Source organism: Chryseobacterium potabilaquae, from assembly GCF_902728265.1.
In the GTDB taxonomy this organism is placed as follows: domain Bacteria; phylum Bacteroidota; class Bacteroidia; order Flavobacteriales; family Weeksellaceae; genus Chryseobacterium; species Chryseobacterium potabilaquae.
On record NZ_CACVBR010000011.1, the window covers coordinates 1 to 93288 of the forward strand.

93 protein-coding genes and 1 tRNA gene are annotated in these 93288 nt (G+C 32.8%); 51 read left to right on the plus strand and 43 right to left on the minus strand.

Annotated elements, in window-relative coordinates; translation table 11 throughout:
• Window positions 1–242 precede the first annotated feature (242 nt).
• Together CHRY9293_RS07895 and CHRY9293_RS07900 are read right to left on the minus strand one after the other, a co-directional pair.
• Window positions 243–989 (minus strand): imm11 family protein, encoded by a 747-nt coding sequence (locus tag CHRY9293_RS07895; RefSeq protein ID WP_162032503.1) that lies wholly within the window; start codon window positions 987–989, stop codon window positions 243–245.
• Between the two features lie 2 nt (window positions 990–991).
• A complete protein-coding gene (locus CHRY9293_RS07900; RefSeq protein WP_228455493.1) occupies window positions 992–3010 on the minus strand; it encodes an AHH domain-containing protein in 2019 nt (672 codons plus the stop codon).
• Window positions 3011–3514: 504 nt separating this feature from the next.
• On the opposite strand from CHRY9293_RS07900, the gene CHRY9293_RS18685 reads away from it, so the two are divergent.
• Complete coding sequence (locus tag CHRY9293_RS18685) at window positions 3515–3625, plus strand: transposase (protein WP_238476823.1); 111 nt, start codon at window positions 3515–3517, stop codon at window positions 3623–3625.
• Between the two features lie 407 nt (window positions 3626–4032).
• Here the strand turns inward: CHRY9293_RS18685 and CHRY9293_RS07910 are convergent, their stop codons facing one another.
• Both CHRY9293_RS07910 and CHRY9293_RS07915 read right to left on the minus strand, forming a co-directional pair.
• Window positions 4033–4854, minus strand: a complete 822-nt coding sequence (locus CHRY9293_RS07910) for a hypothetical protein (protein WP_122548138.1) — start codon at window positions 4852–4854, stop codon at window positions 4033–4035.
• A 14-nt stretch (window positions 4855–4868) separates the two neighbouring features.
• Window positions 4869–5594, minus strand: a complete 726-nt coding sequence (locus tag CHRY9293_RS07915) for a helix-turn-helix domain-containing protein (RefSeq protein WP_162032505.1) — start codon at window positions 5592–5594, stop codon at window positions 4869–4871.
• 141 nt (window positions 5595–5735) lie between these two features.
• Here CHRY9293_RS07915 and CHRY9293_RS07920 point away from each other — a divergent pair, with 141 nt between their 5' ends.
• The 23 genes from CHRY9293_RS07920 to CHRY9293_RS08035 all read left to right on the plus strand — a co-directional run bounded on the left by CHRY9293_RS07920 (window position 5736) and on the right by CHRY9293_RS08035 (window position 24287).
• Window positions 5736–5984, plus strand: a complete 249-nt coding sequence (locus CHRY9293_RS07920) for a hypothetical protein (protein ID WP_147473955.1) — start codon at window positions 5736–5738, stop codon at window positions 5982–5984.
• A gap of 13 nt (window positions 5985–5997) precedes the next feature.
• Window positions 5998–6273 (plus strand): hypothetical protein, encoded by a 276-nt coding sequence (locus tag CHRY9293_RS07925; RefSeq protein WP_162032506.1) that lies wholly within the window; start codon window positions 5998–6000, stop codon window positions 6271–6273.
• A 451-nt stretch (window positions 6274–6724) separates the two neighbouring features.
• Window positions 6725–6997 (plus strand): hypothetical protein, encoded by a 273-nt coding sequence (locus CHRY9293_RS07935; RefSeq protein ID WP_162032508.1) that lies wholly within the window; start codon window positions 6725–6727, stop codon window positions 6995–6997.
• Between the two features lie 53 nt (window positions 6998–7050).
• On the plus strand, window positions 7051–7461 hold the full coding sequence (locus CHRY9293_RS07940) for a hypothetical protein (protein ID WP_162032509.1): 411 nt from the start codon (window positions 7051–7053) through the stop codon (window positions 7459–7461).
• A gap of 2 nt (window positions 7462–7463) precedes the next feature.
• On the plus strand, window positions 7464–8672 hold the full coding sequence (locus tag CHRY9293_RS07945) for a PD-(D/E)XK nuclease-like domain-containing protein (RefSeq protein ID WP_162032510.1): 1209 nt from the start codon (window positions 7464–7466) through the stop codon (window positions 8670–8672).
• Window positions 8673–8774: 102 nt separating this feature from the next.
• Window positions 8775–8921 carry a hypothetical protein gene (locus tag CHRY9293_RS07950; protein WP_162032511.1) on the plus strand — a complete coding sequence of 49 codons (147 nt, stop codon included), beginning with the start codon at window positions 8775–8777 and terminating at the stop codon, window positions 8919–8921.
• 21 nt (window positions 8922–8942) lie between these two features.
• On the plus strand, window positions 8943–9395 hold the full coding sequence (locus CHRY9293_RS07955; protein WP_162032512.1) for a hypothetical protein: 453 nt from the start codon (window positions 8943–8945) through the stop codon (window positions 9393–9395).
• Window positions 9396–9406: 11 nt separating this feature from the next.
• Complete coding sequence (locus tag CHRY9293_RS07960; protein WP_122548128.1) at window positions 9407–9655, plus strand: hypothetical protein; 249 nt, start codon at window positions 9407–9409, stop codon at window positions 9653–9655.
• Window positions 9652–10524, plus strand: coding sequence for a DUF1376 domain-containing protein (locus CHRY9293_RS07965; RefSeq protein WP_162032513.1), 873 nt, complete (start codon window positions 9652–9654; stop codon window positions 10522–10524). The genes CHRY9293_RS07960 and CHRY9293_RS07965 overlap by 4 nt, the downstream gene beginning before the upstream one ends.
• A complete protein-coding gene (locus CHRY9293_RS07970; RefSeq protein ID WP_162032514.1) occupies window positions 10418–11545 on the plus strand; it encodes a hypothetical protein in 1128 nt (375 codons plus the stop codon). Before CHRY9293_RS07965 ends, CHRY9293_RS07970 begins: the two co-directional genes overlap by 107 nt.
• A gap of 160 nt (window positions 11546–11705) precedes the next feature.
• Window positions 11706–11918, plus strand: coding sequence for a hypothetical protein (locus tag CHRY9293_RS07975; RefSeq protein WP_162032515.1), 213 nt, complete (start codon window positions 11706–11708; stop codon window positions 11916–11918).
• A gap of 316 nt (window positions 11919–12234) precedes the next feature.
• The gene (locus CHRY9293_RS07980; RefSeq protein WP_162032516.1) at window positions 12235–12654 is read left to right on the plus strand and encodes a recombination protein NinG; all 420 of its coding nucleotides are present in this window, start codon (window positions 12235–12237) and stop codon (window positions 12652–12654) included.
• Window positions 12655–12918: 264 nt separating this feature from the next.
• Entirely contained in the window at window positions 12919–13455 is a 537-nt protein-coding gene (locus tag CHRY9293_RS07985; RefSeq protein WP_162032517.1) for a terminase small subunit, read from the plus strand.
• 10 nt (window positions 13456–13465) lie between these two features.
• Window positions 13466–14719 carry a PBSX family phage terminase large subunit gene (locus tag CHRY9293_RS07990; protein WP_162032518.1) on the plus strand — a complete coding sequence of 418 codons (1254 nt, stop codon included), beginning with the start codon at window positions 13466–13468 and terminating at the stop codon, window positions 14717–14719.
• 14 nt (window positions 14720–14733) lie between these two features.
• A complete protein-coding gene (locus CHRY9293_RS07995; RefSeq protein WP_162032519.1) occupies window positions 14734–15339 on the plus strand; it encodes a hypothetical protein in 606 nt (201 codons plus the stop codon).
• Entirely contained in the window at window positions 15336–15833 is a 498-nt protein-coding gene (locus tag CHRY9293_RS08000; RefSeq protein WP_162032520.1) for a hypothetical protein, read from the plus strand. The genes CHRY9293_RS07995 and CHRY9293_RS08000 overlap by 4 nt, the downstream gene beginning before the upstream one ends.
• Before the next feature lie 4 nt (window positions 15834–15837).
• Complete coding sequence (locus CHRY9293_RS08005; protein WP_162032521.1) at window positions 15838–15999, plus strand: hypothetical protein; 162 nt, start codon at window positions 15838–15840, stop codon at window positions 15997–15999.
• Between the two features lie 12 nt (window positions 16000–16011).
• On the plus strand, window positions 16012–16473 hold the full coding sequence (locus CHRY9293_RS08010) for a hypothetical protein (protein WP_162032522.1): 462 nt from the start codon (window positions 16012–16014) through the stop codon (window positions 16471–16473).
• Window positions 16474–16624: 151 nt separating this feature from the next.
• Window positions 16625–17524 carry a hypothetical protein gene (locus tag CHRY9293_RS08015; protein WP_162032523.1) on the plus strand — a complete coding sequence of 300 codons (900 nt, stop codon included), beginning with the start codon at window positions 16625–16627 and terminating at the stop codon, window positions 17522–17524.
• A complete protein-coding gene (locus CHRY9293_RS08020; RefSeq protein WP_162032524.1) occupies window positions 17521–19923 on the plus strand; it encodes a hypothetical protein in 2403 nt (800 codons plus the stop codon). The genes CHRY9293_RS08015 and CHRY9293_RS08020 overlap by 4 nt, the downstream gene beginning before the upstream one ends.
• 23 nt (window positions 19924–19946) lie before the next feature.
• Window positions 19947–23699: a phage tail tape measure protein gene (locus CHRY9293_RS08025; protein ID WP_162032525.1), complete on the plus strand. Its 3753-nt coding sequence runs from the start codon at window positions 19947–19949 to the stop codon at window positions 23697–23699.
• Between the two features lies 1 nt (window position 23700).
• Window positions 23701–24018: a hypothetical protein gene (locus tag CHRY9293_RS08030; RefSeq protein WP_162032526.1), complete on the plus strand. Its 318-nt coding sequence runs from the start codon at window positions 23701–23703 to the stop codon at window positions 24016–24018.
• The gene (locus tag CHRY9293_RS08035) at window positions 24009–24287 is read left to right on the plus strand and encodes a hypothetical protein (protein ID WP_162032527.1); all 279 of its coding nucleotides are present in this window, start codon (window positions 24009–24011) and stop codon (window positions 24285–24287) included. Before CHRY9293_RS08030 ends, CHRY9293_RS08035 begins: the two co-directional genes overlap by 10 nt.
• A 40-nt stretch (window positions 24288–24327) precedes the next feature.
• Here CHRY9293_RS08035 and CHRY9293_RS08040 read toward each other — a convergent pair whose 3' ends face one another.
• The 3 genes from CHRY9293_RS08040 to CHRY9293_RS08050 all read right to left on the minus strand — a co-directional run bounded on the left by CHRY9293_RS08040 (window position 24328) and on the right by CHRY9293_RS08050 (window position 25815).
• Window positions 24328–24729, minus strand: coding sequence for a hypothetical protein (locus CHRY9293_RS08040; RefSeq protein WP_162032528.1), 402 nt, complete (start codon window positions 24727–24729; stop codon window positions 24328–24330).
• A 219-nt stretch (window positions 24730–24948) separates the two neighbouring features.
• Complete coding sequence (locus CHRY9293_RS08045; protein WP_162032529.1) at window positions 24949–25281, minus strand: hypothetical protein; 333 nt, start codon at window positions 25279–25281, stop codon at window positions 24949–24951.
• A 258-nt stretch (window positions 25282–25539) separates the two neighbouring features.
• Window positions 25540–25815 carry a hypothetical protein gene (locus CHRY9293_RS08050; protein WP_162032530.1) on the minus strand — a complete coding sequence of 92 codons (276 nt, stop codon included), beginning with the start codon at window positions 25813–25815 and terminating at the stop codon, window positions 25540–25542.
• A 143-nt stretch (window positions 25816–25958) separates the two neighbouring features.
• On the opposite strand from CHRY9293_RS08050, the gene CHRY9293_RS08055 reads away from it, so the two are divergent.
• The 13 genes from CHRY9293_RS08055 (at window position 25959) to CHRY9293_RS08115 (ending at window position 37397) form a co-directional block, all read left to right on the plus strand.
• Window positions 25959–27092, plus strand: coding sequence for a Clp protease ClpP (locus CHRY9293_RS08055; RefSeq protein WP_162032531.1), 1134 nt, complete (start codon window positions 25959–25961; stop codon window positions 27090–27092).
• A gap of 6 nt (window positions 27093–27098) precedes the next feature.
• Window positions 27099–28193 carry a hypothetical protein gene (locus tag CHRY9293_RS08060; RefSeq protein WP_122548108.1) on the plus strand — a complete coding sequence of 365 codons (1095 nt, stop codon included), beginning with the start codon at window positions 27099–27101 and terminating at the stop codon, window positions 28191–28193.
• 23 nt (window positions 28194–28216) lie between these two features.
• The gene (locus CHRY9293_RS08065) at window positions 28217–28807 is read left to right on the plus strand and encodes a hypothetical protein (RefSeq protein ID WP_162032532.1); all 591 of its coding nucleotides are present in this window, start codon (window positions 28217–28219) and stop codon (window positions 28805–28807) included.
• Window positions 28807–29358, plus strand: a complete 552-nt coding sequence (locus CHRY9293_RS08070) for a hypothetical protein (RefSeq protein WP_162032533.1) — start codon at window positions 28807–28809, stop codon at window positions 29356–29358. The genes CHRY9293_RS08065 and CHRY9293_RS08070 overlap by 1 nt, the downstream gene beginning before the upstream one ends.
• A gap of 10 nt (window positions 29359–29368) precedes the next feature.
• Window positions 29369–30562 (plus strand): hypothetical protein, encoded by a 1194-nt coding sequence (locus CHRY9293_RS08075; RefSeq protein WP_162032534.1) that lies wholly within the window; start codon window positions 29369–29371, stop codon window positions 30560–30562.
• Window positions 30552–31148, plus strand: a complete 597-nt coding sequence (locus tag CHRY9293_RS08080) for a DUF6712 family protein (RefSeq protein ID WP_162032535.1) — start codon at window positions 30552–30554, stop codon at window positions 31146–31148. Before CHRY9293_RS08075 ends, CHRY9293_RS08080 begins: the two co-directional genes overlap by 11 nt.
• The gene (locus CHRY9293_RS08085; protein WP_162032536.1) at window positions 31145–31438 is read left to right on the plus strand and encodes a hypothetical protein; all 294 of its coding nucleotides are present in this window, start codon (window positions 31145–31147) and stop codon (window positions 31436–31438) included. The genes CHRY9293_RS08080 and CHRY9293_RS08085 overlap by 4 nt, the downstream gene beginning before the upstream one ends.
• Window positions 31439–32776 carry a hypothetical protein gene (locus CHRY9293_RS08090; RefSeq protein WP_162032537.1) on the plus strand — a complete coding sequence of 446 codons (1338 nt, stop codon included), beginning with the start codon at window positions 31439–31441 and terminating at the stop codon, window positions 32774–32776.
• A gap of 11 nt (window positions 32777–32787) precedes the next feature.
• Window positions 32788–33258: a hypothetical protein gene (locus tag CHRY9293_RS08095; protein WP_162032538.1), complete on the plus strand. Its 471-nt coding sequence runs from the start codon at window positions 32788–32790 to the stop codon at window positions 33256–33258.
• 12 nt (window positions 33259–33270) lie between these two features.
• Window positions 33271–35520 carry an autotransporter outer membrane beta-barrel domain-containing protein gene (locus tag CHRY9293_RS18690; RefSeq protein ID WP_228455495.1) on the plus strand — a complete coding sequence of 750 codons (2250 nt, stop codon included), beginning with the start codon at window positions 33271–33273 and terminating at the stop codon, window positions 35518–35520.
• A 96-nt stretch (window positions 35521–35616) separates the two neighbouring features.
• Window positions 35617–36459, plus strand: coding sequence for a DNA adenine methylase (locus CHRY9293_RS08105; protein ID WP_162032539.1), 843 nt, complete (start codon window positions 35617–35619; stop codon window positions 36457–36459).
• 27 nt (window positions 36460–36486) lie between these two features.
• Entirely contained in the window at window positions 36487–36837 is a 351-nt protein-coding gene (locus tag CHRY9293_RS08110; protein WP_122548099.1) for a hypothetical protein, read from the plus strand.
• A 20-nt stretch (window positions 36838–36857) separates the two neighbouring features.
• Window positions 36858–37397, plus strand: coding sequence for an N-acetylmuramoyl-L-alanine amidase (locus CHRY9293_RS08115; protein ID WP_162032540.1), 540 nt, complete (start codon window positions 36858–36860; stop codon window positions 37395–37397).
• A 263-nt stretch (window positions 37398–37660) separates the two neighbouring features.
• On the opposite strand, the gene CHRY9293_RS08120 is transcribed toward CHRY9293_RS08115, so the two are convergent.
• The 7 genes from CHRY9293_RS08120 to CHRY9293_RS08150 all read right to left on the minus strand — a co-directional run bounded on the left by CHRY9293_RS08120 (window position 37661) and on the right by CHRY9293_RS08150 (window position 49079).
• Window positions 37661–38254 (minus strand): hypothetical protein, encoded by a 594-nt coding sequence (locus CHRY9293_RS08120; protein WP_162032541.1) that lies wholly within the window; start codon window positions 38252–38254, stop codon window positions 37661–37663.
• Window positions 38241–41534 carry a DUF6443 domain-containing protein gene (locus CHRY9293_RS08125; RefSeq protein ID WP_162032542.1) on the minus strand — a complete coding sequence of 1098 codons (3294 nt, stop codon included), beginning with the start codon at window positions 41532–41534 and terminating at the stop codon, window positions 38241–38243. Before CHRY9293_RS08125 ends, CHRY9293_RS08120 begins: the two co-directional genes overlap by 14 nt.
• 2 nt (window positions 41535–41536) lie before the next feature.
• A complete protein-coding gene (locus tag CHRY9293_RS08130) occupies window positions 41537–44581 on the minus strand; it encodes an RHS repeat domain-containing protein (protein WP_162032543.1) in 3045 nt (1014 codons plus the stop codon).
• A gap of 8 nt (window positions 44582–44589) precedes the next feature.
• Entirely contained in the window at window positions 44590–46134 is a 1545-nt protein-coding gene (locus CHRY9293_RS08135) for a T9SS type A sorting domain-containing protein (protein ID WP_162032544.1), read from the minus strand.
• Between the two features lie 511 nt (window positions 46135–46645).
• Window positions 46646–47800 carry a tyrosine-type recombinase/integrase gene (locus CHRY9293_RS08140; RefSeq protein ID WP_162032545.1) on the minus strand — a complete coding sequence of 385 codons (1155 nt, stop codon included), beginning with the start codon at window positions 47798–47800 and terminating at the stop codon, window positions 46646–46648.
• A 112-nt stretch (window positions 47801–47912) separates the two neighbouring features.
• Window positions 47913–47999 (minus strand) — tRNA-Ser (locus CHRY9293_RS08145).
• A gap of 63 nt (window positions 48000–48062) precedes the next feature.
• Window positions 48063–49079: an asparaginase gene (locus CHRY9293_RS08150; protein ID WP_162032546.1), complete on the minus strand. Its 1017-nt coding sequence runs from the start codon at window positions 49077–49079 to the stop codon at window positions 48063–48065.
• 80 nt (window positions 49080–49159) lie between these two features.
• Here CHRY9293_RS08150 and CHRY9293_RS08155 point away from each other — a divergent pair, with 80 nt between their 5' ends.
• Entirely contained in the window at window positions 49160–49825 is a 666-nt protein-coding gene (locus CHRY9293_RS08155) for a TrmH family RNA methyltransferase (RefSeq protein WP_162032547.1), read from the plus strand.
• Window positions 49826–49840: 15 nt separating this feature from the next.
• On the opposite strand, the gene CHRY9293_RS08160 is transcribed toward CHRY9293_RS08155, so the two are convergent.
• Together CHRY9293_RS08160 and tsaD are read right to left on the minus strand one after the other, a co-directional pair.
• The gene (locus CHRY9293_RS08160; RefSeq protein ID WP_162032548.1) at window positions 49841–50539 is read right to left on the minus strand and encodes an RsmE family RNA methyltransferase; all 699 of its coding nucleotides are present in this window, start codon (window positions 50537–50539) and stop codon (window positions 49841–49843) included.
• Between the two features lie 30 nt (window positions 50540–50569).
• The gene (gene tsaD / locus CHRY9293_RS08165; RefSeq protein ID WP_162032549.1) at window positions 50570–51586 is read right to left on the minus strand and encodes a tRNA (adenosine(37)-N6)-threonylcarbamoyltransferase complex transferase subunit TsaD; all 1017 of its coding nucleotides are present in this window, start codon (window positions 51584–51586) and stop codon (window positions 50570–50572) included.
• A gap of 4 nt (window positions 51587–51590) precedes the next feature.
• Between tsaD and CHRY9293_RS08170 the strand changes: the two genes are divergently transcribed.
• From CHRY9293_RS08170 to CHRY9293_RS08180, 3 genes are all read left to right on the plus strand, one after another.
• The gene (locus CHRY9293_RS08170) at window positions 51591–56384 is read left to right on the plus strand and encodes a translocation/assembly module TamB domain-containing protein (protein ID WP_162032550.1); all 4794 of its coding nucleotides are present in this window, start codon (window positions 51591–51593) and stop codon (window positions 56382–56384) included.
• Window positions 56385–56518: 134 nt separating this feature from the next.
• Complete coding sequence (locus CHRY9293_RS08175; RefSeq protein ID WP_122548087.1) at window positions 56519–56989, plus strand: Lrp/AsnC family transcriptional regulator; 471 nt, start codon at window positions 56519–56521, stop codon at window positions 56987–56989.
• Between the two features lie 70 nt (window positions 56990–57059).
• Window positions 57060–57437, plus strand: coding sequence for a hypothetical protein (locus CHRY9293_RS08180; RefSeq protein ID WP_162032551.1), 378 nt, complete (start codon window positions 57060–57062; stop codon window positions 57435–57437).
• A gap of 116 nt (window positions 57438–57553) precedes the next feature.
• Here the strand turns inward: CHRY9293_RS08180 and CHRY9293_RS08185 are convergent, their stop codons facing one another.
• From CHRY9293_RS08185 to CHRY9293_RS08220, 8 genes are all read right to left on the minus strand, one after another.
• The gene (locus CHRY9293_RS08185; RefSeq protein WP_162032552.1) at window positions 57554–58498 is read right to left on the minus strand and encodes a transketolase family protein; all 945 of its coding nucleotides are present in this window, start codon (window positions 58496–58498) and stop codon (window positions 57554–57556) included.
• Window positions 58499–58591: 93 nt separating this feature from the next.
• Window positions 58592–59443, minus strand: a complete 852-nt coding sequence (locus CHRY9293_RS08190) for a transketolase (RefSeq protein WP_162032553.1) — start codon at window positions 59441–59443, stop codon at window positions 58592–58594.
• Window positions 59444–59560: 117 nt separating this feature from the next.
• On the minus strand, window positions 59561–61000 hold the full coding sequence (locus CHRY9293_RS08195; protein ID WP_162032554.1) for a sodium:solute symporter: 1440 nt from the start codon (window positions 60998–61000) through the stop codon (window positions 59561–59563).
• A gap of 438 nt (window positions 61001–61438) precedes the next feature.
• Entirely contained in the window at window positions 61439–61723 is a 285-nt protein-coding gene (locus tag CHRY9293_RS08200) for a GNAT family N-acetyltransferase (protein ID WP_228455496.1), read from the minus strand.
• Between the two features lies 1 nt (window position 61724).
• Complete coding sequence (locus CHRY9293_RS08205; RefSeq protein WP_162032555.1) at window positions 61725–62120, minus strand: OsmC family protein; 396 nt, start codon at window positions 62118–62120, stop codon at window positions 61725–61727.
• 31 nt (window positions 62121–62151) lie between these two features.
• Entirely contained in the window at window positions 62152–62685 is a 534-nt protein-coding gene (locus CHRY9293_RS08210) for an NADPH-dependent FMN reductase (RefSeq protein WP_122548081.1), read from the minus strand.
• A gap of 27 nt (window positions 62686–62712) precedes the next feature.
• Window positions 62713–63615, minus strand: a complete 903-nt coding sequence (locus tag CHRY9293_RS08215; protein ID WP_162032556.1) for a pirin family protein — start codon at window positions 63613–63615, stop codon at window positions 62713–62715.
• 149 nt (window positions 63616–63764) lie between these two features.
• A complete protein-coding gene (locus CHRY9293_RS08220; RefSeq protein ID WP_162032557.1) occupies window positions 63765–64640 on the minus strand; it encodes a pirin family protein in 876 nt (291 codons plus the stop codon).
• A gap of 226 nt (window positions 64641–64866) precedes the next feature.
• Here CHRY9293_RS08220 and CHRY9293_RS08225 point away from each other — a divergent pair, with 226 nt between their 5' ends.
• A complete protein-coding gene (locus CHRY9293_RS08225) occupies window positions 64867–65121 on the plus strand; it encodes a hypothetical protein (protein WP_162032558.1) in 255 nt (84 codons plus the stop codon).
• Between the two features lie 176 nt (window positions 65122–65297).
• Here the strand turns inward: CHRY9293_RS08225 and CHRY9293_RS08230 are convergent, their stop codons facing one another.
• The 3 genes from CHRY9293_RS08230 to CHRY9293_RS08240 all read right to left on the minus strand — a co-directional run bounded on the left by CHRY9293_RS08230 (window position 65298) and on the right by CHRY9293_RS08240 (window position 68633).
• Window positions 65298–66701, minus strand: coding sequence for an MFS transporter (locus CHRY9293_RS08230; protein WP_162032559.1), 1404 nt, complete (start codon window positions 66699–66701; stop codon window positions 65298–65300).
• A 100-nt stretch (window positions 66702–66801) separates the two neighbouring features.
• The gene (locus CHRY9293_RS08235; RefSeq protein ID WP_122548078.1) at window positions 66802–67614 is read right to left on the minus strand and encodes a hypothetical protein; all 813 of its coding nucleotides are present in this window, start codon (window positions 67612–67614) and stop codon (window positions 66802–66804) included.
• 488 nt (window positions 67615–68102) lie between these two features.
• A complete protein-coding gene (locus CHRY9293_RS08240; RefSeq protein ID WP_162032560.1) occupies window positions 68103–68633 on the minus strand; it encodes a hypothetical protein in 531 nt (176 codons plus the stop codon).
• Between the two features lie 196 nt (window positions 68634–68829).
• Between CHRY9293_RS08240 and CHRY9293_RS18915 the strand changes: the two genes are divergently transcribed.
• Window positions 68830–69603: a response regulator transcription factor gene (locus CHRY9293_RS18915; protein ID WP_162032561.1), complete on the plus strand. Its 774-nt coding sequence runs from the start codon at window positions 68830–68832 to the stop codon at window positions 69601–69603.
• Between the two features lie 77 nt (window positions 69604–69680).
• Here CHRY9293_RS18915 and asnB read toward each other — a convergent pair whose 3' ends face one another.
• The 3 genes from asnB to CHRY9293_RS08260 all read right to left on the minus strand — a co-directional run bounded on the left by asnB (window position 69681) and on the right by CHRY9293_RS08260 (window position 74713).
• Window positions 69681–71348: an asparagine synthase B gene (asnB, locus tag CHRY9293_RS08250; RefSeq protein ID WP_162032562.1), complete on the minus strand. Its 1668-nt coding sequence runs from the start codon at window positions 71346–71348 to the stop codon at window positions 69681–69683.
• Window positions 71349–71671: 323 nt separating this feature from the next.
• Window positions 71672–73333 carry a GLPGLI family protein gene (locus tag CHRY9293_RS08255; protein ID WP_162032563.1) on the minus strand — a complete coding sequence of 554 codons (1662 nt, stop codon included), beginning with the start codon at window positions 73331–73333 and terminating at the stop codon, window positions 71672–71674.
• A 174-nt stretch (window positions 73334–73507) separates the two neighbouring features.
• The gene (locus CHRY9293_RS08260; protein ID WP_162032564.1) at window positions 73508–74713 is read right to left on the minus strand and encodes an RsmB/NOP family class I SAM-dependent RNA methyltransferase; all 1206 of its coding nucleotides are present in this window, start codon (window positions 74711–74713) and stop codon (window positions 73508–73510) included.
• Between the two features lie 184 nt (window positions 74714–74897).
• Here CHRY9293_RS08260 and CHRY9293_RS08265 point away from each other — a divergent pair, with 184 nt between their 5' ends.
• Window positions 74898–75242 carry a zinc ribbon domain-containing protein YjdM gene (locus tag CHRY9293_RS08265; protein WP_162032565.1) on the plus strand — a complete coding sequence of 115 codons (345 nt, stop codon included), beginning with the start codon at window positions 74898–74900 and terminating at the stop codon, window positions 75240–75242.
• Window positions 75243–75525: 283 nt separating this feature from the next.
• Here CHRY9293_RS08265 and CHRY9293_RS08270 read toward each other — a convergent pair whose 3' ends face one another.
• Window positions 75526–76473, minus strand: a complete 948-nt coding sequence (locus CHRY9293_RS08270) for a sulfate/molybdate ABC transporter ATP-binding protein (protein WP_162032566.1) — start codon at window positions 76471–76473, stop codon at window positions 75526–75528.
• A gap of 84 nt (window positions 76474–76557) precedes the next feature.
• On the opposite strand from CHRY9293_RS08270, the gene CHRY9293_RS08275 reads away from it, so the two are divergent.
• Complete coding sequence (locus CHRY9293_RS08275) at window positions 76558–77217, plus strand: YceI family protein (protein WP_162032567.1); 660 nt, start codon at window positions 76558–76560, stop codon at window positions 77215–77217.
• A gap of 127 nt (window positions 77218–77344) precedes the next feature.
• Complete coding sequence (pheS, locus tag CHRY9293_RS08280) at window positions 77345–78355, plus strand: phenylalanine--tRNA ligase subunit alpha (protein WP_122548069.1); 1011 nt, start codon at window positions 77345–77347, stop codon at window positions 78353–78355.
• A gap of 209 nt (window positions 78356–78564) precedes the next feature.
• Here the strand turns inward: pheS and CHRY9293_RS08285 are convergent, their stop codons facing one another.
• Entirely contained in the window at window positions 78565–79335 is a 771-nt protein-coding gene (locus CHRY9293_RS08285) for a DUF3108 domain-containing protein (RefSeq protein ID WP_122637177.1), read from the minus strand.
• 147 nt (window positions 79336–79482) lie between these two features.
• On the opposite strand from CHRY9293_RS08285, the gene CHRY9293_RS08290 reads away from it, so the two are divergent.
• Both CHRY9293_RS08290 and CHRY9293_RS08295 read left to right on the plus strand, forming a co-directional pair.
• Window positions 79483–80538 carry an NAD(P)/FAD-dependent oxidoreductase gene (locus CHRY9293_RS08290; protein WP_162032568.1) on the plus strand — a complete coding sequence of 352 codons (1056 nt, stop codon included), beginning with the start codon at window positions 79483–79485 and terminating at the stop codon, window positions 80536–80538.
• A gap of 78 nt (window positions 80539–80616) precedes the next feature.
• The gene (locus CHRY9293_RS08295) at window positions 80617–80946 is read left to right on the plus strand and encodes a 2Fe-2S iron-sulfur cluster-binding family protein (protein ID WP_162032569.1); all 330 of its coding nucleotides are present in this window, start codon (window positions 80617–80619) and stop codon (window positions 80944–80946) included.
• Window positions 80947–81032: 86 nt separating this feature from the next.
• Here the strand turns inward: CHRY9293_RS08295 and CHRY9293_RS08300 are convergent, their stop codons facing one another.
• The 3 genes from CHRY9293_RS08300 to CHRY9293_RS08310 all read right to left on the minus strand — a co-directional run bounded on the left by CHRY9293_RS08300 (window position 81033) and on the right by CHRY9293_RS08310 (window position 83723).
• Window positions 81033–82478 carry an aminoacyl-histidine dipeptidase gene (locus CHRY9293_RS08300; protein WP_162032570.1) on the minus strand — a complete coding sequence of 482 codons (1446 nt, stop codon included), beginning with the start codon at window positions 82476–82478 and terminating at the stop codon, window positions 81033–81035.
• Between the two features lie 128 nt (window positions 82479–82606).
• A complete protein-coding gene (locus CHRY9293_RS08305) occupies window positions 82607–83098 on the minus strand; it encodes a hypothetical protein (protein ID WP_162032571.1) in 492 nt (163 codons plus the stop codon).
• A gap of 19 nt (window positions 83099–83117) precedes the next feature.
• Window positions 83118–83723, minus strand: coding sequence for an LURP-one-related/scramblase family protein (locus CHRY9293_RS08310; RefSeq protein WP_162032572.1), 606 nt, complete (start codon window positions 83721–83723; stop codon window positions 83118–83120).
• Window positions 83724–83844: 121 nt separating this feature from the next.
• Between CHRY9293_RS08310 and recR the strand changes: the two genes are divergently transcribed.
• From recR to CHRY9293_RS08325, 3 genes are read left to right on the plus strand one after another with little or no spacing between them, the layout of a single operon-like run.
• Window positions 83845–84459 carry a recombination mediator RecR gene (recR, locus tag CHRY9293_RS08315; RefSeq protein ID WP_122548062.1) on the plus strand — a complete coding sequence of 205 codons (615 nt, stop codon included), beginning with the start codon at window positions 83845–83847 and terminating at the stop codon, window positions 84457–84459.
• A 34-nt stretch (window positions 84460–84493) separates the two neighbouring features.
• Window positions 84494–85318 carry a glycosyltransferase family 2 protein gene (locus tag CHRY9293_RS08320; protein ID WP_162032573.1) on the plus strand — a complete coding sequence of 275 codons (825 nt, stop codon included), beginning with the start codon at window positions 84494–84496 and terminating at the stop codon, window positions 85316–85318.
• A 24-nt stretch (window positions 85319–85342) separates the two neighbouring features.
• Window positions 85343–86182 (plus strand): glycosyltransferase family 2 protein, encoded by an 840-nt coding sequence (locus CHRY9293_RS08325; protein ID WP_162032574.1) that lies wholly within the window; start codon window positions 85343–85345, stop codon window positions 86180–86182.
• A 56-nt stretch (window positions 86183–86238) separates the two neighbouring features.
• Here the strand turns inward: CHRY9293_RS08325 and secG are convergent, their stop codons facing one another.
• The 8 genes from secG to CHRY9293_RS08365 all read right to left on the minus strand — a co-directional run bounded on the left by secG (window position 86239) and on the right by CHRY9293_RS08365 (window position 93213).
• Window positions 86239–86562, minus strand: a complete 324-nt coding sequence (gene secG / locus CHRY9293_RS08330; protein ID WP_122548059.1) for a preprotein translocase subunit SecG — start codon at window positions 86560–86562, stop codon at window positions 86239–86241.
• Between the two features lie 133 nt (window positions 86563–86695).
• The gene (locus CHRY9293_RS08335; RefSeq protein ID WP_162032575.1) at window positions 86696–88729 is read right to left on the minus strand and encodes a M16 family metallopeptidase; all 2034 of its coding nucleotides are present in this window, start codon (window positions 88727–88729) and stop codon (window positions 86696–86698) included.
• 44 nt (window positions 88730–88773) lie between these two features.
• Window positions 88774–90087, minus strand: coding sequence for a M16 family metallopeptidase (locus CHRY9293_RS08340; RefSeq protein WP_162032576.1), 1314 nt, complete (start codon window positions 90085–90087; stop codon window positions 88774–88776).
• Between the two features lie 153 nt (window positions 90088–90240).
• A complete protein-coding gene (locus CHRY9293_RS08345) occupies window positions 90241–90582 on the minus strand; it encodes a thiol-disulfide oxidoreductase DCC family protein (protein ID WP_162032577.1) in 342 nt (113 codons plus the stop codon).
• A 20-nt stretch (window positions 90583–90602) separates the two neighbouring features.
• On the minus strand, window positions 90603–91541 hold the full coding sequence (locus CHRY9293_RS08350) for an HTTM domain-containing protein (RefSeq protein ID WP_162032578.1): 939 nt from the start codon (window positions 91539–91541) through the stop codon (window positions 90603–90605).
• Window positions 91538–92191, minus strand: a complete 654-nt coding sequence (locus tag CHRY9293_RS08355) for a hypothetical protein (protein ID WP_162032579.1) — start codon at window positions 92189–92191, stop codon at window positions 91538–91540. The genes CHRY9293_RS08350 and CHRY9293_RS08355 overlap by 4 nt, the downstream gene beginning before the upstream one ends.
• A 248-nt stretch (window positions 92192–92439) precedes the next feature.
• On the minus strand, window positions 92440–92772 hold the full coding sequence (locus CHRY9293_RS08360; protein ID WP_162032580.1) for a hypothetical protein: 333 nt from the start codon (window positions 92770–92772) through the stop codon (window positions 92440–92442).
• Between the two features lie 105 nt (window positions 92773–92877).
• Window positions 92878–93213, minus strand: coding sequence for a hypothetical protein (locus tag CHRY9293_RS08365; RefSeq protein ID WP_162032581.1), 336 nt, complete (start codon window positions 93211–93213; stop codon window positions 92878–92880).
• Window positions 93214–93288 lie beyond the last annotated feature (75 nt).

Sequence of the window (93288 nt, forward strand, 5' to 3'; positions counted from 1 at the left end):
TTTGTCAATCATAACTATGTAATGGTTAAAAATAATAAAAAGTGAGTTCCGAAAAATTTCTTGAGCTGTAAGAGCTCTAAATTTTCCAGAATAACTTTTTAACTTACACAGTTAGTGAGACACTACCTATGAGATATTTGTCGGACTAGCCCGACAAATATCTCATAAAATATTAGTATTTTTAACCTAATAATCTGTAACGCTTATTTAGGACTAGTCAGATTTGGGAGATAAATTTTGATTTATATCTTTCCATATACTTTTTCTCTTTCTGTACGCCACTCATAATATGATAAATAACTGGGCTGAAACTCTAATCCTATACATCCTGCATCTTCAATTTCTTTTTTTAGCTTTTCTGAAACATAGTATCCGATTCCCCCTGTAACATTTCTTAAAGCAAAAAAGTCTTCATTAATTATCTCTTCATTTAATATCAATTTATCTATCGTTATTTTCTCAATATTTTCTTTAGCTTTTTCAACGTATATATTGAATTCATCATTATCATTTATACTAAGATCTATATTTCTGGTAGAATATGTTATATCAAAATCATCATCTTTTTTTTCGTAAATAATTCTACTTCGTTTAAAGTTTATAAATTCCTGATTAAATTCAAACATATTTAATAACCAATAATCATCATATATTTCCTTATTTCTTAATATATTAATATTGAAAAATTGCATACCCGTCTTCCTATTTTTCTCCAGTATAATTTTTAATTTTCCACTTACAATTAACATGGAGGAGATAGGACCTCCTTGCATAATTAAATCATTTACTTTCGAGTTCTTAAAAAGCTCTATATCTAATAGATATGGTTCAAAATCTATTTTTTCATGATTTATATTTCCCACAAAATTTGGAATCTCCCAATAAAGTAATTCCATAGTTGGAGGAATTTTAAGTTTATATTCTTTGATGTAATCTCCATTTCCTCTAACTTTTATATTTGATGTAAAATTTATTTTGTAATAATTCATAGTTAAAATATTAAATCATTTAAATGAGTGTTAGGATTACTAATAATAGCTTGTTTAGCTTTTTTTAATATAGCCATTAATTCTTTATAAGCTTGTTCTTCTGTTAAATTTGGTGGTAATTCTTCTAATTTTGTAAAAATAAGATCATTATAATCAAAATGATTATACTTATTTCTCCATGAAGCAACAGGAATCCCATTTAATGCTTCATTTAGATGAAAAGCATTCTTAGACTTTGCGGCTTTCTGTACTACAGGATGTGTTTGTATTTTAGAGGCCCACGGTATAATATGATGTGCTTGTTGTGTAACATCCTTTAACTTTAAAACTTTCCTTAATTGATTTGAGTATCCAAATTTAATTAAACCATCGTTTCCAACAATCCATTTTAAAACTTGCCTAGAGGTAATATCTGATGCTGCTTTATTCAAAACCTTAACCCCCATTTTAGTACTTGCAGATATCCAACCTACAACAGGAACACTACTTGCAAGACTTAAAGTTCCATTTAAGTTATCTCCAATAGAATAATATATCGCTGCATTTGTTAAGTCACACACTTCTCCTATCAAGGGAACTAAACCACCTAAATCCAGTAGTAATTGTAATGTTTCTCGAGAAGCTTCCCAGAGACATTTCCCTTTACTCCATTCGGGGTAAAACTTCCTATTCAATTGATAATTAGCGATAACTAATTTTGTTTTCTCATCAATAAAAGCCTGAGGAACAAAAATAATTGAATGACAACATTGATTAAGAACTGATTTAATCTGTACAGCCGTCATCGTCTCAATATCTGCATAAGAAACAAAAGCCACAAACGCTTCATTCGATTCCTTTATAAACTCCTCTTCATACGGAGAGGCCTCAATTTCTTTATTGATTACTATATATTCTTGAATCTTATCGCTAGATAGCAAAGAAATACTCTTTTGAAATGTTTGACTATATCCTTCTAAAAACCATTTCCTAAACTGGGCAGCTGTTATGGTATTAGGAAGGTTCGACTTTAAAACGGTAGTGATAAATTTTCTTGAATCTTCACTGCTATTAGCATCATAGTAATTTTTTAATTCCTCATAAAAATCTGAATTTGAAGGATCATTAATCATATCCTTTAAATCCGAAGGAAGGCTTTTTACATATAAAAAAAATGTACTTAACGTTACGGTTGGAGTCGTTGGAATTCCTGTGCAGTTTCCATCTCCTACATCTTCTGTAGGATCAAAAGGTCCTGTAGCAATTCCATTTCCATTGCAAGGGATTGAGGAACCCCCACCGGGAACGTAAGTCCCTCCTTCGGTACCTGAACTACTCCCATCTCCGCCTCCTGTACTAGGATTATTAGTATCACTGATAAAATCACATCGGTATGTCATAGTCATATGCACTCCTGGTTTTCTATCTGCCTTACAATTTTCCCATTCAGAGGTGTTATTTTCATTGTGGGTCGAAACCCCATTGTGAACATCACTACAACCTCTAATGGTATATGTTTCTACAAATCCACACGTTGTCATACCTGCTCCTTTTGAAATCGGAGTAAAGATTTCTTTTGAAAGCTCCGTTATAGTAACCTTATCTTTTATGTTCACATACCCCTTTGCTTGTAATGTTAGTTTTTCTTGCTTGGTGAGATTGTAAGAAACAAGTAGTTCTTTATAAGTTCCATCAGGGAGTGGTGTTAGTACAAGATTTTCTAATGGAGAATCGTCTGATGAGTTACTCCGTATAAGATTAAATGTGTAGGTATGATAGTTGAGCCCATTCTCTATATAAGTTATGTTATCAGTGTCAATATAAACATCCTCACTTGTTGTTTTACCGAGTTTATTGGGCGTGTTTTTAATTTTTTCTAACTCTAAATTAAGGGATGCTTTATGCCGGCTTTGATCCAGCCGTATCGTTTTTGAGGAAAGCTGAAAAGGACTGTTCGTAATATGTGTTTCATTCTCGGTAAGAAGATCATTACTCCTGCAAGAATTTAGAAAAAAGATATTTGTTACTAATAAAAGTAACATACAAATACAATTGTTCTTCATTAATTATTTTTTAGTATAAATGTAGATGAGTACAGCTATTCATTTTAACAAATCATTATTTAGTGAATTAATAAACGGCTGCAATATTACATAAAAACATTGAAAATAAAATAGATATTCCCATATCTTACTGTAATTTTTATATACCAAAACTAACTATTAAAAACGTCAAAATTCGACGTGTTATAAATTTTTATAGGAAATATATATGTGTTGAATAAGTTAATTATGTATAACTTATTTATCTCGCGAAACTGCTTGCTATAGTAGAAGGTTTATATTTTTATGGTAAAACTTTATATTTACCTTTTTTAAAATAAGGTATGCAAGAAGTATTATAAAAAATGGCTCAGGCGCAAAAGTTGGGAAAATTTTTAATACTGTTATCTTTGCTGTATTTTTTGCTTAGTTCTCAAATCCTTAGATATTACAAAATCTGTGGCTATGACTAAACTAGCCCACTGGTTCAAAGAGGTGGAAGAGATGGGTTTTAAATCCTTCAACACACTAACTAAAACAGTAATGAATCATTATAGGGATATCTTAAACTATTTTGATAATAGAAGTACCCAATACTTCAGCAGAGTCTTTTAATGCGAAAATCAAAAACTTTAGATTACAACTCAGAGGAGTAAAAGACAGAATCTTTTTTTTATTCAGATTATCCAAACTTTTTGCCTAGCCACCAAACTTTGCGCCTGATCCTTATTATTGAATAAAATTTAAACAGGCTCTAAATAAAAATCAGAAACTTTAGAAAGTCCCTGATTTAGTCCCTAAGTATTGTAAGTTGTTAGTTTACAAGTTTGTTTGCAGAGAGGAAGGGATTCGAACCTAATTTCGTTTGTTTCTGATTAATAGTTGTTTATGTTTTTCGAAATAGGCAAAAAGTAATCATTATTTACTCTTTTTTTACTCTTCTTTACTCAAATGTTCTGGTTAGATAATTATTTTTAAAAGCCTAATAAAGGCTCGTTTTTTCTTTTTAATTAGTGATTATACTACAACGAAGGTTTGATAATACATTTTAAATATTCTTTATATGCTTCGCCATTTAATTTTTGTACATTTTCAAATATGTACAATTTAAAATCATCTATTATGTTTTTTGTTAATAAGTTTATATCAGCGGTTGTTAGGGGGATAAAAGCACTGTATTTATATTTTCCTGAGCTAATATCTATATCAATTTTAGTAGTTTTTTTTATTTTTTGACCATTTGATAATAAAATTATTACCCCCGTTCCATCTACAACTGGTGTTGATCCATAAGTTTTCAATGAGATAAAATAACCATTGTTTTTTACAAATGAAATAGGTTCTAATAATGGGGAGTATTTTGTTATTTTATTTGTGAATTTATCTTTCTTAATATCAATTTTAGAACAATAATGCTCTTCAGGGAAAATTAACGGTTCAGATGTTTTGAATGGAAACCTACTTGGTGTTTTGGAGTCATATAAGAAATATACTGAATTGCCTTCTTCATCTTTTAAAAGTAATATATAATCCCCTAATATTTTATCAATTTTTTTATAATCTGTGAGCAAAAATTTTTTATCCACAACATCAATGTAATTTGATCCAGAGTGTCCCTTCTTTCTTTTATATGTATCCGAGTGATTCATTTCTTCTGATGTATATAAATAATCAAAACCAAATTTTTGAAAATCTTCATTCTTGGGTAATGCAATAAGATATTTTCCTTTTAATAATTCTAAATCGTCGCCAACAAAATATTTAATATCATAACCTAATAAGTTGGTTTGTGAAAAATATAATGAAACCATAAAAAGTCCAAAGAATAAAATTACTTTTTTCATATTATATTTTTTAATTAAAGTTCCACTTCTTTTTTTCGGATAAGAAAAATTCTTTTAAACTCACCAATAAAGAAATCTTGATCTGGATAATCATCTTTGTTTTCATTGTCAGATGAAAGTGTTATGATTCCCTGTTTATATTTTGATATTCTTTTATATAATATTCCTTTTGTAGGATGCCATAAGCAATAAATTTTTTGTTTTTTAAAAGTTTTTGGATCATTCCAAAATATTTCTGAAATAGGCTCACACCACACCCATTCAAGAGGCAATAGTGTTGGAGACATACTGTAATTATTTTCTTTAACTTGAATTCTGTAATAAGGATCAGTAATTTTTTCTTCAACCCTTACCAATACTTCTTCTTCCATGAAATTTTGTTCTATATAATCTTCTGAAAAAAAATGTTGTTGCAATCCCGCAAATCCAGGAATAGGTATTGTTATTACCCTTTGACGAACAAGTCCTGATGCATCTAAAATTCGATCTTTTTCTTTATGTCCATTATTTTTTTTAACCTCTTTTAATTTCTTTAGAACAGCTTCTTTGGTTGGGTTGAGTGGTATGTTTTCTACATTTTGTGTATAATTTTCTATGATTTTTTGAGCAACTTTAGATATATTTCTTTCTCCATACTCCCAACTTTTTACTGTTCTTACAGAAGATCCTGTTATTTGTGCTAAATCTTCTTGTGACAAGTTATATCTCGTCCTAAAGTTTTTAATGTCTAATTTATTCATACTTAGTTGTTTATAAAATTTAACAAAATTTTAACACACATTTGGGTGTGTTTTTATTTTGAAAATATACACATTGTGTATTATATTTGTTTCAACAAAACAACAGGACAAATATACTTAAAAATTGGAATTACAAAACATATGAAAACATTGACAAGACTATCAGTAATCAATAGGGAGAATTTTTTGAAAAGTGTTTATCAACCAATTTTAGGTAAAAAGTTTAGTGAAGTTCCCATAAATGTGTGGAAAAAGGGGAATAGAGCTTTAGATCTTCTTCTTGAAATTCAATCAAGATATGAGAGTGATGCTAAAATGTATCAAGAGACTCAGAAAGTTGAAATTACTTGGGAAATGATAACTGGAAATGGAAAATATAGTTTAGACTAAAAAATAAATAATCATGACATTTAATTATAATACATGTATAAGTGAACAACTTACAAATTATTTTAAAGATTACACAACAGAAATAGACGTTGCCAAGGCTTGCGAAAAATCAAAAATTGGATTTCACACATTAAGAAGATTAAGACTTGGTGAAATCAATGTTTCTAATAAAGCTAATGAAAATGCTCTTATTGAATTAATGAGGTTAGCTATAAAAAATGCGGAAAATAATATTCATCATGCCATAGAATGTAAAAATGGTTTAACTGAAATACTTGATTGTGTATGAGCTCAGAAATTGACTACAAAATTGCAACTGATTATCTGAATAAACTTCCGGAGAATATAAAAATAGAATTGTGTAACCGAACACTTGGGCAAGTGAATGATAAAAAACAACCTAAACGTAAAATTCGGAAGTTTTGCTCAGAACATATTAATATCCTTATTAAAAATGGAAAGTTATGAGGGTATTTGTAATAAAATCCAGATAAAATTAAATATGAAATCATCAAAGTTATACATTATCACAAGAGAGAACGATTTGCTAATAAGAGAAATTGAATTTGAAAACGAAACCTCAATAATAGTTAAATCAAGATTCTATGCCAATATTTTAATCATTTATGATAAATCAGAAAATGTTTTTAAATCAGAAAATGAAGCTTTGAGATTTCAGATCTTAACTCAACAACGATCGAAAAAAGAATTATAATGAACAACCATTTAAAATTTATAAAATGACAGACTTAAAAAAATTATTTACGGGAGGAGATTTTGAATTATTGAATCAAATTATTGATGATCATCCTACTGCCGATTTTGGGATGAAAATATTTTGTGAGATTGTTTTAAACTCTCCTTGTAATAATGATGAAGAAAAAGAAGAATATGAAAGAGAAAAAGAAAAGCGTCTTAGAAAAAACCATGAAGAAAGAAAACAAAAAGAAGAGCAATGTATTGAGTTAAAATTCAAACTTCTACAACTTAAAAAAATGATTGTTTCATCGTGAAATTCCCAATGGATAAATGCATTAAAATAATTAATCTTTAAATATTTACAAAAATGGAAAATCAAAAAAAAGATTTGGTTTTAGCAAACCTAAATGAAATGCCGAATTTACATGAAGCGGCTGAAAGTCCACGTGAATTAACTTCGGAATACTGGACTCCTGAAAAAGAAGGAGAATATAAAGTAGGAGTAATCATTGATTTAAGAGATGAGCCTTGCTTGACAGAAGAAGGAGAAACTATTATGCTTCCTTGTATTGTTATGATTTCACAAAGACAAGACAAAAGCTTTGAAACTATCAGGAACGGATCCAAGAGATTGGTTGCAGCTATTGAAAGTGCGTTAGATGGAGGTGAGGTTGTTATGGGGCAAACTCCGGTAAAAGTGTCTTTTGTTGGTAAAAAGAAAAATAAAAGTAATTCTTATTCATCTGACAGATGGTCAGTTAGATCGATAATCATTTAAGTATGAATATTGAAAATTTAAAAAACTCCCTGCCTGACTTGCATCAGGCAGAAGTTTCAGAAAAAGATTTTGATACAATTGATTACACTCGTCCGTTAAATGAGTATCCAACTGCCGAAAAAATATCAGATTTCTTATTGAGCAAAAATACCAAAAATATTCACATTTATACCGAAGATTTGAATGTTAATGGAATAGCTGTTCAGGATTCTATGGAAAAATACCTAGCAAAAGATGCTTTACAAAGTTCGCATTTTAAAAAGGCTTTGATTTCCCCGTTACATTTGGGTTTCTCTTTAGATGATGATAAAGCAGAACTTGAAAAATTACAAGAAAAGAAAGATAATTTAGAATTGGGAACCTTTCTTCATGAATGTATCCTTGAACCCACAAAATTTTCAAGAGTGATAGTAGAGCCTAAATCATCCCTGGCCTCAAGGGAAGGGGTGGAAACACTTATTAAGTTTTGGAAAGCGACTATTGAAGAGCAAGGTTTTGGAATCAATTCACAAGGTGAACAAATACCCGTTTTTCAAACATTTGAAGAAGCCAAGAATCATGTGAACGGTTTAGGATTGAACCTTGAAAAACAAGATGGATTAAAAGCCTATTATAGAAGCTTAGTTAGTTTATCCGGAAAGGCCCCGGTGAGTGAAGAGCACTTCTTAAAAATTCAAATTCTCAAAAAACAATATGATCGTTATGGAGGTGGAATTCTGAAAGAAATTTTAAAACATTCAAAGCGTGAAATTTCATTTTATACAGAACAAGACGGAGTAGAATTGAAAGTAAGACCTGATGCGATACAATTTGAAGAAAATATAGGTGTTAATGCTATTATTTCCATAAAATCAACTGCTTGTGAGGATTTAAGGGCTTTTTATTACAATGCGGCAAAGCTTGATTATGATTTATCAGAAGGGATGTATCAGGAAATTGTTTCCAAAGTTACAGGCCGAGATTTTAATACCACTATTATGATTATGCTTCAGACCGTTGAACCTTATGGAATAGCTGTTTTTGTATGGTCTGGTGAAGATATTGAAATGGGGAAATATAAATTTCGAACGGGTTTTCAAATTGCAAAAGAATGTCAGAAAAAGAAACATTACGCAGGCTATGAATCCTTTGCCGAAGAAGGCAATTTTGGATTGATCCAAATGCAGTTGCCCTTATGGAATAATAAAGTATTACTCCCCACTCATATTTAAATTATGATTTTATTTAATAAAAAAATTAAAGCACAATACTTAAACGATGGAGATGATTTAAACGATTGGATTAGAGAAGACGTAGTTCTGACAGGAAGGGACATGATTTTTATAGCGGACAATTGTTCCGCTATTTTAGACTGGTTAGTAATAGTCAATGGAGGATTGGATTTAACGATTAATCCGGACGATTATGTTTACCTCATTGTGCATTTTTCTCATATTCTTGAGTCTTTTCACAGAATATAATCACCTAAAACTATAATCAAAATGGAATCGATAATTAACAGAAACGCAGCCTATCTGGCTATAATCAGTGAGTTGGCTGAAAAAAGGCAATATATTTTTAATGTCATTGAACTATATCCCAATGTTACTTCTAAGGATATTGAAAAGCTGACATTTTTACGCCCTAATCAAATTACAAGTAGAGTTTCAGAATTAAAAAATTTATTTTTCATTAAAGAATCCGGAAGTAGAGAAAACCACTATTCGAAAAGAGGTAATACTACCTACCGAATTGTAGAGAGTATGGAGGAAAGAATTGATTTAATTAATGCTGCTTTTGTGAGTCTGCGAGATGAAAAAAGCAGCCTTGAAATGGATTATCATCTCAACATAAGTAATTATACAAGAGAGAGTATTGATAAGAAAATTAAAAAGATTAAACGTCAATTAAAATCTCTGGGAAAAATTTTAAATACCATCCAACAAGCCGCTTAAACAGATTAAAAATGCCTAAAATTTTCGGACGAATACTAAAAAAACAAAAGATTGAAGGAAAGATTATTAGGGTGAATTTGATTATTGAAGAAGATACAGACAATCAATTTTGCATACAAACCAGACCTAATAATTTTCACAAGATTATAGACCTTGATACGGGGGATTTTGTACAGATTGAATATCGAAATGAAATATCTGAACACGATAAAAATACTTTTAATAACCTGATACTTGAAAATATTCAAAAAATAAGATGACAGCACCGGCATTTCAATTATACGCTCAGGATTTTTTGACAGGATGTATTTTTTTGACTAATGAAGAAGTAGGTATTTACATCAGAATATTAACCAAACAATGGACTGACGGTAAAATACCCAAAAAGAGACTTGGGTTTTTAGTGGGTTTTGAATGGGATACGTTTTCTGAAGAATTAAAAGAGAAATTTATAGATGAAGGAGGGTTTATTTATAACAAAAGACTGGAAAATGAACGTGAAAAGCATACAAATTTTCATAAAAAACAGGTTGAAAATGGTAAAAAAGGGGGGCGTCCAAGAAAAAATATACCGCTTGAAAATGTAGATAATATTGCTGATTTAGAAGGAGATAAAAAACCAACTAAAACCCAAACAGAAACCCAGATAAAAGCCCAAAAAAGCTCTTCTATATATGAAGATGAAGATGAAATAGAAATAGAAGAAGAAATAGAAAAAGAAAAAAAAGGGGGTATGGGGGAAAAGAAAACTGAAGAACAGAATCAAGAAGAAACCCCAAAACCAAAAAAAGAAATGGTACTGATCATACCTGAAGACTTTGAAGAACTATGGGATGAATGGAAAGAATATCGAAAGGCCAAAAAGAAAAAGCCTTATGCGGGGATAAAATGGGAGCAAAATGCATTGAACCGATTTTTAGAGCTATCCAACGATGATCCTGCCTTAGGCAGAAAAGTTTTAGATCAAACCACTTCCCAAAATTGGGAAGGACTTTTTAAACTCAGAGAAAATGAACAACCCAATGATCACAATACAGACCACAACATTAGACGCCTCCGAAATGATACCAGTAAAGTTTCTGGGACATCAGAAATTATTTCCGGTGCACGTTATACAGAATTTACCTGACATCGTTAAAAGAGATATTCTTTATCCCAAACTCAATGATAAAGCACTTGGGGCTGTTGAAAGAGAAAAAGTGACCAAAAGATTAATCTCTATGCTTCAGATAAAATTTGACTTCAGGCCAAAAGAATCCGAAGCTGACGAACTAAGCCCTCAAGAAATAGCAATGGCAGAGTTTGGTTCTTTTATCCGTCAATATTCGCTTACGGGTGAAGAAGTCCTGGAGGCTTACAGAATGGGGGTAAGAAAACAGCTTTGCGATGTTAAGGGCGAAATTATTCAGATTTACCCCAATCTTTCCATCATTCAGGCGGGTGAAGTTTTAAATGCTTACATGGATTATCGAAGGGAAAATAAGCAACATACCAATGGTGTTGAAAAATTAAAGGCTCTAGTGTATCCCCCAAAAGAAATTTCAGCAGAAGAAATAAAAGAGGTTAGAAAAAGAAACAAAGAAACCTTCTTGAGAGCCCTTGAAGAAAATCAACCCTGCGAACATTCTTTTCTTTATTTCAATGAAGTGATTAAAAGAGGGGGCTTGAAATCCTTCTTAGCAAACAAAGAGGCTGTAAAAATCGCGATTTATAATAAAATGAAGAGTATGCTTGAAAAGGAAAAAATAAAACAAAAATCAGCCTATTTTAACGTTTTTGAAATTTCTCATTTATCCCATTATTTTACCCACCAGCTGGACGAACTTCCAGTTGCGGTGAAATTTGCTTTTGAAAAGTTACAAACAATAGCTATGATTCAATTAAAAAACGACCTAACTTACAACTGGTTTAGAAAACAGATTATTAAAAAAATCAAAATTAAAATATTAGAATTAAAAATAGGCCAAGAGGTCATTATTAACACTAAAAAGTATGCATATAAAGGTATCCAAAAGAAAAGAATAAAAGATATTGAAACAACCGAAAAAGTTATTTTTGAAGATCTGGAAACTAAAGACGAAAAGCTATTTGAGCTTACTGTGCTTAATAAAAAATTAAAAGAAAAGAATGGTGTAATTGAATTTGGATGAGTAAGAAAATATTAATCATATTAAAACGTTGATAATAATATAATCCTATTCTTTAAACAAAAAATATAATGAAATATTGAAAGAATAATGATAGAACACGTAAGAGAATTTGTTGAAGCTCAAAGGCCGAAACAGGAACTAGAAACAGTAAAAACACAATATGAAAAAAAATGTAAAGCCAACACTAGCCCAATTAAAAACAATACCTGCCATAAAATTTTCAATGGATGAAAAAGAAAGATCAAAAGCTGTTTTGGAAAAAGTAAAACTGCAAAATAAAAAAGTGGTAATGCTTCCTAAAGGATATTCTAAAGAATGGGAAAAGGCGAAGGAAGCAAGGGAACAACGAAAAATAAATAAAGCGAATTTATGAAGCATGGCTCTCTATTGGTGGAAAATTAAAAAGAAACCAACCATTTTGTATTATTTATTACCAATAAAAGAAAGCTAAACATTAATCCAAAATTAACCCAGAAAGATCCAATGGTTTTCTCTGGGTTTTTGTTTGTTGATAGTTGAAAATTAATTTGTTATATTGAAAAAAAATTTGCATTTTTGTATGGTAATTCATGGTGGGTTTCTGCCAAAGTTCAACACGATTTCAAGGTGATGGTACTACCATAGTGTATCAAATTCTTCATGGAGTGCATTCCAAATTGCACAATGTTTCCTTCAAGTGAATATAATTCTTGGAAGCATCTATAATCAGACATTATCATAATAAATCGATTTCGCAGCTCATAAAGCTTGCAACAAAATATTTTAACAATTTCATCCGGCAAAGAGGAACTTCGGGCGGGTATTTTACTTGTATAAGTTGTGGAAGAACCCAATCTATATCTCAGCTCAATGCCGGACATTTTTATTCGGCAGGAGCTCATGCTGTAACAAGATTCGATGAAGATAATACCTGGGAGCAGTGTATACGTTGCAATCTTCATCTTCACGGAAACCTTACTTATTATAGGAAAGGACTAGAACAAAAAATAGGACTCAATCGTCTAAGAAAATTAGATGAAAAAATTGCTATGTCTAGACATACTCATTTCCGCTGGGATCGATTTTCATTGATAGAGATTATTGAACGATATAAAAGTAAGGTCTTGTGAGTGAGTTGGAAATAAATAGAATGAGGAATTTACCACAATAACCGAATTAAGAAGTAAGGGTGTAAAGAGCAGATACCCTGGTAGCCTATCCCTCAGGCTTGGGTTAGACACAGTGAGATTGGCAAAGAGGTCTTTTCACCTTATTGTTTTTCATCCTTTTTAAATCTCACAAGGGCGTGTCCACTTACGAGAGGGTGGAATTTTAACTAATAGAAATGAACAATTTATCCAATACCAACTTTCGTTCAAAAAATGTAATTCTGTATGGGGAAGCAAGACAAGAATAATGGAAGAACACCAGATGGGAAATTTACTAAAGGTAACAAGCTCTCCGTTGGTAATGAAGGCGGTCGCCCATTAAAGTTCAAGAGACCAAAAGAGCTTGAAATACTTTGTAAAAGATATTTTGAATGGGCAGATCAAACCCCCTGGATAAAAAATGATGTTATTAGAAGTGGCGATCATGCCGGGGCTCCTTTACATATACCTACACAACGACCTTATACTCTGGTGGCATTATGTCATCATTTAGGAATATCAAAAGCATGTTGGAAAGATTATGAAGAAAGAACGGAGTTTTTTGATGTTACAATGTGGGCGAGGGAAAAAATAGAGAATCAACAAATTGAGGGGGCTTTAGTAGGAGTTTTTAATGCCAATCTAACAGCCAGAATTCAAGGAATAGCTGAAAAGAAGCAACATGAAGGAAATAAAGAAGCTCCAATAGTCACTGAATCCACGACTAAAGTCATATTTGAGGACTATTCACAAAACCCAGGTATCATCCCAAAACAACCCTAATCCTTTTGAAATGCTGATAAGTCATCCATTTTCTCATTTATATAAACCTGTATTTGAAACCCATGCGAGATATATTCCTTTATGGGGAGGACGTGGACGTGGTGGTTCTTATACTGCAACAGCATTGTTTTTATTTTGGCTTAATAATCTCCCTTATTTTAGAGGGTATTTAATGCGTGAAATTTTAGGGGATGTTCGGGATTCACTTTTTCAAGACATGAAAGATCGAATTGAAGAAGCTGGAATTCCTGAGAACTTTTATCGAATCAATGAACATGAAATGGCTATAAAACATCCCTATAATGGAAATTACATTCATGCTAAGGGATTTAAGAAAGCATCCTCAAAGCAAAGAGCCAAATTAAAATCACTTGCGGGTGCCACCCATATCATTATTGAAGAAGCGGATGAAATTTCGGAGGAGGATTTTAACCAATTGGATGAATCATTAAGAACCATAAAAGGAGATATTAAAATTATTCTACTTTTCAACCCTCCACCCAAGGATCATTGGATTTTGAGACGCTGGTTTGACTTAGTAGATAGTGATGTTGAAGGGTATTACCAAGCAGTACCCAAAAATAGTCCAGAAGTACTATCCATATTTTCTACCTATTATGATAACCTTGCTAATATCACCCAATCCACAATAAACCTGTATGAGAATTACAAAGAAAATAATGCTCATCGTTATTACACCACTATTGCAGGATTAATTTCGGAGGGAGTTAAAGGCCGGGTGTTCGGAAATTGGCAAAGAATACCCCAGCAAGATTATGTGAATTTACCGTATTTAGAAATATTGGGTCTTGACTTCGGATTTAATGATCCGATTGCGCTAGTAGGAAGGAAGCTTTATAAATCAGAATTGTTTGCTCATGAATACCTCTATGAAGTAGGGCTTACTAATAAGGATTTAGTAGAGCGGTTGGTATCCCTTGGAATATCAAAGCGGACTTTAATCATTGCTGATTCTGCTAACCCAAAAGATATTGAGGATTTACGAAAGAATTACGGATACAACGTTCAGTCCGCTTATAAAGGGAAGGACAGTATTCTAAATGGTATTAAGAAGATCAAAGAATACACTACTTATATCACTTCAACATCTGACAACTTTTGGTATGAATATCAGCATTACTGTTATACCCTAGATCAGTATGGAAAGCCCACTGACTCACCTGTAGATAAGAATAATCATTGTATTGATCCTTTGAGATATTCAATCCATGAGAAACCGAGAAAAAGTTATTCAGTGTATTAATAGTGATGATGCTAATGAATTTTTTTAAGAGAAAGGAAAAGATTCTTGCAACACCTCACCAAGGTGATGCTAATAGTAATGATCAAGTAAAATATGGATTTAACAATTTAACTCAGCATCAATTTCAATTGCTATTAAAATATGGTAAAGCATCAGCTAACATTGGAGGATTTAAAAGTAAAGCGTTCATTGAACTTCCCTATGGAATGGTAAAAAAAGATGTTCCGGCACTTTTAAAAGATGATAAAGTAGTTGAAGCTATTAATCTTATTATGGAATGTCAATATGAAAAGTTTGAGTTAGGAAATTCCTCAGGGAATGAAGTGTTTGGATTCTTAATTTGGATATTGAGTCAATATGAATTTATTAAGAGGATTGAATCAAGGCATCTTCATTCTGATCCGGACCCTGAAATGTTAGCTGCCGGAATATCAAGGCTGAACGAATTTGGTGAAATGAGTGTAATTGACAATCTGGCTAACGGAAAGATACTAGAATATGATAGAATAGAAGCATTACCCTATTTCAAAGTATACCAAAAGCTAAAACTGGACAAGATAATAAGAGAAATAAATAAAAAGTATCAAAAAATAATTGAAGAAAAAACCAGGAAGAAATGAATATAGTGAGCTTCTTTAAACAAGTAGTCGAAAGATATAATGATGAAAGTAAATGCGGCTTTTGCTGGGCTTTTAAAGCTCCACTTTCAGAAAGTGGATTAAGCAGGGCACAACTAAGAGAAGAAGATGAGTGTTGTTTACAATTATTCATTACGGACTATGAAACCGATACAGGATATAGGATGAATGAAAAAACAGGCCTTTCCCATAGAAAGTATTGTGATCATAGCTTCACGTTGTACGTGGTTAAACCTTCAGATATAGGCCTAAATGTGTATAATGAAATACCCGGACATCCCATTAATGAAAGTCTATGGGAAACCATACTCGCACCTATTCAAAATTGTATAGGCTGTGGAAATGAATTTGATCTGTGCGAAATGGGCTATTCTTTTGATATTCTAAGATGGAAGATGAAAACCGTTCAATTCAAAGAAGATCACAATTATACAGGATGGAGAATTTTAGGTTTATTCAGACAATTTATAATATAAAAATATGACAAAAACAGAGACTTCTCAAAGCGCAGCCCCTAGAAATAAAAAGCAGTCCTTACAAGTGAAAATTATTTCCGGGATTCTCGCTTCTTTTATTGTGCTGGCTTTAGCTACCCCCTTTATCAGTATAGGAATATTAATTGGTTGGTTGATTTGGAGATAAAAACAAAAGAATATGTATTTAACCCACGAAGAAATAGAGCGTGTTTTGGATCAGGTCATTAGTATTTTTCTGATTCCTCGTTTTCGGGAACTCGGTATGGATGCCACAGGGGAATGGCTCGATACCCTAGAAAAAGAATTAGGGGAAAACTCAGGAACTATAAGAGGAAGATCATATTCAGAGCAATTGGCAAAAGGTAGAAAACAAGGCAAGATGCCTCCTATTGAAGCGCTTGAAAAATGGGTGCAGGCAAAGTTTGGTCTTAGTGGAGAGGAGGCAAAAAATAGGGCCTGGGCTGTTGCCAAAAAAATTGAGAAAGAAGGAACCTCCTGGTATCAAAAAGGGGGGACTGATTTAATTGAAATCTTAAGTGAACCCAGAACAGTACAATACATTCAGGATGAATTATCTGGCATTATCAAACTTAGAATTGCCGAAAATTTAATTAGAAATACGCAAGAAGTATTATTATGATTATCGATATAAAAGTAGAATATGTACCACGGGCTAATATCCGCATGGGTACTGAAAGTGAAATTATTAGAATTGGCCTTATTGATGGAAAAGGACAAATGGAAAAGACTGAGATTGAATACAAAACGGCAAAAGGAAAAGTGAAGATAGTATGATCATTACAGGTTTAGAAAATAACTACTACTTATCACAGAATAATATTTGGATTAGCATAAATGGTTTTACCGATATTCCAAATATATTGGAACTCAATGTAAATAATATCACAACAGGAGTTGCCTTACCGATATTAAGAATGTCTCCTTCTCCAGATAATGAGTTCAGATGTAATATCTGTATTCCCGTACGGGCTTTATTTCCATTTCCTGATCACATCAACATCAATTCTCTGCAATCTTTTCGGTTTGATTTTACCGTGAAATTTGAAGATATAGAAATTCCTGCTGAAACCATTTCCTTAACGAAATACTTTGTACTGGGAGGTCGAAATAAAAATGGAAAAGACGAGTGGTTTTTAACAGCATCTACGGAGCTTATTGTAGGGAAATGGCTGGAATGGAGAACTGTAGCCCTCCCCGGTTATGCTAAAAGAATTCAGGGGAATGCCATTGTGGATTTTATTCCTACCGATAAAGTAGTATTAAATAAACCTGTAGGTTGTGATTATAAAATCATAAAGTTCCTAAATTCTTTGGGGGGCTATCAATATTATCTCTTTGATAAGTTTCAGGAAAAATATAAGTCCAAAGTGGGGAAAACCTTATCCAAAATAACGGACAAGCTAAGGCAGCATAACCTTAGAAATATCGAAGTGAATACGGAAAGAACCATTGAATTTCAAACAAAGACAGCTTTTGCTGCCCAAAGGGTCATTACCGATTTAATTTCTTCCCCCGAAGTTTTACTCTATGATCCCACTGGGGACGACAATGATTCCTCGTGGGTAAGATTGATCATTGAAAATAATGATTCCATCGAGAACAATTGGGATCGGGTCTATGAAAACAAACTCGAATTTTCCTTTTCAAAATATATTAATAGAACGATATGATCACGGAGATTTGGATTGATGGTAAACCACTGGATTTGTATACTGATACAAGTATAAAGCATAGTTTACAGGTCAACGATATTGCAGAGGTAAAGGACAGGCAAGCATCTTTTACCAATTCATTTTCGATTCCTAAAACTCCCAATAATATTCAACTCTTGGGTGGACTTGGAATTCCTTCAGACACCTCCCGAGCACCATACCAAAAACCTGATTGCAAAATGAAGATTGAAGGATTTGATTTTATTGTCAAAGGCTGGATGAATGTTACAGAAACAAGTGATGATTATAAAATATACGTATACTCAGGAATTATCAATTTTTTCAAAGCCATTGAAAACAAAACATTAGGGAATGATCTTGATTTAAGCGAAATAGATCATATCAAAGATTTAGATACGGTTATTCAGTCTTTTTCCAATACGAACTATAAGTATCTGATTACGGATTACAATGGTCTTACTCATTACGGGAATGGGGATAACGTCATTAATATAGACCATCTCGTTCCGAGTGTCAGTGTAGAATATTTATGGAATAAAATCCGGGATACTTTTGGATTTGATTACACCGGGAGTGTTTTTGGAACCGAAGCATTTACTAACCTCTGGCTGACATACCCTAAATATATCGCTATTGATGAGCTTATTCCCATTACAGAAAATTCGGGATCCAAGTTTATTGGAAACACCAATATCCCTACGAATGATCCCAACTTACGATATGCTCCTCTGTTGGTGTCAGGGTATACGAATAACCAATATTTTATAGCTCCGGAAGATGGAAATTATAAGCTCACTTTTCATGTTGAAATTGGAACTGAATATTCTAATGAACTTATGATTAAGTATTTGCTTTGCATCAATCAGGAGAATATTAATTATGATTCCAGAAGTTATACAACACTTATCATAACGAATTTCACATCCCAGACTCAGGACATTAGCATTAATGTTCTTCTTAATGCCGGGGATAAAGTTTCTTTTTTCAATTGGCATCCGAATCCCAATGGGCATATCCAATGGAATTCAGCCTACACTATTAAGTGGGAACTCTTTGATGCTGGAGATGTATCCTTTTCTCAGGAATTAAAGGACTTTTCCATCAAAGATTTTGTAAAAGAGATTTTGATTCAATTTGGGCTCACTATATTCCCTGATGAATTTTCTAATACTATCGAATACATAACCTTAGGGGAAAGAATCAACGATGCAGAAGTTATGGATTGGTCAGAAAAATATAGGGAAAGAAGCTCAGAAAGTTATGTGTATGAAAGTTATGGACAACAAAATATATTTTCTTATCAATATCATGATAAAGAAAGCAACTACAATGATGGAGTCATAAAAATTGCCAATGAAAACCTTACAGAGAAAAAAGAAGTCTTTACCTCTAAAACGTATTCGCCGGATAGAGATTTTGTGAAATTTAAAATTAACGATGAGATTACAGAAACCTTGCGGGTTTTTAAGCTTTATGACAAAAACGTTAAGGAAAGAAACGGTCAGATAGAAATTGAATATAAAGGACTTGAAAAAAGATTTCATTTTGTAAGGGAAAGAATTTTTACCGCTGATACCACCATAGGAAGCAAGGTCTTACAGCAAGAACAAATGCTATCTTCTTTACCCCTTGCTGATTTTCAAGGATTAGACTGGATGAGTTTATTGCAAAAAAATTACAATGTATTTGGACAAATACTTAATGATTCAAGATTACATGATATTGAACTGAATTTAAATTTTATCGATTATCTTACCCTTGATTTAAGAAAGCTCTATTTCTTTCAGCAGGAACAGCAGTACTACCTTTTAAACAAACTTCAATTTGATAATACGAGCTCTAAAGGAGAATTCATAAGAGTTAAAAGATACTATGATGATGTGGAAATTGTTGATCCTACTGACCCCAATCAGCCTTTCGTGAATATTGTTTGGGCAGAGGAGACCAATACTCCGAAAACAGGAACAGCTTCTTTGATTGAGGTCAAAATAGCCTCTTCATACTCACAAAATAATGATCCTTTTGTCACTTTTGAGTGGGAAAAATCTGGAGATAATATCAATTGGATTAGTCTGTTGACAGGTGTTTCTCCTTATGATGTTCCTTTATCTGATGGTATTCAGTGGATCAGAATGAAAGTTATAGCAGAGTCCGGAAACATTATTTACTCCAATAAACTCCAATATGAAAAATTCATCATTGTTTGTAAAAGGTACCATGTCTGGGCTGCGGATTATCAGGGAATAGATGAGCTAATCATCGACTATATTAACTGTGATGGGGTAGCAGTGCATGTGGCCGTAAGTGGTCCGTTTGGCTATCATGAGTATACGATGTGTGCGAGTGAAAACTCAATCAATACCAATGGAACCATTGAAGATTTAGGAGGCTGTTAAGCTTATTTTACAATAGAAACTATATGAACCAAAATATAGACTTAGGGACATTTACTTGGGACACGACCAAGCTCTCGGATCAAATTGCAGCTAATTATTTGGCAATGCAAAGACTCTCCGGCGCTATAAGGGATGCCAATAAAGTCATTAAGCAATCAGGAGATACAATAAAGGAGTATGAAAAAAGAATTGAATCCGAACAGAGGGCGCAACAGAGGCTCACAAATCAATTGGAGAACGGATACATTAGTCAGGAAAAATACAACGAAGAAATTGAGAAAAGTAATCAGCTCATTGATGGTTTCATTGATCAGCAGCAGGATGCAATAAGGACTCAGGCTAATTATGCAGTTGAAGTGACCCGCACCCAGCAGCAACTCCGAGAGATGAGGCAGGAACAAACCGAACTCAATAATTTAATGTCTGCCGGAAGAACGGAAATTCAAGGTAATGAGGGTTCCTATAAAGAGCTTAATCGGGAATTAAGCGCCTTAAAAATAGAGGCTAAGAATTTAGGTGCTGAAATGATTAAACTTGAACAATCAGGAAAAAAAAATACTGAGGAATATAGGAATTTGGCTTCTCGGCTGGCAGAAGTGACAGTAGAAGAGCAGATGTTAAACGAGCAACTAGCGAACCTTGATTCATCCTTAGGAGATAATCAAAGAAATGTTGGTAATTATAAAGAGGCTATTTCAAGTGCTTTTGCTGAAATTTCTCAGGGAACTCTTCAAATGCTAAGTGGGAATACTCAGGAAGGCTTTAATTCTGTTAAGAATGGTTTTAAAGGGATATATGATAATGCGCGTATGCTTATTAGCTTTTTAATTTCCAATCCATTAACAGGGGTGTTGGTAGGTATCCTAGCCATTGGAGTCGGAATTTATCAGGGAGCTAGTTATATGATCCAATATAATGAATCGATCAAAGAGAATATCAAATTAACTCAGGATCTTACGGGCACTCTAGGAAAAGCTGCCGACAATATTCGGGTAAAAGCCCAGGCACTCAGTGAAACATTTGGTGATGATTTTGGAGAGGTGCTAAAAACAGCGAATACCCTTGCCAAGCAATTGGGCGTAACGTATGAAGAGGCTTTTGATAAGATTGAACAAGGATATATCAGAGGAGCCAATGCCAATGGTGACTTTTTGGACAGACTTTCTGAATATGGTCCCCTATTAGACAAGTATGGATTTGATTTAGAAGAAATCATAGGTCTTCAGATTCAGGCGCAGCAGCAGGGATTATTTGGTGATAAGTTTGAAGATTCTATCAAAGAGGCGGGATTGTCTCTTGAAGAGTTTACCAAAGCACAGTCCGATGCTATTTCAAATGCCTTTGGAAAGACTTTTTCTGATAGAATATCTCATGATGTCAACTCCGGAGTTATTACGGTTAAAGATGCCCTTATCTTGATGTCTGCTGAAGCTAAAAAGCAGGGTTTATCGGTACAGCAGTTTGGAATTCTTACCGCAGATGTATTCAAAGGAGCAGGCGAAGACATTGGAGGAGCAAGAGTATTATTTGAAAATATTTATCAGGGAATTGATAATCTTCAGGAGCCTCTTACCCAAGTTCAGCAAAAGACCCTTGATCTAAGCAAAGCGAATTATGAGCTGGCAAAAGCAAAAGATGATGCATTGAAATCTGATTCACTCATGGAATTTATAAGTAATATGAATTTGTTCCTGATAAAAGCAGAAACTGTATTTTATAAATTCATAGGGATTGTAACCGAAGTGATCGGCTGGATTGATCAGCTTACTGGAAGTTCTGAATTATTCGGAGAGATATGGGATGCTTTATCTCAGTATGCTAATCAGCTATGGAAAGCTGTCGAGGCGGTTGTGGATGTATTTAATGATTTGTTTGAAGCATTGGGACTGAGTAACAATGAAACACAGTCCTATATAAAGTCTATTCTTAAGGTATTAAATCCTTTACATCTGCTAAAGTTTTCAATAGAGGCAATTACGTTAGGATTTAAAACGTTCTCTGCCGTGATTCAGTCCAGTAGAATTAGTCTTACAGCATTTGCTGTAAGTATAAAATCAATTTTCACTCAGCTTGTTTCAGCGGCAAAATCCTTTATGAGTTTAGATTTTGAAGGAGGTCTTAGTACATTAAAAAACATCAATATTTCTAAAGAGTTTGCCAATGCCAGGAAGGAAGCTGAGAGAATTGTAGCTTTAAATAAGACTCAAAAAATTGATCCGCCGAATAAAGTTAAAGACTTGAGTTTTGTCAATGATAAAAATCAATCTACTACTCAAGCAGATCGGGATGCCGAAGCAAAAGCAGCTGAAGAAGCAAGAAAGAAAGCAGAAGCTGATATAAAAAGAGGGGAGAATAAAAGAATTACTGATGCTAAGAAATCTGCTGTTGATGCTAAAAAAGCCCTTGAAGAAGAAGCTAAGAGGGAATTAGAAATAGCCAGGGTAGCTGCAGAACAAAAATCAGATCTGGCTAAAACCGAACTTGCAGAATATATTTTAAATAATGCCGAGAAATATAAGAATGATAAAACCCTTCTTAAAAGTAAGCTGGATGATCAGAAAAACTATTTTGATACTGTTCGAAAACTTCAGGAACAGATAAATAATCAGGAAGAAGTTGCAAAAATATTTGCTGTTCAACAGAAGATAGATGAGCTCAATAAAAAGAAGGAATTAAATCAGAATGATCTTAATGAAATCAGAAACCTCAATATAGAGATTGAAAATATCCATAAAGAGTATTCCAATAAAGATATTGAGCTTACCCATCAAACCAACGAAAAAAAGAAAGAGCTCGATAAAAATTACGAAGAGCAAGTTTTAGAACAAAGAAAGCTCGCAAGAGCCATTGATTTCCAACAAAATATTCTTGACTTAGAAGACGGGCATGCATCAGAATATGTAATAAAACAAGTTCAACTTGATGAAGATACCCAACAAAAACTGGATCAATTCTTAAAAGAGAATGAGTTAAAAAGAGAACTTGATCAGGAGGATTATGATATAAATACTGAAATAAATGCACAAAGAAAAGAGCTTGAAAATCAAATTGCAATTATTGATGATGAAAATGAAAAATTGAGAATTGAAAATCAATTGGGGCAAATCAGTATTATTGAGCAGCAATATGCACAGAGCAGAAAGCAGATTGATGATTCGATTACTCAATCAAAGTTAAATGGATTTGCCACAGTATTTGGTGCTGCCAAACAGGCCTTTGGGGATCAAACAGCTGTTGGAAAAGCAGCAGCAATTGCTGAAACTACCATTAATACTTATAAAGCAGCTCAATCCGCCTATTCAGCATTGGCAGGTATTCCGGTTGTGGGCCCTGCGTTAGGGGGTGCAGCAGCAGCATTTGCTGTTATTACGGGATTAAAAAATGTTCAGAAAATTGTTTCTACCAAAGATACATTTGCAAGCGGGGGTCTTATTCAAGGTGCATCCCATAGTAGTGGAGGTGTGCCTATTATGACCCCACAAGGAATGATTGAGGCAGAAGGGGGTGAAGTTATTATTAATAAAGTTTCAAGTAGGCTATTTAGAAATGAGCTGTCAGCTATTAATCAGGCTGGTGGCGGAGCAAAATTTGCTGCAGGTGGGATAGTAGGAAGCAATTTGGCTTCTGTTCAAAATTTATTCAAAATAAATACTCCCAATATTACTTTAGAACAAGACGCTATATCTCAAATAACATCAGCGATATATTCTGGAAGTCAATCAGGAATTTCAGATATGGCAGACTCACGAAAAATACAACAAGGTGCAAGTTTTTAATATGAGTTTAGATAAAAAAATAAAAAGACTGAAGCAGGCATTAGTGGAGACTCATGATCCCGAATATATCAAAACATTAAAAGCTATTATTGTTGGAATGACCAATTTCTATTTAGGATTGTCAAGTGATCTTGCTAAAAAGAGATTTGAGAATTCTTGCAAAGGCTGTGCTTTTAATCTACTGGATCCTATTGTTGAGCTGAGGGTTCAGGATGAAAAAGTTCCTGAGTTATCAGCAAGAATGTGCGCCCACTGTGAGGGCTGTGTGTTAAGTTATAAATTACGCCAATCAATAAAACCTTGTGAATTTTGGAAATAAAAACTCGTTATAGTGTTAGAGATTTGGTTTCGGATAATTTGGAAATATTCTTCAAATTAGATGTACTGGGTATCAAAAATATTAATACCGCCATTGATTATTTATCTATTTATGAAACGTATCAAAAATATTCCTGGATCAGGAAGAAATCAGATCGTGAAAAAGTGGTCGCGGATCAATGTAAAATTTCTGTTATTTCAGTGAAGAGGGCTTTGTCATTGATGAATCAAGAGTTAATCATTGAAAATAAAAATCCTACAATGAAGTAGGATTTCTTATTTATGGACTATTAATAGAGTAATCTAAAGATTACCATTCTTCAATTATAGTTGCCAACACTTTTCCAATAGCATCCCCAATTTTTCCTTCTAATTTCCATTTAAAATCGTCCCATTGTTTAGGGGTCATCTGATACTTTTTAAGAATGTCTTTAATTGCCTGGGTAGAGAGAAGCGCATCTAATTTTTCTTTTTTAGAAGGTTTTTTAAGAGCCGTTTGTACACCTGGATCATTGTATAATCTTTTTGCAATATAAGCCATTTTGATAGCCTTTTCAAGTCTTTGCTTAATACCACTAAGGCTAATTCTAGGCTGTACTGCATCCGGTTTATTCATTTCATCGAGCTCCTGTTGAGCTTTTTGGCCTTCAACAATGTATGTTTCTAATTTTCTTACATCTTCGGATGTGAGTTGATAATCTTGAGTTTCCATGGTTATTAATATTTAATGTGAATAGTTTATTTAAATATATAATAAAAATTTTTCACAATGAATTATTTGCTGCTAAAAAACAATTGTTAGCATAAAGTATTTGTAAATCAATAATTTATTTCAAATAATTTGAAAATTAAGCATTCATGAAAAATCAGTGAAAAGAGTATTATAGCCAATACAAAAAATAATTATTTGTAGGTATGAGCTAATTAAGTTCTAATTATTTTTGCCAAAAAGCTTATTAATTTGCCTCATTTTAAAAGCTGCTGTTTCTCTCTTTGTTTCACTGTTTTTATCTAATATCCCGGATAGATTATCAAATTGGAAAGCTAAAAAATATTTTCCTATTGCGGTGTCAAAATATAGATACATATTGCCTTCTGGAAAGGTGAGAGTTAAAGTTTCTATTTTTTCATTTTTAAAATGCTCGTCTATTATATTGTAGATTTTGTTTATTGTTTCGTTATCGATTGAAAACTCAAAAGTATAAATGGTTGTGGGTGAAAATATATTCGTACCGATAACTGTATTAATATCAATATAACTCAATCTAGCTTTATTTTTGTTGGTATATAATTCAAGTCCACCCCAAGGAGTTTTTCCTACTAAATTCCAATTATCAGATGAATCTGTTACAGTAAATTGGGAAAATAGAAGTCCATAAGTGCTTAATAATAAAGCTAATGTGATTTTTTTTCATGGTATTCTTTTAGCTAAAAGTAAAAAGAATAATTGATAATAAACAAATTAATTTTTCAAAACTTAATATCTCCTCAGATGCTTTTATTCAGTTATTTTAATATAGACTTATAGTCCGCTGATACCATGTTTTATTAGCTTTTTATACAATTGATATTCTTTCATACGATACTCATCAAATCCTTCTTTATCAGCAGCCAATTCACCCTTTATTTTGCACCATTCGATATATTCTTTATACTCTTGATCATCCTTTAACTTTTCTTCATGCCTGGTAATATATTTATTAACAGGTGGATTTGATATAACCTCTTTTTTCTTGCCAAAAACAACTTTCGCAATAAGATACAGCCCGATTATAAATAAAATAAATGGTGTAAGCATATAAAAATATATCAAAAATTTGACCAAAACTATTTTAATTGCCTTTCTATAAGCTTATTAAAGTTAGTTTTTTCTATCAGTTATCATGACAAAAATACATTTTTTTCTTCAAAAATTTGTAATAAGGAAAACTCAATTTTTTCATGAAGCATGAGATCAAAATATATGGTGAAATTGTCCCTTTTCAAGGAACTCAAATTGAAAATAGAGGCTACACCAATTTAAGCATTGTTGAAGAGCAACTTAAAAATGCGGATGGTTCAGAACTCCTGGTGAGACTCCATACCGTGGGTGGAGATGTGGATGAAGGCTTTGCTATGTATGCTTCCTTAAGGAGGTATGCGAAAGAAAATAATGTAAAAATTACAACTAGAGCTGATGGTCAGGTAGCCTCAATTGGTACTGTGATATTTCTTGCAGGAGATGAAAGGGTGGGTAGTCCCTATATACAACCTTTCTTTCACAAAGCCCAATCATTACTTGGGGGTGATAATGAACAGATCAAAAAAGGATTGGCTTTAAACGAAGAGGCTAATAAGCGTATCTCTTTACATTATTCTCAGCACACTAATCTCACAGAGCAGGAGGCAATGGAGCTTATGAATGGAGAGACATTTCTACCTCCTCAGGATGCTGAAGAACTAAGATTTACCACGACTACAGAAGAAATTATGCGTCCTAAAGCTTTATTAAGAAAAAAAATAACTAACAATAATATGAATAGTAAAAGCAAAAATAAGAAAGGTCTCTTTCAGGAAATTAAAAATCTGATCGGGATTTATTCTGGTGAAGGTAATACCAATAAAATTGTTTACACGGCAGAAATGAATGAGCTTGATTTTTATCAGTTGGATGAAAATGAAGCGCCTTCAATTGGTGATAAAGCAACTTTCGATGGAAAACCCGCTGGCGAAAGTAATAAAGGAGAATACATATTGCAAGGCGGTGAGACCTACAAATTCACAGGAGAAGAACTCACTGAAATTATCCCAAAAGAAGAATCTGTATCTGACTTACAGCTCGAGAATGAAAATCTGAAAAAGCAAATCGAAGATCTTAAAAAACAGAATTCCGGCCTACAGTCAGAAAACAAAAAGCAAGAAGAAACTATTACGGGTCAAAACATAAAAATTGAAACGGCAAATACACTCATTGCCAAGTTCAATTCATGGGAAATTGATGAAGAGAATGAGAACGAAGAAGCAGAGAAACCAAGAAATCACAGACAGAACTTCAGTGATGTTCCCGTAAGAAACCTTTTCCAAAACATTAAATAAAAAAGTATGGCTATAACAGACAATTTTGTAACCTCATTACTGCCTTTGATTGAAAAACTTTCAGCAGAAGCAGATTTTAGTAAACTTCTCTTTGAGAAAACATTTTTACCTACTGAATTTAACAAAGCAAATACTGTGGTAACAGGAGTAAAAAATGGAAATGTAGTTCCTATTATTACCGATGAAGTAGATTATGAATCTTTTCCATTTGTAGATGCTAATTCCTGTGATACTACTGAATGTAATTTGAACACTAACTACTCAGGAAAAAAATGGGAGTTAGGACTTATTGAATGTAGAATTCCTATCTGCTTGAGAAGCTTCAATGATGACTTCCTCATTTTTTGGAACGATTACAAGATGATTAATCCCACTACGGAAGTTACTAAAAAATATCTAAATACAGCATTAATCCAATTTTTAACGAATAAAGTCAAAAATAACCTTAATGGTGCCAAGTGGAGAGTGGCTTATTTTGGTGATAAGGCCTCTACCTCTGATTACTTTAATGGTTTTAATGGTTTCTTCATACAGGCAGAAGCCAATACATCGTTAGTTGTTCCTATTGCTAAAAATACAGCAGGGACTTATAGTGCGCAGCAAATGACAGGACAGGAAGTCTATGATACACTAGTTGAAATGGAAGAAGTCCGACTGGAAAAAGACTGGAGTGCTACAGGAAATGAAGTGATTAAAATGCCGGAAAAGATGGCGAGAAAGTTTGCTTCTTATCTGAATTCATTAAAGGATAAAGATTGCTGCGACGGTATGGAAAGAATTAATCCTGAAAATATTCAGACTAAATCTTATACAAAAGACAATATGGCATTTCATGGAGTGCCTATTATGCCTGTAAGAGAATGGGATGAGATTATTAACAAAACTTCTGAGCTTAATGGAGGAGGCGGAAATAATCCAAGGGTTCAACCTAATAGAATTCTATGGTCTCCAAAAGAAATACTTCTCGTTGGGACACAGCAAAGAGAAGATCTGGATATGTTTGAAATCTGGTATGATCGAACAGATAGAAAGGTGTATATCGAGGCGGGTTCTTACTTGGGAGCTTCTATTTCACTTAATGAATATGTCTACGCAGCGTAATTAAAATTTAAAAACAAAAACAAATGGCAAATACAATAGTTTGCGCAGAACTTACAGGTGCGATTGATTTAAGCTGCGTTAGAAATATACCTAAGGGATACTTTCAGGAAGCAGTTATTATTAATTTCAATGATATTGACAGAACGGCTTCTGTTCCTGGTAACTTAGATGGGGCAACTTGTGATTATACTATTCAAATGATTCTTACCTCTCTTAAAAAAGGGATTCAGGTAAAGCTACCGGAAAATGGATCAACGATTAAAGGGTCTTATGATAAATCTACAAATGATCAGGGCTTTGTAGAATATCTTCATAAAGTTCAAATCATGGTAGTGGGAGCTTCTTCAGAAACGAAATGTAAATTGGATAAGTTAGATCATGGAAGATACGTAATAGCACTCCAGCTAAGAGACGGAACTGTGGAAGTTTATGGTTGGGAAAATGGTCTTACCACAGGAGATTATACTTATGATATTGTTGAAGGTGGTGGTGGTGCTATTATTCCATTGCAGTCAAAAGATAATGAAAAGGAATCCATGATTCCATTGGTCTACAAACCTCAAACAGGCGGAGATCCGAATGCTGACTTTAATGAACAATTTGAAGCAGCCTAATGTATACTATCGATGATTTAATAAAAGCAGGTAAAAGTCAGGTCAGACACACTGCTGACCTGATGACTGCTTACATGGGGCTGTTCAAAGAGAAATTTGGACGAGAGCCTGATTGTGCAGGATGTACCTTTAATAATGATTGGAATAGGTTAATCACTTATTCAAACCAAAAAAATCAAAAAATTATGTCAGATCCTAATATTACATTTCAGCTAAGAGATAAGAGCAAAATATACTCTTATGATTTCCAACATAAAAATGGAAGAATGATCCGTACAAGAGTGTACGGACATATGATGAGCGAAGAATTCGCAGAAAAATATCTTACAGAAGGAAACGAGCGGCAGCTTCAAGAAAGAAAAGCAGAGTTTAAAATTTTACCCATAAAATTCATAGAGGAAGAAAATCTTTCTAATGATATATTGAGTAAAAATACTTTAAAAGAACTTCAACAACTGGCAACTGAGAAAAAATATCCAGAAGATGAGTGGAAAAAATTGAAAAAAGAGGAGTTGATTGTTTTTTTGGAAGCAAAAGAATTAGAAGTATAAGCATATTTACATGTTAGCCCCTAAAAGAAAAACAACGGAAATAAAAAAATCCCTTAGAGCAGAAAATATAGAATTGTTCACGAGGAAAATTTCTATTGCAGATGATGATAAGAAGATTTATGTAAGGGATGTAGACAATCTTTATCCTTTACGAATAGAAAAAATTATTAATAATTCCCCCACCGCAAAGAAGTGTGCTAATCTCATGGCAAAATATATTGCCGGAAATGGGAACGAGGAAAACTTTGTAGTGAATAAAAAAGGAGAGACTATTAATGATCTTATTTCATCTGCGTCTGTTGATATTGCTTACCAATATGGAGTGTATTTTAAGCTCAAATATACTCTTGACTTAGAAAATTCTATTAATGATATAATAATTTTTAAACCCGAAAGTATTGAGGTCCTTGATTATGTTCTAATGGCCAAATCGAAAGAAGATGATGATGATTTTCCTGGCAAATATTATGTTATCAAAACAGAAGATAATTGTTTAGGGGCTCATAATGATCAGGCCATTTGGTATTATCCTTATTCAAAGGATCAAAAAGTGATCAAAGCACAAATGAAACAGGATTGCAAGGCTAAAGAAATGGAGAATCCTACTATTTCACAAATGCTTCAAAACTATAGAGGACAGGTGTATTATATGAATCTGACCCCAAAATATATTTATGCATTACCACTTGTTGATTCTGTTTATAATGATTGCGATTCTGAATATAGAATTGGCTTATATAATAATACACAATCAAGGAATGGATTTCTGGGAAAGATTGTCGTAAAAAAGTATGAAACTGATAGGGAGGAAGATGTAGAGTTTAAGGACACGGTAAAACAATTTTTTGGTGCTGAAAATTCTTCTGATGCTCTTATTGTTTCTGTCCCGGAAGCAGGAAATGAAGACTTAACTAAATCGTTTGTGATTGATCAGATCAAACCCCAATTTGATGATAAGTTATTTGAGACTACCATTGTCAATATCCGTGAAAATATCATGGGAGCATTTAATAATGTTCCAGAGCCACTCATTAAGGCAGGAAATGGAGCATTGTTTGGAACCAATGCAGAGACCTATAAGGAAATGAAAAGGTTTTATTGGGAGCAGAATGAAATGGAAAGGTCTAAGTTAGAACAAACTCTTAGAATGTTTGGTTTTAAGGTGAATATTTTACCTATAAAAGGTGTAGAAAATGGAGTGTAACAACATTGAAAATTACTTACACGCTTCAGAATTTAGTTGTGTAGGACTTATTGCTTCACATTGTGACCTTAGTAAGCTATGTATCGCTACCGAAGAGGCAAAAATATTTGATATAATTCCTTTATTCTGTTTTGATTTTGTAGATGATGTTTTGGCTCATTGGAATATGGAGCTCACAAATCCAGACTATGAAAAATATGCAACTTTAATCTGTGGTGGTTCTTACCTTGATAGTTATGGCAAAACCCAACTCAACTTGGGGTTTAAGAAGGTTTGGATATACTATTCCTATGCTCATTACCTGTTATTAAATCAATTTAATGATACGGCTAATGGAGCGGTAAAAAAGCAAAATGAATGGTCATTGCCCACTCCACTTAAAGAAGTGAATGATTTTTCTAATAAATACAGAAATATGGGAAAAGAGGCTTTTCAAAGTGTAAAGGATTACTTATGTCAAAATAAGAGCTCATTTCCCAAGTTTGATGATTGTCATTGCAGATTAAGTTGTGGATGTAATGGGAAATGCAGCTGTGGAAATACGAAGAAGATGAGCGGATTTAAATTTTCAACCATAAGAAAATGATGAATTTCAAAATCATTAACAGTCGGAGGTTTTCTATTGGAGTGGATCTTTACAAACGGATGTATTATGCACAGATAAAAAGTAATGGACTGATCAGAATCTCTCATGTTCTATCAGGAAAAATTCTTTTTGAAAATGTAGATTCCGATGAAATTCTGATTGATGGAAATCCCATGCTAAGTATTAATGAGCTTCAACAAATTATTTATAATACCAGTTGTGATTGTGATCCTGAAGCCGAAGATGAATTTAAAATATTTGACAGAACATTTGATAGCACTTTTGAATAAATGAGTGAACAAAGTATACAAGAAAAATCTCTTGAAATTAGAAATGAAACTCAGGAGTATGCAAATACCAGAGGAAAAGTTGCTGATGTCTTTGATGATATTAATGTAACTAAGTCCAATAAGACCACAGAGACTATTATGGGTCCTGATGCAACCTTTAAGTATCTGTATATTCTTGATGAAAACAATAATGCGAAAAGAATGTTAGCAGGTGATTTAGGTAAAAACCTAGCTAATTCAGCACTAACTTCCATTCCAGGAGCTGGACTTTCATTGGGAGCCAATTGGACAGTTAACACTTCTGGGTTTTATTATAGCATTGTTGGCTTAAGTGATAAATCTTCCGATAATACCTTTAATAGAATGATGGTACAGGATTCTTCCGGGCAAGTTGCAAGGAGTAATGGGAAAAACATAATGATGAGTTTTCCATCACTTCTCAATGATACTGAAAAGATAGAGTGGAGAAATGGAATGAGACTTACGGGCGAAAATTTCTCTATCGGTACGCCCCAGATTGATGTTCTCCTGCTTCCATTTATTGATAATACCAAAGACTTCGTTCAATATACAACCCTCGTGGGACAAAATCTTTTTGTAGATAATGTAACCCCTAATGCTTATATTAAAATCAAAAGGATTAAAGATGAGAATGGAGCAAATTTGCCTATCCCTGAAGTTTATGATGTAGATAATTTTACTGTGCTACAAAATTTCCCAAACAACCTAAATTTTGGAATAAATTGGTTTACCAAACCCGAAGGATATTACCAGGTATTCGTTACTCATAACAACTTAACCAATGCCAGCTCACCTGAACTTATTGTTAAAGCAGGACTTACCTACAGCCAGTTTAATGGAATAACCAACTGGGTAATTAATAGTGGATCTGGAACGGTCAATGATACCGAAATTGCATTGGGACAACCATGTAATGCTACGACAGATGAGCTTATATCTATAGCTGATATTAATGCAGGATTTATGGTTTCATATTCAGTAAACAATGGACAGGCAAATAATGGAGCTAATTTCGTTACTCCATGGCAATGTGGTTTGATAGGTAGTGATAATGTATTTTATGGCGTTTCGTATTCTGGACAAGCCGGAGAATGGAAAATAAGTAATGGTCCTGAATTGGCTCTTACACGGAACGATACTATTCATATTGCTTACTATAATGGTGTGGTGTATGTCATTGCCGAAGGAAATGGTAAAACTTATCAACAGTTTAACGGAACCTATAATCTTTATCCAAGATACTTTATAGCCACTCGAAGCACGGGAGGGATTGGCCCATTAAGTATGACCTTGCTGGGAAAAATTCTATTGTCTTAAAAAAATAAATAATGAACGAACATTTAAATATACCTACGGAAATCCAACATACAATTGACGACATTATGAATGTTCCTTTGGATTTTGTAGAACTACCCATGACTGCACATCCAAAGCTCCCTCAATTCAACAGAACCATAAGGGTTCTGAATATGGAAGCTAAATCCAAACAGGAATTCATTGTGCTAGGGTATGAGCAGGTTTTACGAGATAAAGAAACGGGGGAAGAGATTAATATCAAACTATCGACTCCTGAGTGGATAATTTATAAAGAAACATGGTCTTATTTGCTAGGATCTGATCATTTACCTATTGAACTACCTTATAAAGATGATATTACGAAAAAAGACAAAGTAAAAATTCCAAGCTATAAATACATGCTTTGGCTCATCAAAAATGATGAAGCAGGATTCTTACAACTCATTGAATATTATCTGAACATTTTTATTAGCACCAGACAAGAAGAACTGGACCAACTATAAACTTCAAACAGTATGAAAAAACTCTATTCAAAAGGAAACTATCTCTTTATAGTGTTTCCTGACGGACGGGAGATTATAAAACCCAAGAAATTAATCCTTTTCTACCGACTCAATGAAACGGAATTCTTTAATTACAGAACACCGGATCAGGAATTTAATCATACATATAAATGGGATGAATTTACCAAAGAAGATGATTCTCCCTTTGCTGATATTGATGAATTTGAAACTTTTATAACAGAAAATACAGCAAATTTTAATTCGGGGTCGGCTTTTGACCCCCAGAATTATGATTTGAGTGATTTTACCAATACTGGTTCAGATCCTTTTGTACAGGAATCTGATTTAGCTAATAAAGCGGATTTGGTAGGTGGAAAAGTACCGGCATCTCAGCTTCCAAGTTATGTAGATGATGTTTTAGAATTTGCAGATTTGGTTTCTTTTCCTAATCCTGGAGAAGAAGGGAAAATATATGTTGCTTTAGATACCAATAGAATATACAGATGGAGTGGATCAGCGTATATCGAAGTATCACCAGATACGGATCATTTAACTCAAAGATCTGTAATTCAAAATGTAACTTATACTCAGGATTCCACTAATTATTATATCAGGGGGCAAGTATTGCATTTGGCTAAAGATCAAACGGCAATCAACTTTGCTCCGGGAAATTTGGCATTTTACCTAAATGGAAATTTACAAACCGGTACAGGGATTTTAATAGACAGAGAGGGGAGTCCTACACCTTTATTGTCTACTACATCTTCATTAAATGATATGAATGGAAGTACAACGACAGCAGGATATGCCTTCATTCCGTTTATTATTACTATTCCTAAAGCCACTAATACTTCCGTTTTGTATTATAATGGAGATGGTTATATATCCTTTGTATTAAACTATGATAGTTTTAGTCCTGATCATCTCATATCGACTCCTCTACATGTAATGCGTGCTGTTTTTACAACTTCATTAGGAATGTTCTTGCCCTTAGTAGGAGGGACTATGTTAGGAGCCATAAACTTTCCTGCCAGTAGTTCAGTACCTGTGTCTTTAACCAGAACTTTTGCTGGAGTAGCAGGTACATCTGGATTTGCAAGAGATTTTACTCAACTCAGAGACAATACCGGAATTTTAGATTCTTTTGGACACTATGGGGTTTATACTGATGGTGTTATAAATACTTGGCATGGATATATTGGGGGGCAATCTTATCTCACAAAAAATGCTTTAAAATGGGATTCTAATCAAGCTGTGATTATTGGGTCTACAAACAATGCTATGCTTCCTACAGCAGGTTATGCTTTAGATATTGTAGGGAATAAATTGGTTAGGGGGAATATTGATTTTACAGGAAATTTAAATACAACCAGCGGAGATTTACTTATTCAAAGACTGGGAGTAACCGCCTTGAGGGCCAATACTGCAGACACCATACTAGCAGGAAATGTTCCCACAGGTATTATTTATTTAAGACCTCAAGGAGATGCAGCTTCAGAGGGACAAGTGATTATTAATCCCAATAACACCCAATTTGTAACTGCCTATAATCTACTATTTGGAGCCCAAACAATTTCAGGAGCTTCTCTATTTCATACAGATGTAGCAGCGGATTCAATAAGGGGCTATGGATTATGGATCGGGCAAAATTTACAATTTAATGGGACAGATTTTATTCAACCCAGAGGAGATTTACCTTCTTATGGTTTTACGGTAAATAATCATAAAAAGTTTTCTTTTAACAGAGGAGCAAGTACGGGAATTAGCGGAAGTTCAGTAACTCTTACAGAGTTGGTAAGTATTAATGATAACGGTGTAATAACTACATTAAATACAGGGAATAGCACCCAGTGGAATAATAAACAGGAACCACTTGTAAGTGGTACCAATGTAAAGACTGTGAATTCTAATTCTTTATTAGGGAGTGGAAATATTAATATTCCAGTACCTCCTGTACAATTTGGAACTTCCTATACTAAGGAGTGGAATGGGGCTGTTACCACAGCGACTAATACCGCTGTTTTTAATATATCGCCTGCCTCTTTCTCCGGTATTTCTAATATCTCAGTAGGCACAGAGCTAATTGGGGCTGGTGTCAATAATGCTCCTATTGGAGTAATCACAGCAAAAAGTTTAACGAGTATCACTGTTTCCTTGTATGAAAGCAAGAATACTGGTGTATTAATAGGTGGTAATATTGAAGGATTAGAGGATCATTCAGTGGCGAATACTGTCGTGTATTTAACAGTGAAAGGGAATTAGAATTAGTTAATAACTATAAATAGTAAATATAAGGAAGTTTAAAATCCTTCATAAACTTAAATCAGGGTAATATACTAAATAATCATAGGATTAATAATGAAAAATTATACTCAGGCACCTTTGCCTTTTCAGGGACAAAAACGTCGTTTTTTAAAACAATTTAAAGAAGCTTTAAAAGAATTTTCCCCTACAGCTACCTATGTAGATTTATTTGGAGGTTCCGGTTTGCTTAGCCACACGGTAAAAAATGTATATCCCAATGCAAATGTGATTTACAATGATTTTGATAATTATTCTCAAAGACTTAAAAATATTGATAAAACAAATGCTTTACTATCAGATATTCGAAAAATTTGCATTGACAATACTAATGATATACGAAAGGAGAAGCTAAGTGAAGAACTGCAAGGGAAAATAATCAATAGAATCAGTGAAGAAAAAGCCTATGTAGACTGGATTACTATTTCCTTATCTCTTCTTTTTTCTATGAATTATGCCACTAGCTTTGATCAGCTTAAAAAAGAAAGATTCTACAATAAAGTACGGTTAAGTAATTATGAAACTGAAGGTTATCTGAAAGGAGTAAATCGTGTTAGAAAAGATTATCAGGATTTAGTGAATGAATATAAAAACAAATCTAATGTTGTTTTTTTGGTAGATCCGCCTTATTTATCTACCGATACAGCGACGTATAGTCGTTTGGATTATTGGAAGCTAACCGATTACCTGAATGTTTTAAAGTCTTTTCAAGATACTTCATATTTCTATTTTACAAGTAATAAAAGTCAGATTATAGAGCTTTGTGAGTGGATGCAGGATAATGGATATTGCAAAAATCCTTTTGATGCAGCCATTACGGTAAAGGCAGGGACTCATGTAACGCATAATGCAAGCTATACCGATATTATGATGTATAGAAACAATGCTGAAAAGGTCTAAAGTACAATCAAAAATAAATCATCAATTGTGAAACAAATATTATTTGAAAACTTTGGAGCTTTTATCGGGGCAATTCTAACAGGTATTGTAGGGTTTTTATTTGGAAAAAAGAAGTTGCAAGCTGAGGTTGCCGGAATGTCTGCAGACAATGAGGGTAAGGAGATTGAAAATGCTGATAAGTTGGTCAAACTCTATAAAGAAGCGCTCGACGATTTGGGTAATCGATATGAAATAAAATTTAAGGAATTGGCGTCTATGTATGATAGTAAAATAAAATTCCTTGAAGATGAGATCAATTTGCATAAAATTATTATAGCCCAATTAAAAGAAGAAAATATTGCATTGAAACAAAATAAAAATAGTAGTATTACATACTAAAAAAACTAAACACCTAAAAGATGATATTTATTTCAGCAGGACATCACAAAAATGATCCCGGAGCAGTTGCAAATGGTTATATTGAAAGAGACTTGACAAAAGAGGCACGAAATATAATTGTTCAAAATTTAGATTTAAAAAATGTAATTCAGGATAAGGATTTTGAAACAAACTCTCAGTATCAAAGAAGGATTAAGCCAGGAAGTGGGTCAGTTGTTTTTGATATTCATTTCAATTCGGGAAGTCCGACAGCTACAGGTACTGAATGTTATGTAAATCAAAAAGATTTTCTAAATAAAAACTCTTTATCCTATAAAATGGCTGATGAAATTTGTAAGATTACCCCAAAAATATTAGGTATACGAAATCGAGGAGTAAAGTCTGATAATCAAAGTCAGCACTCAAGAATTGGTATCCTTAATCTTGGATCTGGAGTTTCTGTTCTATGGGAAATCTGTTTTATTTCTTCAGTACTTGATATGCAAAAGTATGTTGAAAAGAAGAAAGAAGTTTTAAGAGAAATATCTAATGTTTTGGAAAAATATGATGCTCTACAATAGCAGTTATTTTTATTATTTCAATGATAGTTTGATAATAGTTGCTTTTAGGGTAAACTGAAATATACAATATTTATTGATCTTTATTTGAATAAGTTTTGATTTAATCTGAAAATTGGTAAATTCAATATCGATTAAGTTCTATCCTATAAAAAATATGGAAATCTGATATAAAAAGAGCAGATTTTCTGCTCTTTTTGTTTTTTGAAAATTATATGTAAATGAATTTTAAAAACCTCCTGACATTCAAATATTATAAAGATTATTTAAATTTGTTCTAATAAGTGGTTAGCAAGATACTTTATAACTGACTTATTTTTAATTTGATTATCATCAAATTCATTTACAATTTCAACATTTTTAATCAATCCATAACTTAAGTCATCACCTAAAATATTTTCTAATACTATATCCACAATTGTATATTTATCATCATCTTTAAGAGTATTTATATTTTCTGTTTTAATAATTATACCAAATGTGGTATCATCAAACCTCTCCAAAACATACTCCCAATTTTCAACATTAATTTCTTTATCAAATCCAATATGCTTTTTAAGAGATAAGCGATAATCCCATTTTTTTGCTGGTTTATAATAGCTATACTCCCATTCTTTAAGATTAGGCGCACAATCTATAATATTTTTAGCAATCGATAATAAGTCGTTATTTCCTCCCGCAGAAATTATTAACATGTTTGATTTGTTTATTCCTTCTCTAATTTCCCAATTCAAATCAGCTAGAGATAATATTTTATTATTAAGTTCATTAATTAAAGTGTCTGTAATTTTATCTGGTACTAGCTCTGATTGATTAAATTCAAACCAATTCCAAAATTCTGATATTCTATATGTGTTCATTGTTCCCATATCTTTTTTCTAATTCCTTCATTCGCTCAGGTCTGACTTCATTTCTTTTATTATCTAATTTTTCAAGCCCCCCCTCTTTGTCTATTGCCTTTTGTTCTTTATAGGCACCTTCTCCAGAATTCTTTGGATTGTATTTATCTATTATCTCTGTTTTTCCCCCTCTGTTTCTACCGTCATTTGCTCCTTTACCTCTTTCCATTGGACTACGTTGTTTAGTTCTTCCAATATACGGTTTGCCACTTTCTGTCTGATCTCCAGGGACTCTATAAATTTTTCCAGTTTCATTAGTATTTTCAACAACACTTTCTGGTTTTATATTTTCTACGGCTTTATCCATAGTTTTGGGAGCCTTAGACTCACTGGCACTGTCAAATACTGAATCAAACCAATTAGCAATTTTTTCCCAAAATCCTGGGGGAGAAGGAGGTGTCGCTCTAGAAACAGTTATTGTTATAGGCTCAATTGGAACCTCTCTAATCATTGCTTCTGCTACTGGTGTAACAGGAATATTAGAGTTAGACATCATCAAGAACTCAAAAGGTACTAATTCCAATCCTTCAAATTCCCGGCCCAGTCCTAGTTTATTCTCCTGAAAAGCATACGTAGAATTATAGGGAAATTTCTCACTTAATGGATCAGTTGTGGCAAATCTCCCAATATCCGGCATATGGTTTCTCCATTTGAACGAGTAAAAACCTGTCTCTTGCAACTCTTGCCCTTGATATTTATACTGATAGGCAGGATTACCACTCAGTATATTATATCCTTGATGCTTCAATCCAAACGGATAATAATTATTTTCTTCAAGAACTTCTACTCCTGATCCATTATTAAAATAGCTCAAACGCACATTTCCCAAATGGTCTGTATAGTTGTAAATATACTTATTTTTTACAAAATCAAAGTATCCTTCAGAGGTAGGTACAAACTTTAATGAGGAAGATGAAGCCAATATATTGGAAGTACCACTATTATCATATTGAAAACCATCTAGATATTGTGTTTCTTTTGTAGTACCACCAAGAATATAATTTTTTACAACCTTTACTCCATCTGCTCGATATACATAACGGGTAATAGCCGCATTTGAATTTCCTGAATTCGCTTTAATTTCTGATGGGAGATTCAAAAAGTTATAGTTGATACTATTGATTCCTTTATCAGGATGACTGATCATATTACCATTATTATCATAACCTATAACATTTCCTCCTCCAGGATAGCCATCTGTGTTTTGAGAAGCATCTGTTACTTTGGTTAATTTATTTCCTAAGTAGGTATAGCTAAGGTTATCAATCTGCATTGCCAGCCCATTCGTGTTCTTAGCATTTCGATATAAATGGGTAATATTCCCATTCACATCATATTCCATAGATTCCCCAAAATGATCTGCCTGAGGAAGGGTACCCAAAGGTTCAGCATAATGACCATACAAGAGCCTGTTCAATGCATCATAATGATAGGCATATCTTTTTAAGATTCCATCATTGGAAGTCTTCCAGTCAATTTCTGCAATATTTCCATTGTATTTTGCAGGAGCAAGAGTAGTAAGTACAGGGTTGTTATATTTAATCTCATATCCAAATAATTTCCCATTCAAATTGGAAGGATCATTGATCTTAGTCATCCATCCTCTGATATTGTATTTGTAATCTATAGTTTGAATTGGAGTGGTCGGACTTACTCCTCCTACTTTCTTAGTTTGTAATTGAGAAAGTTCATTATAGGTATTCTGAGCTAAGATTTCCTCAGGATTACCATCTACTTTATGGGTATGTTTTAATAATCTATTTTGAGAATCATAAGTAAACATCTCGGTGATGACTTTTTCAGTATCCGTATTCAATCTCTTATGTTTGGTAACTGTATTTTGAACTATTCCTGTAAAATCCAATTTGGATTCTGTTCTTGTGTACCCTCCCAAATAATTGATGGAATGATTTCCTATCACTCTTCCTTTAGTATCATAATAGGTATAGTTCTTTGTCCAGTTGTCATTCTCAATATTCTTTACCAAGCTCATTACAGCAAAGCTCTTGGTACTCTTTCCTCCACTTGTGGATGGATTATCTGTTAGGATAACTTCTCCCTGAATGCTTGTAGGAAAAGTTGGGTTAAAACTATAGAGAGGATAAGTATCATAATAGTTCACTGATAATACGGTTTCAAGATAAGGAAAGTGGTTATTGGTATATTGAATCGACATTCCATTCTTGGTAAATCCTTGAGGATTTCGGTTTTCAACAATCACATTGTTGGCAATCATATTCTGCATGTCTGATCGATGAGTCCCTCCTACGATTCCAGTGATGATCACTCTTCCAAATAAATCATATTTATTGAAAAGCCATTTATTTTGTGCTCTCATGAGTTCATCCTGAGTAAAGACAAGGCGGTCTGCTTTATCATACACCATATGTTCCCAACCTTTACCGGGAAGTTTCTTCTCCACCAATCTACTTCTTCCATCATAACGGTATTCATAAGCCAAAGCTTGTTGGTCTGCCAAGTCCCAGGTCTTCTTTTTTGAAAGAAGTGGTGGAATTACCCAGGCTAATTGATTGTATTCATTATAAACATAATAGGTATCTGCATTTTCAGTAGTACTTAATACTTTTCTTACCAAAAGCAATTGCCCTATACCATTTTTAAATTCAATGGTTTTATTCCCATCTTCATCAGTAACCGTATTCTTGTAAAGTTGGTTAGCTCCATAAGTTCCTTTATATTCAATGGAGGATTTTGTAGCATTATTCTCCCAAATAGTTGTGGTGGTATATTTAATAACTTCATCTGCTATATTAGCACTATAATCAAACTTTACAGGCTTATTGGTCCAATCGTTTCCTACCTGAATTTGTTGTTGTAATCTATCTAATGGAGAGTTTTCCAATACTTTTTCTGAATAGATCTTTTCAGCTCCATAAATAGAAGAAGCATTTCCCAAGGGATTGGAAACTATTGCTCCGTTTCCGGTTGATGACTGAGGAACCGGTAAATAATCTTTGGCTTGTCTTCCAAATGCATCATATTCAATATGGGTGACTACATCTTTTCCTGATGGAGAAGCTTTAACATTAACTACCTGTTTAGGTCTTCCTAATCCATCGAAATACTGAACCGTTTCTGAGGTTTTAGGATTGGGTTGTGTCGGATCTGAAAGATACGTTTTTGAAGATACATAGTTTTCAGTAGGACTTAACTGAGCATGGAATAATCCTGCTACAAAAAAAGTACTGACCGATATAATTGTTTTAAATTTCCTGTTCATTATTAGTTCTTGTAATTGTATTTATATTCTTTCAACACTTTGCCATTCACATCAACTACTTTTTCAAGTCTATTAGCCGAATCATAGATATAGTTTTCTCTGACTCCTGATGTTGGGGTAATACTTGTCACTCCGATTTGAGGATTGTAAGTATAGGTTGTAATCTGTGTAGTCATCAAAGCCGGTAAGTTTCTAAAGGCATCCAATGCAGTAATTAGAGCATTTTTCGAAGTTTCTGTACCCTGTACAGCATCGGTATCTGAAGCAGAAGCAATTCCGGTAATTAATCCCGATACCTGATTATACATGGCTCCTTCTATCTTAGCAATAGGCTGAGTTTGATCATATCCCCAGATAAGAGATACAGGAATTCCATCTTTTGTGGTATACTGTTGAAGATTTCCTTTTGAATCATATAAATCATAGGTTACTTCGGTTGAAGATCCATTCAAAAGATCATAAGTCAGTGTGGCACTTGGATAAATATTTGCAGCATGATCATATTTTGTTTCTGATTTTGATATGGCCTTAGTTGTTCCGTTTACTGTTTGTGTAATAGCTGTCTCCAAGGGAGTATCTACTATATTGGCATTGATCAGCTTTTGGTTTGCTTTTTCATGAGCGTACTTATAGGTTGTTTCTGTTATCCTTCCGTCAGCCTGGATGTTTTTAAGTTTTGATACATTCAGTCCATTAGCCGATTGGTAGGAATAATCTGTTGTAGATGAAATCAGATTATTATTGAGTATCTCACTTATCACTGTTTTAGAAGGAGAAAATGAACCTCCATATAGCTTAAAGAAATATCTCGAAAACACCCTGTCTGTCACATAGGTCACAAAATTATTCGGAATGACTTCAGAAATATCAACAAAGTCAGTAGTGGACGATTTAATCTTCACAAAATTCTGATCATACATTTCCTGCTTATACAACTTTCCTCTTTTGTAGTTGTTGGAACGATAAGGCAAGTTGATATTTCCCATATTGGGCGGAGAATAAGAGATTGGACTTGTCACTCCTGTATTATTATACACTTCTTTAAAATTCGGATCATCAGGATACATTTTGTAATCTGTAAAATAAGATTTGGTATATCCCTTATTATTTTCTATTTCCGTGACTTCTGAATACAGAACGGGAGAGGAATTCATGGACGTTTCAATTATATTACTGGAATACACCTGAAGAGTCTCTTTGGTTTTAGGTCCTGCCTGTGTTTTCAGATAATCCAGATTTCTATAATAATTTGATAATATCCCGCTGGATTTTGTGTTTACTGCATTGGGAGCATAATTGCTGATATATTTATACTCCTTTAATCCTACTTGTGTTCCATCATTGGAATAATTGATAATCTTTTGGATACGTCCACCTCCTACAGAACCTACGGATGGTACCAATACCTTTTTAAATTGCGAGGCAGAGTTTCTGTCAATCTTTTCACTGTACTGATGCGGCTCATAGATAAACTCACTTTTCCCCTTCGTAGGATACGTAATAGTTTTTATCAAACCTACTGAGCATAAAGCAGGATTTGAATCTCTGGTATTATCGGTAATCGTATAGTCCCCTGTATTTTTATCCAAGGTGAAATTGGGAACAAGTTTTGACATAGGCTTATTATTCCAATAGCCCCAATAATCGATAAGTCCCGTACTATCATCCGGAAGCTCCTCTTTATTATAATAATCGAAATTGTACTGCTGAAAATATTCCAATGATAATTTGTCTTTTCTGAACATTTTCACAGTCTCTAAAAAGAAATAATCTTGATTTCTGTAATAATTAAGATTCACAGTCTTAATAAGACGCCCTCCGGTAATATTATAAAAATTAATATTTTTAAGTTTTAATGAAGGAATAGCTGATATTAAATACTTTTCATATCTCTCATAATCAAAGGAAACAATTGTTTTTCCATTAAAGAGAACTGTATTGGGAAAGCTTTTTTTAGTAGCGGAATAAGACCGTTGATGATTCTCCACTGAATTGTTTGAATTTCCCCAACGTACAGTCCCATCAAACAATAAATTTCCTGCACTATAACTTTCATTCGTTACACTAAATTCTTGCTTGAAAATAATATTACGATCAAACATAAGCTGAAACGGTTCCTGTAATGTAAGAATGTCATCATTATTGACACAAAAATTTCTATCCCCGGAATTAGCATTTACCGTACGGTATTTTATTTCTAATATATCAGAATTAGGATATTCTATTTTATAAAGATTCCATGCTGTAATGGTAAATCTGTTTTCAGCCTCTGCCGGATTCAGGTTATAGGATATTTCCAGGTTTTCGTAATTCCCTCCGAAATAATATTGAATCCCTTTTTCATCCGTTATTTTTATGGTAGTTGTTTGGGTAAGGCATTTAGCCCCATTTTGTAATTTAGGATGGAGTGGTTGCTTACTGGAGAGTCCTGAAATATCAATTTTCAGATTTTTATTATCAGAGATAATAATGGGTTTCATATCATTTCCGATAAAGAAATATCCATTATTTCCCATGAAATTAAAACTAAATTTATCAGGTTCCAATTCAAAACTATGGTTTCCACACTTGATTCCTTTACCTCCGTATCCGGCAGGAAGAGAGGGATAATTTGAGTTGTAGATGTCAATATTGTTTTTATTGCATGTTTTGACTCCTTCCAAATATCCGTACAATCGATCGGAAAACTTAGGGAAATCAGAAAAAAGGTCATCAGCAACGCCTCTTACCTCCCTGCTTATCGTTCCTCCTATATCCAGTGACCAATCCAGCCCTACATAATTGGATTTTTTCGCAGGAACAAATCCTGTCCCATAATAATTCAGACTTATATCATACCCATTTCCATTATAAAGATCATCGTAACGAAATAAATTAATATTATAAGAGGTACTTCCTGAATTGAGGCTGACAGGAATATTCCCAAATTTTTCAATATTGTAGGTTTGAGGAGATTTAATGGTAGGTATTATTTGTGCATAATAAGATGATATGGATAAAGTAGTAATAGCTATTATTCCTCTGCATTTATTCTTGAATATGTTCATACTTATATTTATTTCTTAATCAATTTTGCGTTTGCTGTTTTATGGGTATCGGTTTTAATGGTAATCAAATACGCCCCCTGACTCAGTGGTTGTGTGTTGATCTTAGTCACCTGATTCTTGGTCTTTAGACTTTGTAATTGTCTTCCGCTCATATCATATAAGATGATGTCTGCTTCTTTGAAATCAAAACCTATCTCTACGTAAGCATAGTCTGATACAGGATTCGGATAAATCTTAATATCCTGCTTTTCTATTAATTGATCAATTTGTTTATCTCCTAACTTGATAATTTTCCAGTTTTCCTTTCCTAATTCCTCACCACTTGTTCCTGCTAATACAATAGAACCATCTTTGTTAAGTGTAATATCAGAGAGTTTTTCCTCCTTTTTCTTTGAATCTCCCTTTACATATTTTCTCCATTGTTCATTACCATTTGGGTCAAGGTATAGCATCCAAAATGTACCATCATTAGCTTCAATTTTACCCTCTGCCTGAGTATAACCTCCTAATAATATTCCTTTTGAAGATTTATCATCTGATGCATGAAATACACTCATCCCTCTTAGCACATCTCTGTTTTTAAAATTGTAAGATTTTTGCCAGATTTCATCGCCTCTTTCATCCAGTGAGATCAGCCACACATCTGTTCCTTCTTCAAGCCCTACACTTTTATTGCCTGACTTTTCAGATCGAGACTCACCACCAATGAGATAGCCTGATGAAGTTAAAGCCAATGTTCTAAGATGGTCATCATCTCTGCCTCCAAAATTCTTTTCCCATTCTACTTTATTTTCTTTATTCAATTTGACAATCCAATAATCTCCTTCGCCATAATTATCGGTTTTCTTTGATCCACTGGCTTTACTTCTAGAATATATTCCTAATAAAGCTCCACCATCACGTGTTGGAATCATCTTTTCAACTTCATCAATTCCGTTACCCCCTAAAATAAGTTGGGATAATTCTTTCCCGTTTTTATCCAATCTTACAATAAGAACATCTTTTGATCCATATCCTTTATCAGAGTTTTGGATATTCCCTGCCACAAAAAATCCTAAATCGGTAGTTTGAATAACAGCTCTCGCTTCTTCCTCAGCAGCTGAACCTACTGTTTTTTGCCAAAGTTCATCTCCAAATTCATTAATTCTAATGAGCCATATGTCGGAACCTCCTTTGGATTCTTCTTTTTTATCCAGCCCTTTGCTTGAGTAAGAAGTGCCGGCAAGAAGAAATCCTCCATCTTGAGTAGCAACAGTTGCTGATAAAAAATCATGATTATCCCCTGAGAAATATTTCTCCCAGATTTGTTCTCCTTGCTGATTGAACTTGATCAAATGAAAATTGTAGCCCTTGTTTTGTTTGTTGCCTACATTTTGAAGCTCTTGGGCCTGGATAGAACTTCCTGTAATTAAGTATTGCCTATCAAGAGTTGTAGTGATCTGACTTAAAAAATCCTGGGTTGAGGATTGAATATCTCTTTGCCAGACGACTTCCTGTGAAAAAAACACAGGAATAGCGCATAGGTACAGCGCACCGAAGTAAAGTTTTTTCATTGTTTTATTTTTTTAGTTTGGAACTTAAACGTTCATTTTATTTCTCAAAACAGGGAAAACCCATATTTTATATTGATTATTTAGAGAGGTTATCCATTCCCGTTTTATGGGTGTAATCTTGAATTTTGCCCATGAATAAAGGCTTCTATAATAATTTTGATTTCATTTTATAAGTAATTGTATGTGTATTATTTAAGTTTACAAAAGTAACATCTTTAGGTTGTTGTTAAAAATTCCTGCACATGAGATTTATTAGGCCCGTCTATCTTATGATCTTTGCAAAGATATTTCTTACAAACGTCAAAACTTGACGTATTATATTAATGTGTTAAAAAACTTTTTTATAGGGAATATCTCAATTTTTATAATTAGCTTTAAAGAGAGGTGCTTCTATAATTATTATTATAATTCACAGGAGATGTGTACTCCTGTGAATTATGAAGAGGGTGTTTTGAAAATTAGGAAGTTAACTGGATGTATTCCTTTAGAAGATTATCAGTGGCGAGAATGTTTAAAATTTAGGTAAAGAAATTTTACTCGCTTCTTCGAATCTTTTAATTTTTATAGCTTTAGCATAAATTTCCGTTATTTTTTCATCAGAATGTCTAAATATTTCTTTTACTGTCTTTAAGTCCATGCCAGCTTTTATTTTATCATCTGCTCCTTTATGTTTTAAAGAATAAAGATTTTTATTAATACCTAGTTCTTTTTTTATTAATGTATTCCATAGTTTTGTAGCGGTATCTCTTTTTATAGAATAAGGGTTTGGGCTAAACCATTTTTCTTTTTTGTGCTTACCACCTCTTTTTCTATATGTTCCAAATAGAAAGAAATTTGGGTTAGAAAAATTAAAATCTCTGATTAATTCTTTTAAATTACCTAAGATTGGAACATAGCTGTCATTTTCATTTTTGGTAATTTCTGCAGGCAAAAAAATTAGATTACTATTCAAATCAATATATTTACATCTTATTTGTGTTAATTCATATGGCCTTATTCCACAATAATATATGAATGAACAATAAACATAAAAATTATAGTTTTTATCTTTTAGAAATTCAAAAACTTTTTGATGTTCCTGATCAGTTAGAGTAATATTGCTTTCTTTTTTTTCTTCTTTTTGTGATCTTATATCTCTTACAGGGTTAAACTCAATTAATTCCCATTCAACAAGTTCAGAAAATATAGATTTAATATACCCAAGATGCTTATTGTAGTTTTTGGCTGTCCAATTTCTTGTTAATTGAAGATGATCTAAAATTGATTTAATATGCACTCTTTGACACTCAAATATAGTAAGATTGCTAAATTTTAAATACAAAATAGAGGATTTAAAAAAGTTAATAGTACAGGAATAATCATGATATGATTTTGGAGCAAGGACACTCTTCTTTTTATCCAAAGCAAAATCAAGAGCTTCGCAAAATAATTTCTTTTCAGTTTTATGGGTTTTAATTTTAATAGGAACCCAGCCACTTTTTAACCTTCTTTCAAGATCAATTTTGTATGCTTCACAATAAAGTCTTCTTTCATTAAGGTCAACTTTATTATTTATACCTTTGTAGATTTTGTTTATAATCTTTTTATTGGTGGGATCATAGATGTAAACATACCAGCGTTCGGTAATGTTTTCTGGCGAATAAACTCGCACTTCAAAATTTTTCATTTCACAAAAAAGTTGTGAACACTTGGGCAAGATTTGAAAAACTTTACTCTAATTTACTCTTTTATTTTTACTCTGATTTAAAACATTGTAAATCAGGCTGTTGTAAAATTTGCAGAGAGGAAGGGATTCGAACCCTCGATACAGTTACCCGTATACTACCTTTCCAGGGTAGCTCCTTCAACCACTCGGACACCTCTCTTTGTTGATTTTGAGATTGCAAAAATAAAGTAAATTATTGGAATTGCAAATTATTACCATAAAATTATTCTGTAATTTCTCCACATACGCATTTGGCAAAATTTTCTGAGAAACTTCCTATGTAATTTGGATTATCAATAAGATGCATTGCTTTTGTAATAGCAGATTCTGCCGTAATATCCTTTCCACTAATTGCCCCAATTCTTGAAAAAATATTACTATTTTCATATTTGCCAAAAGATATTCCTCCCGAAATGCACTGACTTACTACGACAATTTCAGTTCCATTGTTTCTAATTGCTTGTAAGGTTTCAATAGTTTTTTCGTTACTAAAAATAGTTCCAGATCCAAAAACCTGCAATATAAGAACCTTCATGGTAGGAAGCTCTTTGAAATGATTGAGGTTCATTCCTGGGAAAATTCTGCAAAATAAAATGTCTTCAGAAATATGATTGTCTACATGAAATTCAATATTCGGATTAGAACGATAAAGATTATCCTTGTCAATATTCAAATGAACACCGGATTGTCCCAAAATAGGATAATTGGGACTGGCGTAGGCATCAAAATACTCGGCAGAATATTTCAACGTTCTATTTCCTCTTAAAAGTTTGTACTCGAAATAAATAGCTACTTCTTGGATGATGGCCTCCTGATCCTCATACAAGCTCGCATAATACAGGCTTGTTAAAAGGTTTTCCTTTGCATCTGTCCTTAAATCTCCGATAGGGAGCTGTGAACCCGTTAAGATTACTGGTTTACGCAAACCTTTGAGCATGAAGCTTAATGCAGAGGCAGTATAGGACATGGTATCTGTTCCGTGAAGAATCAAGAAACCATCATATTCGTTATAATTTTTATGAATATAATTGGCAATGATTTTCCATTCTCCCGGCCCCATATCCGAGGAATCAAGAGGAGTGGCGAAAGGATGCACAAACACTTCACATTCCATCAGTTTCATTTCAGGCATCTTTTCAAAAATATTACTGAAATCAAACGCCCGGAGGCTTCCTGTTTCATAATCTTTTTCCATGCCAATTGTCCCGCCCGTATAAATGAGTAATACTTTTCGTTTCATGAAATACTTTTATTAAGAATTTGAATCTATTTCAGGTCTATTCATCAAAATTACGTTAATTTGTAAAGATTTGAAAACGAATGGAAGATTTAGAACAAACTTTTGAATATTTACGGCAGTTTTTAACTGAAGAAAGGTTAAATAAAATAGAATTTTTCTCTAAAGAAAGTTCCGATTTCATACTTCCAGTCATGGAAGATGTATATCAATTCAGGAATTCAGCAGCTATTGTAAGGTCTGTTGAGGCATGTGGCTTTCATAAAATTATAGCCATGGAAGAGGAAAATGTTTTTAATCCAAACCTAACCGTAACAAAAGGTGCTGAAACTTGGGTGGAGGTAGATAAGATGCCTAAAAATATAAATTCGCTTCGACATATTAAAGAACAAGGATATAAAATAGTAGCTGTTTCTCCTGAAAAGAATGCGATAATGCTTCCTGATTATCAAGTAACAGAACCTATTGCTTTGGTTTTTGGAACCGAATTAGAAGGGGTATCCGATGAAGTTATTGATTTTGCAGATGAAACCTTAGCAATTCCGATGTACGGATTTACAAAAAGTTTTAACGTTTCTGTAGCAGCAGGAATCTGTATATATGAATTGAAACAGAAATTACTCCATTCCAATCTTGATTATAAACTGTCTGAAGAAAAACTCCTAAAGATGAAAATTCGTTGGGCGGTCAACTCTATTAGAAGTGGAAGGCAAATATTTGAAAAATATGTAAGAGATCAGAATTTTTAGCCGTCCACATTTGAATTAAAAAATCATTTTATTGTAGTTCCATGAGGCTACAAAAATGCCTGCTGTTTCAGTTCTGAGTCTTTGATTGCCAAGGGAAACAGCCTTTATATGATGTTTTCCTAGCAATACTATTTCTTTTTCTGAAAAATCTCCTTCAGGGCCAATTAAAAAAGTGATTTGCTCCATCATTGGAATATCTTTGAGAGGTATCCTTTCTAGATGTTCGTGACAATGGGCTACAAAGGTTGTTTCAGGATTTATATTTTTAAGAAATTCTGAAAGTTTTATCGAGTCATTAATTATGGGAAAGTGAAATCGTAGACTTTGTTTCGATGCAGAAATACTCTGTTTTCTAATTTTATCAAAATTGAGATTTTTACGCTCTGTTTTTTCTGTTTGCAAAAGAGTAATCTCTGAGATACCCATTTCCACTGCTTTTTCAATAAAAAACTCAATACGATCTATATTTTTTGTAGGTGCAATAGCAATGTGGAGTTTTGGACTAAAAACAGGAAGTTGTGTTTTGATTTCAGAAATTATAAGATTAGCCTTTTTACCTTCAATGGCAAGTTCTCCCCATGCAAGATTTCCTTTGCCATCTGTTACATGGATTTTTTCTCCATTTTTCATTCGAAGAACCTTTACAATATGTTGTTGTTCTTCTGGGTGTATTGTAACATTGTTGTTTTCTATTTCTCCGTAAAATAAATTCATAAGTAATGTAATGGGCAAAAAATAAAAAAATTATAAATCGTATTTTGCAGTTGCAGTTGTCCTTAAATCAGTAAATTCTCCTCGTTCAAATTTTAATTGAGCAACCATTGCAATCATGGCTGCATTATCAGTAGTGTATTCGAACTTAGGAATATAGATATTCCAACCTTTTTTTATTTTGTTATCTTCCATTGCTTTTCTTAAAGCTGAATTGGCGGAAACTCCTCCAGCAATAGCCACTTCTTGTATGCATAAATCTTCAGCTGCTTTTTCAAGCTTATTCATTAAAATTTCAATAATTGCTTTTTGTACGGATGCACATAAATCATTGAGATTTTCTTGGATAAAATGGGGATTCTTTTTCACTTCTTTCAGGATAAAATATAAAACAGATGTTTTTATTCCACTGAATGAATAATTATAATCTTCAAGTTTGGGTTTATTAAATGTAAAAGAGTTGGGGTTTCCTTCCTTGGCTAATTTATCAATGATGGGTCCTGCGGGATAATCAAGGTCAAATATTTTACCTATTTTGTCAAAAGCTTCTCCTGCTGCGTCATCAATGGTTTTTCCTATGATTTCCATATCAAAGTAATCCTTTACTAACACAATCATCGTATGTCCTCCACTCACTGTAAGACATAAAAATGGAAATTTGGGCGGCACAGGATTTGCATCCTCAATGAAATGGGCTAAAATGTGTGCTTGAAGATGATTGACTTCAATTAGAGGGACGTCTAAACTCATTGCCAGTGATTTGGCAAAAGATGTTCCTACAAGAAGAGAACCTAAAAGTCCGGGCCCTCGAGTAAATCCTATAGCAGAGATTGCATTTTGTTGTATATTTGCTTTAATTACAGATTTTTCAACAACGGGAATGATGTTTTGCTGATGTGCGCGGGACGCTAGTTCTGGGACAACACCACCATATTCTTTATGGATAGATTGGGTGGCAGCAATATTGGAAAGAATAGTATTTCCCTTGATGATGGCTGCTGATGTATCGTCACAAGACGATTCAATACCTAAAATTATAGAGTCGCTCATAATAATGGCAAAGTTAGAGAATAATAACGAGAATGAGAATAAAAAATCAATAGCTGAAAACTTAGGTAATCAGGTGCAGAAGACTGTTGGAAATGTAGAAGAAAAACTCAAAGAAACAGTCAAAGAAGCTTCTGAGTTGGCTTCTGATGCGATTCACCATCCTGTTGAAACTGCTGAAGAGTTTGGAAAGCAGGCGATAAAGGATGTGACAAGCTATTCATGGTGGGCCAAGCTTTTGCTTACCCTTTTTTGGTTTGGAATTTCTCTTATCGTAGCCATATTGATCATTATTAATCTTCCCATAACGAAACAATGGGCAGCAGATCAGGCTCTCCAATTAGTTAATAAAGATTTTAAAGCAGAAATGTCTACAGAAAGTGTAGAGGTGAATTTTTTTGGAGATGTTAAAATCAAAGGACTAAGAATCAAAGATTATAAAGGTTTAGATTTTATTAAAGCAAGAGAGTTTACAGCTAATTCAGACTGGTTTTCTTTAATTACCAATATTGGAAAAAACAATTCTTTAAGCTTTAATTCGTTGACGCTTAAAAATGCTGATGTTAAAGTAATTACATACAAAGGAGATAGTATTTCAAACTTCATCCGATTCACGGAATTATTTGATAGTGATGAAGAAAGAGACCCCAATAAACCTCCTTTTCAATTGAATTCTAGAGTGCAAATTGTTGACTCTAAAGTATCTATTGTGAATCAGAACTCTCCAGGTGAAGCAGGAAAATGGCTAACAGCAAAAAACTTTAATTTAAGAGCACCGAAAGTTAAAGTTAATGGCCCTAATATTTCAGCTTTAATTAATAATATGTCCTTTGTGACCTCAAGATGGGGTAAAGCTCATCATGTTGATACCTTTTCTACAGAGCTCTCAATGACATTAGATTTTTTGTCACTTAAAGACCTTACATTCAATACAGATCATTCTCTTTTGGAAGGGAATATTAAATTTAATCTGAATAAAGGATCATGGGCAGACTTTACAAATAAAGTACGCTGGGATATGGACATTCGCCAAGGAAGCCAGCTTAGTGGATATGATATTAGTTATTTTGCCACCAATTGGGATAACTATACGCCATTTAATCTTTCGGGTAAAATGACAGGTCCATTGAATAAATTTCATTTGGATAATTTTCTCATAAGAAATCCGGATGTGAATATTGCCACCCGTACCATGAAGGTGAATAACTTATTAGAGGGGGATTTTTTAATTGAAACAAATACTTTATCTACCGATTTTACTTATAAAGATTTGAAAGCAATGATGCCCTCTTTTATTTCTAAAAAGATGAAGAATTTTGCAGATGACTTTGGAAAACTTAAATATAATGGGGCTGCGAGAGTCAATCCTGATCAAGTATATGTTACGAATGGAAATCTAATGACCGGAATTGGTCAGGCAAAGATTACAAAATTTTCTCTTACAGGCTATAGTAGTGCGTTGCCTAAATATTCAGGATATGCAGAAGTAAAGGACTTAAATACCTCTATTATTACTAAAAGTAAATCGGTTGGATTGATTTCCGGAAAATTTGATATAGTGGGCCAAAGTTTCGATGTAAATACGATGCGGATAACTACTAAATCTCAAATCTCCAGTATAGAAATTCTGAATAAAGAAATTAATAATTTATACCTTGACGGGTTATTAGATCATAAAAAATACAATGGATTAATTACTATTGATGACGAACAGGCAAAAGCTAATGTAAAAGGTTTGATTGATTTCAGTACATCAAGAATTGATATGAATGTCGAAGCAGATGTTAATTATTTAAATATGAATTATTTTGCTGACAAGCCAGGGAATCAGATTGTCAGTGGAAAGGTTGTAGGGAAAATGGCGATGTCTTCTATTAATGATTTAAATTTAGATGTTCAAGCTGATGATGTGAATTTTACTACAGCTACTGAAAAATATGTTATTCCACATGCTAAAGTAAAAACATTTATAGAAGGAGGAGAGCGGGTTATCGATGTTGATGCTCCAGGGGCTCTTAATGGTAAGATTTCAGGAAAATATGATCTTGCAGATCTTACAGGGATGGTAGAAAATGGATTGGATAAAATTTTGGTTGGGCCTCCTCCAAGAAAATTGTACATAGGGCAGAGTTTTACCATGAAGTTTGGTGTAGAGCAAAGTTTAATAAACTATTTTTTACCTGAGCTTAAACTACCATCTGGGGCTCAAGTAGAAGGAGAATATGATGGAAACTCCAATAATCTTATCTTAAATCTAGATGCTGCTTCTTTAAAGTACATCATGACAAAAACGATAGAGATTGAAGATCTGGATAGTGCTTTAGCTTCAACCAATCCGGAATATGAGGTGAATGAAAGGGATAATATTACTAGAGATAGTGCAATGGTAGATAGTGTTATGGTAAGAATTAACACTGCAAATAGGGATGAACAGATCTATGCTAGGATAGGTAGATTGGAATACAATAAAAATATACTGAAAGAGGTCACTCTAAGTGGTCGAAATGAAAATAATACATTATTGCATTTGGCTACTAAATTTAAGCACGGAAGTGCAGATGATGAATTGAATGATAATCTTAAAGAGTATGTGATCAATGTCAATCAATCTACTGATACTTTTGGAGATTATGTTTTTAAATTCGAACCTACTGAGGTTAAATTTAATGATGTTACATGGGCTGTTGATGTAGATCCTACGCTCAATCATTCTATAGTGTATCGTAAAAAAACACATGATTTTGATATTCGAAATCTTAGGATTTATTCGGATACAAGTTCGCTATTAATTAAAGAAGCACAATTTACATCTGCTAAAGATTTTTATGTAGATGCTGAGTTTGACGAGTTTGCTATTGAGAAGCTTTTAGAAATGCAATCTGAAGGAAATGCCTTAGGTATTAAGGGATTGGCAAATGGAAGTGTTAAGATCCGTATGGATAAAAATACCATTCAGCCTTTAGTAGACATGACAGTTGATAAAATTATGATGAATGGAAATGACATGGGGGATATTAGCATTTCTGCAACCAATAGTTTTTCACTTAATGTATATGATATAGACATCAGAGTTAATTCAGCTGGAATTATTGGAAATAATAACCTTCATGTGACTGGGACTGTTAATAATAATGCAGCGTACCCTATTATTGATTTGAATGCGGCTATGCGTGATTTTGATTTGTCTTTTGCTCAGCAGTTCGTGCAGTCTGTTTTTGGAAATCTGAGAGGAAAAGCTACCGGAGATCTTAAAATCACAGGGAAATTAAGCGACTTAGATTATAATGGTGATATTGCGCTAAAGGACTTTGGTTTAAAACTTTTATTTACAGGAGTAGATTATTCATTTGATGATACTGTTGTTCCATTAACAAGAGGTTTAGCAATTCTTAATAATATTGAAGTGCATGATGGAAGATCCAATTCAAAAGGAAATATTTCTGGAGCAATTCAATTTGAAACCCTCTCATCGATGGGGGTCAATTTGGTAATGAGAGCTGATAATTTATTGGTATTAAATACAACTCAAAAAGATTTCGATTTATTTTGGGGAAGAGTATATGGACAAGGGGATTTATATGTAGATGGACCTGTTTCGGGATTAAGTTTGTCTACGCCCAATATGAAAGCTTTAAACGGCAGTACTTTTACCTTTAATTCGGGTTCGACATCCAATGTAGAAGAATTTAAAATGTTGAGGTTTCTTAAAGAAGGGAAAGATGGACTTATTACTTTAGAAGATAAGAAAAAGACAGGAGCCAATATGAATATTGACTTCGCGTTAGCAGTAGATAAAGGGACGACCGTAAATGTTTTAATCGGGGATGATGTAGGGAATATTACTGTAAAGGGGATTGCTGATCATTTAAAATTTCAAATGAGCAGGCAAGGAGATGTTGCTATGGCTGGAACCTATAAGGTGGATAACGGAACATTTGTTTCTAAAGCTATTCTTAATAAAACATTCCAAATTGAGAAAGGAAGTAGTATCCGATGGGATGGAGACGCTATGAAACCAGCACTGGATATTAATGCAAATTATGTAAGAATGGTATCTAATGCAGGGGAGTATTTAAATATGGGAAGCTTACAGCCTATTAGTATATTACTTCAAGCAAATATTACCCAGTCGCTTATTGATCCAAAGGTAGATCTCGATGTATCAGCATTGGATGTTTCAAGCCAGGTAAGGGAAACTCTGGCTGCTAAGATGAGCCAAGAAGGAGAAAAAGTACTTCAATTTGGATCCGTTCTCTTGCTTAATAGTTTCAACGTATCCAACACCGGTGGAGTAGATATCGATTTTGCGGGTGCAGCAGAGTCTTCTGGGTACAATTTACTTTTGAAACAATTGGGATCCGTTCTTAATACAATGAGTAATGAGTTTCAGATTGATTTAAATTATGTAAAAGGAGATCAGTATTCAAATACGGGAGATAGAGCGAATGCGGGTGTGAGTTTTGCGTTGTCACCAAGAATAAAAGTGAAAACTGGGTTAGGTATTCCTTTGACCAAAACTGAAAATACAGAAACCAACTACCTTTCAGGAGAGGGTTCTATAGAATATGATATTTCAAAAAAGAATGATGGAGCTCTTATTTTAAGGGGATACTCTAAACCTTCGAATATTGGGATGATGACGGGGGCTGGTTCTAATGGTACTGCTAATCAAGCTTATGGAGGGGGTGTTGTGTGGAGTAAAAGTTTTAATTCTTTATTTAAAAAGAAGAAAAAAGATAAAAAGCCAACTGACTCTAAAACCGAAATAAAAATAGATTCTATAAAATCTGAACGTAAATAGTTGATGATTTTTGATGATTTTTGTCATATGTGTTAATTATTGTTAATCTTTAATATAATTTTTTTGGTTAGATAATTTTTTATAAATTTGCAAAAAATATGCTTATTCTTTAAAGAAATTGTAATTTAACTAATATGAACTATCAACTGGACGAAATAGACAAAAAAATTCTTGACTTCTTAGTAGAGAACACAAGAATGCCTTTTACTGAAATTGCAAAACAGATGGATGTTTCTGCTGGAACAATTCACGTAAGAGTGAAAAAAATGGAAGATGCAGGTATTATTTTGGGATCATCTCTTAATATTGACTATGGTAAATTAGATTATCATTTTACCGCTTTTATAGGAGTTCTTTTAACTAAATCTAATAGAACTCAAGAAGTTTTAAAAGAGTTATCGGTAATTCCTAATGTAATTGAAGCAAGTGTTATCTCTGGAAAATATAATATTTTCTGTAAGGTAAGAGCAAAGAATACCGATGATGCAAAGAGAATTATCTATCAAATAGACGATATTCAAGATGTAATGAGAACTGAAAGTATGATTTCTATGGAGGAATACTTAAGTGATAAAAACAGATTGATCAACGCAATTACGATATAATTCAAATTTTAAACGAATAATATAAAGAAGAACTTATGAAGTATATCATAAGTTCTTTATTTTTGTACTTATGGAAGAATATAGTTATTTTGATGAAAATCCGAAGAAAGGATGGGGATTTATCGGAGCATTTCTTGCGCTGATGCTATTTACCATGATGGGATTAGGAATAGATGGAGATGAATATTTGCAGCATGAATACCTTAATATCCCAAGAGGGTACTTTTATATCATATTTACCATTGATGGATTAATGATATTAAGTTTAATCTTGATGTTCTTATATCGTAAGGTAGGTATTTTTAGCTTTCCTGCTTTATTAATAGTTCATTTCTTTATGCATAGTTATTATTTGTCTACATTTTTATATACAGATGTTACAAACCTTTTTCTTTTTACAGGATTTGGAATGTTGGCAATCATTCCAAAATGGAAGTTTTTTAAGTAGAACCGTATTGTAATTTATAGAATATTTGGTAACAATTAAAGAATAGATATCATCCGATTTTGAAATAAAAAAGACCTTCAATTTGAAGGTCTTTTTGTATAAATAAGGCTCTCATACTAAGCTAAAATTCTTTTTACGGCTTCTTTTACAGCTGTAGAATCGATTTTATATTTTTTCATTAATTCTGCAGGGGTTGCTGATTCTCCGAAAGTATCATTCACGGCTACAAATTCTTGTCTTGTTGGGTATCTTCTCGCTAACATTCCTGCTATAGACTCACCTAAGCCACCAAGATAGTTGTGTTCTTCTGCAGTTACAATTTTCCCTGTTTTTTTAACAGATTTTAGGATGATTTCTTCATCCAAAGGTTTGATTGTATGTATATTGATTACTTCGCAAGAAATGCCTTCCTTTTCAAGTTCATCAGCAGCAACTAAAGATTCCCATACCAGATGGCCGGTAGCAACAATCGTTACATCAGTACCTTCTTGAAGCATAATTCCTTTACCGATTTCAAAAGGCATATCTTCAGGCATAAATACAGGAACAGTCGGTCTACCAAATCTTAAATATACAGGACCTTCATGATCAGCAATAGCAATGGTGGCCGCTTTAGTTTGGTTGTAATCGCATGGATTGATTACTGTCATACCTGGAAGCATTTTCATCATACCAATGTCTTCTAAAACTTGGTGGGTAGCTCCATCTTCTCCTAATGTAAGACCTGCATGAGAAGCGCATATCTTTACATTTTTCCCAGAATAAGCAATAGATTGACGAATTTGATCATACACTCTTGATGTAGAGAAGTTGGCGAAAGTTCCGGTAAAAGGAATTTTACCTGTGATACTAAGTCCAGCAGCAAGTCCCATCATGTTTGCTTCTGCAATTCCAACCTGGAAAAATCTTTCCGGTGCTTTTTCAATGAATTTTTCCATTTTTAAAGAACCAATAAGGTCAGCGCAAAGGGCAACTACATTTGGGTTCTTATCGGCAAGTTCTGCTAATCCGGCTCCGAATCCCGAACGAGTATCTTTTTTTTCTGTATATGTAAATTTCATTTTTTACTAAATTTTTTTGATAACTGAAATGTGATATTCTCATTATGCAAGGTTTGGACAAAGCATTAAAAAGATATCAGGTGTTATTGATTATTAATAGTCAGCAGGTGCTTCTAAATACAGTTGTTTGAAAGCGGAATCCAATTGATCGTCATTCGGCGCTTTACCATGCCATGCATGAGAACCCATCATATAATCTACACCGTATCCCATCTCAGTATGAAGAATAATAGCAACAGGTTTACCTTTTCCGGTTTCAGTTTTTGCTTTTTCAAGAATAGCTATTACTGCCTCAAGATCATTTCCATTTTTTTCTTCTAAAACGATCCACCCGAATGCTTCAAGTTTAGCATGAAGATTTCCTAGGCTGAGTACATCCTCTGTATCTCCATCGATTTGACGCCCATTATAATCAATTGTAGAAATAATATTATCTACTTTTTTGGCAGCTGCAAACATAAGAGCTTCCCAAACTTGTCCTTCTTGTAATTCCCCATCTCCATGAAGAGAATATACAAGTGAGCTATCTCCATCTAGTTTTTTACCTAAAGCAGTTCCAAGGGCTACTGAAAGTCCTTGTCCAAGAGATCCGGATGCTATACGTATACCAGGTAATCCTTCGTGAGTAGTAGGATGACCCTGTAGTCTTGAATCTAATTTTCTGAAAGTTCTTAATTCATCTACCGGAAAAAAATCAAATCTCGCTAAAGTGGAATAATAAACCGGAGAGATATGTCCGTTGGAAAGATAAAAATGATCTTCGTTTTTACCCTCCATAGTAAACGGAAGATTGTAATTCATTACTTTTCCATAAAGTGCAGTAAAGAATTCTGTACAACCAAGACTTCCTCCAGGGTGACCGGAGTTTACAGCATGAACCATTCTCAAAATGTCTCTTCTGATTTGTGTAGTAAGAGATTTTAACTCTTCAATACTTTTACTCATTATATACGATTTATTTGCACGCGAATTTACGATTTTTTAATGGCTTATGAAAATGAGAAAATCTGGACCTAAAATCCAGATTTTAAAGTATTTTAATAAAATTATTACAAAGCTTAATTATTTTCTTTTGATGAGCCAAAGTCCTACGAAAGTTAAAAAACCATTGATGATTAATAACTCCAAACCTATTTTAAATTCTCCAGATATATGTTCTTGATATTTATCTATTAGAAAAGAAATTATGGGAGCGGCAACGCAAACATAAGGGACCAATTTATCATTAACTTTATGTTTTGTCAGAATCCCAAAGGCAAATAGACCTAACAGCGGACCGTAGGTAAAACCTGCTAATTTAAGAATGAGTCCAATCATAGAGTTATCATTAATTATTTTAAAAATAACGACCATAATCAAAAACGAAATGGCAACTCCTAAATGAATTTTTTTTCTGAATCTTTCTTTTTTTGTATCATCCCAATCTTTTTTTTCTTTCATCCCAAAAATATCAATACACAATGAAGAGGTGAGTGCTGTCATTGCGCCATCCGCACTTGGGAATAAAGCTGAAATTAGTGCAATAATAAATATGATGGAAATAATAGGAGGCATGTGATTTAATGCAATATCCGGAAAAAGTTGGTCTCCGGAACTTATTACATTTTCCTGAGCTCCATACAGATGTAATAACCCTCCCATATAAAGAAATAGGGAAATAACCCCAAGTAAAATAAATCCCAACGTCACCATATTTTTTTGTGAATCTTTTAGCTTTGTTACGGATAAGCTTTTTTGCATCATTTCCTGATCAATTCCGGTCATAGTTATGGTGATAAATGCTCCAGCTAAAATCTGTTTAATAAAAAAGCTTTTATTATTGGGATCAAAATCGAAGACTTTTGTATACCCTTTTTCATGCATGGCAGCCAAGCTATCTCCAAAGTTTAAACCAAGATGATGGAGCATATATATAGTGCAAATAATTAAACCTAAAAGCATACATGATGTTTGTAAGGTGTCTGTCCATACAATTGTCTTTACACCCCCTTCATAAGTGTAGAGAATGATCATTATTAAAATAATTAATGTAGTTACAATAAAGGGGACTCCTAAACTATCTAAAATAGAAATCTGTAAAATGTTAACAACAAGGTATAATCTCGCTGTTGCTCCTACAAGCCTTGAAACAATAAAAATCCATGCTCCGGATTTATAGGATAGCTGGCCCATCCTTTTTTGGAGGTAACCATAAATGGAGGTTAATTTTAATCGGTAATATAAAGGTAACAGAACATAGGCGATAGTCACATATCCGATAAGATAGCCTAAGGTAATCTGTAAATAACCAAATTTATCATTTTCTACAGCACCAGGAACACTTACAAATGTAACACCTGAAAGAGAAGTTCCAATCATACCAAAAGCAACAAGCATCCAGTTACTTTTACGATTCCCAATGAAAAAACTTTCATTATCACTTCCTTTTCCTGTCCGGTAAGCTACCCAAAGTAGTAATGCAAAATAAATGATAATAATAGATAGTAGTATAACTGGAGACATATATTTTATTATGATTAAAATTTTACAAATATAGTTTTTTTCTGTTCTGCTGAAAAAGAAAACAAAAAGTTGTTAAATCTAGGGTTACTTATGATACGAGGAGGAGATAGAGGCTTATATTTTTTCGTAATTTATTTTATATTTATTGAATTTATTCTATTCATTGTGAGTGGTTTTGTCTCCTATTATGAGTGTGATTTAAGGAGAGTTTTATAATCTTTGGGGGGTGAAAACTTACATTATATGTTATTTTACCTAAATAGTAATTCTATCTACCACTATTTCAGAGGAGTATAGATTTTGTATATTCCATTTCTAAAAAAATGATACTTTTAATATTAGGATATATTGCTATAACCCTCATTGGAATATGAGTGTAATATTTTAATTATAAGTTATTTATATGATTACTTTGTAGGCTTGGAGTGTATTGTGATGCTAGATCAATACATCCTGTAAATCTTTATTTTTTTGAAAGCTAGCTTTTGCAAAAGGGCAAAGAGGAATAATTTTTTTAGCATGTTTTCTTGCAAATTCTACCGCGGCTATAAGCATTTCCTTTCCAACCCCTCTTCCGTTATATACTTCTTCAACGTCCGTATGGTCTATAATGAATCTTTCATCTCCTGCCCAAGTGTACGTCATTTGCCCTGCACGGTTGCCATCTATAAATGCCTCAAAACTTCCATGTTTATTATCGTCGTGTTGTTGTATTTCAATCATTTTATGATAATTTGGTTTCTATTTCAATTTCGTTAATTAATATTTTATGAACCGGGCAGGCATCTGCAATGCTGCGAAGTCTTTTCATTTGTTCCTCATCTACATGACCCTCAAAACTAATGTCTCTTTTAAAAATAGCTTTTTTTGTCAAAGGAAAATTTTCCAGTTCTACTTCTACGTGTATGTTATCAATATCCCATTCTTTGCGATCTATATACATTCTTAAGGTTGCTGCTGTACAGCTAGCTAAAGACGTAGCTAGTATTTCAAATGGATTAAACCCCTTATTTTGACCACCCTTGTCTATAGGTTCATCTGTGATAAGATGATTATCTCCTGCTACAACCTCTGTATAATATTTTGTTTTACCTAAGGTTGCTTTTACTGTTATTGCCATGGTTAATTATTAGAAATATAACATTAGATTTTTAGTTCTTAATTTGATTTTTAAAACTTTCGAGTTTCTGCTTTACTTCATTTAGCATTTCAGGATTAATAATACCGCTTTCAAAATCAAAATTTTCGTAAAATTTTGGAAGAGAAAAGGTTTCTTTAATATCTGCTCCAAATTGTGGAAAAAAAGTTTTTGCGGTATTCATGACATTTCCTCCCCCATATCCTCCAGGAGATGTCGTCATCAAAAACATAGGTTTATTTTGAAATACTTTTACATTAATTCTAGAAGCCCAATCAAATATGTTTTTGAATGCTGCACTATATGACCTATTATGCTCTGCCAAAGAACAAATTATAATATCACAATCTTCAATAACTTTTAAAAAATGATGAGCTTCATCAGGGAATCCTTTTTTCTCAAGATCTACAGAAAAAACAGGCATGGTAAAATCATTGAGATCAATTAAATTAATTTCTTCAGTTTGAAAATCTTTTAAAACAAATTTTACAAGCTCTCTATTGATTGATGTGGAAGATGTACTTCCGGCGAAGGCTAATATTTTCATAGTTTGTTTTTGTGTGTGAGTGTCCTGTTATATTTTCCTGTTTAAAATAGCTTTAGGAAGTGGGACATATTCCTTTTCATCGCCGGGAACCAATGGGAATGCATGGTGATTCTGATCATTCCAGTTTACTTTTGCTTGCTCAATTAATTCTTTATCCGAATTGACAAAATTCCAAAAAATAAAACGTTCCTCTTCAAGGGGTTCTCCTCCAAAAAGATACACAGTGCCATTTTCGCTCATATCAAACTCACAAAGTTTTGTGTCTTTGGCAATCATTAATTGCTTTGATCCATAAGAATTCCCTTCGGTTGAAACCGTTCCATCCAGAACATACATGGCAGCTTCTCCATATAGATCTTTTCCTATACTTATTTTTTTTGCTTCTTTAGTCTTGATTTCGATAAAAAATAGTTGACTATGAACCGGAACTGGAGATTTTTTTCCGAAAGCTTCTCCTGCAATTAATTTATATTGAACTCCATCTTCTTCCCAAATGGGAATTTCGTTGGCTTCAATATGATGAAATGTGGGTTCGCTTTGTTCGAGGTGTTTGGGTAAACCTACCCAAATTTGAAAGCCATGTAGTCTTTTATCACTATGTCTTAGATGTTCGGGAGTTCTTTCCGAGTGTACTACACCTTTTCCCGCAGTCATCCAGTTTACTGCTCCTGGTTGAATCTCGATAGCACTTCCAATACTATCCCTATGAAATATAGAGCCCTCAAGCAAATAGGTGAGAGTAGATAAACCAATATGAGGATGAGGTGGAACATCGAGATTTTGATAATCTTTTAATTCGGATGGTCCCATGTGATCGATAAAGACGAACGGGCCAACTGCTCTTTTTTCGCGAAAAGGTAAGAGTCTTCCTACTAGGAAATTCCCTATATCTGCTGCTTTTTCTTCAATGATAAGTCCGATGTTTGACATATAAGATTAAAATGGTTTTTCAATTTTGTTTAAGCTAATGTAATTAATTCTTCTGTTTTTATTGAATTTATACATTAAATTTTGAGGTGTTTGTTATAACTTTATTATATAAAAGTAAGAAAAAAGAATCAATGAAGGTTGAATCAGGATTAGTCTGCTAAATATCCAAATCGTCCTATATTGAAATCTTCAAATGCCTGCATGATTTCTTCTTTAGAATTCATAACAAAAGGGCCATGTGCATAGATAGGTTCTTCTAAAGGTTGGCCGCTGATTATTAGAATAATAGAATCTTCACTTGCTTCAATGTGGAATATTTCGCCTTCATTCTTAAATAAAGCAAAATAATCTTCTTGACATTTTTCTTGTCCATTAATCATAATTTCTCCTTCAATAACTAATGCTCCAGTATTAAAATAAGCAGGAAAATTAAACTCAACACGTCCTCCTTTTTTTAATTTTACGTTCATTACATGAACAGGACTCAAAGTAAAAGCAGGTCCCTTTTGACCTTTATATTCTCCTGCAATAATATCAATAGTTCCAATGTCCTCGATAGCAATCTTTTTCATGTCATAATTTTTGATCGCCTGATATTTTGGACAACTCATTTTATATACGGAGGGAAGATTGACCCAAAGTTGAACCATTTGAAATACTCCACCTTCTTTAGCCCACTCAGCTTCATGATGTTCTTTGTGTAGAATCCCTTTTGCTGCGGTCATCCATTGTGCATCCCCTTCATCAATAATACCGCCACCACCTGTACTGTCAGTATGTTGAATCTTTCCTTTATAGGCTATGGTTACAGTTTCAAAACCTCTATGAGGATGAGCACCAATGCCTCGTGGTCTATGAGTGCCATTAAAATGAAATTTTGAATGGTAATCAAGCAGAATAAATGGATCCATTCTTTTCATATCCATTTCTTGTATACTGGGGATGAAATTATGAACCCTAAAGCCGTCTCCTACAAAATGGGCAGCTGGGGGAGATACAATGGTTTCTACTTGTTTAGTTTCCATAATAGATTGAAATTTATTATAACAAAATTACTAGAGTTAAAAGTAGAATACATTGATGTGTGGTAAGTAGTTAAGGAAAATGATAATAAAAGTCCTGTACTATAAGTATTACATTGATTATTTTTAATTAAATTTATTAAAACTGATAATGTATGCAGCTCATGTTATTTATAGCTGATTACGGTTTGTCAATAATTGTTTGACCTAAAAAATAAAATTATTAATTATGAGAAAGTATTATTTCATTTTTGTATGCTTGATTTTATCTACAATTTTGCTTAATTGTTCAAGTAGTGGTGATAACGATAGTATTGAAAATGTTGTTACAGAACAATTAAGTATTCAAAGTAGACTTATTGGAAAATGGTATACGGATTCGAATGAACCTGATATTGTTTATTTTAGATCTGATGGTCGGGTAGAAATGACTTACCTTAAGTTTGGCAATAATAATGAGGATATTATAGATATGGGTACATAGTCTGTTTCTGATAATTTTATTAAAATCCATTGGGATGAAGCAGATCCTGGTCTTGAAAATTGGTCCGCTGAAATATTAACTCTTACAAGTTCGAAACTGATATGGAAAGAGTGGGTTGATGGACACTATTCTAATTACAGTTTTCATAGATAATGTATGGATTTATCTACATCCATTTAATTTTCCTTTGACTTCATGTTTTTTCCATCAGAGATATGAAGTCTTCTAAATACAAAACCCGATAAAATAGTAAGAAATCCCACTGTAAGAAAAGTGTATCTGAATGCGTTGTGTATTTCGCCCTTTATTATATCGGTTGTTTCAAATATTTTTAAAACAATTAATCCAAAAGCAATTCCAAATCCAATGGCAAGTTGTTGGTTGACTGATAATAAAGAATTTCCACTACTGGTCTGGAAATTTCTTAAATCAGCGATAGAAATGGTGTTCATGGAAGTAAATTGGATAGAATTGAAAAAGCCAAGTATTGAAATAATGGGAATAAACCAATATAACGAAGTATGAATAGTGGGAATGGCTAAAAGGCAAATGAGGATACCTATGATAAAAGTGTTAAGCATTAATGTTTGTCTGTATCCAAATCTATTTAAAATTTTTATTACGTAAGATTTCCCAAACATTGCCGTAAGAGCCATAGGAGCAATGATCCAACCCGAAGTCACTGCAGATTGTTTGTAAGCGATCTGGATCATAAGAGGCAGTAATAAAGGTACAGAGCTTATTCCTATCCGGGTAGCTAAATTTCCCATAATTCCTACTCTAAAAGTTCTTACCTGAAAAAGATTTAAAGGAAATAAAGGGCTTTCGTCTTTTTTGGCGTGTCTATAATAGTAAAAGAGAAATAAAAATCCTAAAATAAATACAAGAAGTACAGGCGTGATGTTTTGTAGATCTCCAAAAAGTTCCAGAGAAATAGAAAGAAGAAGAGATGCTGCGGCAAAAATTAAAAAACCTTTTAGATCAAAATCAACCTCGTTGGATTTGTAATTGGGCATAAACTTTAGTCCTAAAATGATTCCTAAAATCCCAATAGGTATATTAATTAAGAAGATCCAGTGCCAAGAAAGATAATCTACCATATATCCTCCAATGAGAGGTCCTAAAACCGGCCCTATAAGTGCTGGAATAATGGCGAAATTCATAGCTTTTAATAGTTCATTTTTATCAAATGTTTTGATTAAAGCTAGTTTCCCAACAGGTGTCATTAAGCTACCACCCACTCCTTGAATAATTCGGGAAATGACCAGATGGGTGAGATTCTGTGAAAGAGCACAAAATAAAGATCCTAAGCTGAAAAGAACCAAAGAGAAAATGAAAATGTTTTTTGTTCCGAACCGATCTGCTAAAAATCCACTTGCAGGCATGAAAACGGCTAATGTTAACACGTAGCTTATGATGGCATTTTGCATGTTAAGAGGAGATTCTTGTAGGTCTTTTGCAATGGAAGGTAAGGACGTATTTAAAATAGTGGAATCCAGCATTTGCATGAAAATTGCGGTGGCAAGAATCAAGGGGAGGATTTTTTTAATAGAATGAGGTTGTGAAATAATTTCTGACATGGGATAGACTGAAAATTTCAAATTTTTTCCAACTTACTTTCCGTAGAAGACACTATATAAAATTAAAAAAGTCTTGTGACATTTCACAAGACTTTTTAATTTATTTTCTAGGCTTTTCTACTCCCTTCCATTCTTCGCCTGTTTTTTTATATTGGCTTAAAGAAAAAGTTTTAAAGTCTTTTGTTTTGTATTCTATATTATCCGTGTTTTGTTCAAATGGCATAATATAATAATAATCAGCGTCAGTTTTGTCTGTTTTATTGCCCTTTTTTACTGTAGGAACATATTTAGAAAATTTGTAATTAGGGAGATATTGCTTTAATCGAGTATAAAAAGCTTTATCTTCTTTTTCATTAGGAATGATATCCACGATGCTAAATTTATCTTTTTTCTTATCAATCCATAAATAGTAGGTTTTTTCTTCTCCTAAGTTTCTATTTAGAGAGTTGAATGAAAATAATTCTTTTGGAACAAGTTCTTTAATTTTTTCAGGATCAACTTTTGTATAATATTCACCCTTTGACGGATCTACATACGTTTCCAGGTTATAAATTAATACCGAATTATTTTCAAAGTTTTTATTTTTGAAATATTGATTGAGTGATAATTCTGATGTTTCGCGTAGTTCTTTTCCTCTAGTATCTAGTTTTTTTGTCGGATTTTGAGGATTTATTTTTTTTACAAATTCATATAAAACAACGGGTTTAACATCCTTAAGATGAGGATATGTTTTCAATTGTTCTGCTTTGATTAGCCAGTAATATTGTTGGTAAAAATCTTCTTTATCAGATTCTTTTACACTTTTATATGCGAGCGCAAGTTTTTTTGAGTTGAGATATTTCCCGTATTTTCCTTGCCCGAAGGAAAAAGTTATAGATAATAAAGCAAATAAGATGGTAATGTTTCTTCTCATTTTATATAATTGATATTTTCACTTTCCAAATATAATTATTTATTAGATATTATTTTTCATAAGCAGATAATTATATCTATATTATTGTAGTTAATTCAAAAAAAAATCCTGTATTGCTACAGGATTGATAAAGTTAATGTTGTTATTATTTAGTATTTAATAATAGTCATACTATTTTGGTTTTATAGACTTTATAAAAATCCCTATTACCAGGTTTGTGGGTATTATTATACTAAATAGTTAATGAGTAATTTCTTAGGCTTAATAACATTTCTATGGGGGAGATCACTTATAATCACTTTGAAAATCTGTAAAAAAATCATTGAAAAGGTTAATGTTTTTCATAGAATTTAATTTGAGAATTTATATATATTGTGTTTTTATTTGATTTCAGATTTTCAAAGATATTTACCGTGTAGATGTTCCTTCATACGTTTTGTTATTATTGTTACCAGTCTTAATAGTTTATTTATCTGAGAGTATTTTGGTTATTTTTCAATCGTTATGGCCTTCGTTTCATCAAATTCTCTACATCGATGTTGTGGATAATTAGAAATAATATTATCAACACAATTACTAAAAACATAGGCTTGCTGAGGAGAATCCCCATCGTTTGATGTGTAAAAAAAGCCCTTATCCGTAAGAAACCTTTTGGATCCATCAGAAAAATTTAATTTAATTCGTACATTTTCAGGAAGGGTATAGGTTTCAGACATGGTATTCATTACCTTGTAATGAGAGTAGATGAGGTTCTGTCCACTTTCATCAGGGACCCCAAAGGCCATAATATAGCCTAAACATTGTGGTTTATTACAATGAGTTTGATCTTGCGTATCAAGTTGGAATTGAATTTGGAAAACTCCAAAGTTGCCATCTTCCTTGATTAATTTAAATCTTTCCTGAACTGGCTTATCACTTTGTACATATAGCCAATCAGAATAAGTGTCTTTGGGTACTTTGTTTTGTCCATACATCACTGTTATGCTTACAACAAAGAACAGTATATTGAATGTTTTCATGGTTAGTAGTTTCAAGCGAGCTATCCAATGATTTTTATTATAAGCTATAATAAAATCATTATGTTTTTTTTATTAGTTTACCCAAATATATTTTTTTTATAAATACGATAAAATACCTCAAAAAAGGTATTTTTAATAAAATTTTGCTAATTTTAATGTATTAAAATTTACATAATTACATTTTAGTAGAAAAATAATGAATAATAAAAAGGTTCACCCTCTTATTAAAGTTTGGAACGACTATCCTGAGTTTTTGCAGAATACGAGTGATATTTTGCCTTTGCCTTCTATTGAGCGTATTGTTGGAGACGTTTTTGCGCCGGGAGAATCATATTATTATGTTATTAATTTTGCGGATAGTACCATTTGTAAGCATCATCCGAATATTTTGAAAATGCATGGTTTAAAGGTGTACCCATCTCATCTTAAAGATATTATAGATCTCATTCATCCGGCGGATATACCTTTTGTGATGGAGGCGGAAAGAATGTGTATAGAAAAAGTAAAAGAGATTGGTTTTGTTTATCAGCAAGAGCTAAAGTCTAGTTATTGTTTTAGGATGAAAACAGGGAAAGGCAATTATGAGATGTTTTATCATCAAGCTTTGCATATCCATCAAGATAAATTGGGGAGGCTTATGCAAGCAGTTAATATTCATAGTAACATTCAGCATATTACTCAAAATAACTCATATATTGCTCTTATTTCAGGCATTAGAGATAGAAACGATTTCCATCAAATGTCTTATAAGCCTGTAGAAGAAATAGAAATTTCTAATGTTAAACTTACAGATAGAGAATTAGAAGTTCTTTCACTTTTAGCTCGTGGCTATTCGGCAAAAGAGATCGCTGATCAATTGATTATTTCATATCATACAGTGACTACCCACAGAAAAAATATATTGAAGAAATTAGAATGCAATAAAGTGTCTGAACTTATTAAAAAGGCGTTAGATTATGGATTAATATAAATTAGGTGATATAATAAAAAAAAGCATTGTTAGATTATTTCTGAGTATCTACAATGCTTTTTAATTATCATTAAAAATTAGTAAGAAGTTTGATGAATCTTAACGGCTCTTCCGCTTGGGTCATTCATTTTTTTGAACGCTTCATCCCATTCTAAAGCAATAGGGGTTGAACAAGCAACTGATGGTACGGAAGGAACTGTTGCTGCTGCTGTTTCACTTGGGAAATGTTCTTCAAAAATACTTCTATAGCGATATTCTTCTTTATTTTGAGGAGTATTTAAAGGAAATCTAAATTTAGCATTCGTCATCATTTCATCAGTTACCTCTTTTTCTGCGACTTCTTTTAAGGTATCTATCCAAGAATATCCTACACCATCAGAAAATTGTTCTTTTTGTCTCCAAGTAATAGAATCCGGAAGAAGATCTTCAAACGCTTTTCTTAACACCCATTTCTCTATTTTTCCTTCAGATGTATTTATCATTTTATCCTTAGGATTTAAATTCATAGCAATATCCATAAATTCTTTGTCTAAGAAGGGTACCCGTCCTTCAATTCCCCAGCTCATTAATGCTTTATTGGCACGTAAGCAATCATATAGGTGAAGTTTTCCAAGTTTTCTTACAGTCTCTTCATGGAATTCTTGTGCATTCGGAGCCTTATGAAAGTAGAGATATCCTCCAAATAGCTCATCCGATCCTTCACCCGATAAAACCATTTTTATTCCCATTGATTTGATTACCCTAGCTAAAAGATACATGGGAGTGGAGGCTCTTATGGTGGTTACGTCATATGTTTCTAAATGATAGATTACATCACGAATGGCATCCAGTCCTTCTTGAACTGTGAAGTGGACTTCATGATGAACAGAACCTATATGATCTGCGGCTTTTTGCGCAGCTGCCAAATCCGGAGAACCCACTAACCCTACTGCAAAACTATGCAACCTTGGATACCAAGCTTCTTGAGTATCATTACTTTCTACCCTTTGTCTGGCAAATTTTGCGGTAATAGCAGAAATAACAGAGGAGTCTAATCCTCCGGAAAGGAGTACACCATAAGGGACGTCGCTCATTAGCTGACGGTGGACTGCATCTTCCAATCCTTTTTTTAATTTCGAAATATCTGTTGGGTTATCTTTTACATTATCAAAATTCTCCCATTCTCTAATGTACCATTGTTGAAATTCATTTCCTTCTATACTATATATTAAATGTCCTGGTAAAAAAGTTTCAATAGTTTTACAAACACCTTCAAGGGCTTTCAATTCGGAGGCAACATAGTAATTTCCATTTCTATCCCACCCATGATATAGCGGACAAATACCCATATGATCTCGTGAAATCAAATAAATATCATTTTCGGTATCGTATAATGCAAATGCAAATATACCATTCAGTTTCTCAATGAAGTTTTTACCATATTTTTGATATAATGCTAAAATTACTTCACAATCAGATTGTGTTTGAAATTCATAGTCCGGAAACTCCTCTTTTAATTGTTGATGATTATAAATTTCGCCATTTACAGCTAAAACAATTTTATTATCTTTTGTAAATAAGGGTTGTTTTCCGGAAGTAGGATCTACGATAGCAAGGCGTTCATGAGAAAAAATTACTTTTTCATGTTGAAATACTCCACTCCAATCTGGGCCTCTATGACGTATTTTCTTTGACATTTCTAGCACTTGAGGTCTCAGTATTTCCGTATTCTGTTTGGCATCAAACAAGCATATAATTCCACACATTATCTTTTTTTTAATTTTAATTTAAACAAAAATATAATTATGGTGTATAAATAACAATTAAAAATAATTAAATATTAAAAATTTTAACTTTAAAATGTTTTTCAGAAAAAATATTTAACTAATTTCAATAAAAATGTCTGTTTTTAATTGATTTTTTTCACTGAAATAAAAAAGTTTCTACATACAAAATAAAAATGACATATTTATTAATCTATGTTAATTAATTATAGGAAAATTTGACATTACTTTGTCGCTCGAAATAATTTTTTTTCATCATTTGTGTTTTTACCTTCTCGTAATTTAGTTTACGAGAAGGTTTTTTTTTATTCAGATCCTACTAATACCCCCGAAATATTCCACGAACTGAAGCTTGTTCCTTCAGAATCTCCTTGAGGAATTTTTATTTGTATGGTATGTGTTCCTGCCTTTAAATTTCCCAGCGGTATAAAATTGGGATTTGTTGTTGTTCCTGGACACCAATTTGATCTGCTTAAGTCTGATGATGAAAGTCCATCCGCAAAGTTTCCAGAAGCAGGATTATATAAACGATAAGAACCACAATCAGTTCTCCAAGGTAAAAAAGAAAATACTCTAGTATGATCTAAAAAAATCGAATTAATTTTAGGAATAAATTCATCGCCATTACTCCAACCCCCATGCCCTGTGGTGATATACCGTAATTGGGCATCTTTTAAATCTTTTCTTAATGTAAATTCCATAAAAAGGCCTTTATCATTATTAAACATAGTGGAATAATCTTGTCCGGCCATTTCCATTATATTTAAGGTATTAAACAATGGAATAACTTTATTAGGTTTATTGAACGGATCACTTTTATGAATAGTAATTTCTAGACTTACTTTATGTCCTCCTTTGTCGTAATTGGCAATGAAAGTACCTATCCAAAGTTCTTTTTCTGAAAGAGAAGAAGCTAATTCTGTAATCTCCTGACGATAAGGAGTAAGCGTTTGCCAATCTTTTCCTTTTATTTGGATATGATTGAATTTATCAATACCAAATGGAGTAAAAAATCTCATGATCTCTACCGGAGGAGTATAGTTTTCAGTAGATATATTACCATAATATGGTTTACCATTACCATTTTCATAGTAAGGAAGAGTTTTAATTCCTTTTTCTAATCCATCAAAAAACGATAGGGATTTATCTTGAGGTATAAAGAATACAGTTCCGGTTCTATCATAGGCATCACCATTAGATTTTTGTTTCAGGTCAACAAAAACCTGATCACTATCTGTAATTTTTGGGAATTTTATTTTCTTGAGTATAATAGTACCATTCGCAAACCTTTTTATATTTTCATCCGATTTTGACTCCTCAGAGAAATTAATGGTCTCATTGTCAAAAATTTTTAAAATAGTAAATCTACTTTTCCAAAGTAAATCTTTGTAGCTAAGTGGATCAATAGGGTTTACTGATCCTTTTATTATATTATCTATAGTAGTATGTTTAACTTTTTTGATAGTAGTAGCCGAAATAATAGAATTTTTATTTTTTTCAATTTCAAGAACCAGTCCAAGATTTTGACCAATACTGGAAGGACCTCCTTTTATTTTTAAATCCTGAGTATACCAAACTTCAATAGTATTGGAATTAATTATAGTTATTGCTTTTTTACAACGGTATCCTAATATTTTTTTTGTTTCATCAGTATATTGAAAAGTTTGTGTATTGATAGATTCTATATCTGAAGTTGAAACGATCTCTCCTGATTGTAAGAAGGCATAAGAAGTAATAATGTTAGATGGTTTTTCAACTTTTGTTATTTCAAAAGGATAGTCATTCTTTTGCTCTTTAATTTTATGAGTGAGAATGAAATTTTCCTTTTCGCTCACCCAAACCAAGGTAGGAGATTGTTCGGTCAACGTTTTTCCATTATATGAATTGATATATTGGATCTCATAAGTTTGAGCGATTGAGAAAGAAAATATTAAAAAGAATAAACAGAATAGAGTTTTTATATGCATATTAAAATTATTTGGGAGAAATATAATATAGTTACTGTGAATTGATGATCTACGACGTTTTAATAATAAAAATAGAGTATAAGAGCACTCATTTTAAACGGGGAATTATATTAAAAAACTACTCCTATAGGGGAGTAGTTATGCACTTTTATTTTAAATTAACTTTATTAATTATTATGATACTCTTTCGATCATAGCCATATAAAATCCATCATATCCTTCACTAGGCATTACCTTTTCATCTTTGATCATTTTGAAATTAGGATTGTTTTGTAGGAATTCTTCAATCTGTTTATTATTTTCAGAGGGTAGGATAGAGCAGGTAGCATACACCATTTTCCCTCCTTTTTTAAGAATTTTTGAATAATCCTGAAGGATCTGTTGCTGCTCTTTTTTAATTCTATCTATAAATTCCTGATCAATTTTCCATTTACTATCTGGGTTTCTCTTTAAAACACCTAAACCAGAGCATGGAGCATCAATTAATAATCGGTCTGCTTTTTCATACAGGCGTTTAATTGTTTTATTATCAGATATTAATCGAGTTTCAATATTATGAGCTCCGGCTCTTTTAGCACGACGCTTTAATTCTGCGAGTTTCCAGTCAAAGATATCCAAAGCAATAATTTGCCCTTTATTACCCATCAATGCAGCAAGATGCAATGTTTTTCCGCCGGCCCCTGCACAAGCATCTACCACTCTCTGTCCTTCTTTTACATCAAGAAAGTACCCGATTTTTTGAGAAGATGCATCCTGTACTTCAAATAATCCATCTTTAAAGGAAGTAGTAAGGAAAACATTCTTCTTTTCTTCCAGCTGAACAGCATCTGGATAATTTTTTATAGTATAAGAAACAATATTTTCATCGGAAAGGTCAGAAATAAGTTCTTTTGCTGAAGTTTTTAGAGAATTTGCTCTTAATACAGTGGGAGCTTGTTCATTTAATGCTTGCATTTCCTTTTCCCAATCAGTCCCTAATTCTTTTTCTAAGGTTTCGGCAAGCCAATCTGGAATAGAATGTTCAATCGCTTTAGTAGGGACAGTATTCTTTTTAAGCTTGGTAATGATATCGGCTGTTTTTATGCCATCAAATTCATCAAATTTTTTAAATTTTGTTTGGCTCCAAAGTAAATAAGCCAGAATAAGTTTATAAATATTGGAGGGCTTTACGCCTTCCCCCATATAATATTCTAGACGTTTTTTCCAGCGAATGATATTATAGAAAATCTCAGAAACAACTGCTCTGTCCTGGCTTCCCCATTTTTTATTTGCCTTTAAAAGCCTTTCGATCACTTTGTCTGCATACTTGTTTTTCTCAAAAAATGTTTCTTGTAAAGCATCGTGAATGCCGATCAATAAGTTTCTGTGAATAAGTTCCATAAATTTGCTTCTGCTATTTTGAAGCTGCAAAAATACGAATTAAAGTTGAGAGTTGTAAAGAACACTTATATGGGTGTATAATGGGAGTATTTTCTTTTAATTTTAATAAAGTAGAGATATGGTTTATAGGATAAACGTATTAAAGTTTTAATTTTTAAAATTACCTTTGTTAAAAATTAAAAAAATGAGTGATACGGTATTTTGCCCTAAATGCAATTCTGAGTTTACATATCCAAGTGATACTATGATGGTATGTTCTCAATGTTTTTATGAATGGAATCAAGAAGAAATTGCTTCTCATGTAACAGATGATGGGAAAATTTTTGACTCAAATGGAAATGAATTACAAAATGGAGACTCTGTTGTGGTGATAAAAGATTTGCCTGTAAAAGGAGCACCTAAACCGGTTAAAGCTGGAACAAAAGTGAAAAATATACGTTTAAGACCTGAAAGTGATCATAATATTGATTGTAAAATCGATGGGTTTGGATCTATGGCTCTGAAGTCAGAATTTGTAAAGAAAGCATAATGTAGGTCTTATATGAAAGCTATACTTTGCCGTAGATCTTCAGAGTAAAAAATAAAAAAAGGAAAAGATTGGGCAGGGTAATCTTTCATAAAGACTGGATTGCAGAAATGCTAATTCGCGTCTTGGAGGCAGAAAGAGTATTAACCAAAAATTTCCTTATGCTGTGTTACGTGCAAAAATAAAAAAAAGTTTTAAAATAGGTTCTGGGATTTTTATTTTTTATCGATAAATTAACATTTAATATAATGGGATGAATAATGAATCTCAATTATAGCTATAAACTCTATTTATAGGGTAATTTAAAAGAAATTTTAATTGTATTTTCTAATTTTTGATCCGAGTAGAGAATGATCTCTTTATTTTTAGCTTTTATTTTATTCCAATAATGATTACCTGCAAATCGACTTTCTAAAACCTCAGCTTCTAAACCATTTTCAGTAACCTTAATTTCTTTTGGATAATAGGAAAATTTAGAAATTTGAAAATCTTCCATTTCATTTTTACTAAAAGTATTTACTTCTCCAAAAAGCTTAGCAACATATAAATTATAAGGATGGTTATAAATTTCTTCCGGAGTATCATTTTGGATCAATTTTCCATCCTGTAAAATAACAATTTGATCTAGCCAAGGGATTATATCTTGTAGTTCATGGGTGGAAATAAGTAATGAAATATTATTTTGCTTTACATACTTAAATAGTTTTTCGCGCAGTTCAATTTTTCGAGGAAAATCTAAATGACTAAAAGGTTCATCCAAGATTAACAACTTCGGAAGTTGAGAAAGAGCTCTTGCGATGGCTACTCTTTGCTGTTGACCCCCACTTAAGTGTTTTGGTAAAATATGGGCATATTCTTCTAGGCCGACGAGAGTGAGAAGTTCATTAACCGTCTCTTTTTTCTTTTTTAGATCAATATTTGAAATGAATTTTCCTACATTTTCAGCAACTGTGGCATAGGGCATTAAATCGAAATGTTGAGCAACAAATTTCATTTCAGATTCGCCTGGGACAAGATTTCCTTTAGGACCAAGAAGGCGCTCTCCATCAAATATAATTTCTCCTTGTTCCCAATCCAACAGTCCATATATTAAACTGAGTAAAGTTGATTTTCCACATCCACTTTCTCCAGCCAACGCTATAATCTTATTTTTCTCAAAATGAAAATTGAGATGTTGGAATAATTGTTTTTCTCTGGAATATGAAAAATTTAGATTATTTATTTCTAATAACATGCTACAAATGTAGTAAAATGAAACGTTTTTAAGAAAATCGTTTTTTTTTATTATATTAGCAATAGTTATAGAAATTTATTAATTATGAGAAAAAAATTGTTTTCATTAACAATTCCAGCACTTCTTGTTGTCGCCGTTATGACTTCATGTAAGAAAGAAAAACCATTAACAAATGAGAGCAGTGAAGTCGTGACAACAAAAGAAGGAAATCAATATACTTTAGATACTTTGAATAGTAAAGTAGAATGGAAAGGATATAAGATTTTCAAATCTGAGAATACCAGTCATTTTGGAGATATTAAATTCGAAAGTGGAGATGTTACTATAAAAGACGGAAAGCTTGAAAGTGGTAAATTTGTTGCTGATATGAATTCCTTAACATCCATGGATTTGAAAGATGATGCCGAGAAATTGGATAAACTAAATAATCATTTGAAAAGTGGAGACTTTTTTGAAGTAGAAAAGTTTCCGACTGCCTCTTATGAAATTACAAAAGTAACATCTGTTTCGGAAGGGGATTATAATACTCTTTTAGATGGAAATTTAACAATTAAAGGAATTACAAAACCTGTTCAATTTAAGGCGAATGTTTCTGTAAAAGAAGGTGAAGTGGGTATTGCTACAGAGCCTAAAGATATAAAAAGAGAAGATTTTGGTGTTAAATTTCAGGCACCTGCACAAAACGGAGTGATCAAGGATGAGGTAACTCTTCAGGTTAATATCAAAGCTCTTGAAAAGAAATAATTTTTTTATTCACATAAATAAATGATTAAAAATCTGCCTGTTATAAGTGCAGATTTTTCTTTAAATTTAAAGAAGGTATTCCACCAAAAAACTGTATTTTTGCAAATACATTTGAAAGGGTACAACAATGATAGAAAAGATAGAAGAACTACTTGTTGAAGTAAACAGCTTCAATGCTACATCAAAAGAGGATATTGAAAATTTCCGAATCAAATATAATGGAAAGAAAGGAGTCTTGAATGATTTTTATGAAACATTGAAGGTTATACCTAATGACCAGAAGAAGGAATTTGGACAAAAGATTAATAACTTGAAGCAGGCTGTTAATGTAAAACTGGAAGATTTAAAAAATACTTCCTCATCTTCTGTTGTACTAGAAAAAGAGGATCTAACGAAACCTGCATTTCCTTTAGATCTAGGATCGAGACATCCTATTAATCTCGTGAAAAATAGAATTATCGAGATTTTTAAATCAATTGGTTTTGCGGTAGCTGATGGACCTGAAATTGAGGACGATTGGCATAACTTTACCGCTTTAAATTTACCGGAATATCATCCCGCTCGAGATATGCAGGATACCTTCTTTATTGAGCAAAATCCAGATATTCTGTTAAGAACGCATACTTCTTCGGTACAGATTCGCTATATGGAAGAAAATCAACCTCCTATCAGAATCTTATCTCCAGGAAGAGTATTTAGAAATGAAGCAGTTTCTTCAAGATCACATTGTATATTTCATCAAATAGAAGGGCTATATATAGATGAAAACGTAAGTTTTGCAGATTTAAAACAAACGATTCAGTTTTTTACAACTGAACTTTTTGGAAAGTCTAAGATTAGATTAAGACCATCTTATTTCCCTTTCACTGAACCTAGTGCTGAAATTGATGTATATTGGGGGTTGAACTCTGAAACAGATTATAGAATTACTAAAGGAACGGGATGGCTGGAAATTATGGGATGTGGAATGGTAGATCCAGCGGTTCTTAAAAATGTAAATATAGATCCGGAGAAATATTCAGGATATGCCTTTGGAATGGGTATTGAAAGAATTGTAATGCTTCTTTATCAAATGAGCGATATTAGAATGTTCTTTGAAAATGATATCAGAACTTTAGAACAGTTTAAAACATTATAAAATCAAACCTCCGAAAATTTCCGGAGGTTTTTTGTTTTTAATTACTGACCATAGAAACAAAACGTAATTAAAAACTGGATCTATAATGTAAACAACTTAGATGTTTAGATTGTTACATGAAAACAAGGACATACTATAAATAAAAATGTCTGGAAGGCTTTCCCAGACATTTTAGTTTATAAGAGGATACTCGAGTATAAAATATATAATTACTTTGAGAACTTTAAAGGATATTTTATATTTTTAAACTCATCAATACTTGCTTTTAAAGATCCTACTGCTAATTCTGCTTTTAGTAACATAGGAATATGATTAGCATCATTGGATACCCACATAGTTACTCCTTCTTTCTCTTTGAATACTCTACCACTTTTAACAGAAGGTATGATTTTTAAACAGTTAATAGTCCCGAACTTCGTTTTTAAATTTTCTGTTCCTACTACTTTCAACTGAAATGGAAACATTTCATCGTCAATCCATACATTCATATTAATGATAGCTCCTTCTTTTAGCTCACTTTGGTTTCTACTTCTCAAATAGTAAAAACAAGAAAGCATATCTTGAATACCTTTCACTGATTTTATCACTTTTGAACCATTAGCAGGCGTTTTTTTGTCAGTTAAAATTAACGTGTTATTATCATGATTAAAAGCTGTTTCGTAATGTTGACGATAGCTGCCTTCTTTTACATTTCTCACATAAAAGCTAGGTAAGCCAGTTTCTATATTAATGAAACTTTCATAAAGATCATCTACTTTAAAAAAAGCTTTTACAGCTCCAGTTGTTTGCCCGGTTCCTTTCACATAAAGATGAGGAGTTCCTTTATAATTGGTTTTTTGTGTTATTAGTGTAGCGTTTCCAGCATTGATAAATCCATAATGGATCCGGAATGTAATGGATTCGTTGTCTGCAATATTATCTATTTGGCCAAAGCCTAAAAAGAATAAAAATACAGTAATAAGATTTAATAGTTTTTTCATAATTAGAATTTTACAAAAACATTGCCAAATTTAAAATCTTTTTTTTTAGGATATTTGATAAATCTCAGGTTTTATTTAGACTCAATTAAATCAGCTTCATTTTAAAATTAGTAAATTTGCATCCATACATATAATTTATTACTTATTATGATAACTACCGATATATTGATTATAGGAGCGGGACCTACTGGACTTTTTGCTGTATTTGAAGCAGGACTACTAAAAATGAAGTGCCATATTATTGATGCACTTCCTCAGCCGGGAGGGCAATTAGCGGAATTATATCCTAAAAAACCTATTTTTGATATTCCTGGGTATCCCTCGGTAAATGCAGGAGAATTAATTGATAATTTAATGGAGCAAATTAAGCAGTTCCAACCTGGGTTTACGTTAGGTGAAACGGCAGTCTCTTATACAAAAGTAGATGATGAATGGTTTGAGGTAATCACCAATAAAGGTACTGTACATAGAGCTAAGGCTATTGCGATTGCAGGAGGCTTGGGTACTTTTGAACCTAGAAAACCTACTATTGAAAATATTACAGATTATGAAGAAAAAGGTCTTGAATATTTTGTTAAAGAACCAGAACATTTTAGAAATAAAAAAGTGGTTATTGCCGGAGGAGGAGATTCTGCACTTGATTGGAGTATCTTTTTATCCAACGTAGCGAGTGAAGTTACCTTAATCCATAGAAGAAATGAGTTTAGAGGAGCTTTGGATTCTGTTGAAAAAGTCCAGGACTTAAAGAATGAGGGTAAAATTAAATTAATTACTCCGGCTGAAGTTACTGCTATCAAAGGAGATGGTAAGGTGGAAGCAATTACTGTAGAAGTTGAAGGAGAGGAGGCTTATGATCTTGAGACGGATTATTTTATTCCTTTGTTCGGCTTGACTCCCAAATTAGGTGAAATTGGTAATTGGGGATTAAATATTGAAAAAAATGCCATTGTTGTCAACAATGCATTAGATTATCAAACCAATATTGAAGGGATCTATGCAATAGGAGATATTAACACTTATCCAGGTAAACTAAAGTTAATTCTTTGTGGTTTTCATGAGGCTACCTTGATGTGTCAAAGTGTTTATAATAGATTGAATCCAGGTAAGAAATTTGTATTAAAATATACAACCGTAAGTGGAGTAGATGGGTTTGATGGAAGTCGAAAGGAGGCGGAAAAAGCAGTAGTGAAAAAAATCGACTAAATTAGCGGTTAATTAACCATTGCTGATAACTGATGAGGGTTGTTGCCTTCATCAATTCTTAACACTCAATGAACTATTATGTCAGATATTAATATAAAAATTACCGATAGAGAAGGGGTTAGTCATGATATTATAGCCCCAACGGATATGTCCATGAATTTAATGGAAGTTATCCGATCGTATGAATTGGCTGAAGAGGGAACCGTCGGTGTTTGTGGAGGAATGGCTATGTGTGCCTCGTGTCAGGTATATGTAATAAATGATCCAGGACTTGAACCTATGGGGGATGAAGAAGATGCAATGCTAGGAGAGGCTTTCCATGTAAAGGATAATAGCCGACTGGGTTGCCAATTACATATCATTCCTGAAATGGAAGGACTTGAAGTAGAAATTGCTCCTTATCCTTAAGAAATTGATTTAAAATATATAAAATGAAACTCCTGAAAGATTGCTTTCAGGAGTTTTTATTCTTATCTGTATAGCTAAACTTTTAATTATTTTTTAGGGATATTTGCTAAAATCTCTTTTAGAAAACTCCAAAACTTCTGTGTTGAAGGGATATTTGCCTTCTCATCAGGAGAATGGGCCCCTCTGATAGTAGGTCCGAAACTTACCATTTCCATTTCAGGATAATTAGCACCGATAATTCCACATTCTAGCCCTGCATGACAAGCTACTACATGAGGCTTTTCTCCAAATTTTTCAGTGTAAATTTTTTCCATCAACTGAACGATTTCAGAACCGGGTTTCGGTTTCCATCCAGGATAAGAGCCACTGAATTCAGTATTCATTCCAGCTAATTCAGCTACTGACTTTAATTGCTCGGCTACAGAATATTTGGAAGATTCAACAGATGATCTTGAGAGATTTAAGATTTTCAAACTTCCGTTTTTTAATTCGACCCTTGCCACGTTGTTTGAAGATTCAACAAGGTCTTTTACATCAGGACTCATTCTGTAAACTCCATTGTGGAGTGATTTCAAAGTCAGAATAATCTTTTTTGAATTTTCCTCAGACAGAGCCTTTTCGGAAGTGGTAGTATTCTCAATATTGATTTGAAGATGAGGTTCTATGGTGGCGAATTCTTCTAATATTTCTTTTTTAAGTCCTGCTGTTATTTCCTCAATGAATTCATGGGCATTTCTTACTGAAATAATAGAAACAGCCTCTCTAGGAATTGCATTTCTCAGTCCTCCTCCATCAATGGAAATCAACTGAATATTTTCTTTTGCTAATGCAGTATAAAGCAATCTACCTAAAATAATATTTGCATTTCCGAAACCTTTGTGTATGTCCATTCCTGAATGTCCTCCTTGTAAGCCTTTTATTTCTATTCTTACAGCTTGTCCATGAGAAGCTTCAGTTTCATAGTCTTGGGTAATGGTTACATCAATTCCTCCTGCACAACCTATATCAATTTCATCATCTTCTTCGGTATCAAGGTTCAACAAAATGTCTCCTGTAAGTTGGTTAGGCTGTAAACCTAATGCACCTGTCATTCCTGTTTCTTCGTCAATGGTAAATAATGCTTCTAGACTTGGGTGTGAAATATCAGAGCTTTCTAAAATGGACATGATGGTGGCTACTCCCAAACCATTATCTGCCCCTAATGTGGTACCTTGGGCCTTAACCCAATCTCCATCAATCTCCATTTTAATTCCTTCCGTTTCAAAATCGAAATTAATATCATTATTTTTTTGGCATACCATATCTAAATGAGATTGTAGTACAATGGATTTACGATTTTCCATGCCTGCACTTGCCGGCTTTTTTATAATGACATTTCCTACTTCATCTACAAGTGTTTCTAGCCCTAAATTTTCACCAAACTCTTTAATAAAGGCTATTACTTTTTCTTCTTTTTTTGATGGTCTTGGAACCGCATTTAACTTAGAAAAGTTTTTCCAAATTATTTGTGGTTCTATGTTAGATAGTTCCATGAAATTTTATTTTTCCCAAAATTACGAAATAAAAAATGCTCCCGTAAAATTAGGAGCAGTCTTTTTATTTTTTAAAGTAAGTCAGAAAAACTTTAAAATGAAAGATTATTAGAGGGAGTTAGTGGTAACTAGCATCCACATTCACCATAGATAGGCATAGTAATACTGGCACCATCCGATTTTTCGATCGTTAATGTGCCTTCAAATAATAATGCTTCTTCATTTTTTACTTTTTTTCCTTTCACGGAAATTTTATAATTTTCACTTTCTATTTCTTTGTTTAGATCTTCATCTACTTCCATATCACTAGATGAAAGGAGGTTCATAGAAAGTCTTTTACCGTCTAGTTTCATATAGGCAGTTTTACCTACATCGTCTGCATAAATAAATTTTTCTGCCTCAAAGTCTGATTTACTTTTAGCAAAATAGCATGAACATTCTTTTATTTCTTTTGGAAAAGTAAAATTTTCAACTAAAATATTTCCCGAAGAAATTTCTGTTTTAGAAGAATCCTGACCTATTTTTAATGTATCTGCAGGTTTTACATTGAGCGAAGTTTCTTTATTTTTTTGACAAGCAATCAATGAGAATGCTGAAAAGAAGATGATTAAATGTTTCATCGTTTGTGGTTTTTATATCTTACCCTCGTGCTCTTTCTAAAAGAACCATCATTAATAATGAAAGAATTACCAAACTTTCATCCTCGTCATCAATATCAATTATTCTGTCTAATTGAAATCTTCTTCCGAAAAATGAGGGCATTTTTTTTAATTTAAAATATACTTTCCCGTCAACTCCTGTAACTGAATATGTTGGATTGAGGAAATAACCCGTGAACATTCCAATAATAGGAATTTCACCTACAACCCCGTCGAAAAATCTTACCCAAGCATTATCTTCTTGAATTTTAAATTTAGACTGGTCGTTGGCGTCTAAAATATCGTAGCTAGCTTTCCAGATAGATCGCATTCCTTTTCTGGCAAGTCTCCCAAAGTTTTTATTCTGTAATATGTCATTGAGGGAATAGGAAGAGTTGAAGTCAATCCATTTATTGGCTTGTATTCTAAAAAGTTCTTTTGATTTACTTTCATCATTAAAAACGATAACGTCTTCCTTAAGTTTAAACATTTTTTGACGAACATACGCGACATAATTTCCATTTTTGTCGGTAATATTGAAATCACTTGCTAATGTACTTATTTTAAATTTAAAGTCAAGTGGATAATTTAAATTGTTGAGTGCCATTTACTTTATTTTTTTTCAAATTATTATGTTGCCCCAAAGATAAATTTTTATTACGAAAATGAAAATATTTTCTTATAGATAAAAACTTAAATACTCATCTTTTTATATTAATTTTGTAATTATGGATTATCCTAGTAAAGTTTTAGCAAAGGCGGTAGATGAAATTTCAGGATTGCCGGGAATTGGTAGAAAGACGGCTTTACGCTTAGCGTTACACTTATTAAAGCAACCCAATTCAAGGGCTATAAATCTTGGGAGTTCTCTTATTAATTTGGTGAATGATATCAAATATTGTAAAGAGTGTCATAATTTTTCAGATTTTGATATTTGTGAGATTTGTAATAATGAAAAGAGAAATGACGAACTTGTATGTATTGTTGAGGATGTTCGTGATGTGATAGCTATTGAAAATACAGGAAAGTATACCGGGAAGTATTTAATTTTAGGGGGCAAGATTTCTCCAATAGAAGGGATGGGGCCACATCAACTGAATATACCAAGTATTGAAAGGAAATTGAATGAAGGGAAAGTTAAAGAATTTATTTTTGCTTTAAGTGCAACAATGGAAGGCGATACTACGGCCTATTATATTTATAAAAAATTTAAAAATGCAAGGGTAACTTTTTCAAGTATTGCAAGAGGAATTTCCGTGGGTGATGAGTTGGAGTATGCGGATGAAATTTCTTTGGGAAGGTCTATTATCAATAGATTACCTTATAATGAAAGTAACTCTTAATTTTGATTATAGCTATTTATTCTTTTAAAAATACATGATTTCTGTTATTATTCCAATTTTTAATGCTGAAAAAACAATTATTAGAACTTTAGATTCTGTTAAAGCACAGACAATTGGAGTAGATATCTTTGAAATTATCATTATTAATGATGGTTCTACCGATGAAAGTAAAAATGTCATTGAAAAATATATCATAGAAAACCCTACGATGGCCATTCAGCTTATTCATCAATTCAATAAAGGGGTTTCATATGCTAGAAATGTAGGATTGAAAATAGCTAAAGGAGATTATATAGCATTATTAGATGCGGATGATGAGTGGTTGCCTGAAAAAATAGAAAAACAGTTAACATATTTTCAGGATATAAATTTACATATTGATTTTCTTGCTACAAGAAGAAATAATAATAAAATTCTTTTTCCTTATTGTGTTATGAATCATCTTGCGGAAATTACGTTTAAAAAACTCTTGATAAGAAATGAAACACAACCTTCAACTGTACTCTTTAAAAGAAAAGTTTTAGAAAATACGGGCTATTTTAACCCCGATCAAAGATATGCTGAGGACTTAAATTATTGGATGAAAGTATCAAAGAACAATAGGATGTATATTCTGGATGAAAGCTTAGTAATAGCTGATGGAGGAAAACGAACATTTGGAGCTTCAGGTCTTTCGGCTAATCTTTCGGCTATGGAGCAAGGTTTTCAGAGGAACTTAAAAGAGATGTATAGTGTAAAAAGAATAAACTTTATTCAATATATTTTACTTATGCTCTTTTATAAAGCTAAATATATACTCTTGCTAATAAGGACCTATTATTATAACTGGAAAGATAGAAAGGGAAAAAAATACCTATAAAAATATTTTATAACACAGAAGGAAATGAATACAAAGCTATCGATTGTTATTGTTCATTATAATGTAGCTCAATTGCTTAAAAGCTGTCTTTTATCTATTGAAAAATATGTAACGGAAATAAGCTATGAGGTTATTGTTATTGATAATCATTCTACAGATACGTCATGGAAAGATCTTATTGTCGAATTTCCCAAAGTAAATTTTATTTTCTCTGAACATAACGAAGGGTTTGCTAAAGCAAATAATGAAGCCATAAATCAAGCAAAGGGTGAATATATCCTTATTCTGAATCCAGATACTGAAATTGAAGGATTTTACATGGAGGATGTTGTTGATTTTGCTGATACCCAGTCTAACTTTGGATGTTTAGGGGTAAGGATGCATGATGCCAAAGGAAATTTTTTACCTGAAAGTAAGCGTTCCATACCCGATATGTTTAATTCGTTTGAAAAGCTATTTGTTAATTTTAAAGAGAATAGTTCTAAATCCTATTATAGGAATGATATTGGTGAATATGATATTGCTGAAGTAGAGGTAGTAACAGGGGCATTTTTATTAGTAAAACAAGAAGTCTATAAAAAAGTAGGAGGATTAGATGAATCTTATTTTATGTATGGTGAAGACATTGATTTGTGTTATACATTATTAAGAGAAGGGTATACCAATTATTATTATGGTAAATCTTCCATTCTTCATCATAAAGGAGAGAGTACGGTAAAAGATAAAATATACCTTAGTCGGTTTTATGGTGCCATGCAGATTTTCATTAATAAGTATTATAAAAATTCAAAACCATTGCAATATTCCTTTATGAAAGCAGGATTAAGCCTTCGCTATCAAATAGAGAAAATCAAATTAAAATAAAAAAGCAACCCCAAAAATAGAGTTGCTTAACTATTGTATATAAAATTATTATTTGCTTATTTAGTTGGAGCTTCTTTTACCGGTGTTGTTTGTTTAGCCGGGGCTTCTTTTTTTACTGGTTGTTGGGCTGGAGCTTTTTGAGAAGGTTTTCCAGTAATTACAACACTTAAAAGGATCAACACAATAATGGTTCCTCCTAAAGTCCAAGTTGCTTTTTCCATAAAGTCATTGGTTCTCTGTACTCCAAATTGTGCAGATGATGCACCTCCAAAAGTACTGGAAAGACCTCCACCTTTTGGATTTTGAGCCATAACAATAATTACCAGTAAAACGCTAGCAATCATAACAAGAACCATCAAGAGTGTAAATATAGTATCCATTAATTCTGATATCTTTTTGAATGGGCAAATTTAATCTTTTTTTACTGAATAACAAAAAAGATGAAGGTAAATATTATTAAAAATAAAAATGACAACACAAAGTTGCCATTTTCATATGAAATTAAGATAATTCTTATTTAAAATCGGTATCTTTAGCTTGATTGAGCTGATAGGATTGTACGGCTAAATTGATATCCATTCCACCCATATTTTGAATAATGGTGAATGGGAATTTTACTCCTGAAACCTCTTTATAATCAGCATAGCTTGTTGGGATAGATCCTCCTTCTCCTGCTTTTACATCTCCGGTTTTTAATCCGGTTTTTACGCTATAGTAGTACGTTGTTTTTTCTCCTTTTATCACATAAGAATCCTCATTGTTATATTTCTCAATCCCTGAAAGTTTATATTCTGAAGATTTTGCAAAATTCAATTCAGGGAAAAGTTCAGTTTCTTTTGCCATTTCTGCTTTCTGATCGTTACTTAAAGGAGCTTTTTTTCCTTGCGCTTCCATATATCCATCTTTTCCATCAAATACAATCTTTTGAACAGTATTTCCCATCATGCTGATATTCATAGACATTTTTCCTCCTTTTGCTTGTATCATTTTCATGCTCATATCCATTCCTTGAACTTTAGTAGTCGCATCGGTAGTGATGGACGTGATTTTTTGTAAGGCTGCACTACCTCCAATAGCATTGATGTATTGATCAGCAATAGATCCTATGGTAACATTTGCATCGACTTTTTGTGCAGTTGGTTTTGTTACGGGATTAGCATTCGGGTCAAAATATTTTACAGGATATCCAAGCTTTTCAAGTCCTTCTGAAATATCTGATGCCTTTCCCGCAATAAAAATTCTACTTTGATTAGGTAAAATAGTTGTTTTTACTGCATTTGATACATCTGAAGCGGTTACTTTATCGATTGCTTTTAAATAGTTTGTATAGAAATCTCCCGGAAGATCCTGCACTTTTTGATTTAAAGCAAATCGAGCAATAGTTTCAGGTTTTTCTAAAGACATAATAAATGAACCTTTCAACTTTGCTTTAGCGTTTTCCAACTCTTCTGGTTTAACGGTAGAAATAGCGTTCAGTTCATTCATAAACTCTTTAACCGCTTTGTCTGTAACTTCATTTCTTACACTGGCCTCTGCAGAGAATTCCGGTGAATATTTGCTAGCACTCATACTGGAATAGGCTCCATAGGTAAAACCATTTTTTTCACGAAGATTCATGAAGAGTCGAGCTTCACCACCGCCTCCTAGGATATAGTTTGCAATGGTAGCGGGAAAGTAGTTAGAATCCTTCATTTTTAGACTGTTGATGTTATTTAGAGAAACAACAGACTGAACAGCAGAAGGAACATCTACGATATTAATTTCAGTTTTTTCAACATTAGATGCAGGTTCAATAGGCGTAAATTTTGTATTGGATTTTTTCCAATTTCCAAATAATTTTTCAACTAAAGGCTTAACCTGATCTAATTTCACATCTCCTACAATAACTAAATATGCATTATCTGGAGTGTAATATTTATTATACACATTCTGAACATCAGATAATTGTATTTTATTGATAGACTCAACTGTTTCAAATTCTCCCCTTGATGTATTCTTTCCATACATTAAAGCTCGGGAAACTCTTTCTGCTATTGAAGAAGCATTTTTTTCGTCGGCTTTTAATCCTTCTATCGTTCTTTCCTTAGAATTTTGAACTTCACTGCCGGAGAATTTAGGATTTATTATTGCATCAGACATTAGTCCCAGTACTTCCGGAAAATATTTGGAAAGAGTATTGGCAAAAGCTCCGTTGGATGAAAAACTTAAATTAGCTCCTAGAAAATCAACTTTCTTATTAAAGTCATCTTTGCTTAATGTGGTTGTTCCATTACCCAACTGATCTGCCATAATACTGCTTACCCCTACAATATCCCCCTCATAATAAGGAGGCCTATCCATAGTAAGGTTGGCATTTACTCTAGGGAGCTTATTATTTTCTACGATCATTACGGTAAGCCCGTTGTTCAGTTGGAATGTTTTTGGTTTAGCAATGTTGATGGCAGGGGTAGGACCTGGTTTTGGCATTGCATTAAGATCAATTTTTTGTGCAGAAAGCATTCCTGCAAATAAAAACGCTGCTGCTATATATGTTAATTGCTTTTTCATTTGTAAATAATTGTTATTTATAATCATTTTTTACCTCAAGTGTTTTATTTTTTTTCAGGCATGTAATTAATGATTATTCTTTGATTAGGATTAAGGTATTTTTTAGCAGCATTTTGTATATCTTGTCTGGTAATGGATCTATAAATATCGATTTCCTTATTAATAAGATTAGTGTCACCATTCAAAACATGATAAGTAGCCAATGAGGCTGCAATTCCTTGAATACTTGAATTTTGATTTACAAATTGATTTTCATATTGGTTTTGAATCTTTTGATAATCTTCTTCTGAGATTAAAGATGTTTGTAGTTTTTTGATTTCCGCATCAATATCAGTCTGTAATGTTTGTTTAGTTGTTTGTCCCATTGGGATAGCAAAGAAAGCAAAGATCCCATAGTCTTCAAGACCTTGGTTGAATGCTGCCACTTGAAGTGCTTTTTTCTCTTGATCCACTAATTTTTTGTATAAAACAGAAGATTTTCCACTGCTTAGATAAGACGAAAGCATATCTAATATATAGGCATCTTTTTCTTTATTACCTGGAGTTCTGTATGCGAAGACATAAGCTGGAAGCTGAATATTGGGGTCTGTAGCAGTAACTTCTTTCTCCTGAGTAATAGGTGCGTCTTTAGGGAAATCTTTTGGAGATACTGTGCCTTTAGGAATTCCTCCATAATATTCTTGAATCCATTTTTTGGTTTCCTCTGTTTTTATATCTCCTGCTACTACTAGGGTGGCATTGTTAGGGACATAATATTTTTTATAAAATGCTTGAAACTCTTCTAGTTTAGCGGCATTTAAATCCTCCATAGAGCCAATGGTAGGCCAATTGTATGGGTGATGGGTAAATAAGTTTTTTTGTACAGTTGTGAAAAGATTACCATAGGGTTGATTATCCATTCTTAGTCTTTTTTCCTCTTTTACAACTTCTCGTTGTGTATCTACACCCACTTGATTAATCACAGCATGACGCATTCTCTCAGCTTCCATCCAAAGACCTAATTGTTCATTATTTGAAGGAAATGTTTCATAGTAATATGTTCTATCGTTGGTCGTATTGGCATTATTTTGACCTCCGTTAGAAGAAACTATTTTGAACCATTCTCCTCTTTTAATGTTAGGTGTTCCTTCAAATAAAAGATGTTCAAAGAAATGTGCAAAACCTGTTCTTCCTTTTACTTCATCTTTAGCACCTACGTGATACATTACTCCTGTAGTCACTACCGGCGCAGAATTATCTTGATGAAGAATTACGTGGAGTCCATTGGATAAGTCATATTCTTCAAATTTAATTTGTTGTGCATTCAGAACTGCTCCGAAGAAAGCTGCTGCAGCAACAGAAAGAAGTCGTTTTTTCATAAAAAGTAGAAATTGTTTTGGGAATTAGTGCTAAAAATTCCTAAAATGTTACAAATGAAATGATGTAATTTTCAGACCCTATTATATTAAAAGCCCATAATCTTATTAAGTATTATGGGCTAAGCGTCAAATAAATTTCAAATCGAAATGCGGTCAAACTTTTATCTTATATCTATATTTTGCAAAAGTATCGTAAAAATAATCTGTCAATTTCCTTGGGAAGACTCTAAATGTAGATAGTATTTTCCAAGGAAGGGGGATGAGTTTCATTATTTCAAATACAGCTTCTGATTTTGTAAATACCTTTTTATCCATTATAAAATAAATGGTATTAAGATTAATAAAAACTACATCTAATTCCTTAAGGCTTGCTTTTGCCTGTTTGTCTCTCACAGGAATCATTTGAAGCGTGTTATTTTTGAACGTGCACCAGTGAGCAAATTTGCTGCAAAACTTGCATTTTGAATCATATATAATAAGAGGTTGAGATGTCATTGAAAGTATAAATTAAATTATTAATAAGAATTTGAAACTTCTTTATTTTCATATTTTACTGATGGATTTTTTGAAAATGAAAATAATGTACGGTTCTGAATTTTCTTTTTTAAAGCTCTATATTTGGGAAGCCAGAAGCTATCTTTATAGAAGAACCCTTGTACTAGAATAAATATAAATTGGAAGTCATACAACATCATAAAAATTGCGATTCCTGCATGTAGGCTTATCATACAAAGGACAACTACTGTTCTAGTTTTTTTAAACCAGACCAAAACAGGATAGTATAGTTCTAGAATCAACGTGAAATAAGTAGAAAAAACCACAAAGTAACTGTTTTGTGCCAATACACTATTTAGACTGGTTCCGGAAAACCTTTCCAATTGAAAAGTATAATAGGTTGCAACCCCATGAAACCAAACAGTTGCATTGGTTTTATGCAAAGCTGATAAGAAATAAATCATACACAGGTGGATGCATATTGAAAGTACAGATAGGTTAGAAAATACATTCGAAAGCGAATCTTTTTTTACTTTACTCTTATGGATAGCAAAATGAGTGAAAGAATTGGCAAATACCATATATAAAAGTAGGAATTTTAATAGATTATCTCCCCCATTTAATAAATATGGATTTAATTTCTGTAAAATGTCAGTCATTACAAATACCACAAAAGCAGTAACATTTTTACCGATACCAAATAGGTATAAGATAATAAAGAATAAATACATATAAATATAGGCATACATATTATCCTTAAGTATTTGTGTGTTGAATTTTATAAATTCAACAATCGTAGAAGGACTTGTTAAAAATTCATCCCCTTTATAGGTTAAAGATAACAGAGGAAAGATTTGAAAAACCTGCTTGATAAGCAGTAAGCATATTATAACTCTAAAAAAGCTTAAATAAAAGCTATTGTTGTTTGATGTTTTCAAACTTGTTATTAAATTTTTCATTTTGTAGTCTTTAAAGGGTGTAGGTTACTGGAAATAACAGTTTTTTCTTCTCTCCTAGTTTGGGAACTTTTATTTACATATTTCGGGATATCAATATTGGTAATTGTGATCTTATATTGAGTATCATTTTTTGGGATACCATTTTTTTCGGCGACTATTTTAGCATAGTTTTGAAGATTATGAAAGCTTTCTGTCTTTTCGATTTCCTCGATTACTTTTTTATTTTTTTCTTCAATCGAGGACGATTTTTGACTTCTTTTTTCTTCAACCTTAATAATATCATACACCTCTTTAATTTTATTTTGTACTTCATGCACAGAACCACAAATAACATAATCTAGTACATCTTGTTTACGGTTAAAGGGTGCTTTTTTTTTCTTTTCTTGTGTAATAGGAACTAAGGTCTCGAATGTTCTAACTTTTTTAGTATTAGTAATAAGATCATTATAAATGTATGAAAAATAGAGTCTCTCATTAAAAGTAGCGGGAGGAGCAAAGAATGACCAATTTTGATAAAAATGAGCTTCAAAATATTGACGATATTTTAAATCTCTCACATTCATAGGGTTTTCCGGAAATGTAAAAAAAAGAGTTAAAGACCAGTAGGCTATAAAAAGACAAAATGCTATAAATACTGCAATATTTTTCATGAGGTAAGGTTTTAGGTTATTAAGACTTAATTCAATTGTTTTCTGATTATAGGGGTGTGGGCATAAGACTAGTATATTACGAAGAAAATTATTTTGAATGGAGTTATGTAATTGATATAATAATCATTTTGAGTCCAATTTTTTTAATTCGTATGTTGTATCTAGGATTAGGTATAATACAATCAATTCTTTAAGTGTTTTTATAGAACCAGATCTTTATTAGATCTGGTTCGTTATGGTTTAGACTATTAATCAAACTGAGATGTTTTAGCTTGCTCAGAATTAATAAGCTCTTTTTCATTTGTGTTATTATCTATAGCTTTTCCTCCTCCAAAAAAGTAGTTTGTGGCAAAATTAGCTACTTGATATACTGCACTTGCAACGGCAAACCCCGCTCCTGCAACAGCAACGGGCCATTTCGATGTGGCTGTTTCCTTGAGCTGCATTTTTTCAATGGAAGCCGTTTCGGTTGAGCACGCTTCGATTTTTTCTTGAGATTTAAAACTCATTGAGATCGTAATTACGGCAGCCAATGCTGCGGTAGCAAGGATTTTTGTATTTTTATTAATTACATTTTTCATAATAATAGTAGCTATAAGGTGGCAACCCTTTTTGAGATTGGTTTTGGTGTAGATAGAGCCATGCTTAATAAAGACGTGGCTCTTTAAAAAATGTAAGTGAGCTGATTAGTCAAACTGGCTTGCTTTGATCTGTTCAGAATTGATAAGATCTTTTTCGTTTGCTGAGTCATTCATGGCTTTTCCTCCTCCGAAAAAGTAGTTTGTTGCGAAGTTAGCTACTTGTACGAAAGCACCTACTGCTGCTGCACTAGCTCCAATTGCTGCTACAGGCCATTTTGCTTCATTCATGTTTTTTATTTGAGCGTTTTGGATGGAAGCGGCTGTTTCGTTAGCACTCACTTCAATTTTCTCCTGAGATTTGAAGCTCATTGAGATCGTAATAACAGCAGCTAATGCTGTAGTAGCGATTACTTTTGCGTTTTTGTTGAATACATTTTTCATAATAATAATAGCTATAAGGTGGCAACCCTTTTTTTGAGATTGTTGTGGTGTTTATAAAACCAGTTTTAATAGAGA

Excerpts from the sequence above, each read along its gene's own strand:
- CHRY9293_RS08085 (WP_162032536.1), top strand. The coding sequence starts at position 31,145 with ATGATGAATTTCAAAATCATTAACAGTCGGAGGTTTTCTATTGGAGTG.
- CHRY9293_RS08320 (WP_162032573.1), top strand. The coding sequence starts at position 84,494 with ATGATTTCTGTTATTATTCCAATTTTTAATGCTGAAAAAACAATTATT.
- CHRY9293_RS08230 (WP_162032559.1), bottom strand. The coding sequence starts at position 66,701 with ATGTCAGAAATTATTTCACAACCTCATTCTATTAAAAAAATCCTCCCC.
- CHRY9293_RS08135 (WP_162032544.1), bottom strand. The coding sequence starts at position 46,134 with ATGAAAAAACTTTACTTCGGTGCGCTGTACCTATGCGCTATTCCTGTG.
- CHRY9293_RS08325 (WP_162032574.1), top strand. The coding sequence starts at position 85,343 with ATGAATACAAAGCTATCGATTGTTATTGTTCATTATAATGTAGCTCAA.
- CHRY9293_RS08140 (WP_162032545.1), bottom strand. The coding sequence starts at position 47,800 with ATGAAAAATTTTGAAGTGCGAGTTTATTCGCCAGAAAACATTACCGAA.
- CHRY9293_RS08005 (WP_162032521.1), top strand. The coding sequence starts at position 15,838 with ATGACAAAAACAGAGACTTCTCAAAGCGCAGCCCCTAGAAATAAAAAG.
- CHRY9293_RS08300 (WP_162032570.1), bottom strand. The coding sequence starts at position 82,478 with ATGGAACTATCTAACATAGAACCACAAATAATTTGGAAAAACTTTTCT.
- CHRY9293_RS08105 (WP_162032539.1), top strand. The coding sequence starts at position 35,617 with ATGAAAAATTATACTCAGGCACCTTTGCCTTTTCAGGGACAAAAACGT.
- CHRY9293_RS08285 (WP_122637177.1), bottom strand. The coding sequence starts at position 79,335 with ATGAAAAAACTATTAAATCTTATTACTGTATTTTTATTCTTTTTAGGC.
- CHRY9293_RS07915 (WP_162032505.1), bottom strand. The coding sequence starts at position 5,594 with ATGAATAAATTAGACATTAAAAACTTTAGGACGAGATATAACTTGTCA.
- CHRY9293_RS08160 (WP_162032548.1), bottom strand. The coding sequence starts at position 50,539 with ATGAATTTATTTTACGGAGAAATAGAAAACAACAATGTTACAATACAC.
- CHRY9293_RS08155 (WP_162032547.1), top strand. The coding sequence starts at position 49,160 with ATGGAAGATTTAGAACAAACTTTTGAATATTTACGGCAGTTTTTAACT.
- CHRY9293_RS08335 (WP_162032575.1), bottom strand. The coding sequence starts at position 88,729 with ATGAAAAAGCAATTAACATATATAGCAGCAGCGTTTTTATTTGCAGGA.
- CHRY9293_RS07990 (WP_162032518.1), top strand. The coding sequence starts at position 13,466 with ATGCTGATAAGTCATCCATTTTCTCATTTATATAAACCTGTATTTGAA.
- CHRY9293_RS08270 (WP_162032566.1), bottom strand. The coding sequence starts at position 76,473 with ATGTTATTAGAAATAAATAATCTAAATTTTTCATATTCCAGAGAAAAA.
- CHRY9293_RS18915 (WP_162032561.1), top strand. The coding sequence starts at position 68,830 with ATGAATAATAAAAAGGTTCACCCTCTTATTAAAGTTTGGAACGACTAT.
- CHRY9293_RS07940 (WP_162032509.1), top strand. The coding sequence starts at position 7,051 with ATGGAAAATCAAAAAAAAGATTTGGTTTTAGCAAACCTAAATGAAATG.
- CHRY9293_RS07945 (WP_162032510.1), top strand. The coding sequence starts at position 7,464 with ATGAATATTGAAAATTTAAAAAACTCCCTGCCTGACTTGCATCAGGCA.
- CHRY9293_RS07960 (WP_122548128.1), top strand. The coding sequence starts at position 9,407 with ATGCCTAAAATTTTCGGACGAATACTAAAAAAACAAAAGATTGAAGGA.
- CHRY9293_RS08170 (WP_162032550.1), top strand. The coding sequence starts at position 51,591 with ATGGCAAAGTTAGAGAATAATAACGAGAATGAGAATAAAAAATCAATA.
- CHRY9293_RS08365 (WP_162032581.1), bottom strand. The coding sequence starts at position 93,213 with ATGAAAAATGTATTCAACAAAAACGCAAAAGTAATCGCTACTACAGCA.
- CHRY9293_RS08295 (WP_162032569.1), top strand. The coding sequence starts at position 80,617 with ATGTCAGATATTAATATAAAAATTACCGATAGAGAAGGGGTTAGTCAT.
- secG (WP_122548059.1), bottom strand. The coding sequence starts at position 86,562 with ATGGATACTATATTTACACTCTTGATGGTTCTTGTTATGATTGCTAGC.
- CHRY9293_RS08215 (WP_162032556.1), bottom strand. The coding sequence starts at position 63,615 with ATGTCAAACATCGGACTTATCATTGAAGAAAAAGCAGCAGATATAGGG.
- CHRY9293_RS08050 (WP_162032530.1), bottom strand. The coding sequence starts at position 25,815 with ATGCTTACACCATTTATTTTATTTATAATCGGGCTGTATCTTATTGCG.
- CHRY9293_RS08345 (WP_162032577.1), bottom strand. The coding sequence starts at position 90,582 with ATGACATCTCAACCTCTTATTATATATGATTCAAAATGCAAGTTTTGC.
- CHRY9293_RS08275 (WP_162032567.1), top strand. The coding sequence starts at position 76,558 with ATGAGAAAAAAATTGTTTTCATTAACAATTCCAGCACTTCTTGTTGTC.
- CHRY9293_RS08205 (WP_162032555.1), bottom strand. The coding sequence starts at position 62,120 with ATGGCAATAACAGTAAAAGCAACCTTAGGTAAAACAAAATATTATACA.
- CHRY9293_RS08190 (WP_162032553.1), bottom strand. The coding sequence starts at position 59,443 with ATGAGTAAAAGTATTGAAGAGTTAAAATCTCTTACTACACAAATCAGA.
- CHRY9293_RS07970 (WP_162032514.1), top strand. The coding sequence starts at position 10,418 with ATGATCACAATACAGACCACAACATTAGACGCCTCCGAAATGATACCA.
- CHRY9293_RS08115 (WP_162032540.1), top strand. The coding sequence starts at position 36,858 with ATGATATTTATTTCAGCAGGACATCACAAAAATGATCCCGGAGCAGTT.
- CHRY9293_RS08125 (WP_162032542.1), bottom strand. The coding sequence starts at position 41,534 with ATGAACAGGAAATTTAAAACAATTATATCGGTCAGTACTTTTTTTGTA.
- CHRY9293_RS07985 (WP_162032517.1), top strand. The coding sequence starts at position 12,919 with ATGGGGAAGCAAGACAAGAATAATGGAAGAACACCAGATGGGAAATTT.
- CHRY9293_RS08055 (WP_162032531.1), top strand. The coding sequence starts at position 25,959 with ATGAAGCATGAGATCAAAATATATGGTGAAATTGTCCCTTTTCAAGGA.
- asnB (WP_162032562.1), bottom strand. The coding sequence starts at position 71,348 with ATGTGTGGAATTATATGCTTGTTTGATGCCAAACAGAATACGGAAATA.
- CHRY9293_RS08305 (WP_162032571.1), bottom strand. The coding sequence starts at position 83,098 with ATGAAACATTTAATCATCTTCTTTTCAGCATTCTCATTGATTGCTTGT.
- CHRY9293_RS08015 (WP_162032523.1), top strand. The coding sequence starts at position 16,625 with ATGATCATTACAGGTTTAGAAAATAACTACTACTTATCACAGAATAAT.
- pheS (WP_122548069.1), top strand. The coding sequence starts at position 77,345 with ATGATAGAAAAGATAGAAGAACTACTTGTTGAAGTAAACAGCTTCAAT.
- CHRY9293_RS08195 (WP_162032554.1), bottom strand. The coding sequence starts at position 61,000 with ATGTCTCCAGTTATACTACTATCTATTATTATCATTTATTTTGCATTA.
- CHRY9293_RS08220 (WP_162032557.1), bottom strand. The coding sequence starts at position 64,640 with ATGGAAACTAAACAAGTAGAAACCATTGTATCTCCCCCAGCTGCCCAT.
- CHRY9293_RS08235 (WP_122548078.1), bottom strand. The coding sequence starts at position 67,614 with ATGAGAAGAAACATTACCATCTTATTTGCTTTATTATCTATAACTTTT.
- CHRY9293_RS08020 (WP_162032524.1), top strand. The coding sequence starts at position 17,521 with ATGATCACGGAGATTTGGATTGATGGTAAACCACTGGATTTGTATACT.
- CHRY9293_RS08225 (WP_162032558.1), top strand. The coding sequence starts at position 64,867 with ATGAGAAAGTATTATTTCATTTTTGTATGCTTGATTTTATCTACAATT.
- CHRY9293_RS08075 (WP_162032534.1), top strand. The coding sequence starts at position 29,369 with ATGTTAGCCCCTAAAAGAAAAACAACGGAAATAAAAAAATCCCTTAGA.
- CHRY9293_RS08355 (WP_162032579.1), bottom strand. The coding sequence starts at position 92,191 with ATGAAAAATATTGCAGTATTTATAGCATTTTGTCTTTTTATAGCCTAC.
- CHRY9293_RS08175 (WP_122548087.1), top strand. The coding sequence starts at position 56,519 with ATGAACTATCAACTGGACGAAATAGACAAAAAAATTCTTGACTTCTTA.
- CHRY9293_RS18685 (WP_238476823.1), top strand. The coding sequence starts at position 3,515 with ATGGGTTTTAAATCCTTCAACACACTAACTAAAACAGTAATGAATCAT.
- CHRY9293_RS08310 (WP_162032572.1), bottom strand. The coding sequence starts at position 83,723 with ATGGCACTCAACAATTTAAATTATCCACTTGACTTTAAATTTAAAATA.
- CHRY9293_RS07900 (WP_228455493.1), bottom strand. The coding sequence starts at position 3,010 with ATGTTACTTTTATTAGTAACAAATATCTTTTTTCTAAATTCTTGCAGG.
- CHRY9293_RS08290 (WP_162032568.1), top strand. The coding sequence starts at position 79,483 with ATGATAACTACCGATATATTGATTATAGGAGCGGGACCTACTGGACTT.
- CHRY9293_RS08150 (WP_162032546.1), bottom strand. The coding sequence starts at position 49,079 with ATGAAACGAAAAGTATTACTCATTTATACGGGCGGGACAATTGGCATG.
- CHRY9293_RS08065 (WP_162032532.1), top strand. The coding sequence starts at position 28,217 with ATGGCAAATACAATAGTTTGCGCAGAACTTACAGGTGCGATTGATTTA.
- CHRY9293_RS08040 (WP_162032528.1), bottom strand. The coding sequence starts at position 24,729 with ATGGAAACTCAAGATTATCAACTCACATCCGAAGATGTAAGAAAATTA.
- CHRY9293_RS07975 (WP_162032515.1), top strand. The coding sequence starts at position 11,706 with ATGAAAAAAAATGTAAAGCCAACACTAGCCCAATTAAAAACAATACCT.
- CHRY9293_RS08260 (WP_162032564.1), bottom strand. The coding sequence starts at position 74,713 with ATGGAACTTATTCACAGAAACTTATTGATCGGCATTCACGATGCTTTA.
- CHRY9293_RS08080 (WP_162032535.1), top strand. The coding sequence starts at position 30,552 with ATGGAGTGTAACAACATTGAAAATTACTTACACGCTTCAGAATTTAGT.
- CHRY9293_RS07910 (WP_122548138.1), bottom strand. The coding sequence starts at position 4,854 with ATGAAAAAAGTAATTTTATTCTTTGGACTTTTTATGGTTTCATTATAT.
- CHRY9293_RS08340 (WP_162032576.1), bottom strand. The coding sequence starts at position 90,087 with ATGAAAAAACGACTTCTTTCTGTTGCTGCAGCAGCTTTCTTCGGAGCA.
- CHRY9293_RS08025 (WP_162032525.1), top strand. The coding sequence starts at position 19,947 with ATGAACCAAAATATAGACTTAGGGACATTTACTTGGGACACGACCAAG.
- CHRY9293_RS08090 (WP_162032537.1), top strand. The coding sequence starts at position 31,439 with ATGAGTGAACAAAGTATACAAGAAAAATCTCTTGAAATTAGAAATGAA.
- CHRY9293_RS08265 (WP_162032565.1), top strand. The coding sequence starts at position 74,898 with ATGAGTGATACGGTATTTTGCCCTAAATGCAATTCTGAGTTTACATAT.
- CHRY9293_RS08095 (WP_162032538.1), top strand. The coding sequence starts at position 32,788 with ATGAACGAACATTTAAATATACCTACGGAAATCCAACATACAATTGAC.
- recR (WP_122548062.1), top strand. The coding sequence starts at position 83,845 with ATGGATTATCCTAGTAAAGTTTTAGCAAAGGCGGTAGATGAAATTTCA.
- tsaD (WP_162032549.1), bottom strand. The coding sequence starts at position 51,586 with ATGAGCGACTCTATAATTTTAGGTATTGAATCGTCTTGTGACGATACA.
- CHRY9293_RS08120 (WP_162032541.1), bottom strand. The coding sequence starts at position 38,254 with ATGAACACATATAGAATATCAGAATTTTGGAATTGGTTTGAATTTAAT.
- CHRY9293_RS08350 (WP_162032578.1), bottom strand. The coding sequence starts at position 91,541 with ATGAAAAATTTAATAACAAGTTTGAAAACATCAAACAACAATAGCTTT.
- CHRY9293_RS08360 (WP_162032580.1), bottom strand. The coding sequence starts at position 92,772 with ATGAAAAATGTAATTAATAAAAATACAAAAATCCTTGCTACCGCAGCA.
- CHRY9293_RS07895 (WP_162032503.1), bottom strand. The coding sequence starts at position 989 with ATGAATTATTACAAAATAAATTTTACATCAAATATAAAAGTTAGAGGA.
- CHRY9293_RS08255 (WP_162032563.1), bottom strand. The coding sequence starts at position 73,333 with ATGCATATAAAAACTCTATTCTGTTTATTCTTTTTAATATTTTCTTTC.
- CHRY9293_RS08130 (WP_162032543.1), bottom strand. The coding sequence starts at position 44,581 with ATGAACATATTCAAGAATAAATGCAGAGGAATAATAGCTATTACTACT.
- CHRY9293_RS08240 (WP_162032560.1), bottom strand. The coding sequence starts at position 68,633 with ATGAAAACATTCAATATACTGTTCTTTGTTGTAAGCATAACAGTGATG.
- CHRY9293_RS07935 (WP_162032508.1), top strand. The coding sequence starts at position 6,725 with ATGACAGACTTAAAAAAATTATTTACGGGAGGAGATTTTGAATTATTG.
- CHRY9293_RS07955 (WP_162032512.1), top strand. The coding sequence starts at position 8,943 with ATGGAATCGATAATTAACAGAAACGCAGCCTATCTGGCTATAATCAGT.
- CHRY9293_RS08200 (WP_228455496.1), bottom strand. The coding sequence starts at position 61,723 with ATGATTGAAATACAACAACACGACGATAATAAACATGGAAGTTTTGAG.
- CHRY9293_RS07920 (WP_147473955.1), top strand. The coding sequence starts at position 5,736 with ATGAAAACATTGACAAGACTATCAGTAATCAATAGGGAGAATTTTTTG.
- CHRY9293_RS07925 (WP_162032506.1), top strand. The coding sequence starts at position 5,998 with ATGACATTTAATTATAATACATGTATAAGTGAACAACTTACAAATTAT.
- CHRY9293_RS08070 (WP_162032533.1), top strand. The coding sequence starts at position 28,807 with ATGTATACTATCGATGATTTAATAAAAGCAGGTAAAAGTCAGGTCAGA.
- CHRY9293_RS08210 (WP_122548081.1), bottom strand. The coding sequence starts at position 62,685 with ATGAAAATATTAGCCTTCGCCGGAAGTACATCTTCCACATCAATCAAT.
- CHRY9293_RS18690 (WP_228455495.1), top strand. The coding sequence starts at position 33,271 with ATGAAAAAACTCTATTCAAAAGGAAACTATCTCTTTATAGTGTTTCCT.
- CHRY9293_RS07995 (WP_162032519.1), top strand. The coding sequence starts at position 14,734 with ATGAATTTTTTTAAGAGAAAGGAAAAGATTCTTGCAACACCTCACCAA.
- CHRY9293_RS08010 (WP_162032522.1), top strand. The coding sequence starts at position 16,012 with ATGTATTTAACCCACGAAGAAATAGAGCGTGTTTTGGATCAGGTCATT.
- CHRY9293_RS08185 (WP_162032552.1), bottom strand. The coding sequence starts at position 58,498 with ATGAAATTTACATATACAGAAAAAAAAGATACTCGTTCGGGATTCGGA.
- CHRY9293_RS08000 (WP_162032520.1), top strand. The coding sequence starts at position 15,336 with ATGAATATAGTGAGCTTCTTTAAACAAGTAGTCGAAAGATATAATGAT.
- CHRY9293_RS08030 (WP_162032526.1), top strand. The coding sequence starts at position 23,701 with ATGAGTTTAGATAAAAAAATAAAAAGACTGAAGCAGGCATTAGTGGAG.
- CHRY9293_RS07950 (WP_162032511.1), top strand. The coding sequence starts at position 8,775 with ATGATTTTTATAGCGGACAATTGTTCCGCTATTTTAGACTGGTTAGTA.
- CHRY9293_RS07965 (WP_162032513.1), top strand. The coding sequence starts at position 9,652 with ATGACAGCACCGGCATTTCAATTATACGCTCAGGATTTTTTGACAGGA.
- CHRY9293_RS08060 (WP_122548108.1), top strand. The coding sequence starts at position 27,099 with ATGGCTATAACAGACAATTTTGTAACCTCATTACTGCCTTTGATTGAA.
- CHRY9293_RS08180 (WP_162032551.1), top strand. The coding sequence starts at position 57,060 with ATGGAAGAATATAGTTATTTTGATGAAAATCCGAAGAAAGGATGGGGA.